The organism is Ramlibacter sp. GS1-15, from assembly GCF_057785015.1.
The window spans coordinates 1061315-1171456 of record NZ_JBYNTU010000001.1 but is presented as its reverse complement, the minus strand read 5'-3'; the positions used below and the strand labels follow the sequence as shown (position 1 = coordinate 1171456).

114 protein-coding genes, 2 tRNA genes and 1 pseudogene (2 of these 117 only partly in view) are annotated in these 110142 nt (G+C 67.7%); 66 read left to right on the top strand and 51 right to left on the bottom strand.

The window, feature by feature from the left end:
* The 3 genes in view from AC3EF3_RS05835 to AC3EF3_RS05825 are tightly spaced (at most 32 nt apart) and all read left to right on the top strand, a layout consistent with a single transcriptional unit that may run on beyond the window.
* On the top strand, window positions 1-822 hold the 3' portion of the coding sequence (locus AC3EF3_RS05835; RefSeq protein ID WP_488531212.1) for an ABC transporter substrate-binding protein. 507 nt of this gene lie to the left of the window's left edge; the window shows 822 of its 1329 coding nt (coding positions 508-1329); its start codon lies beyond the left edge, outside the window; it ends in the stop codon at window positions 820-822.
* A gap of 2 nt (window positions 823-824) precedes the next feature.
* On the top strand, window positions 825-1724 hold the full coding sequence (locus tag AC3EF3_RS05830; protein WP_488531211.1) for a carbohydrate ABC transporter permease: 900 nt from the start codon (window positions 825-827) through the stop codon (window positions 1722-1724).
* Window positions 1725-1756: 32 nt separating this feature from the next.
* The gene (locus AC3EF3_RS05825) at window positions 1757-2599 is read left to right on the top strand and encodes a carbohydrate ABC transporter permease (protein ID WP_488533741.1); all 843 of its coding nucleotides are present in this window, start codon (window positions 1757-1759) and stop codon (window positions 2597-2599) included.
* Between the two features lie 7 nt (window positions 2600-2606).
* On the opposite strand, the gene AC3EF3_RS05820 is transcribed toward AC3EF3_RS05825, so the two are convergent.
* Window positions 2607-2894 carry a hypothetical protein gene (locus AC3EF3_RS05820; RefSeq protein WP_488531210.1) on the bottom strand — a complete coding sequence of 96 codons (288 nt, stop codon included), beginning with the start codon at window positions 2892-2894 and terminating at the stop codon, window positions 2607-2609.
* A gap of 203 nt (window positions 2895-3097) precedes the next feature.
* Between AC3EF3_RS05820 and AC3EF3_RS05815 the strand changes: the two genes are divergently transcribed.
* From AC3EF3_RS05815 to AC3EF3_RS05800, 4 genes are read left to right on the top strand one after another with little or no spacing between them, the layout of a single operon-like run.
* Window positions 3098-3520, top strand: coding sequence for a VOC family protein (locus tag AC3EF3_RS05815; RefSeq protein WP_488531209.1), 423 nt, complete (start codon window positions 3098-3100; stop codon window positions 3518-3520).
* A gap of 55 nt (window positions 3521-3575) precedes the next feature.
* Window positions 3576-3968 (top strand): VOC family protein, encoded by a 393-nt coding sequence (locus AC3EF3_RS05810; protein ID WP_488531208.1) that lies wholly within the window; start codon window positions 3576-3578, stop codon window positions 3966-3968.
* 19 nt (window positions 3969-3987) lie between these two features.
* Window positions 3988-4563: a cysteine hydrolase family protein gene (locus tag AC3EF3_RS05805; RefSeq protein WP_488531207.1), complete on the top strand. Its 576-nt coding sequence runs from the start codon at window positions 3988-3990 to the stop codon at window positions 4561-4563.
* A gap of 18 nt (window positions 4564-4581) precedes the next feature.
* Entirely contained in the window at window positions 4582-5049 is a 468-nt protein-coding gene (locus AC3EF3_RS05800) for a hypothetical protein (RefSeq protein ID WP_488531206.1), read from the top strand.
* Here AC3EF3_RS05800 and AC3EF3_RS05795 read toward each other — a convergent pair.
* The 6 genes from AC3EF3_RS05795 to AC3EF3_RS05770 all read right to left on the bottom strand — a co-directional run bounded on the left by AC3EF3_RS05795 (window position 5027) and on the right by AC3EF3_RS05770 (window position 11706).
* Complete coding sequence (locus AC3EF3_RS05795; protein WP_488531205.1) at window positions 5027-6106, bottom strand: TRAP transporter substrate-binding protein; 1080 nt, start codon at window positions 6104-6106, stop codon at window positions 5027-5029. The genes AC3EF3_RS05800 and AC3EF3_RS05795 overlap by 23 nt on opposite strands.
* 24 nt (window positions 6107-6130) lie before the next feature.
* The gene (locus AC3EF3_RS05790) at window positions 6131-7210 is read right to left on the bottom strand and encodes a TRAP transporter substrate-binding protein (protein WP_488531204.1); all 1080 of its coding nucleotides are present in this window, start codon (window positions 7208-7210) and stop codon (window positions 6131-6133) included.
* A gap of 148 nt (window positions 7211-7358) precedes the next feature.
* On the bottom strand, window positions 7359-8438 hold the full coding sequence (locus AC3EF3_RS05785; protein ID WP_488531203.1) for a TRAP transporter substrate-binding protein: 1080 nt from the start codon (window positions 8436-8438) through the stop codon (window positions 7359-7361).
* Window positions 8439-8609: 171 nt separating this feature from the next.
* Window positions 8610-10487, bottom strand: coding sequence for a 1-deoxy-D-xylulose-5-phosphate synthase (dxs, locus tag AC3EF3_RS05780; protein ID WP_488531202.1), 1878 nt, complete (start codon window positions 10485-10487; stop codon window positions 8610-8612).
* 92 nt (window positions 10488-10579) lie between these two features.
* Window positions 10580-11494: a polyprenyl synthetase family protein gene (locus AC3EF3_RS05775; protein ID WP_488531201.1), complete on the bottom strand. Its 915-nt coding sequence runs from the start codon at window positions 11492-11494 to the stop codon at window positions 10580-10582.
* Window positions 11479-11706 carry an exodeoxyribonuclease VII small subunit gene (locus tag AC3EF3_RS05770; RefSeq protein ID WP_488531200.1) on the bottom strand — a complete coding sequence of 76 codons (228 nt, stop codon included), beginning with the start codon at window positions 11704-11706 and terminating at the stop codon, window positions 11479-11481. Before AC3EF3_RS05770 ends, AC3EF3_RS05775 begins: the two co-directional genes overlap by 16 nt.
* 183 nt (window positions 11707-11889) lie before the next feature.
* On the opposite strand from AC3EF3_RS05770, the gene AC3EF3_RS05765 reads away from it, so the two are divergent.
* Genes AC3EF3_RS05765 through AC3EF3_RS05755 form a run of 3 tightly spaced genes read left to right on the top strand, consistent with a single transcriptional unit; the run spans window position 11890 to window position 14843 of the window.
* A complete protein-coding gene (locus AC3EF3_RS05765; RefSeq protein ID WP_488531199.1) occupies window positions 11890-13020 on the top strand; it encodes an aromatic ring-hydroxylating oxygenase subunit alpha in 1131 nt (376 codons plus the stop codon).
* Between the two features lie 27 nt (window positions 13021-13047).
* Complete coding sequence (locus tag AC3EF3_RS05760) at window positions 13048-13941, top strand: DMT family transporter (RefSeq protein ID WP_488533740.1); 894 nt, start codon at window positions 13048-13050, stop codon at window positions 13939-13941.
* An 11-nt stretch (window positions 13942-13952) separates the two neighbouring features.
* Complete coding sequence (locus tag AC3EF3_RS05755; RefSeq protein WP_488531198.1) at window positions 13953-14843, top strand: sulfurtransferase; 891 nt, start codon at window positions 13953-13955, stop codon at window positions 14841-14843.
* A 12-nt stretch (window positions 14844-14855) separates the two neighbouring features.
* Here the strand turns inward: AC3EF3_RS05755 and AC3EF3_RS05750 are convergent, their stop codons facing one another.
* On the bottom strand, window positions 14856-15125 hold the full coding sequence (locus AC3EF3_RS05750; RefSeq protein WP_488531197.1) for a hypothetical protein: 270 nt from the start codon (window positions 15123-15125) through the stop codon (window positions 14856-14858).
* Window positions 15126-15167: 42 nt separating this feature from the next.
* On the opposite strand from AC3EF3_RS05750, the gene AC3EF3_RS05745 reads away from it, so the two are divergent.
* Window positions 15168-15473, top strand: coding sequence for a hypothetical protein (locus AC3EF3_RS05745; RefSeq protein ID WP_488531196.1), 306 nt, complete (start codon window positions 15168-15170; stop codon window positions 15471-15473).
* A gap of 104 nt (window positions 15474-15577) precedes the next feature.
* Here AC3EF3_RS05745 and AC3EF3_RS05740 read toward each other — a convergent pair whose 3' ends face one another.
* The 4 genes from AC3EF3_RS05740 to AC3EF3_RS05725 form a co-directional block, all read right to left on the bottom strand.
* On the bottom strand, window positions 15578-15802 hold the full coding sequence (locus AC3EF3_RS05740; protein ID WP_488531195.1) for a hypothetical protein: 225 nt from the start codon (window positions 15800-15802) through the stop codon (window positions 15578-15580).
* 98 nt (window positions 15803-15900) lie between these two features.
* Window positions 15901-16737, bottom strand: coding sequence for an alpha/beta hydrolase (locus AC3EF3_RS05735; protein ID WP_488531194.1), 837 nt, complete (start codon window positions 16735-16737; stop codon window positions 15901-15903).
* A 2-nt stretch (window positions 16738-16739) separates the two neighbouring features.
* Window positions 16740-17039: a serine/threonine protein kinase gene (locus tag AC3EF3_RS05730; protein ID WP_488531193.1), complete on the bottom strand. Its 300-nt coding sequence runs from the start codon at window positions 17037-17039 to the stop codon at window positions 16740-16742.
* A 118-nt stretch (window positions 17040-17157) separates the two neighbouring features.
* Window positions 17158-17874, bottom strand: coding sequence for a tyrosine-protein phosphatase (locus tag AC3EF3_RS05725; protein WP_488531192.1), 717 nt, complete (start codon window positions 17872-17874; stop codon window positions 17158-17160).
* A gap of 81 nt (window positions 17875-17955) precedes the next feature.
* Here AC3EF3_RS05725 and AC3EF3_RS05720 point away from each other — a divergent pair, with 81 nt between their 5' ends.
* Window positions 17956-18153 (top strand): hypothetical protein, encoded by a 198-nt coding sequence (locus AC3EF3_RS05720; protein WP_488531191.1) that lies wholly within the window; start codon window positions 17956-17958, stop codon window positions 18151-18153.
* 109 nt (window positions 18154-18262) lie between these two features.
* On the opposite strand, the gene AC3EF3_RS05715 is transcribed toward AC3EF3_RS05720, so the two are convergent.
* Both AC3EF3_RS05715 and AC3EF3_RS05710 read right to left on the bottom strand, forming a co-directional pair.
* Window positions 18263-18835, bottom strand: a complete 573-nt coding sequence (locus AC3EF3_RS05715; RefSeq protein WP_488531190.1) for a DUF4142 domain-containing protein — start codon at window positions 18833-18835, stop codon at window positions 18263-18265.
* Window positions 18836-18916: 81 nt separating this feature from the next.
* On the bottom strand, window positions 18917-20971 hold the full coding sequence (locus AC3EF3_RS05710) for an ATP-dependent helicase (protein ID WP_488531189.1): 2055 nt from the start codon (window positions 20969-20971) through the stop codon (window positions 18917-18919).
* 3 nt (window positions 20972-20974) lie between these two features.
* Between AC3EF3_RS05710 and AC3EF3_RS05705 the strand changes: the two genes are divergently transcribed.
* Window positions 20975-21913 (top strand): DUF72 domain-containing protein, encoded by a 939-nt coding sequence (locus AC3EF3_RS05705; protein ID WP_488531188.1) that lies wholly within the window; start codon window positions 20975-20977, stop codon window positions 21911-21913.
* On the opposite strand, the gene AC3EF3_RS05700 is transcribed toward AC3EF3_RS05705, so the two are convergent.
* The 5 genes from AC3EF3_RS05700 to AC3EF3_RS05680 form a co-directional block, all read right to left on the bottom strand.
* Window positions 21910-22653: a DUF4142 domain-containing protein gene (locus AC3EF3_RS05700; RefSeq protein ID WP_488531187.1), complete on the bottom strand. Its 744-nt coding sequence runs from the start codon at window positions 22651-22653 to the stop codon at window positions 21910-21912. The genes AC3EF3_RS05705 and AC3EF3_RS05700 overlap by 4 nt on opposite strands.
* Window positions 22654-22764: 111 nt before the next feature.
* Entirely contained in the window at window positions 22765-23445 is a 681-nt protein-coding gene (locus tag AC3EF3_RS05695) for a DUF4142 domain-containing protein (protein WP_488531186.1), read from the bottom strand.
* Between the two features lie 20 nt (window positions 23446-23465).
* The gene (locus AC3EF3_RS05690) at window positions 23466-24455 is read right to left on the bottom strand and encodes a hypothetical protein (protein ID WP_488531185.1); all 990 of its coding nucleotides are present in this window, start codon (window positions 24453-24455) and stop codon (window positions 23466-23468) included.
* A gap of 132 nt (window positions 24456-24587) precedes the next feature.
* Window positions 24588-25394, bottom strand: coding sequence for a ZIP family metal transporter (locus tag AC3EF3_RS05685; protein WP_488531184.1), 807 nt, complete (start codon window positions 25392-25394; stop codon window positions 24588-24590).
* 53 nt (window positions 25395-25447) lie between these two features.
* Window positions 25448-26143, bottom strand: a complete 696-nt coding sequence (locus AC3EF3_RS05680) for a response regulator transcription factor (protein ID WP_488531183.1) — start codon at window positions 26141-26143, stop codon at window positions 25448-25450.
* A gap of 214 nt (window positions 26144-26357) precedes the next feature.
* Here AC3EF3_RS05680 and AC3EF3_RS05675 point away from each other — a divergent pair, with 214 nt between their 5' ends.
* The 21 genes from AC3EF3_RS05675 to AC3EF3_RS05575 all read left to right on the top strand — a co-directional run bounded on the left by AC3EF3_RS05675 (window position 26358) and on the right by AC3EF3_RS05575 (window position 44807).
* Window positions 26358-26642, top strand: coding sequence for a PilZ domain-containing protein (locus tag AC3EF3_RS05675; protein WP_488531182.1), 285 nt, complete (start codon window positions 26358-26360; stop codon window positions 26640-26642).
* A gap of 107 nt (window positions 26643-26749) precedes the next feature.
* Window positions 26750-27319: an A24 family peptidase gene (locus AC3EF3_RS05670; RefSeq protein WP_488531181.1), complete on the top strand. Its 570-nt coding sequence runs from the start codon at window positions 26750-26752 to the stop codon at window positions 27317-27319.
* A gap of 19 nt (window positions 27320-27338) precedes the next feature.
* Window positions 27339-28157, top strand: coding sequence for a Flp pilus assembly protein CpaB (cpaB, locus tag AC3EF3_RS05665; protein WP_488531180.1), 819 nt, complete (start codon window positions 27339-27341; stop codon window positions 28155-28157).
* Window positions 28158-28199: 42 nt separating this feature from the next.
* Window positions 28200-29861 carry a type II and III secretion system protein family protein gene (locus AC3EF3_RS05660; protein ID WP_488531179.1) on the top strand — a complete coding sequence of 554 codons (1662 nt, stop codon included), beginning with the start codon at window positions 28200-28202 and terminating at the stop codon, window positions 29859-29861.
* 18 nt (window positions 29862-29879) lie between these two features.
* Window positions 29880-30170: a hypothetical protein gene (locus AC3EF3_RS05655; protein ID WP_488531178.1), complete on the top strand. Its 291-nt coding sequence runs from the start codon at window positions 29880-29882 to the stop codon at window positions 30168-30170.
* Window positions 30171-30304: 134 nt separating this feature from the next.
* Window positions 30305-30499 carry a Flp family type IVb pilin gene (locus tag AC3EF3_RS05650; protein ID WP_488531177.1) on the top strand — a complete coding sequence of 65 codons (195 nt, stop codon included), beginning with the start codon at window positions 30305-30307 and terminating at the stop codon, window positions 30497-30499.
* Between the two features lie 71 nt (window positions 30500-30570).
* A complete protein-coding gene (locus AC3EF3_RS05645) occupies window positions 30571-31851 on the top strand; it encodes a pilus assembly protein TadG-related protein (RefSeq protein ID WP_488531176.1) in 1281 nt (426 codons plus the stop codon).
* 10 nt (window positions 31852-31861) lie between these two features.
* Window positions 31862-32311, top strand: a complete 450-nt coding sequence (locus AC3EF3_RS05640) for a TadE/TadG family type IV pilus assembly protein (protein WP_488531175.1) — start codon at window positions 31862-31864, stop codon at window positions 32309-32311.
* Window positions 32308-32739, top strand: a complete 432-nt coding sequence (locus tag AC3EF3_RS05635; RefSeq protein ID WP_488531174.1) for a TadE/TadG family type IV pilus assembly protein — start codon at window positions 32308-32310, stop codon at window positions 32737-32739. Before AC3EF3_RS05640 ends, AC3EF3_RS05635 begins: the two co-directional genes overlap by 4 nt.
* A gap of 12 nt (window positions 32740-32751) precedes the next feature.
* A complete protein-coding gene (locus AC3EF3_RS05630) occupies window positions 32752-33903 on the top strand; it encodes a CpaE/TadZ family protein (protein ID WP_488531173.1) in 1152 nt (383 codons plus the stop codon).
* A gap of 1 nt (window position 33904) precedes the next feature.
* Window positions 33905-35299: a TadA family conjugal transfer-associated ATPase gene (locus AC3EF3_RS05625; RefSeq protein WP_488531172.1), complete on the top strand. Its 1395-nt coding sequence runs from the start codon at window positions 33905-33907 to the stop codon at window positions 35297-35299.
* Window positions 35300-35309: 10 nt separating this feature from the next.
* A complete protein-coding gene (locus AC3EF3_RS05620) occupies window positions 35310-36302 on the top strand; it encodes a type II secretion system F family protein (RefSeq protein WP_488531171.1) in 993 nt (330 codons plus the stop codon).
* 9 nt (window positions 36303-36311) lie between these two features.
* Window positions 36312-37229 (top strand): type II secretion system F family protein, encoded by a 918-nt coding sequence (locus tag AC3EF3_RS05615; protein WP_488531170.1) that lies wholly within the window; start codon window positions 36312-36314, stop codon window positions 37227-37229.
* Window positions 37226-38728, top strand: coding sequence for a hypothetical protein (locus AC3EF3_RS05610; RefSeq protein ID WP_488531169.1), 1503 nt, complete (start codon window positions 37226-37228; stop codon window positions 38726-38728). The genes AC3EF3_RS05615 and AC3EF3_RS05610 overlap by 4 nt, the downstream gene beginning before the upstream one ends.
* 28 nt (window positions 38729-38756) lie before the next feature.
* Window positions 38757-39848 carry a glycosyltransferase family 2 protein gene (locus AC3EF3_RS05605; RefSeq protein WP_488531168.1) on the top strand — a complete coding sequence of 364 codons (1092 nt, stop codon included), beginning with the start codon at window positions 38757-38759 and terminating at the stop codon, window positions 39846-39848.
* A complete protein-coding gene (locus tag AC3EF3_RS05600) occupies window positions 39845-40597 on the top strand; it encodes a class I SAM-dependent methyltransferase (protein WP_488531167.1) in 753 nt (250 codons plus the stop codon). The genes AC3EF3_RS05605 and AC3EF3_RS05600 overlap by 4 nt, the downstream gene beginning before the upstream one ends.
* Window positions 40594-42183, top strand: coding sequence for a hypothetical protein (locus AC3EF3_RS05595; RefSeq protein WP_488531166.1), 1590 nt, complete (start codon window positions 40594-40596; stop codon window positions 42181-42183). The genes AC3EF3_RS05600 and AC3EF3_RS05595 overlap by 4 nt, the downstream gene beginning before the upstream one ends.
* On the top strand, window positions 42165-42599 hold the full coding sequence (locus AC3EF3_RS05590) for a GtrA family protein (RefSeq protein ID WP_488531165.1): 435 nt from the start codon (window positions 42165-42167) through the stop codon (window positions 42597-42599). The genes AC3EF3_RS05595 and AC3EF3_RS05590 overlap by 19 nt, the downstream gene beginning before the upstream one ends.
* Before the next feature lie 64 nt (window positions 42600-42663).
* A complete protein-coding gene (locus AC3EF3_RS05585) occupies window positions 42664-43686 on the top strand; it encodes a phosphatase PAP2 family protein (protein ID WP_488531164.1) in 1023 nt (340 codons plus the stop codon).
* Between the two features lie 67 nt (window positions 43687-43753).
* On the top strand, window positions 43754-43993 hold the full coding sequence (locus AC3EF3_RS05580) for a hypothetical protein (protein ID WP_488531163.1): 240 nt from the start codon (window positions 43754-43756) through the stop codon (window positions 43991-43993).
* Between the two features lie 82 nt (window positions 43994-44075).
* On the top strand, window positions 44076-44807 hold the full coding sequence (locus AC3EF3_RS05575) for a hypothetical protein (protein WP_488531162.1): 732 nt from the start codon (window positions 44076-44078) through the stop codon (window positions 44805-44807).
* Between the two features lie 5 nt (window positions 44808-44812).
* On the opposite strand, the gene polA is transcribed toward AC3EF3_RS05575, so the two are convergent.
* A complete protein-coding gene (gene polA, locus AC3EF3_RS05570) occupies window positions 44813-47635 on the bottom strand; it encodes a DNA polymerase I (RefSeq protein WP_488531161.1) in 2823 nt (940 codons plus the stop codon).
* A gap of 58 nt (window positions 47636-47693) precedes the next feature.
* Here polA and AC3EF3_RS05565 point away from each other — a divergent pair, with 58 nt between their 5' ends.
* From AC3EF3_RS05565 to AC3EF3_RS05545, 5 genes are read left to right on the top strand one after another with little or no spacing between them, the layout of a single operon-like run.
* The gene (locus AC3EF3_RS05565; protein ID WP_488531160.1) at window positions 47694-48008 is read left to right on the top strand and encodes a hypothetical protein; all 315 of its coding nucleotides are present in this window, start codon (window positions 47694-47696) and stop codon (window positions 48006-48008) included.
* Entirely contained in the window at window positions 48008-48982 is a 975-nt protein-coding gene (locus AC3EF3_RS05560) for a homoserine kinase (RefSeq protein WP_488531159.1), read from the top strand. Before AC3EF3_RS05565 ends, AC3EF3_RS05560 begins: the two co-directional genes overlap by 1 nt.
* Window positions 48979-49758 carry a BPSS1780 family membrane protein gene (locus AC3EF3_RS05555; protein ID WP_488531158.1) on the top strand — a complete coding sequence of 260 codons (780 nt, stop codon included), beginning with the start codon at window positions 48979-48981 and terminating at the stop codon, window positions 49756-49758. Before AC3EF3_RS05560 ends, AC3EF3_RS05555 begins: the two co-directional genes overlap by 4 nt.
* Entirely contained in the window at window positions 49755-50510 is a 756-nt protein-coding gene (locus AC3EF3_RS05550; RefSeq protein ID WP_488531157.1) for a FecR family protein, read from the top strand. The genes AC3EF3_RS05555 and AC3EF3_RS05550 overlap by 4 nt, the downstream gene beginning before the upstream one ends.
* 13 nt (window positions 50511-50523) lie before the next feature.
* Window positions 50524-51450 carry a cation diffusion facilitator family transporter gene (locus AC3EF3_RS05545; protein WP_488531156.1) on the top strand — a complete coding sequence of 309 codons (927 nt, stop codon included), beginning with the start codon at window positions 50524-50526 and terminating at the stop codon, window positions 51448-51450.
* 269 nt (window positions 51451-51719) lie between these two features.
* On the opposite strand, the gene AC3EF3_RS05540 is transcribed toward AC3EF3_RS05545, so the two are convergent.
* Window positions 51720-54080 (bottom strand): UvrD-helicase domain-containing protein, encoded by a 2361-nt coding sequence (locus AC3EF3_RS05540; protein WP_488531155.1) that lies wholly within the window; start codon window positions 54078-54080, stop codon window positions 51720-51722.
* A gap of 11 nt (window positions 54081-54091) precedes the next feature.
* On the opposite strand from AC3EF3_RS05540, the gene AC3EF3_RS05535 reads away from it, so the two are divergent.
* Together AC3EF3_RS05535 and AC3EF3_RS05530 are read left to right on the top strand one after the other, a co-directional pair.
* Window positions 54092-54763, top strand: a complete 672-nt coding sequence (locus AC3EF3_RS05535) for a hypothetical protein (RefSeq protein WP_488531154.1) — start codon at window positions 54092-54094, stop codon at window positions 54761-54763.
* 110 nt (window positions 54764-54873) lie between these two features.
* Complete coding sequence (locus tag AC3EF3_RS05530; protein WP_488531153.1) at window positions 54874-55851, top strand: GMP reductase; 978 nt, start codon at window positions 54874-54876, stop codon at window positions 55849-55851.
* Here AC3EF3_RS05530 and AC3EF3_RS05525 read toward each other — a convergent pair whose 3' ends face one another.
* Genes AC3EF3_RS05525 through AC3EF3_RS05515 form a run of 3 tightly spaced genes read right to left on the bottom strand, consistent with a single transcriptional unit; the run spans window position 55852 to window position 59417 of the window.
* Window positions 55852-57174 carry a S41 family peptidase gene (locus AC3EF3_RS05525; RefSeq protein ID WP_488531152.1) on the bottom strand — a complete coding sequence of 441 codons (1323 nt, stop codon included), beginning with the start codon at window positions 57172-57174 and terminating at the stop codon, window positions 55852-55854.
* A 6-nt stretch (window positions 57175-57180) separates the two neighbouring features.
* A complete protein-coding gene (locus AC3EF3_RS05520) occupies window positions 57181-58035 on the bottom strand; it encodes an alpha/beta hydrolase (RefSeq protein ID WP_488531151.1) in 855 nt (284 codons plus the stop codon).
* A 26-nt stretch (window positions 58036-58061) separates the two neighbouring features.
* Window positions 58062-59417 (bottom strand): MBL fold metallo-hydrolase, encoded by a 1356-nt coding sequence (locus AC3EF3_RS05515; protein WP_488531150.1) that lies wholly within the window; start codon window positions 59415-59417, stop codon window positions 58062-58064.
* A 93-nt stretch (window positions 59418-59510) separates the two neighbouring features.
* Here AC3EF3_RS05515 and AC3EF3_RS05510 point away from each other — a divergent pair, with 93 nt between their 5' ends.
* Window positions 59511-59933, top strand: a complete 423-nt coding sequence (locus AC3EF3_RS05510) for a universal stress protein (protein ID WP_488531149.1) — start codon at window positions 59511-59513, stop codon at window positions 59931-59933.
* 18 nt (window positions 59934-59951) lie between these two features.
* Here the strand turns inward: AC3EF3_RS05510 and AC3EF3_RS05505 are convergent, their stop codons facing one another.
* Entirely contained in the window at window positions 59952-60461 is a 510-nt protein-coding gene (locus tag AC3EF3_RS05505) for a CBS domain-containing protein (RefSeq protein WP_488531148.1), read from the bottom strand.
* Window positions 60462-60585: 124 nt separating this feature from the next.
* On the opposite strand from AC3EF3_RS05505, the gene AC3EF3_RS05500 reads away from it, so the two are divergent.
* The 6 genes from AC3EF3_RS05500 to AC3EF3_RS05475 all read left to right on the top strand — a co-directional run bounded on the left by AC3EF3_RS05500 (window position 60586) and on the right by AC3EF3_RS05475 (window position 64224).
* On the top strand, window positions 60586-61035 hold the full coding sequence (locus tag AC3EF3_RS05500; protein WP_488531147.1) for a universal stress protein: 450 nt from the start codon (window positions 60586-60588) through the stop codon (window positions 61033-61035).
* 70 nt (window positions 61036-61105) lie between these two features.
* Window positions 61106-61786 carry a GntR family transcriptional regulator gene (locus AC3EF3_RS05495; RefSeq protein ID WP_488531146.1) on the top strand — a complete coding sequence of 227 codons (681 nt, stop codon included), beginning with the start codon at window positions 61106-61108 and terminating at the stop codon, window positions 61784-61786.
* Entirely contained in the window at window positions 61783-62664 is an 882-nt protein-coding gene (locus tag AC3EF3_RS05490) for a phytanoyl-CoA dioxygenase family protein (RefSeq protein ID WP_488531145.1), read from the top strand. The genes AC3EF3_RS05495 and AC3EF3_RS05490 overlap by 4 nt, the downstream gene beginning before the upstream one ends.
* A complete protein-coding gene (locus tag AC3EF3_RS05485) occupies window positions 62664-64022 on the top strand; it encodes an NAD(P)H-dependent oxidoreductase (RefSeq protein ID WP_488531144.1) in 1359 nt (452 codons plus the stop codon). The genes AC3EF3_RS05490 and AC3EF3_RS05485 overlap by 1 nt, the downstream gene beginning before the upstream one ends.
* Before the next feature lie 32 nt (window positions 64023-64054).
* Window positions 64055-64130: transfer RNA gene (locus AC3EF3_RS05480), tRNA-Ala, on the top strand.
* An 18-nt stretch (window positions 64131-64148) separates the two neighbouring features.
* Window positions 64149-64224 (top strand) — tRNA-Lys (locus AC3EF3_RS05475).
* A gap of 68 nt (window positions 64225-64292) precedes the next feature.
* Here AC3EF3_RS05475 and AC3EF3_RS05470 read toward each other — a convergent pair.
* From AC3EF3_RS05470 to AC3EF3_RS05435, 8 genes are read right to left on the bottom strand one after another with little or no spacing between them, the layout of a single operon-like run.
* Window positions 64293-65033 carry a sulfite exporter TauE/SafE family protein gene (locus AC3EF3_RS05470; RefSeq protein WP_488531143.1) on the bottom strand — a complete coding sequence of 247 codons (741 nt, stop codon included), beginning with the start codon at window positions 65031-65033 and terminating at the stop codon, window positions 64293-64295.
* Complete coding sequence (locus AC3EF3_RS05465) at window positions 65033-66748, bottom strand: L-aspartate oxidase (protein ID WP_488531142.1); 1716 nt, start codon at window positions 66746-66748, stop codon at window positions 65033-65035. Before AC3EF3_RS05465 ends, AC3EF3_RS05470 begins: the two co-directional genes overlap by 1 nt.
* On the bottom strand, window positions 66745-67356 hold the full coding sequence (locus tag AC3EF3_RS05460; RefSeq protein ID WP_488531141.1) for a fumarate hydratase C-terminal domain-containing protein: 612 nt from the start codon (window positions 67354-67356) through the stop codon (window positions 66745-66747). The genes AC3EF3_RS05465 and AC3EF3_RS05460 overlap by 4 nt, the downstream gene beginning before the upstream one ends.
* A 9-nt stretch (window positions 67357-67365) precedes the next feature.
* Window positions 67366-68244, bottom strand: a complete 879-nt coding sequence (locus tag AC3EF3_RS05455) for a fumarate hydratase (RefSeq protein ID WP_488531140.1) — start codon at window positions 68242-68244, stop codon at window positions 67366-67368.
* 23 nt (window positions 68245-68267) lie between these two features.
* The gene (locus AC3EF3_RS05450) at window positions 68268-69257 is read right to left on the bottom strand and encodes a tripartite tricarboxylate transporter substrate binding protein (RefSeq protein WP_488531139.1); all 990 of its coding nucleotides are present in this window, start codon (window positions 69255-69257) and stop codon (window positions 68268-68270) included.
* Between the two features lie 34 nt (window positions 69258-69291).
* Window positions 69292-69648: a succinate dehydrogenase, cytochrome b556 subunit gene (sdhC, locus tag AC3EF3_RS05445; protein ID WP_488531138.1), complete on the bottom strand. Its 357-nt coding sequence runs from the start codon at window positions 69646-69648 to the stop codon at window positions 69292-69294.
* Window positions 69645-70001, bottom strand: a complete 357-nt coding sequence (locus AC3EF3_RS05440) for a succinate dehydrogenase/fumarate reductase transmembrane subunit (protein WP_488531137.1) — start codon at window positions 69999-70001, stop codon at window positions 69645-69647. Before AC3EF3_RS05440 ends, sdhC begins: the two co-directional genes overlap by 4 nt.
* Window positions 69998-70714, bottom strand: a complete 717-nt coding sequence (locus AC3EF3_RS05435) for a succinate dehydrogenase/fumarate reductase iron-sulfur subunit (protein WP_488531136.1) — start codon at window positions 70712-70714, stop codon at window positions 69998-70000. The genes AC3EF3_RS05440 and AC3EF3_RS05435 overlap by 4 nt, the downstream gene beginning before the upstream one ends.
* Window positions 70715-70792: 78 nt before the next feature.
* Between AC3EF3_RS05435 and AC3EF3_RS05430 the strand changes: the two genes are divergently transcribed.
* Window positions 70793-71689 (top strand): LysR family transcriptional regulator, encoded by an 897-nt coding sequence (locus AC3EF3_RS05430; protein WP_488531135.1) that lies wholly within the window; start codon window positions 70793-70795, stop codon window positions 71687-71689.
* Between the two features lie 38 nt (window positions 71690-71727).
* Here AC3EF3_RS05430 and AC3EF3_RS05425 read toward each other — a convergent pair whose 3' ends face one another.
* Genes AC3EF3_RS05425 through AC3EF3_RS05410 form a run of 4 tightly spaced genes read right to left on the bottom strand, consistent with a single transcriptional unit; the run spans window position 71728 to window position 75130 of the window.
* Complete coding sequence (locus tag AC3EF3_RS05425; RefSeq protein WP_488531134.1) at window positions 71728-72729, bottom strand: Ldh family oxidoreductase; 1002 nt, start codon at window positions 72727-72729, stop codon at window positions 71728-71730.
* Entirely contained in the window at window positions 72729-73652 is a 924-nt protein-coding gene (locus AC3EF3_RS05420; RefSeq protein WP_488531133.1) for a hydroxyacid dehydrogenase, read from the bottom strand. Before AC3EF3_RS05420 ends, AC3EF3_RS05425 begins: the two co-directional genes overlap by 1 nt.
* 10 nt (window positions 73653-73662) lie before the next feature.
* The gene (locus AC3EF3_RS05415; RefSeq protein ID WP_488531132.1) at window positions 73663-74838 is read right to left on the bottom strand and encodes a UxaA family hydrolase; all 1176 of its coding nucleotides are present in this window, start codon (window positions 74836-74838) and stop codon (window positions 73663-73665) included.
* Window positions 74839-74848: 10 nt separating this feature from the next.
* Entirely contained in the window at window positions 74849-75130 is a 282-nt protein-coding gene (locus tag AC3EF3_RS05410; protein WP_488531131.1) for a UxaA family hydrolase, read from the bottom strand.
* Window positions 75131-75250: 120 nt separating this feature from the next.
* Here AC3EF3_RS05410 and AC3EF3_RS05405 point away from each other — a divergent pair, with 120 nt between their 5' ends.
* Window positions 75251-76018 (top strand): GntR family transcriptional regulator, encoded by a 768-nt coding sequence (locus tag AC3EF3_RS05405; RefSeq protein WP_488531130.1) that lies wholly within the window; start codon window positions 75251-75253, stop codon window positions 76016-76018.
* Between the two features lie 4 nt (window positions 76019-76022).
* On the opposite strand, the gene AC3EF3_RS05400 is transcribed toward AC3EF3_RS05405, so the two are convergent.
* The 5 genes from AC3EF3_RS05400 to AC3EF3_RS05380 are packed head-to-tail and all read right to left on the bottom strand — an operon-like array spanning window position 76023 to window position 81197.
* On the bottom strand, window positions 76023-76346 hold the full coding sequence (locus AC3EF3_RS05400; RefSeq protein WP_488531129.1) for a DUF202 domain-containing protein: 324 nt from the start codon (window positions 76344-76346) through the stop codon (window positions 76023-76025).
* A complete protein-coding gene (locus tag AC3EF3_RS05395) occupies window positions 76343-76690 on the bottom strand; it encodes a YidH family protein (RefSeq protein WP_488531128.1) in 348 nt (115 codons plus the stop codon). Before AC3EF3_RS05395 ends, AC3EF3_RS05400 begins: the two co-directional genes overlap by 4 nt.
* A gap of 9 nt (window positions 76691-76699) precedes the next feature.
* A complete protein-coding gene (locus tag AC3EF3_RS05390; protein WP_488531127.1) occupies window positions 76700-77629 on the bottom strand; it encodes a dimethyl sulfoxide reductase anchor subunit family protein in 930 nt (309 codons plus the stop codon).
* The gene (locus AC3EF3_RS05385) at window positions 77626-78291 is read right to left on the bottom strand and encodes a 4Fe-4S dicluster domain-containing protein (RefSeq protein WP_488531126.1); all 666 of its coding nucleotides are present in this window, start codon (window positions 78289-78291) and stop codon (window positions 77626-77628) included. Before AC3EF3_RS05385 ends, AC3EF3_RS05390 begins: the two co-directional genes overlap by 4 nt.
* Window positions 78288-81197, bottom strand: a complete 2910-nt coding sequence (locus AC3EF3_RS05380; protein ID WP_488531125.1) for a molybdopterin oxidoreductase family protein — start codon at window positions 81195-81197, stop codon at window positions 78288-78290. The genes AC3EF3_RS05385 and AC3EF3_RS05380 overlap by 4 nt, the downstream gene beginning before the upstream one ends.
* A gap of 53 nt (window positions 81198-81250) precedes the next feature.
* On the opposite strand from AC3EF3_RS05380, the gene AC3EF3_RS05375 reads away from it, so the two are divergent.
* On the top strand, window positions 81251-82156 hold the full coding sequence (locus AC3EF3_RS05375) for a LysR family transcriptional regulator (protein ID WP_488531124.1): 906 nt from the start codon (window positions 81251-81253) through the stop codon (window positions 82154-82156).
* A gap of 140 nt (window positions 82157-82296) precedes the next feature.
* Here the strand turns inward: AC3EF3_RS05375 and AC3EF3_RS05370 are convergent, their stop codons facing one another.
* From AC3EF3_RS05370 to AC3EF3_RS05350, 5 genes are all read right to left on the bottom strand, one after another.
* The gene (locus AC3EF3_RS05370) at window positions 82297-83481 is read right to left on the bottom strand and encodes a GNAT family N-acetyltransferase (RefSeq protein ID WP_488531123.1); all 1185 of its coding nucleotides are present in this window, start codon (window positions 83479-83481) and stop codon (window positions 82297-82299) included.
* Window positions 83478-84662: an FAD-dependent monooxygenase gene (locus tag AC3EF3_RS05365; RefSeq protein ID WP_488531122.1), complete on the bottom strand. Its 1185-nt coding sequence runs from the start codon at window positions 84660-84662 to the stop codon at window positions 83478-83480. The genes AC3EF3_RS05370 and AC3EF3_RS05365 overlap by 4 nt, the downstream gene beginning before the upstream one ends.
* 1 nt (window position 84663) lies before the next feature.
* Window positions 84664-85887 carry a carboxylate--amine ligase gene (locus tag AC3EF3_RS05360; RefSeq protein WP_488531121.1) on the bottom strand — a complete coding sequence of 408 codons (1224 nt, stop codon included), beginning with the start codon at window positions 85885-85887 and terminating at the stop codon, window positions 84664-84666.
* An 87-nt stretch (window positions 85888-85974) separates the two neighbouring features.
* The gene (locus AC3EF3_RS05355) at window positions 85975-87066 is read right to left on the bottom strand and encodes a hypothetical protein (RefSeq protein ID WP_488531120.1); all 1092 of its coding nucleotides are present in this window, start codon (window positions 87064-87066) and stop codon (window positions 85975-85977) included.
* Between the two features lie 49 nt (window positions 87067-87115).
* Window positions 87116-88531 carry an Ig-like domain-containing protein gene (locus AC3EF3_RS05350; protein ID WP_488531119.1) on the bottom strand — a complete coding sequence of 472 codons (1416 nt, stop codon included), beginning with the start codon at window positions 88529-88531 and terminating at the stop codon, window positions 87116-87118.
* Between the two features lie 369 nt (window positions 88532-88900).
* Between AC3EF3_RS05350 and AC3EF3_RS05345 the strand changes: the two genes are divergently transcribed.
* The 8 genes from AC3EF3_RS05345 (at window position 88901) to AC3EF3_RS05310 (ending at window position 99510) form a co-directional block, all read left to right on the top strand.
* Window positions 88901-90310, top strand: coding sequence for an undecaprenyl-phosphate glucose phosphotransferase (locus AC3EF3_RS05345; RefSeq protein ID WP_488531118.1), 1410 nt, complete (start codon window positions 88901-88903; stop codon window positions 90308-90310).
* Between the two features lie 18 nt (window positions 90311-90328).
* Window positions 90329-91570 (top strand): polysaccharide biosynthesis protein, encoded by a 1242-nt coding sequence (locus tag AC3EF3_RS05340; RefSeq protein ID WP_488531117.1) that lies wholly within the window; start codon window positions 90329-90331, stop codon window positions 91568-91570.
* A 1-nt stretch (window position 91571) separates the two neighbouring features.
* On the top strand, window positions 91572-92675 hold the full coding sequence (locus AC3EF3_RS05335; RefSeq protein ID WP_488531116.1) for a glycosyltransferase: 1104 nt from the start codon (window positions 91572-91574) through the stop codon (window positions 92673-92675).
* Between the two features lie 78 nt (window positions 92676-92753).
* Window positions 92754-94913 (top strand): GNVR domain-containing protein, encoded by a 2160-nt coding sequence (locus AC3EF3_RS05330; RefSeq protein ID WP_488531115.1) that lies wholly within the window; start codon window positions 92754-92756, stop codon window positions 94911-94913.
* Entirely contained in the window at window positions 94903-96036 is a 1134-nt protein-coding gene (locus AC3EF3_RS05325; protein ID WP_488531114.1) for a hypothetical protein, read from the top strand. Before AC3EF3_RS05330 ends, AC3EF3_RS05325 begins: the two co-directional genes overlap by 11 nt.
* On the top strand, window positions 96008-96952 hold the full coding sequence (locus tag AC3EF3_RS05320; protein WP_488531113.1) for a polysaccharide deacetylase family protein: 945 nt from the start codon (window positions 96008-96010) through the stop codon (window positions 96950-96952). Before AC3EF3_RS05325 ends, AC3EF3_RS05320 begins: the two co-directional genes overlap by 29 nt.
* Window positions 96953-96964: 12 nt before the next feature.
* Window positions 96965-98107 carry an acyltransferase family protein gene (locus AC3EF3_RS05315; protein ID WP_488531112.1) on the top strand — a complete coding sequence of 381 codons (1143 nt, stop codon included), beginning with the start codon at window positions 96965-96967 and terminating at the stop codon, window positions 98105-98107.
* A gap of 56 nt (window positions 98108-98163) precedes the next feature.
* Entirely contained in the window at window positions 98164-99510 is a 1347-nt protein-coding gene (locus AC3EF3_RS05310) for an MFS transporter (RefSeq protein WP_488531111.1), read from the top strand.
* Here AC3EF3_RS05310 and AC3EF3_RS05305 read toward each other — a convergent pair.
* A complete protein-coding gene (locus tag AC3EF3_RS05305) occupies window positions 99479-101785 on the bottom strand; it encodes an NADP-dependent malic enzyme (protein ID WP_488531110.1) in 2307 nt (768 codons plus the stop codon). The genes AC3EF3_RS05310 and AC3EF3_RS05305 overlap by 32 nt on opposite strands.
* 152 nt (window positions 101786-101937) lie before the next feature.
* On the opposite strand from AC3EF3_RS05305, the gene AC3EF3_RS05300 reads away from it, so the two are divergent.
* The 6 genes from AC3EF3_RS05300 to AC3EF3_RS05275 are packed head-to-tail and all read left to right on the top strand — an operon-like array spanning window position 101938 to window position 106443.
* Window positions 101938-102363 carry a tripartite tricarboxylate transporter TctB family protein gene (locus tag AC3EF3_RS05300; RefSeq protein WP_488531109.1) on the top strand — a complete coding sequence of 142 codons (426 nt, stop codon included), beginning with the start codon at window positions 101938-101940 and terminating at the stop codon, window positions 102361-102363.
* 4 nt (window positions 102364-102367) lie between these two features.
* The gene (locus AC3EF3_RS05295; RefSeq protein WP_488531108.1) at window positions 102368-103894 is read left to right on the top strand and encodes a tripartite tricarboxylate transporter permease; all 1527 of its coding nucleotides are present in this window, start codon (window positions 102368-102370) and stop codon (window positions 103892-103894) included.
* A gap of 40 nt (window positions 103895-103934) precedes the next feature.
* Window positions 103935-104744: a hypothetical protein gene (locus AC3EF3_RS05290; protein ID WP_488531107.1), complete on the top strand. Its 810-nt coding sequence runs from the start codon at window positions 103935-103937 to the stop codon at window positions 104742-104744.
* Complete coding sequence (locus AC3EF3_RS05285; RefSeq protein WP_488531106.1) at window positions 104741-105097, top strand: hypothetical protein; 357 nt, start codon at window positions 104741-104743, stop codon at window positions 105095-105097. The genes AC3EF3_RS05290 and AC3EF3_RS05285 overlap by 4 nt, the downstream gene beginning before the upstream one ends.
* 37 nt (window positions 105098-105134) lie before the next feature.
* Complete coding sequence (locus tag AC3EF3_RS05280) at window positions 105135-105569, top strand: PaaI family thioesterase (RefSeq protein ID WP_488531105.1); 435 nt, start codon at window positions 105135-105137, stop codon at window positions 105567-105569.
* 58 nt (window positions 105570-105627) lie between these two features.
* Window positions 105628-106443 carry an outer envelope protein gene (locus AC3EF3_RS05275; protein ID WP_488531104.1) on the top strand — a complete coding sequence of 272 codons (816 nt, stop codon included), beginning with the start codon at window positions 105628-105630 and terminating at the stop codon, window positions 106441-106443.
* Here AC3EF3_RS05275 and AC3EF3_RS05270 read toward each other — a convergent pair.
* Window positions 106415-108244, bottom strand: coding sequence for an ABC transporter ATP-binding protein (locus tag AC3EF3_RS05270; protein ID WP_488531103.1), 1830 nt, complete (start codon window positions 108242-108244; stop codon window positions 106415-106417). The two genes, AC3EF3_RS05275 and AC3EF3_RS05270, sit on opposite strands and share 29 nt — an antisense overlap.
* Window positions 108245-108506: 262 nt before the next feature.
* Between AC3EF3_RS05270 and AC3EF3_RS05265 the strand changes: the two genes are divergently transcribed.
* Entirely contained in the window at window positions 108507-108977 is a 471-nt protein-coding gene (locus tag AC3EF3_RS05265; protein ID WP_488531102.1) for a YciI family protein, read from the top strand.
* Window positions 108978-108988: 11 nt separating this feature from the next.
* Here the strand turns inward: AC3EF3_RS05265 and AC3EF3_RS05260 are convergent.
* Together AC3EF3_RS05260 and ppk2 are read right to left on the bottom strand one after the other, a co-directional pair.
* A pseudogene (locus AC3EF3_RS05260) lies at window positions 108989-109365 on the bottom strand (VOC family protein).
* A 48-nt stretch (window positions 109366-109413) separates the two neighbouring features.
* Window positions 109414-110142: the 3' portion of a polyphosphate kinase 2 gene (gene ppk2, locus AC3EF3_RS05255; protein WP_488531101.1), read on the bottom strand. It continues 177 nt past the right edge of the window; 729 of the gene's 906 nt are visible here — the last part of the coding sequence; its start codon lies off the right edge, out of view; it ends in the stop codon at window positions 109414-109416.

Here is a 110142-nt window from a genome sequence, read left to right as displayed (position 1 = left end):
ATGCTGAAGGCCGCGGGCTTCGATGCCTTCCCGAAGGACACCGACGGGTTCCTCAAGATGTGCCAGGCGCTGCACGCGAAAGGCACGCCGGTCGGCTTCGCTCTGGGCCACGCCACCGGGGACGGCCTGTGGTGCAACTGGCTGATGTGGTCGCACGGCGGCAAGCTGGTCGACCAGAACAACAAGGTCGTGGTCAACAGCCCCGAGACGCTGAAAGGCCTGGAGTACGGCAAGCAGCTCTATGCGACCTTCATCCCCGGCACGCTGTCGTGGCTGGACCCGAGCAACAACAAGGCCTTCCTCGACGGCCAGATCAGCTGCACGAACAACGGCATCTCGATCTACTACGCCGCGAAGAATGCCCAGGACGAGAAGGTGAAGGCGCTCGCGAGCGACATCAACCACTCCACCTTCCCGGTCGGGCCGGTGGGCCAGCCCACCGAGTCGCACCTGTTCCTCAACCAGATGATCATGAAGTACACCAAGTACCCGCAGGCGGCCAAGGAGTTCCTGCGCTTCATGATGGAGCAGGAGCAGTTCGACCCGTGGCTCACGGCGTGCGGCGGCTACATCTCGCAGCCGCTCGCCGCGTACGAGAAGGTCGCCGTCTGGACGGCCGACCCGAAGAACACGCCCTACCGCGACGCAACGAAGAACATGCGACCGACGGGCTACGCCGGCAAGCTCGGTTACGCGAGCGCCGGGGCGGGTGCGGACTTCATCGTCGTCGACATGGTGGCCGAGGCGATCAGCGGATCGAAGTCGCCGCAGGAAGCCATGGAGCGGGCGCAGAAACGCGCCGAACGCTACTACAAGGTCTGATCTTGCTCGAGCGGCTCCAGAACAGCCGCAACGCCCTGGGCTTGCTGTTCATGCTGCCCGCGGCGGTGCTGCTGCTGCTGTTCCTCACCTATCCGCTCGGCCTGGGCGTCTGGCTCGGTTTCACCGACGCCAAGGTCGGGCGCGGGGGCGAATGGATAGGCCTGGAGAACTACGAGTTCCTCTGGGGCGACGAAGTCACGCGGCTCGCGCTCTTCAACACGCTCTTCTACACCGTCGTCGCGAGCATCCTGAAATTCGGGCTGGGCCTGTGGCTCGCGCTGATCCTGAACCGCAACATCCGGTTCAAGACCTTCTTCCGGGCCGTGATCCTGCTGCCCTACATCGTGCCCACGGCCCTGTCGGCGATCGCGTTCTGGTGGATCTACGACTCGCAGTTCTCCATCGTGAGCTGGGCGCTGATGAAGATGGGCCTGATCCACGAGTACATCGATTTCCTCGGCGTGCCGTGGAACGCGCGCCTGTCGACCATCGCCGCCAACGTGTGGCGTGGCGTGCCGTTCGTGGCGATCACGCTGTTGGCCGGCCTGCAGACGATCTCGCCGAGCTATTACGAAGCCTCCGCGATCGACGGCGCGACGCCCTGGCAGCAGTTCCGCTACGTGACGCTGCCGCTGCTCACGCCGATCATCGCGGTGGTCATGACGTTCTCGGTGCTCTTCACGTTCACCGACTTCCAGCTGATCTACGTGCTCACGCGCGGCGGCCCGCTCAACGCCACGCACCTGATGGCGACGCTGTCGTTCCAGCGCGCGATTCCCGGCGGCGCCCTGGGCGAAGGCGCGGCGATTTCCATCGCGATGGTGCCTTTCCTGCTGGCCGCGATCATGTTCAGCTACTTCGGCCTGCAGCGGCGCGCGTGGCAGCAGGGCGGGAAGGACTGATGTCGAACCCGAACCTCTCCCACATCGAGGGCATGAGCTACCTCGAATCCCCGATGCGCAAGGCGGTGACGACCTACCTGCCGCTCGCGGTGTTCGTTTTCGTGCTGCTCTTCCCCTTCTACTGGATGACGGTGACGTCGTTCAAACCCAACAACGAATTGCTGTCACGCGAAGGCAACCCTTTCTGGGTGCACGCGCCCACGCTGGATCACATCAGGAAACTGCTCTTCGAAACCAGCTACCCGCAGTGGATGTGGAACACGCTCCTGGTGTCGGTGGTCTCGACCTTCGCGTCGCTCGCCGCCTCGGTGTTCGCCGCGTATGCGATCGAGCGCCTGCGCTTTTCCGGCGCGAAGCATGTCGGGCTGGCGATCTTCCTGGCGTACCTGGTGCCGCCCTCGATCCTGTTCATCCCGCTCGCGTCGGTGGTGTTCCAGCTCGGCCTGTTCGACACGCGCCTCGCGCTCATCCTCACCTACCCCACCTTCCTCATCCCGTTCAGCACGTGGCTGCTGATGGGCTACTTCCGCAGCATCCCACACGAGCTGGAGGAGTGCGCGCTGATCGACGGCGCGACGCGCTGGCAGATCCTCACGCGCATCGTGCTGCCGCTCGCCGTGCCGGGCCTGATCAGCGCCGGCATCTTCGCTTTCACGCTCTCGTGGAACGAGTTCATCTATGCGCTCACCTTCGTCAGCTCGAGCGAGATCAAGACCATCCCGATCGGCGTGGTGACCGAACTCGTCGAAGGCGACGTGTACCACTGGGGATCGCTGATGGCCGGCGCACTGCTGGGCTCCATCCCCGTGGCCATCGTGTATTCCTTCTTCGTCGAGTACTACGTGGCCGGCATGACGGGCTCCGTGAAGGAGTGATGCGCGGCTAGTCGTGGTTCTTGGTGACGTTGCCGAACACGTCGGCCTCGTGGAGCGAGCCTGGCCGGGTGAAGCGGCTGTCGCTTTCGCGCTCATAGACCCGCTGCGCACGCGGCAGGTCTCCCAGCTGGCTGTCGAGGGTGGACACGGAATCCTCCCAGACGCTCCAGTCGACCTGCGAATTGCCTTCCGCCACCACCTCCGGCAGCGGCAAAGGTCCGCCCGGTCCCGCCGATGGCGATGCCGTCGAGCGGCGCCTGCGCACCGGCGCTTCCTGCTTGCGCGGAGGCGTCATTCCGAGCTGCCGTTTGATCCAGTTAAGCATCATCGACTCCTCTGGCGGGCCGCACTGCCGGCCAGCCGCTCTTCTTGCTCGCACTCCCTCGAAGGCATTCTGCGAGCTGCGCCCCGACAGTGCAACAGGAATTTGCAGGGGCACGACAGGGTTCCGGGCATGGCTACGATGGACGGACCGTTTCGCGACCCGAAGCGACGACCATGAAGCCGCGCATCACCTTGATCACCCTGGGCGTCGACGACCTGCCGCGCGCCCTCGCCTTCTACCGCGACGGCCTGGGCTGGCCGACGCAAGGCATCGTCGGCGAGCAGTTCGAGAACGGCGCCGTCGCCTTCTTCGACCTCGCGAATGGCCTGCGGCTGGCGCTGTGGCCGCGCCGCAGCCTGGCCCTTGACTCCGGCCTGCCGCTGTCCGCGCGCGCCACGACGGACTTCGCGCTCGCCCACAACGTCGCGACCCGCGAGGAGGTCGATGCCGCGATGCAGCAGGCGCAGCGCGCGGGCGCCACCATCGTCAAAAGCCCGCAGCCCACGTTCTACGGCGGCTACGCGGGATATTTCCGGGACCCGGACGGCCACCTGTGGGAAGTGGCGTTCAACCCGGACCTGCTGCCTGGGGACTGAGGTGCTGCAGTTCATGTACCGCGCCCCCGTGCCGCGCACCAGCTGACTTCGCTTCATGGCCATCGAGCTCGACCACCTCATCGTTCCTTCGCACGACAAAAGGACGGCCGCGCAGTTGCTGGCTTTCCTCCTCGGGGTGCCCTGGTCCGAAACCGGCGTGGGCCCGTTCTGCCCGGTGTTCGTCAACGACGGCCTGACGCTGGACTTCGACCAGGCCGAAGGCGAGCTGCCGACGCTTCACTACTGCTTTCGCGTTTCGGAGCAGCAGTTCGATGAGATCCTGGGGCGTATCCGTGCGCGCGGATTCGGGTACCGGAGCACGCCGGGCGGTCCGGTCGACATGCGGGTCAATCACCATGGCGGCGGACGGCACGTCTACTGGAGCCAGCCGGACGACCACGTCTGGGAGATCCTGACCGTGAGCTACGCTCGCCAGGATGCCACGTGACCGTCGTACGATTGCGGCCATGAGCACCATCCGCCCCGGCAACCGACCCGCGCTCGTCGTCGTCGACGTGCAGGCGGGCGTCATGGCACGTACCTGGGACGCCCCGCGCGTGATCGCGAACGTCGCGCGCGCCGTCGAACGGTCGCGCGAGCAATCCGTGCCCGTCATCTGGGTCCAGCACGAGGATGACGAAATGCCCCGAGGTTCGCCGCAGTGGCAAATCGTGCCCGAACTCGTGCCGGCCGACGGCGACGTGCGCATCCACAAGCGCTACGAATCGTCCTTCGAGGAGACGCAACTCGAGGCGGAGCTCGCGCGCCTGGGTGTGACGCACATCGTCCTGGCGGGCGCAATGACCAACTGGTGCATCCGCGCGACGGCATACGGATCCCTGGACCGCGGCTACGACCTGACCCTCGTCAGGGACGCACACACGACGGCCAGCATCGAGCTGAACGACGGGTCGCTGATCGAAGCGCGCGGCATGGTCACCGACCTGAATCTCGCGATGACGTGGCTCAACTACCCGGGCCGCAAGAACGGCGCCGCGAGCGTCGACCAGCTGGATTTCTCCGTGCCCGGCGGCACGCGCTGACGGGTTTCAACGCCACCGATGAACGACGCCCTCGACCGCCTCTCTGGCGAGCTCGACCTGGACGCGCCGGGCAACGAGCAGCTGCGCTTTCGCTTTGCCTTCGCATGCGTCGCGCGCGTGCGGCATCTGCTGGAAGACGCACAGGTCATCGAGTGCCTGGATGCACTCGGCCGTTACCTCGACGGCCGCCTGACGCGCCAACAACTGGAACCGTTCGCGACGCACGCCGCGGCGCTGGCCAACCACCACCCGGGCTCGCGCTCGATCGATGGCTGCGGGCATGCCGCGGTGTCGGCGAGCTACGCCGTCGCGAACGCGTTGGCCGGCAAGGCACGGCAGGCCGCGGAGTACGCCGCGTACGCCGCCGTGTATGGCCAGGGCGGGTACGGCGCCGCGGCCGATCGCGATTCGTTCGAACCCGAATTCGCGTGGCAGGCGCAGTGCCTGGCCACGCTGGCCGCGATCAGAGCTTCTGCGCCTGCATGAAGCGGTCGAAGGTCGCTTCGGTGAAGCGGAACCACAGGTTCTCGTCGGCGCGGAACTTCGCCAGATCGTCATAGATCTTCTTGAAGCCCGCGTTCTTCGCCGAAGTTTCCTGGTAGATCGCCATCGAGGCCTTGAACGCCTCGTTCATCATGTCCGCGGAGAACGGGCGCAGCTTGGCGCCGCCGCCCACCAGTTGCTTCAGCGCGATCGGGTTGCGCGCGTCGTACTTGGCCTGGATGTCCAGCATGGCCTGCGCCGCGGCAGCTTCCACGATGGCCTTGTTCTCGGCCGACAGCGACTCCCAGGCCTTCGTGTTGATGAAGAAATCGAGCTGCGCGGATCCTTCCCAGAAACCCGGGTAGTAGTAGTACGGCGCGACCTTCGCGAAGCCGAGCTTCTGGTCGTCGTACGGGCCCACCCATTCGGCCGCGTCGATCGTGCCCTTCTCGAGGGCGGTGTAGATCTCGCCGCCGGGGATGTTCTGCGGCACCGCGCCCAGGCGCTCCATCACCTTGCCCGCGAAGCCGGCAATGCGGAACTTCAGGCCCTTCATGTCCTTGAGGCTCTTGATCTCCTTGCGGAACCAGCCGCCCATCTGCGCGCCGGTGTTGCCGCCCGGCAGGTTGTAGATGTTGTACTTGGCGTAGAACTCGCGCATCAGCTTCAGGCCGTTGCCCTCGTACATCCACGCGTTCATCTGCCGGCTGTTCAGGCCGAAGGGAATCGCGCAGCCCAGCGAGAACGTTTCGTCCTTGCCGTAGAAGTAGTACGGCGCCGTCTGGCAGATCTCCACAGTGGCGTTCTGCACGGCGTCGACCACGCCGAGCGCGGGCATCAGCTCGCCGGCCGCATGCGTGGAAATCTCGAACTTGCCGCCGGACATCGCGCGCACGGACTTCGCGAAGGTCTCCGCGCCGCCGAACAGGGTGTCCAGCGATTTCGGGAAGCTCGATGCGAGGCGCCAGCGGATCGCCGCTTGCGCATGCACCGCCGGCGCGATGCCCGCCGCGAGCACGCCGGCGATGCCGGCATTCTTGATGAGGGATCTGCGATCCATGAGCTTGTCTCCTGGTGAGCGTGATCAGAGCTTCTGGGACTGCATGAAGCGATCGAAGGTCGCCTCGGTGAAGCGGAACCACAGGTTCTGGTCGGAGCGGAATTTGGCGTAGTCGGCGTAGACCTTCTTCCAGTTCTCGTTTTTCGCCGAGAGCTCCTCGTACAGGGCCATCGACTGCTTGAACGCTGCGGCCATGAGGTCCGCCGGGAAAGGGCGCAGCTTGGCGCCCGTGCCGACGAGCTGCTTGAGCGCGCCCGGGTTCTTCACATCGTACTTCGCCTGCATCTCGACGTGGGCGAACGCGCTGGCCGTTTCGACGATGGCCTTCTGCTCGTCATTGAGCGCGTTGTAGGCCTTGTTGTTGATGTAGAGGTCCAGCTGCAGGCCGCCTTCCCACCAGCCGGGGTAGTAGTAGTACGGCGCGACCTTGTTGAAGCCGAGCTTCTGGTCGTCGTACGGCCCGATCCATTCGGCCGCGTCGATCGTGCCCTTCTCGAGCGACTGGTAGATCTCGCCGCCGGGAATGTTCTGCGGCACGCCGCCGAGCCGCTCGAGCACCTTGCCGGCGAAGCCGCCGATGCGGAACTTCAGGCCCTTGAGGTCATTGACCGACTTGATCTCCTTGCGGAACCAGCCGCCCATCTGCGCACCGGTGTTGCCGCAGGGGAAATGGATGATGTTGTACTTGGCGTAGAACTCGCGCATCAGCTTCAGGCCGTTGCCGTCGAAGGTCCACGCGCTCATCTGGCGGCTGTTCAGGCCGAAGGGAATCGCCCCGCCGATCGCGAAGGTCTCGTCCTTGCCGAAGAAGTAATAGGGCGCCGTGTGCGCCGCCTCCACGGTGCCGTTCTGCACGCCGTCGACCACGCCGAAGGCGGGCATCAGCTCGCCGGCCGCATGCACGCTGATGTCGAACTTGCCGCCCGACAGCTGCTTCACCTTCTGCGCGAACACCTCGGCGCCGCCGTAGATCGTGTCGAGCGACTTCGGAAAGCTGGAGGCCAGGCGCCAGCGAATGGCGGCTTGCGCGTGCACGGCAGGGGCGACGCCCGCGGCGAGCACGCCCGCGATGCCGGCACCGCGGATCAGGGAACGACGATCCATGCTTATCTCCTTCGTAGTGGTTGTATGGCGCGGGCATGATGGCGGTTGCATTTGCACCCATGCTTTCAGGCCACTGACGCGAAGGAGTGGTCGTCAGGAAAATGAAAAGGCCGCCCGAAGGCGGCCTTTCGTGTGAAGCGCTTAGGGCTTACAGCTTCTGCGACTGCATGAAGCGGTCGAAGCCCATTTCCGTGAAGCGGAACCACAGGTTCTGGTCGGCGCGGAACTTGGCGTAGTCCGCGTAGATCTTCTTCCAGCTCTCGTTCTTCGTGCTCAGGTCGCTGTAGATCTGCATCGCCGACTTGAAGGCGGCCGACATCACGTCGTTCGGGAAGGGACGCAGCTTGGTGCCGGCGCCCACCAGCTCCTTCAGCGCCTTCGGGTTGCGCGCGTCATAGCGCGCCTGCATCACGACGTGCGCTTCGGACGCGGCCGTCTCGACGATGGCCTTGTTCTCCGGGGACAGCGCTTCGTACGCCTTCTGGTTGATCAGGAAGTCCAGCTGCGGGCCGCCTTCCCACCAGCCGGGATAGTAGTAGAACGGGGCGACCTTGTTGAACCCCAGCTTCTGGTCGTCGTACGGACCCACCCACTCGGCCGCATCGATCGTGCCCTTCTCCAGCGCCTGGTAGATCTCGCCGCCGGGGATGTTCTGCGGCACCGCGCCCAGGGGGCTGAGCACCTTGCCGCCGAAGCCGCCGATGCGGAACTTCAGGCCCTTGAGGTCGGCGACCGACTTGATCTCCTTGCGGAACCAGCCGCCCATCTGCGCGCCCGTGTTGCCGCCGGGGAAGTTCACGATGTTGTACTTGGCGTAGAACTCACGCATCAGCTTGAGGCCGTTGCCGTCGTACATCCACGCGGTCATCTGGCGGCTGTTCAGGCCGAAGGGGATGGCGCAGCCCAGCGCGAAGCACTCGTCCTTGCCGAAGAAGTAGTAGGGCGCGGTGTGCGCGACTTCCACGGTGCCCTGCTGCACGCCGTCCACCACGCCCAGTGCGGGCATCAGCTCGCCGGCCGCGTGCGTGGAGACCTCGAACTTGCCGCCGGACATCTTCTTGATCTTGTCGGCGAACACGTCGGCCGCGCCGAAGATCGTGTCCAGCGATTTCGGGAAACTGGAAGCCAGGCGCCAGCGAATGGCGGCCTGCGCGTGAACGGCGGGCGCGATGCCCGCGGCCAGCACGCCGGCGATGCCTGCGTTCTTGATAAGTGATCGACGATCCATTGAAGGCGCTCCTCGTTGAAATGAATGCGGAACAAATCCAACTGCCTGCCATTGCAAGCAATCTGCCAGCATTCTAGGAACGCGATCACTTAGGTTTTCAGGGGTTTTCCCTTGCGAAACCTTAGCCGTAGCGACGAGCGTCAGAAAAGTTTCAGGAACGAAAGTCGCAAGCTAGCCCACGACTTTCAGGGGCGCGGGCTTGCCGGCCAGCTCCCCGAAACGGTGGCGGATGGAGCTCTCGATACCCGCCGCATCGAGCCCCTGCAGCGCCAGCAGGCGCGCCGGGTCGCCGTGCGGGATGAACTCGTCGCGCAGGCCCAGCTGCAACAGGGGCTTCATCACGCCCGCGGCTTGCAGCGCCTCGCCCACCGCGCTGCCCGCGCCGCCCATGATCGCGCCCTCCTCGATCGTGACCAGCGCGTCGTGACACGAGGCGATGGAAAGCAGGAGTTCGGTGTCGATCGGCTTGGCCCAGCGCATGTCCACCACTGTGGCATTGATCCGCTCGGCCGCGGCGAGTGCCGGATGCAGCAGGGTGCCGAACGCGAGGATCGCGACCCGCTGGCCCTCGCGCCGCACCTGGCCCTTGCCGAAAGGCAGCGGCTCGAGTCCGGGCTCCACTGCAACGCCCGGACCGGCGCCACGCGGATAGCGCACCGCCACCGGATGGTCCTGCCCGAATGCGGTGGTGAGGAGCTTGCGGCACTCGTTCTCGTCCGACGGGCAGGCGATGCCCATGTTCGGGATGCAGCGCAGGTACGGGATGTCGTAGGCGCCCGCGTGCGTGGGGCCGTCGGCGCCGACGATGCCGGCGCGATCCAGCGCAAACACCACCGGAAGGTTTTGCAGCGCGACGTCGTGGATCAACTGGTCGTAAGCGCGCTGCAGGAACGTGGAGTAGATCGCCACGACCGGCTTCACGCCCTCGCAGGCCATGCCGGCCGCGAAGGTCACGGCGTGCTGCTCGGCGATGCCGACGTCGTAGTAACGGTCGGGGAAACGCCTTTCGAATTCCACCAGGCCCGAGCCTTCGCGCATCGCCGGCGTGATGCCCACCAGGCGCTCGTCCTTCGCGGCCATGTCGCACAGCCACTGGCCGAACACCTGCGTGAACGTGAGCTTGCTCGCCGTGCTGGGCACGATTCCCACCTTGGGATCGAACTTCGACGGGCCGTGGTAGGCCACCGGGTCGGCCTCGGCCAGCTTGTAGCCCTGCCCCTTCTTCGTGACCACGTGCAGGAATTGCGGGCCGGACAGTCGCTTGATGTTCTCCAGCGTCGGCACCAGCGACTCGAGGTCGTGGCCGTCGATCGGGCCGACGTAGTTGAAACCGAACTTCTCGAACAGCGTCGCGGGCACCACCATGCCCTTGGCGTGCTCCTCGAAGCGCTTGGCCAGCTCGAACAGCGGCGGCGCGGCTTTCAGCACCGTCTTGCCGACGTTCTTCGCGGCGGCGTAGAACTGCCCGCTCATGAGTTGCGCGAGATAGCGATTGAGCGCGCCCACCGGCGGACTGATCGACATGTCGTTGTCGTTCAGGATCACGAGCAGGTCCGCATCGGCGACGCCCGCGTTGTTCAGTGCCTCGAAGGCCATGCCCGCGGTCATCGCGCCGTCGCCGATCACGGCCACGGCCTTGCGGTTCTCGCCCTTGCGCTTGGCGGCGAGCGCCATGCCCAGCGCCGCCGAGATGCTGGTGGACGAATGCGCGGTGCCGAAGGCGTCGTACTCGCTTTCGGCACGCGTCGGGAAGCCGGCGAGCCCGCCCAGCTGGCGCAGGGTCGCCATGCGGTCACGCCGCCCCGTGAGGATCTTGTGCGGATAGGTCTGGTGGCCCACGTCCCACACGATGCGGTCGTAGGGCGTGTTGTAGACGTAGTGCAGCGCGATGGACAGTTCCACCGTGCCGAGGTTGGAGCTCAGGTGCCCACCGGTCTTCGAGACGCTGTCGAGCAGGTACGCGCGCAGTTCGTCCGCCAGCGGCAGCAGTTGCGTGCGCGGCAGCTTGCGCAGGTCGGACGGGTCGTTGATCGTTTCGAGAAGGGTCATTCAGACTCCGCACGGCCGCCCGAAGGAGGCTGAGGCCCCCTCGGGGGGCAGCGCACTACACGAAGTGAGAAGCGTGGGGGTGCACATGTTTTCTAATTGTCGCGGTCGACCACCATGATGGCGAGTGCGCGTAAAGCGCGTGTGTCGGGCAGGCCGCTCGCGTCGAGCGCGGCCAGGGCCTGCTCGCGCAGTTCGCGGGCGTGGGCGCGCGAGCGCTCCAGGCCCAGGATGGACACGTAGGTCGGCTTGTTCTGGTGGGCGTCCTTGCCCGCCGTCTTGCCGAGCGTCGCCGAATCGGCCGTGACGTCGAGGATGTCGTCGACGACCTGGAAGGCGATCCCCAGCGCCGCGCCATAGGCCTGCAGCGCTTCGCGCGCGGCGGCGGGCGCATCGCCACAGGCCGCACCCATCATCACGCTGCCTTCGAGCAGCGCGCCCGTCTTGCGCCGGTGCATCTCGCGCAGCTGCGCTTCCGTGAGGCTGCGGCCGACGCTCGCGAGGTCGATCGCCTGTCCGCCCGCCATGCCCGCATGACCGGCAGCACGCGCGAGCAGGCGGCACAGCTGCGCCTGCACGCGCTCGGGGATCGCCCCCGTGTCGGGCACGAGCAGCTCGAAGGCCAGCGCCTGCAAGGCATCGCCCGCGAGCAGCGCCTGGGCCTGGCCGAACTTCACGTGCACCGTGGGCTTGCCGCGGCGCAGGACGTCGTCGTCCATGCACGGCATGTCGTCGTGCACCAGCGAGTAGGCGTGGATCAATTCGACGGCGCAGGCCGCGCGCAGCGCCGCTTCGTCGCGCCCGTCGACGGCTTCACTGGCGGCGAGCACGAGCATCGGCCGCAGGCGCTTGCCGCCATCGAGCACCGCGTAGCGCATCGCTTCGCCCAGGCCCGCCGGCGCCTCGGCCACGACCCAGCGCGAAAGCGCCTGTTCCACGCGGGCCAGCCGCTCGCTGCTCCACGCCGCCAGGTCGAAAGCGGATGCCTGCGGGGTCACTCCTGCGTCCAAGGCTTGAGCACTCCTTCGTCGAGCACCTTGATCTGGTTCTCGACGGCCTGCAATTTGTCACGGCAGAACTGCAGCAGCTGCGCGCCGCGCTGGTAGCCCGTGAGCAGTTCCTCGAGCGGCAACTGGCCCGATTCGATGCGGCCGACCAGCTGCTCGAGCTCGGCCAGGGCCGCTTCGTAGCTGGCGGGAGCTTGGAAAGGGGGTTGGGACATTGCGCGCGTGCGGTGGAAAACATCGGATTTTAGGCTGTGCCATGCCGGGGAACCCCCGGGGTAGAATCCCCCTCCCACATACCGGGCATCGGCCCGGTTTTTGTTGCGTTCTTCGCGCGCGTATCTCCCAAAAGAAACAGCGCTTCCCTGCCCCTTCATAGGGGGAGTCTCTAGGTCAGGTTCATGTCTGATTTAAGTCTTCAGCTACAGCAGGCCGCAAGCCAACTCTCCGTCTCCAGCTATTTCGACCCAGCGCTCTTCCGGCGCGAAATGGAGACCCTCTTCCAGCGCGGGCCCCGCTACGTGGGGCACGCCAACGCCGTCCCCAACCCGGGGGACTACCACGCCCTGCCGCAAGAAGGCGAAGGGCGCGCGCTGCTGCGCACGCCGAAAGGCGTGGAGCTCATCTCCAATGTCTGCCGCCATCGCCAGGCCGTGATCCTGAAGGGCCGCGGCTCGCTCACGGAAAATCGCACCACGGGCGGCAACATCGTGTGCCCCCTGCACCGCTGGACATACAGCGGCGGCAACGGCTCCAGGGCCGGCACGCTGCTGGGCGCGCCCCATTTCCCCGAGGACCCGTGCCTGAACCTGAACAACTACCCCTTGCAGGAATGGAACGGGATGCTGTTCGAGCACAACGGCGTGGATGTCGCAAAGCAGCTTGCGGGGCTCGGTCCCCGTGCCGAACTCGATTTCAGCGGCATGGTGCTGGACCACGTCGAGCTGCACGAGTGCAACTACAACTGGAAGACCTTCATCGAGGTGTACCTCGAGGACTACCACGTCGGCCCGTTCCATCCTGGCCTGGGCAACTTCGTCACCTGCGAAGACCTGCGCTGGGAGTTCAAGGAGAACTATTCCGTACAGACCGTGGGCGTGGCCAACCGCCTCGGCAAGCCCGGCAGCGACGTGTACAAGCGCTGGCACAACGCGCTGATGAACTACCGCTCCGGCGAGCCGCCGAAATACGGCGCGATCTGGCTCACGTACTACCCGCACATCATGGTGGAGTGGTACCCGCACGTGCTCACCGTGTCCACGCTGCACCCGGTCTCACCGGAGAAGACGCTCAACATGGTGGAGTTCTACTACCCCGAGGAGATCGCCGCCTTCGAACGCGAGTTCGTCGAGGCCCAGCGCGCCGCCTACATGGAAACCTGCGTGGAGGATGACGAGATCGCCGAGCGCATGGACGCGGGCCGCAGGGCGCTGATGAAGCGCGGCGACGACGAGGTCGGCCCCTACCAGAGCCCGATGGAAGACGGCATGCAGCACTTCCACGAGTGGTATCGCAGCCGAATGGGTTTGTAAGAGCCCCGTTTCGTGCACGCCCTCTGGATGATCGCGGGCGCGTTCTTCTTCGCCACCATGGCGGTGTGCGTGAAGTACGCCTCCACCTGGTTCAACAGCTCCGAGCTCGTGTTCTGGCGCGGCCTGCTCGGCATGTTCTTCATGTGGCTGCTGGCGCGCAGCCAGGGCATCACGCTCGCCACCCGCTATCCCCTGATGCACGGGTGGCGCAGCCTGGTCGGCGTGATCTCGCTGGGCGCGTGGTTCTACGCGCTGGCCACCCTGCCTCTGGCCACCGCGATGACGCTGAATTACATGAGCAGCGTGTGGGTCGCTGCCTTCCTCGTCGGCGGCGCGCTGATCGCGTGGAACCCGCGCAACGGCGAGCCCTGGCCCGCGCGGCAAGGCGTGCTGGCACTGGCCGTGATCGCGGGCTTCGTCGGCGTGGTGCTCATGTTGCGGCCGAGCGTCGAGCAGAACCAGGTCTTCGGCGCGATCGTCGGCCTGCTGTCCGGCATCACCGCGGCCTTCGCGTACATGCAGGTGATGGCGCTGGGCAAGATCGGCGAGCCCGACACCCGCACCGTCTTCTACTTCGCGGTCGGCTCCGCGGTCGCGGGCGCGATCGGCATGATGTTCGAGAGCAACTCCGGCCAGTCGCTCACGGATTGGCGCCATGCGTGGTGGCTCCTGCCGGTCGGCGTCCTCGCCTCGCTCGGCCAGCTGTGCATCACGCGCGCCTACAGCCGCGGCGCGACGCTGGTCGTGGCCAGCCTGCAATATTTCGGCATCGTCTTCGGCGCGATCTACAGCATCACGCTGTTCGGCGACACGCTGCCCCCGACGGGCTGGCTCGGCGTGGCGCTGATCGTCGCGAGCGGCGTCGGCTCCACCGTGCTGCGTGCGCGTGCCGCACCCGACGCGCCGGCCGAAGAACACTGATAATTTCGGGCATGTACACGACGCTCATCTCGGTGGAAGAACTGCAGCGCCTGCGCGCGAGCGGCGCGCCGCACATGCTGTTCGATTGCAGCTTCGACCTCACGAACCCGGCCGCCGGCGAGGAGGCCTATCGCAGGTCGCATATCCCCGGTGCCATGTACGCGCACCTGGACGACGACCTCAGCGACAAGGGCGTCGTCGAGCCCGACGGCACGCACCATCCTCATCCGGATGCGGCCTCGGGCGGCCGCCACCCGCTGCCCAGCCGCGAGAAATTCGCGATGTGGCTGTCGAAGATGGGCTTCGCGAACGAGATGCAGGCCGTCGTCTACGACCGCAACAACAGCAACTACTGCGGGCGCCTGTGGTGGATGCTCAAGTGGCTCGGGCACGATGCGGTCGCCGTGCTCGACGGCGGCCTGCAGGCCTGGCAGGCCGCGGGCGGCGAAGTGACGGACCGTGCCGAGACCGCGCACTTCCAGAGCAATTTCAGGATTGGGCCGGAGCTGCGGCGCCTGGTGACCACGAAAGACGTGCTTGCGCATCTCGATCGCGCGGACCAGACCCTCGTCGACGCGCGCGCGCCCCAGCGCTTTCGCGGCGAGGTCGAACCGATGGACCCGGTCGCGGGACACATCCCCGGTGCGCTCAATCGCCCGTCCGCGGAAAACATCGGCCCGGACGGCCGCTTCAAGCCCGCGGCGCAACTGCGCGCGGAGTTCGAGAAGGTGCTCGCCGGCCGCGATCCCGCCACGGTGGTGCACCACTGCGGCAGCGGGGTGAGCGCGGTGCCGAACCTGGTCGCGATGGAGGTCGCGGGCTTCGGCCCCACCGGGCTCTATGCGGGAAGCTGGAGCGAATGGTGCCGCGATCCCTCGCGGCCCATCGCCAAAGGCGAATAGCGAAGGCCAGCGTCAGCGGTTGCCCACGCTGTTCTTCGGCGTGCGATTGCCGGAACCTTCGGCGACTCCGGTCTGCTGACCGGGCCGGCTCTGGCCGAGGCCGCCGTTCAGGCCCGTACCCGGGCCGCCCATGGCGGCCGTGCCGCCGCCGGAGCCGGTCGAACCCGCCGGGGGCTTGTTGTTCGCATCCGCACTGGACTTCGCGCCCGTGTCGCGATGGCACGCGGCCAGCCCCAGCGACGTCACCGCCGCCAGGACCAGCGCGCAAACGCGAGAAGGCATCAGCGGCTGGCTGCGCTTGCGGCCGGGCTTGCCGACGAGCTGGTGTCGCTGCTCGTGCTGCCCGAGGTCGAGCCGGTACCGGTGGCGCCCATCGAGCCGGTGCTCGGCGCGGTGGAGCTGCTGCCCATGCTCGAGCTGCCGCTCGTGCCGGAGGTCGACGGCGATGTGGAGGCGGTCGACCCCGTGCTGCCTGGCGTGGAGCTCGTGCTGCCGGTCGACCCGGTGGCGGTTCCTCCTTCGCGCTTGCTGCACGCGCCGAGCGAAAGGGCGGCCGTCACGGCCAGAGCGGCGGCTGTCACTTGGGTCAGGGTCATCTTCATCGGGTTACTCCTTAAATCGGATTCGTGAAATTCGCGAAAGCGCAAGGGCAGCCGCGACTGCCCTAGGCTGACTCTAGGCAGGTCGCGCTTCCGCTGTGTCGGCACCTGCAGCAATCGCGTGTAGGACAGAGCTCAACCTTGGCTCCTGCCGCGCTCGGCGGGAGTCTTGTCGGTCTGCTTCATCGCGCCTTCCGCGGCATTGCCCCGCCCGCCCATGCCGCTGTTGCCGCTGGCCGGCGTGCCCGCGTCCTCCATCTGCACTTCGGGCGAAGGTGTCTTCTTGTTCTTGGTGTCGGCTTCCTGGGTGGCGGGCTTGGGATCCACGCCGCCGCTGCGCGTCTTGCTCGCTGGATTCATGGTGCTCTCCTTGTGAGGGTCGATGCGACAGTGTTGCGCCGGTGCATTCGCCATGCTGTCGGCGCGTGCGGGGCACGCCTGTAGGTGCCGGATGTCGGTCAGAGGGCCGCCAGCGCGCTCGCGAGCGCCGAGCGGAAGCTCGGGTGCTTGTGCACGTCGCCGTGGCCCGCGCCTTCGAGGCAGTGCAGGCGTGCGGCGGGCACGGCGTCGGTCAGGGCATGGCTGTGGTGGATGCCGATGAGCTCGTCCTTGTCGCCGTGGATCAGGATCAGCGGGCCGCCCAGGCGCGCCGCGTGTTCGGCCGTGTGCAGCGGATAACGCAGCACGCGCCCGGGCACCCACGGATAGAGCTCCTCGGCCAGCGCGCGCATGCTGCTGTAGGGGGAGACGAGCAGCGTGAGATCCGGCGCACGGCCCTCGGCGCACAACTGCGCGCCGAGGCCCGCGGCCAGCGCGGTTCCCAACGACTGCCCCGCGATCACCACGCGCTTGCCGGCGTACTGCGCGGCGTAGGCATCCCACACCGCGCGCACGTCGGCGCGCAACTGTTCCTCGCTTTCGATACGGCCCGAGCTCTTGCCGTAGCCGCGGTAATCGAACATCACGACGTCGAAATTCACTTCACGGAAGGCGTCGAGATCGACCAGGCAGTCGCGCAGGTTGCCCGAGTTGCCGTGCAGGAAGAACACCACACCGCGCGGCGACGGCTGCGTGAATTGGGCGGCCGACAGGCGCGCGCCCTCGACCTCGATCCAGCGCTCGTGCACGTCGGGATCGTCCGTGAGCTTGTCGTCCGGTTTCAGGGGCGTCGGCTCGAACAGGATCTTTTCCTGCCGGAACCACAGCCATCCGATGGCGGCGGTGTACGCCGCGGCAGCCGCCGCGAGCAATCCGAGAGAGAACAGCGCGTAAACCATACCCTCCCGCGGCTTCATGATCATTTCCGCCGGTTGGCCGGATCGCTCGGGCCGTTTCGATCGGAGAGGATTTCGCCCGGCGGCCCGAGTGGCGCACTGTCGCCGCCCTTGGCCTGCCAAGTCCCGCCGTGCGAGGTTTCCTTGCCGCGGGGATGGGCCATGTCGTCGTCGTCCAGATTGACGCTGCCGCCGCCCATGGGCTTGTCGTCGGCCGCGCCATGGTCGCGCTCGTTCACGCCACTGGGAGCGACCAGGTCGGGCTGGCTGTCGCTCGTCTGGCCGATCTTGCGCGGATCCTTCGGGTTTTCCTGTTCGGGCATGTACAGCGCCTCCTTGGGCGAAGCATGCATGCCCGCATGAACTCAGCGATGTAGGAGCCCGACGGCGCCGCGGGTAGGAGGCACCATGGAAGCTGCGCAGGATGCGAAGCTGTTCGAGCTAGCGCTCTTGCATGTACAGGTCGCGCAAACGTGTGCGTTCGGCGGGGCCCAGCCCGAGCCCCTTTCGCAGGTAGGCATCGAGGCCACCCCACTGCGCATCGACCTCGTCGAAGGCCGCCTGCAGGAAATCCGGCTGCACGCCCCACAGCACCTTCACGACGTGCGGCGGCAGGGACCAGCCGCCCGTGTCCGTCGGCCGCAGCCTTTCGTTCGTGAGGAGGTAATCGCGCAGCACCTCGTGCTCGGGCACGTCCAAGGCGCGCAGCACCAGCGCCGCCGCGAAGCCCGTGCGGTCCTTGCCCGCCGTGCAATGGAACACCGTGGGTTCGTTCGATTCGAGCAGGTGGGCGAAGAACTCGGCGAAGCGATGCGTGCTGTGGCGCACGAAGGAGCGGTAGGTGTCCTGCATGTGGTGCACGACGTCATCGGCCGTCAACTCGTGGCCCGCCTCGCGCATCTTCGCGAGCGCCTGCACCACGGTCGGCTCGATCGCCAGCGAATGCACCTCCACGTCGGGCAGCCGGCACGCGGCTGCCGTGCGCTCGTGCACGCCGCGGAAATCGAGCACGCGCTTGATCCCCAGTGCCTGGATGGCGCGGGCGTCGTCTTCATCGAGCGCGCCGAGATGGTCGGAGCGGTAAAGGGTGCCGCGCGCGAGCGGCGCGCCGACGTGCGCCGCGAGGTCGCGGAAATTCGAGGGGTTCTTGAGGGGCACACCGCATTTTCGCGCATGCGCCGGGGTGCCCCGTCAGGAGCGCGCGCGCGTCAGCGGCTGCGGCTGGAGGGCTTGCTTTCCTTGCCGCTCGAGCTGGCGCGCCGATTGTTGTTCCCGCGGGCGCGTTCGCTTTGCGCCGCGCTGTTCTGGTTGCTCGCGCGGGCGCCGCGGCTGCCGGCCTCGGAACGGCTCATGGTGCTGCGGCCGGACTTCGACGACGAGGACTTGGATGAAGAGGATGAACGCGATGCCATAGATTGCTCCTTTGAATGCATGTGACGAGGGCCGCGCTGGTGCGCGGCCCAGGGTCAACTTTGGGGAGCGAATGGCCGGGGCGCTGTCGGCCCGTGCTGCGGTCTCGTGTAGGACTTCGCGGGCCGCGCCGGTTTCAACCCGCCAGCGACGACAGGACGCCCTGGGCGTTCGCCAGGTGCACGCGCAGGACGGTGAGCGACCGGTCGATCCAGGCGCGCAGGTCGCGGTCGCGCACGTCGCGCCGGGCCTTCTCGAAGGACGCGATGGCTGCGCGGTGGTCCTCGATGCCGACCACCCGGATGTAGCCGTTGTCGAACGCGTCGCTGCGCGGCACGGCGGCCAGGCGATGCAGCTTGGTCTGCTTGTCGGCCGGCAGGCCCTTGGGCGGGGCCACGCCGTGCGCGCTCATCAATGCGACCAGCTCGTTGTTCATCAGGGTCTGCTGCTGCACCAGGCGCTGCGCATAGTCGCGCACGGCGGGGCTCACGGCGCGCTCGGCGGCCAGCCTGGACACTTCGATCTCGTACACCATCTTCGCCGCTACCTTGGTGACGAAGTCGCGCTCGGCCGCATTGAATGGCCTCGCCGCCACGATCGCGGTCGGCGGGCCCGCACCCATGCGCATGTCGGGCGAGTTGAGCGCCGCGCACCCGGCGAGCGCCAAGGCGCCAGCGGCAAGGACGAAGGTTCGAACGGCGTACTGCATCGAATGTCTCCCGGCGATGAGCCGATTGGACCCCGCTGAGCCGCCCTTGTGCGCTCACTGTTGGCAAATGTTCGATCTGTATCAGCGCCAGGCCGCGCGCGCCCGCGCGTGCACCTGCATCACTGGCGGCTGGGGCTGGGCCGAGGCCGCGCCTTGCCCCGGCGCTGCCGCCGGCCACGTGACCTGGTCGAAGCGATCGAGCATGGCGTCGGTGACGAAGCGCGTCCGCGCCGCGTACATGTGGCGGTCGCCGCCGCTGCCTTGCTGCGTGACATAGAAGCGGTGCGGCACGACGAGGTGCAGGTGTTCCTTCGAACGCGTCATCGCGACGTACAGCAGCCGGCGCTCCTCCTCGATCTCCTCGGTCGTGCCGGTGGCCATGTCGCTCGGGATGCAGCCGTCGACGCAATTGAGCACGTACACGCAGCGCCACTCCTGCCCCTTGGCACTGTGGATCGTCGAGAGGACCAGATAGTCCTCGTCGAGGTGCGGCACGCCGGATTGGTCGCTGGTGGACTGCGGCGGATCGAGCGTGAGTTCCGTCAGGAACCGTTCGCGGCTGGCGTAGCCCGTCGCCAGGCGCGCGAGCTGTTCGACGTCGAGCTTGCGCACCGGCGCGTCGTCGTGCATGCGCTCGAGCTGCGGCAGGTACCAGGCCTTGGCGCGCTCCATGTCGGCAGGCCAGGCGAGCTCGGGCGCGCGCAATTGCAGATACAGCTGCGCGAACCGGGTCCACTCCTCGCGTGTGGCCGCGGGCGACGCGAACTGCTGAAGGGCTTCGACCGGGTCGGCCGCCTCGCCCATCGCATCGAGCAGGCGCGTCGCGCTCGCCTGCCCGATGCCGGGAACCAGCTGCAAGGCACGAAAGCCCGCCATGCGGCCGCGCGGGTTCTGGGCGAAGCGCAGGATGGCCAGCAGGTCCTTCACGTGCGCGGCTTCGAGGAATTTCAGCCCACCGAACTTCACGAACGGGATGTCGCGCCGCGCGAGTTCCAGTTCGAGCGCCGCGCTGTGGTCGCTCGCGCGAAACAGCACCGCCTGCGACTTGAGCTGCGCGCCCGCCTCGCGATGGCGCAGCACTTCATCGGCCACCCATTTCGCCTGCTGCGCCTCGTCGGGCACGAGCAGGAGTTGCGCCCGCGCGTGCCCCGGCTTGTCGGTCCACAGGTTCTTCGCATGCCGCTCGCGCGCCGCACCGATCACCGCATTGCTCGCCTCGAGCACCGGCTGCGTGCTGCGGTAGTTGCGCTCGAGCGTGACGATGCGCGCGGGCTGCGTGAACTGGTGCGGGAAATCCAGGATGTTGCGCACCGTCGCACCGCGGAAGGAATAGATGCTCTGCGCGTCGTCGCCCACCACCGTGACGCCCTGCCCCGCCGGTTTCATCGCGAGCAGGATCTCGGCCTGCAGCTTGTTGGTGTCCTGGTACTCGTCGACCAGCACATGGTCGAAGCGCGCCCCGATCTCCTGCGCGAGCGAAGGCTCGGCCACCATCTCGGCCCAGAACGACAGCAGGTCGTCGTAATCGAGCACGTTCTGGTCCTGCTTGGCCTCGACGTACGCGCCGAACAGCTTCCTGAGTTCGTTCTCCCACTGCACGCACCACGGGTAGATGTCCTGCAGCACGCGGTCCAGCGGGTCGCGCGTGTTGAGCACGCGCGAGTAGATGCCCAGGCAAGTGCCCTTGAGCGGAAAGCGGTTCTTCGTCTCCGCCAGGCCGATCTCGTGGCGCACCATGCCCATCAGGTCCTCGGCGTCGCCGCGGTCGTGGATGGTGAAGGATTCATCGAGCCCGATGCGCGGCGCGTACTCGCGCAGCAGGCGCGCGCCGATGCTGTGGAAGGTGCCCGACCACGGCAGGTTCGGCAGCGGCTGCGTGGGCGACAAGCCCAGCGCCTTCTGCAGCACGGAGCCGACGCGCCGCTCCATCTCCTGCGCTGCGCGGCGGCTGAAGGTGAGCAGCATGATGCGCTGCGGGTCCGCACCGTGGCGGATGAGGTTGGCGACCCGGTGCGCGAGCGTGTTGGTCTTGCCCGAGCCCGCGCCCGCGATCACGAGCAGGGGACGCGTGTCCTGCGCCTGGTCTCCGGTGCCGTGCTGGACGGCAGCGAGCTGCTCGGGGTTGAGGTCGTTCACGGCATGACGGGGGTACTGCGATCCCTGTATATTAATCCAGTGACTGCGATCCTCATCGGCTCGGCCTCATGGACCGACAAGACGCTGATCGAATGCGGCCGCTTCTACCCGAAGGACTGCCGCACGGCCGAAGCGCGCCTGCGCTTCTATGCCTCGCAGTTCCCCATCGTCGAGGTCGATTCCAGCTACTACGGCATGCCGACGCCGCAGAACGCGCAGCTGTGGGCCGAGCGCTCGCCGCAGGGCTTCGTCTTCAACGTGAAGGCGTTTCGCTTGTTCACCGGCCACCAGACCTCGCCCGAGGTGCTGCACAAGGACATCCAGCAGGCGCTGGGAGCCGAGGCACCCAGGACGCTGTACTACGCGGACACGCCCGCGGAAATCCGCGACGAGCTGTGGCGCCGCTTCATCGAGGCGCTCGCCCCGTTGAAAGATGCCGGCAGGCTCGGCGCCGTGCACTTCCAGTTCGCGCCCTGGGTGATCCGCAATCGCGACGGCATGGCGCACGTGCGCGAATGCGTCGAACGGATGGGCGGCCACGATGTCGCCGTCGAGTTCCGCAACAAGACCTGGCTCGACGAGGAGCATGCGGAGCGGACGATCGCCTTCGAGCGCGAGCTTGGCGTGATCCACACCATCGTCGACGGGCCGCAAGGGTTCACGAACAGCGTGCCCTGCGTGTGGGAAGCGACCAGCCCGAAGATCGCGCTCCTGCGCCTGCACGGGCGCAACAAGGCGACCTGGAACATCAAGGCGGCCGCGTCATCCAGCCGCTTCGATTACTGGTATTCCCCCGAAGAGCTCGAGGCGATGGTGCCCGAGATCCGCGAAATCGCCTCGAAGGTCGATGCGATGCACGTGCTCTTCAACACCAACTACCAGGACCAGGGCCAGGTGAACGCGCGCCTGATGCGGCAGATCCTCCAGGTGCAGGGGCACTAGCGCGTCGCCGATTCGGTCAGCTTGACGGCCACCGGCCGCACGGGCCCGAGCAGCATGTTGCCTTCTGCGAGGTCACCGGACTTGATGGCGTCCTGCGGCAATGCCGGCGCGAGCTTCGCGATCTGCGTGGCGGAGCCGGTGAGCCGCTCGGCGCTGGCGAGCTGGTAGCGCATGGCGGGCAACGTGCGGGCTATCCACGCGCGCAGTGCGGCGTCATGCACGCCGCCCGCGGCCTTCTCGAACGCGGCCACGCCTTCCTGCCCGGAACGCAGGCCCACCATCTCCATCCACTCGCGATCGAACCTGGCGCCCTGCAGCTTCGCCAGCTGGTTGAGCGCCTTGCGTTGCTCGTTCGACAACATCGGTGGCGCCATGTTGCGGGCATGGAGCATCTGCTGCAGCTCGGCCTGCCGGGCCGCGTGGTGGTTGACCAGCGTCGCCGCGAGCGACCGCACATTCGGGTTCGCCGATTTCGCGAGCGCCATGCGCGCCGCATCGCTTTCGAAACGGCCTTGTGCCGCTGCGTCCTTCAGGAACCGCCACTCGTCGCGCTGCCCGGCCGTGAGCCGTTTCGCGTAAGGGGCCGCCGCCGCGGCAAACGTGTTCGGTCGGGCGACTGCGGAGGACTGGCCCGGCCTGGCTTTCACCACCGGCGGCTCGCCGCCCGTGGATGCGCCGGCAAAGCCGGCATGCAACGCGAACATCGCGATGACGATGAGGCCGAGGCTGAAGCACTTCATGTGGAGCTCCCCCGAGGAACCTCATCTTTTCACCGCGGCTGCGCGCGACGGTGTCGGACGGCGCCTGACAGCCATGTCGGACGCACGAGCCAAGGAGCAGCTCAGCTGCGCTCAGCCGCCGCTCTTCGCCGCGCCCCGATTGCCCATCGATGCCGCGTTGCTCTTTCCGGCTTCGGGCAGCTTCCGGGCCATGGCGTAATGCTCACGCAGATGCGGCAAGGTCTTCTGCACCCAGGCCTTCAGGTCCGGGTCCTTCACATCGTTGGCCGCCTTCTCGAACTTCCTGATGTCCTGCTCGTGGTCCTTGATGCCGACCTCCTTCACGAAGTCCCTGTCGAACTCCGCGCCCGATTTCCTGCCGAGCTTTTCGGCCGCGTGGCGTTTGGCGCGGTCGGGAGCGGCCGACAGCTCGACGTGCTTGCTGTTCGCCAGCTGCACGAGTTCATTGTTGGCCTCCTGGTGGTCCTGCACGAGCTTGTTCGCGAAGTCCTTGACGGCGGGGTCGGTCGCCTTCGATGCCGCGAGCTGCGCGACCTCGACTTCGAACATGCCGCCTTCCGCAGCGTCCTGGATGAACTTGCGGTCGGATCTCGCGAGCCGGTCATCCTTGCGCGTTTCGGTGTTGCGGGTGCCGGTGCCGGGTTGCGCGGCCGGCGCGGCCCGGCCGCCCGTCATCGACGAGCCGGTGGTGGTGCCGGGCGATCCGCTGGAGCCGCTGGTCTGCGCCAGCGAAACGCCCGAGGCCAATGCGAGCGCGACGACGATCGTCAATGGCTGCGAAGTCTTGGTCATGAGGTTCGCGCTTGGTCGTCTCATTTCTTGGGTGACGTGCTGCCGGAGCTGCCCATCGACCCGCCGGAGCCGCTCGTTCCACCGGTGCCGCTGGTGCCGCCGGTGCCGCTCGAAGTCGAGCCACCGGTCCCGGTGGTCGTCGCCCCGGTGTTCTGCCCCTGGCCGCCGCTGCGGCTCGCGCGCCAGCTGTTGAATTCATCGGCGAACTTGCGATAGCGGTCCTGGCGCCACGAGTGGTAGTCGTTGTCCAGGTTGCGCATCTGCTCTTCGCGCCATTGCTGGTACTCGGGATCGTGATGCGGGGGGGCGCCGTAGCCCGGCGTGCCGCCATAACCGCCGCCCTGCTGCCCGTACGGGCCCATGTGCTGCTGGCCACCACCGTAGTGCTGGCCGCCCATGCCGCTGTATTGCTCGTGCTGGCCGTAGCCACCATAGCCGCCCTGCTGTCCGTAGCCTTGCTGGCCGTAGCCACCGTACCCGCCGGCCATGCCGCCGCGGCTGCCGTAGCTGCCCTGGTCGTACGTGCCCATGTGCTGCTGCCCGCTGTAGCCGCCCTGCATGCCGCCCTGGCGGCCGTAGGTGCCCCAGTCACCGCCGCCGCTCTGGCCACCCCAGCTGCCCTGGCCGCCGCCATAGCCTTGCGGGCCCTGCCCGTAACCGGGCGACCCGCCGCCATAGCCCGACCCGTAGCGCTGGCCCCCGTACTCGCCGCCATAGCCCCCGTACTCGCCGCCGAATTCGCGGCCGTATTCGCGCCCGCCCGAAGAGCGTCCCCAGTCGGAGCCGCCGGTGCCGCGGCCGTAGCCGTGGCTGCTTTCGTTGCCGCTGCCGGAATAGCCGCCATAGCGTTGCGAGCCTGGCTGCGATCCGCCCTGGCCCCAGCTGCCGCGCGATTCACCGCTCCAGCCGTGCGCGCGTTCCTGTTCGTGACCTTGCGGGTCGGCGCCCGAGCGCCCCTGGTTGCCCTGGCCCTGGTGGCGATTGCTGTCTTCCCAGTCGCGTGATGCCATGCGTGTTCTCCTTTGCTTTGAAGCCACGTCCCACGTTAGGCGGGCCGTGGATGGAGAACTGTCGGACGAGGCCGATAGCGTGGCAGCACGGCGCTCGAGCAGGGCCATTCGCGGGCCGCGCCGTGCTATCGCTCAGCGATGCGCCACGTGACTGACGATCGTGACCAGCGCGATGCCCACGAGCAGCCATGCGACCTGGATCGCCGTCTCGCGCGCCGAGAGGCGCCGCTGCAGTTGCGGGATGAGGTCCGCCAGCGCAACGTAGATGAAGCTGCTGCTGGCAACGACGAGGAAGTAGGGCAGCCCGCCGTGCAGGCGCTCCACCAGCCAGTAACCGGCGAGCCCGCCGAGGGCCGTCACGGCACCGGCCAGCGAGACCTTCACGAGCGCGGCACGTCGGTTGGCGCTGGTCATGCGCATCACGGCGAGATCGCCGACGTGGTGCGGCACCTCGTGCGCGAGCACCGCGAGCGCGGCGACCCAGCCCAGACGCATGTCGGCGACGAACGCGGAGGCGATCAGCACACCGTCGCCGAAGCAATGCACGCTGTCGCCGGTGAGCACCGCCCAGCCGCCCGAACGCAAGGGGCGATGTTCGTGTGCATGCAGATGATCGTGGCCCTGGCCGTCGTGCTCGTGGTGATGTTCGTGGCCGTGGTGCCAGAGTTCGGCCTTGTCCAACAGGAAGAAGAACACCACGCCGACGAGCAGCGCGGAGAACAGCGGCTGCGCCCCCGCGTTGCTTTCGAAGGCCTCGGGCAACAGGTGCATGAACGCCGTCGCGAGCAGCGCACCGGCAGCGAGGCTCAGGAGGTGGTGCGGACCGATCGCGCTGTCCTGGCCGCCGGCGAGAAAACCCGCGCGCATCAATCCGGCGGCCAGCCAGACGCTGCCGATGCCCGCGCCCAGGGTGGCGATCACGATTGCGATGAAGGTCATGCTCAGCGGGCGATCTTAGCAACCGCCGGCTGAGCTCGAGCTGTCAGGACTCCCTACCTGGCCCGGTCGCGCATCTCGCCCAGGCCGTGGCGCGTGGCGTACGCGTACAGGTCGAGGCGATTCGTGACGTGCAACTTGCTATAGATCGCCGTGAGGTGGTTGCGCAACGTGTGCTCGCTGATGCACAGGCGATGGGCGATCACTTTCGCCGGCGCCGCGGCATCGCTGGCCAGTGCGGCGATGGTCTGCCGCTCGCGCCGGGTGAGCGTGGCGATCTTGTTCTTCTCGGGATCGCTGCCTTCGGACGCCTTCTGGCGCGCCATCTCCAGGAAGATGCGGCTGGTGGCACCGCGATCGATCCACAGCTCGCCGTCGTCGATCTTCTCGATGGCCTTCAGCAGCGCGCCCGGCTGGTCCCAGGTCCTCACCACGCCGCGCGCCCCGGCGAGCACCGCCTTGTCGGACAGGATCGTGTCGTGGGAGCCGGTGATCACGAGGCATTTGGCGCCGCCGCAGTGCGACAGCACCAGCGCGAGCGCGGGCAGTTCGTCATCGGATTCGAGTGCGATCACGACGACTTCGACCGGGTGCGACTCGAGCGCGGCGAGTGCCGCGGCGGCGGCGGCCGCGGTGCCGGCCAGCTCCAGCCGCGGATGCGCGCTCTGCACCAGCCGCTCGAGGCCCCAGGACATCATCGGCGGTGCAATGACGAAAACGCTGACTGGGTGCAGCGCGATTGTTGTCTGCATTTTTCCCTCCGGCCCCTGCTAGGCGACCGCGCTCATACTAATGAGCGACGTTAAGCAAGGATGCGAAACGTTGCAATTGCTTGCGGTCGTTGCCGAAACTCGCGGTAAGGATGTGCAGGCGCTCGCGAACACCTGTGCTAGCCCGGGAGCACTCCTACTCATTTCAGTGGATTTCGCCCATAGGAAAGCGCATGCGAACGTAGACACTTGGTTCATGTTCGAGGAGCACAGAACCGAGCCGCGCGAGTCGCTCGCCTTGCCCGTGAGGCTTGGCGACGGCGCCGAAGCCGTGACGCGCGACATCAGCCCCTCCGGCATGTACCTCGAGATCCGCGGGGACCATGATCCCGGCGACAGCATCCTCTTTTTCGAGATGCTGCTCGATGAGCCAAAGATGAAATTCACCGCCGAAGGCCAGGTCGTGCGCATCGAGCACCACGAAGGCCGCACCGGCATCGCCGTCAAGCTCCTGTCGCCGCGCCTCGAAGTGCTGGACTGACAGGCACCCTCCTCCTTTTCCTCCCGACCCGTCCGGGTCACTCCTCCCACCCAAATCGGGAGGACGTTCTCATTCGTCCGCGCAGCGCCCTGCCTAAATTCGTCGGCATGTTGCAGCTCTCTTCCTGGCTCATGCGCCTGCAGGACATGCCGCTGGCGCACGCGGTCCTCGCCGCCCTGGTGTGCGTCGCGGCCGTGATCGACTGGCGCACCCTGCGCCTGCCGAACTGGCTCACGGTCGGCACGTTGGGGGTGGGCATCGCCTTTGCCGCGATCCACCCTGCACCCGGCAACGGCATCTGGCGCGCTTTGGGCGGTGCGTTCACGGGGCTGGCCTGCACGCTGCCCTTCTACGTGCTGCGCATGATGGGCGCCGGCGACGCCAAGCTCATGGCCGGCGTGGGCGCCTTCCTCGGCTTCCCGGCGGTGCTCGGCGCGGTGATCTACACCTTCCTCGCCGGCTGCGTCGCCGCGCTCGTGTTCGCGCTCTGGCGGCGCGCGCTCAAGCGGCTGGCCGCGAACGTGACCCAGGCCGCGCGCGGTCTGCTGTACGCGGCGCTCGCGGGCGTGCGCACCACCGTGGCGCTGCCGCAAGGCACGTCGGTCGGCAAGTTGCCCTACGGGCTGGCGATCTGCGCGGGCACGCTCGCCTGGCTCGCCTTCCCGAACCTTCTGTAGTTTTCACCGGGAGCATCACATGAGGAACATCAAGGCGCTCGCACTCCTGCTGCTGGCGATCGTGACCGGACTGGCCGCCGCCGTCTATGCGGCGGGCTGGGTTGCGCAACGAGGCAACCTGGCGGCCACCAAGGTCGTCGTCGCCGCCGTCGACATCGAACTGGGCAGCAAGATCAACCCGCAGATGATCACGCAGGTGGACTGGCCCACCGGGTCGGTGCCGGCCGGCGCCTTCAACGACTTGAAGGACGTGCAGGACCGCGTGGTGAAAGTCGGCCTGCAGCGCGGCGAGGCCGTCCTCGACCGCAAGCTCGCGCCGGTGGGGACCAATGGCGGCCTGTCCGCGGTGATCGCCGAGGGCAAGCGCGCCATGACCGTGCGGGTGAACGACGTGGTCGGCGTGGCCGGGTTCGCGCTGCCGGGCAACTACGTCGACGTCATGGTGAACATGCAGCAGGACACCGGTGCGCGCGGCAGCAACCAGATCAGCATGACGGTGCTCGAGCACGTGCTGGTGCTGGCGGTCGCCCAGGAAGCCGGCCGCGACGACACCAAGCCCAAGGTGGTGAGCGCCGTGACGCTCGAACTCTCGCCGGCCGATGCCGAAAAGCTCGACCTCGCACGCAGCGTCGGCAGCCTGTCGCTCGTGCTGCGCAACCAGCTCGACAAGGATTTTGCGAAGACGAACGGCGTGACCCGCGAACAGCTGCTGGGCTTCAAGGCATCGGTCGAGGCACCGAAGCCCATTCGCGTCGCGGCAGCGCGACCTGTCGGGGTGGTCAAGGCGCCATGCGTGGAGATCATCCGCAACGGCACCACGAGCCTGAGCTGCTTCTGAGCGGGCAGCCCACCAACAACAAGAACCAGGGAACCCGCACACATGAAAACCACCTTCCAGCCCCAGGCCATCGCCTTCGCTTCCGTCCTCTGCCTCGCGGCTTCGGCACTGGCCCAGACGCGACCCGCGGAGAACAATCCGCCGCCCGCAACGCGCAGCACGCGTCCTGCTGCCGCAGCGAACGCCGCACTGCGACCCTGCACGTCCGTCACCGCCGATCCGCCGTTGCGCCTCGCGCTGGGCAAGTCGCAGGTGATCCATCTGGACTACCCCGCAGCGCGCCTGATCGTCGGCGGACAGCCCACCAGCCGGGCCGGCCGTCCGATGGCCGCGCAGCCGCAAGGTGGACCCGGTGCGGCGGGTGCGCCCGCCCCTGCTGCGCCCCCCGCGGCCGGGCCAGGCGCAGGCGCCAGCGACGGCGTGGCCGACACGGAGATCACGCTGCTCAGCCCGACCGAACTCTTCTTCCTCGGGCGCAAGACCGGGTCGATGAACGTGATCCTGCAGGGATCGGATGGCCGGTGCGTGGTCAAGGACATCGTGGTGACGGTGGATCCCGAGACACTGCAGGCCAAGATCGGGGAACTCATGCCGCAGGAGCGCGGCGTGAAAGTCGCGGCGGCCGAGAACGCGATCGTCCTCATGGGCACCGTGAGCGACCCGGTGAGGCTGGACCAGGTGGTGACGCTTGCGGGCTCCTACGGGGACGGCAAGAAGGTGGTGAACATGCTGCGCGTGGACTCGCCGCAGCAGGTGATGCTCGAAGTGAAGATTGCCGAAGTGAGCAAGACGCTGCTCAACCGGCTCGGGCTCGATTTCTCGCGCGTGATCACGTCATCCGGCGCAGCAAGCCTCATCTCGGGAATCATCGGCGGCGGCCCGGGTCTCTTTACGCGCTTCGCCACGGAAGTGGTGACCGGCGTGGCCGGCTCCTCGTCCGCGGCCACCTCGGGGCGCAATGCCAACGGCAGCGCATCCATCGGCGGCGTCGACCGGACCCAGACCCGCAACCCGGATGGCACGTTCAGCGACAAGTTCACCATCGGCTCGCAAACGATTGCCAAGAACGGGACCCTGGTGAACGTCGACGCGCAGAAGAAGGACGGCATCGTGCGCGTGCTGGCCGAGCCGAACATCATGGCGATCAGCGGCCAGTCCGCGAGCTTCCTGTCCGGCGGCAAGATCTTCATTCCCGTCTCTCAGGGCAACAACTTCGGCGGCACCTCGATCACGCTCGAGGAAAAGGAGTTCGGCGTCGGCCTGAAGTTCACGCCCACGGTCCTGGACGGCTCGCGCATCAACCTGAAGCTGGTCTCCGAAGTCTCCGACCTCTCGCAGACCGGCTCGCCATTCACGACCGTCGGCGGTGTCACGTCGGTCCTGCCGTCCATGACGACGCGCCGCGTGGACACGACGGTGCAGCTGCTGGACGGCCAGAGTTTCGCCGTCGCGGGTCTGATCAAGAACAACCTGTCCGAAGCGCTCGACAAGTTCCCGGGCCTGGGCGACGCGCCCGTGCTCGGCGCGCTCTTCCGCTCCACCGAGTTCCAGACCGACCAGACGGAGCTGATGTTCCTGATCACCCCGCGCCTGGTCAAGCCGATGACGGGCGCCGTGATCCTGCCCACCGACAGCCACGTGGCCCCGACGCCCGGAGACGCGTTCTTCCGCGGTGTCACGGAAGGCAGCGCGCCGGCGCCTTGACCTCAACCGGAGAAGATCATGAACAGAACCATACCGCTCCTCGCGACCGCACTGGCCCTCACGGCTTGCAGCGGCCCCAACTACTCGGTCACCCCGCAATACGACGCGAGCTTCGGCAAGGCCGTGCGCGAGGCGCGCCAGCGCATGACGCTCAACCCGAATGCCGCCAGCACCGACCCGGTGGTCGGGATGGACGGACCTGCGGCGCGCGAAGCGCAGGCCCGCTACGTGGACGCATTCAAGGCACCCCCGCCGGTGGTGAACGTGATCAACATCGGCGGAGCCGTCCGCGGGGGCGGCGGGCAGTAGCGCCCGCCCGGACTCACGTGAAGAACTCGCGGCACGCAGTGCGCGGAAAGGAGTGTTCGCCATGACATGACGAAAGCACCACCTTCAACTCCGTCATTTCACTTTTTCCGTTTTGTTTTTCAAAGAGGTCAACCATGCACAAGTTCCTGAATTCCGTTCAGTCGTTCGCGAAAGATGAAGAAGGCTCCCAGGTGATCGAGTACGCCCTGATCATCGCGGTCGTTTCCATCACCCTGGTGGTCGCACTGCGCAATCTCACGAACGCCAACTTCAACAGCTTCATCAGCCGTGTCGGTACCTGCCTGACGAACGGCAACGCCTGCGCTTGATGCCCCCGGAACAGGCGGGCCCGTCATGACGTGGCGGGCCCCCCTGTGTGGCAACAGGAGCAAAAGTAGTCATGCGAAAAGTCGTGAACCGCCGTCGCCAGAAAGGCGCGATCATCATCACGACCTGTCTGATGCTGCTGTTCCTGCTTGGCTTCATGGCATTCGCGCTGGACTTCGGGCGACTGTTCATCGTGAAGACCGAGCTGCAGACGGCCATGGACAGCTGCGCGCTTGCGGCCGCGCAGGAGTTGGACACGCAGTCCACCTCCATTTCGCGCGCGATGAGCGCCGGCGCGACCGCCGCGAACCTCAATCGGGTAAACCTCCAATCCGGGACGTGGGACAACAAGGGCCAGCTCGCGCCCGACACCGAGATCACTTTCTATACCTCCGGATTCGTGTCGACCACGGATCCGTTCGCCGCATCCTATGTGCAGTGCCAGCACGTGCAGCCGGACGTGCGGCTCTGGCTGATGCGGGCGATGGCCGCGTTCTCCGGCAACACGACGGTGTTCCGGGCTACGCAGGACGTGGGCGCGAGCGCGATCGCGAAGCGCGGCAGCTCGCAGACCGCCTGCCCCATTCCCGTGGCCGTCAAGGCTCCCCCGGGTTCATCGCCGCCGATGTACGGCTTCATCGCCGGCCAGTGGGTGACCGTCTGGGGAACGCGCAACCCCGGCAGCGGCGAGTTCGGCTGGTACAACCTCGACGGCAGCACGAATGCGAGGGCCACGAAGGACCAGCTCGAGAGCGGCGTGTGCAACACGCGAGTGGGCGACACGCTGGGCACGCCCGGCGCGAAGACGGCGGTGGACGAGGTGTGGAATTACCGCTTCGGCATCTACAAGAACAACGTCGACCACAGCCAGCACCGCCCGGACCTGTCGGGCTACTCCTACACGTCGACGAACTGGAAGAACGCCCCGCCGGAGAACGCCTGGTCGGGCACGCCGGCGGCGGGCTCGGCTCCCAGCGCGCAGAACTTCGTCGCGAAGCGCGCCGCGTATGCCTCCTTCGACGACACCGGCACGGACCTGAGGGACGGAAGCACGATCACGTTCGGCGACCCCAACAAGCTGAACAGCTTCAGGGTGGTCGCGACGCCGGGCACGAATGGCGAGCACCAGCGGTATGGCACGGGCGACCGCCGCGTCGTGACGGTACCCGTGCTGGATGACGGCAATCACGTCATCGATTACCTGTGCATGTTCATGCTGCACCCCATGAGCGGCCCGAACGACGACGTGAAAATCGAGATCATCGGCTCGGCGGGCACTCCGGCCAGCCCGTGCACGACTTCAGGCATTCCGGGCGGTACCGCCGGCCCGCTCGTTCCCGTGCTGGTGAGGTGAGGGAATGGCCATGAACAGCTTCTCCTTGAAATCCGGCCAGCGCGGCGTCGCAGTGATCGAGTTCGCGCTGATCCTGCCGCTGCTGCTCGTGCTCACCTTCGCGACCACCGAAATCGGCCGCGCCCTGTACGAATACGGCTCCGTGGCGAAGTCGGTCCGCCAGGCCGCGCGCTACCTCGCCATGCAGGACCCGAACACGCACCAGACGCAGGCGAGCAACCTCATCGTGTACGGCTACACGTCGCCACCTTCCGGCGCCACCCCGCTTGCGCGCGGCCTGAGCGCGACCAATGTGATGACGCCAGTCTGGCAGACGGCAGGCACCACCCCGACCATCAGCGTGGTGACGGTTGGCGTCACGGGCTACCAGTTCCAGTCGATCTTCACCACCGCCTTCGGCGTGTCGTTCGGGACGATCACCTTCTCGGACATCACCGCCACGATGAGGAGCCACACGTGAAGCGCAAACAACGAGGCGCCACCGCGGTCGAGTTCGCGCTGGTGTTCATTATGTGGCTGGCGTTCACCCTCGTGATCCTGGACGTCACGCGCATGCTGTTCACGTGGAACGCGGCGAGCGAGGCGGCGCGCGCGGGAGCCCGCTACGCGGTGGTTTGCGACAACACGGGCAACGCGACGCTGGTGCTGAACAAGATGCAGGCGCTGCTGCCCCAGATCCAGACCATCAACGTGGGCTGGGACCCGGCGGGTTGCAACCCCACCAGCTGCATCGGCGTGCGGGTGACGATCACCGGCCTTACCTACAACTTCATGTCGCCCATGGCGGGCCTCGCGCGCCTGGGCGTGATCCCGCTGCCCAGCTTCGCCACCTACCTCACCCGCGAAGACATGCGGCAGGACGCCAATGCCGCAACGATCTGCCCCTGAACAGGATTCCTGATGAAAATCGCCGTCATCTCCCCCAGCACCCAGCACCTGCAGGACATCCGCGGCGTGCTCGAGGCCCGTTCCCACCGCGCGCTGCTCTACGAGGGCGGCAAGAGCCGCATGCGCGAAGTTGCCGAGCGCGAGCAGCCGGACCTCATGCTGGTCGACGGCATCTGCTGCGACACCGGCGAGCTCGCGCACGTGGAACACGTGACCACCCAGTACCCAACGATGGTGGTGGTGCTGCTTTGCTCCACCCACACGCCCGAATTTCTGCTCAACTCCATGCGCGCCGGCGTGCGCGAGGTGCTCCCCTCGCCGGTCCCGCGCGACGCTCTCGAGTCAGCCGTCGATCGCGTCGCGGCGAAGATCACCAGGGTGCAGGCGCCCAGGCGCGGCCGGATCCTTGCCTTCATGTCGTGCAAGGGCGGCAGCGGCGCGACCTTTCTGGCGACCAACCTGGGCTGGCATCTGGCCGAGCGCGGCAGCGTCCTGCTCATCGACCTGAACCTGCAATTCGGGAACGCGCTCGCGTTCGTCCACGACGGCCGGCCGGTCTCCACGATCGCCGACGTGGCGAAGGACATCGCGCGGCTCGACGCGTCGCTGCTGGCCGCCAGCACCGTGCGCGTGGCGCCCAACTACAGCATCCTGCCTGCGCCCGAGGACGTCGCCGAAGCGGTCGAAGTGCGGCCCGAACATGTCGACGCCATCCTCGAACTCGCGTCCGCCAACCACGAGTTCGTGATCCTCGACGTGAGCCGCAACCTGGACCCGGTCGCGATCCATGCGTTCGACCGGGCGTGGCGCATTTTCGGCGTGGTGCAGTCCACGCTGCCGGACGTGCGCAACGCAAGCAAGATGCTCGATGCGTTCCGCGCGCTCGGCTACCCGCTGGACAAGACGGAGCTGATCGTCAACCGCGTCGACCGCAGCGCCGAGATCGGCCTGGAGCAGATCCAGCGCTCGCTGGGAGGCATCAAGGTGCGTACCGTCCCGAATTCGTACAAGGACGTCACGGCCTCGATCAACCACGGCGACCCGCTCACCAAGACGTCGCGCTCGAACGCCGTGGTGAAGAACTTGTCGGAGTTCGCCCAGTCCATCAGCCCGCGCACCGACGAGAGCCGCGGACTCCTCGATCGCCTCTTCAGGAGAGCATGAGATGTCGTCCATCCACCCCATCAGCACCACGGCCACGCTCGGCTCGATGCCCTCGCTGCGCGCCAGGCTCAATGGCGGCGGCCCCGATCCGTCATCGTCGCTGCAGCCGGGCGCCGCGGATTCCTACAAGTTGCTCAAGGGACGCATCCACCTGAAGCTGCTGGACAAGTTCGACCTCGCCGCGCTCGAGACGCTGACACCGGATGCGCTACGGGCCGAGATCGCCGTGATGGTGGAGCGCCTGCTCGCGGAGGAGCAGGCCGTCATCAACGACAGCGAGCGCGGCACGCTGATCCGCGACATTCAGCACGAGATGCTCGGCTTCGGCCCGCTGGAGCTGCTGATGGCGGATCCGACCGTCTCCGACATCCTGGTGAACTCGTACCGGCAAATCTACGTCGAGCGCCGCGGCCGGCTGGAGCTGACCAACGTGACGTTCACCGACGAGAAGCACCTGCTGCGCATCATCGACAAGATCGTCTCGCTGATCGGCCGGCGCATCGACGAGTCCAGCCCGATGGTCGACGCGCGGCTTCCGGACGGCTCGCGTGTGAACGCCGTGGTCCCGCCCGTGGCCATCGACGGTCCCATGATGTCCATCCGGCGGTTCGCGCACATCCCGCTGCGGATGGATAACCTGATCGGCGACCAGCTCAAGACCCTCACGCCGGAAATGGCGATCATGCTGGAGGGCCTCATCCGGTCCAAGGTGAACATCGTGATCTCCGGTGGCACGGGCGCCGGCAAGACCACCTTGCTGAACATCCTGTCGGGCTACATCCCGGAAGCGGAGCGCGTGGTCACCATCGAGGACGCGGCGGAGCTGCAGATGCAGCAGCCGCACGTGGTGCGCATGGAAACCCGGCCGCCGAACATCGAGGGGCGCGGCGAGATCACGCAGCGCGCGCTGGTGCGCAACGCCCTGCGGATGCGACCGGACCGCATCATCATCGGCGAAGTTCGCGGGGCCGAGGCCTTCGACATGCTGCAGGCCATGAATACCGGCCACGAGGGCTCGCTCACGACGATCCATGCGAACTCGCCGCGGGACGCCCTGGCGCGGCTGGAAAACATGATCGGCATGGCGAACATGAGCCTGCCGCACAAGGCCGCGCGCCAGCAGATCGCCTCGGCCATCACGGTGGTCGTGCAGGTCCTGCGACTGATCGACGGACGGCGCAAGGTGACGAGCATCCAGGAAATCACGGGGATGGAAGGCGAAGTGGTCACCATGCAGGAGATCTTCGCTTTCCGGCAGACGGGCCTGGCGAAGGACGGCACCGTGGAGGGCCACTTCCAAGCCACCGGCGTGCGGCCCAAGTTCTGCGATCGCCTGCGCGCGTTCGGCGTCGTGCTGCCGGACGGCATGTTCGACCCGCTGCGACACCTGCAGTGAAGGAGGCTTCATGCAATTCATCCAGGGAACCAACAACTTCCTGATCCTCACCGTCCTCACGTTCGTGGCGGTGCTGCTGTTGATCGAGAGCCTGTACCTGCTCTGGAGGTCGCGCAAGGGACCGGAAGCCATACGCCTGAACAACCGGCTGCAGTCGCTTTCGGCCAGCCTGGACCGCAGCTCCCGCAGCCAGGTGCTCAAGCAGCGCATGCTCAGCGAGCTGCCCGTGTTCGAACGCGCACTGCAGAGCGTGCCGCGCGTGCAGCGGCTCGATCGCCTGCTGCTGCAGTCCGGGCTGACCTGGACCGTTTCCGGCTTGCTCGTCGCGACATTCGCCTGCCTGTTTGCGGGATGGATGATCGCGACGGAAGTGGCGCGGCTGTCGTATCTGGTGTCCGGCCTCATCAGCGTCGGCGCCGCCGCCCTGCCGCTGGCCTATGTTGAGCGCCAGCGCAGCCGGCGTCTTGCGAGGATCGGCGCGCAGCTGCCCGAAGCCCTGGACTTGATGACGCGAGCGCTGCGCGCCGGGCACGCTTTCCCATCGGCGATGAAGATGGTAGGCGACGAGATGAGCGAGCCGATCGCCGGCGAATTCCGCACCGTCCACGACCAGATCAACTTCGGCGTGTCGCTGCAGCAGGCCGTCACGAACCTGAGCGACCGCGTGCCGAGCACCGACTTGCGCTACTTCGTCGTCGCCGTCCTGATCCAGCGCGAGGCGGGCGGCAACCTCACCGAGATCCTCACGAACCTGAGTAGCCTGATCCGCCAGCGGGCCAAGCTGATGGCCAGGATCCGCGTGCTGTCGTCCGAGGGTCGGCTTTCCGCATGGATCCTCGGCCTGATGCCGTTCTGTCTCGCGCTCGCGATGAACCTCGTGAACCCGCAGTTCATGAGCCTGCTCTGGACCGACCCGATCGGCATCTCCCTGATCGAATACATGCTCACGCTCATGGCGATCGGCGCCCTGATCATGCGCAAGATCGTCCGCATCCGCGTCTAGGAGGCCGCCATGGTCGTCGTCGCTTCACTCGTCTTCATCGCCATCATGCTGCTGGGCGCGGCGGCGTTCCTGTTCCTCGCGCCCAACCGCACGCAGCAGCGGCTGCACGGGATCAGCGCGATCCCCGAACAGCCCTCCAACTGGACGGAGACCTTCGTCAAGCTGGCCGGCCCGTTCGCCAAGCTGTCCACGCCCGAAGGCGAGTGGGAAGACTCGCCACTGCGGATCAAGTTCTTCCACGCCGGAATCCGGCGCGCCGATGCGCGCGCGCTGTATTTCGGCACGAAGGGCCTGCTGCCGCTGCTGTTCGCCGCGGCGGTCTTCTTCGGTGCGCGCGCTTTCAACCAGACTCTGGGACTCGGTCTCATGATGTGGATACTGATCGCCGCGCTGGTGGGCTGCTATATACCGAACTTCGTGGTCCACACCATGCGCAAGGACCGGCAGCGCGAGATCTTCGAGACCTTCCCCGACGCGGCCGATCTGATGCTGGTGTGCGTCGAAGCGGGGTTGGGGCTGGATGCGGCACTCACGAGGGTCGCCGACGAAATGCGGCGCAAGAGCATCGCGCTCGCGGAGGAACTGCACCTCACGAACCTCGAGATGAGGGCGGGCGGCACGCGCGAAAAGGCACTCCACAACCTGGCGCTGCGCACGGGGATCGACGAGATCGGCACCTTCGCGACCATGCTCACCCAGGCAGAGAAATTCGGCACGAACATAGGCGATTCACTGCGCGTGTTTTCCGACGACCTGCGCCACAAGCGTCAGATGGCCGCCGAAGAGCGCGCGGCCAAAATCCCGACGAAGATGCTCTTCCCATTGGTGTGCTTCATCTTCCCGTCGGTCATCGTCGTGATCCTCGGGCCCGCGATGATCACCATCATCCGCACCGTACTGCCGATGCTGACGGGGAACGGAACATGAAGCAGCCCAGCGACATCGCGGCGCCCCGGATCGCAGCGCTGGCCGCGCCCGCGCTGCGGCTGGCCTCCTGGCCGATGCTGATCGGTATCTACGTCTACGGCCTGGCGCTTTCGAACGAGAACGTCCTGAAGGACGGCGATACCTACTGGCACATCGCGGCGGGGCGCTGGATCCTCGAGCATCGCGCCGTGCCGGCGACCGACCCGTTTTCCCACACCATGCCCGGCGCGCCGTGGACCGCGCACGAATGGCTCTCCGAGGTCATCCTCGCACGCGTTCACGACTTCGGCGGGTGGGCCGCCGTGGTCGCCGTGGCCGCGCTGGCGTTCGCGGCCGCCATGGCCCTGCTCTCCCGCGCGCTGCTGCGGACCGTGGAACCCACACGTGCCGTCCTCTTCACTGCGCTGGCCGTGATGATGACGATCGGCCATTTCCTCGCGCGCCCACACGTGCTCGCCATGCCCTTCCTGGTGCTTTGGGCCGCGGAACTCGTGCGGGCGCGGCAGGAAGACCGTCGTCCCACGCTATGGCTGATGCCGCTGCTCGTGGTCTGGGCCAACATGCACGCGGGCTTCGTTCTCGGTATCTGCCTCGCCGCCGCCTTCGCGTTCGAGGCGCTGCTTGAAGCTCGCGCGCGCGGGCGCATCAACGTCGTAGCGCGCGATTGGGGCCTGTTCGTCCTGCTCGCCGTCGCGTGCGGCCTTGTGACGCCGCACGGGATTCAGGGATATGTCTACACGTGGGAGGTGATGACCCACCGCGAGTTCGCGTTGGACCACATCTCGGAGTGGCTGTCGGCCAACTTTCACGGTGTCGAGCCGCTCGAGATCTGGCTCCTTGGCGCGCTGGCCGTCTCTCTGGCGCAGGGGCTCAAGCTGCCGTGGCTGCGCCTGACGCTCGTGCTGGGCCTGTTGCACCTGGCGCTCAAGCACGCGCGCAACATAGAACTGGTCGGCATGCTGGCGCCCCTGATCGTCGCGCAACCATTCGCCGCGCAGTGGGCCGCGGCGAAGCGACCGGCCACCTCGAGCCGACTTGATCGCCTCTCGCGCGCGCTCGCGCACCCGGCGCACCCGGCGGCGGTGGGCGCGTGCATCCTGCTGCTGGCCGGGGCCACGCTCACGCTCGCGCAGGTACGCCCAGTGGAACCGCCGGAGTTCGCCGCACCGCAGAAGGCGCTCGAGGCCGCGAAAGCCTATGCGCGGCAGGGCCGGGTGCTGAACGGCTACGGCTGGGGCGGCTACCTGATCTACAGCGGAATCCCGCCCTTCATCGACGGCCGCGCCGAAATGTATGGCGACCCCTTCTTCAAGCGCTACGTCGACGCCATGAATTCTCACGAGGCCGGTGCGCTGGAGAAGCTGCTGGCCGACTATCGCGTGACCTGGACGCTGTTGCCGCCCGGCACGCCGGCCATCGCGGTCCTGGACCACCTGCCCGAATGGCGGCGCCTGTACGCGGACGAGAAAGCGGTCGTCCATGTCCGGGCCGCGTCCTGATCCACCCCGATCCACGCGAGAGGCCATCGTGACGACCAAACCCCTCCCCGCCGCGCCCATCACGCTGTCCATCGTGGTGCCCTGCTACAACGAGCAGGAGGTGCTCGCGCAGACCTATCTGCGCCTGGCCCGGGCCAGGCAGAAGATGATCGCTGCAGGCAAGATCACCCGCCGCAGCGAGATCGTGTTCGTCGACGACGGCAGCCGCGACGAGACCTGGAAGATCATCGACCGCTGGGCCTCGTCCAGCGAGCATGTGGTGGGTGTCAAGCTCTCGCGCAACTGCGGCCACCAGAACGCGCTGCTCGCGGGCATGGACCGCACACGCGGCGACGCCGTGGTGACGATCGACGCCGACCTGCAGGACGACGTCGCGGCCATCGAGCAGATGGTCGAAGCATTCAAGGCGGGGCACGAGGTGGTCTACGGCGTGCGCTCCAGCCGCGCCTGCGACAGCTGGTTCAAGCGCACCAGCGCGCGCGGCTTCTATCACGTCATGTCGTGGCTCGGCGTGCAGACGGTGTTCGACCATGCCGACTACCGGCTGCTGAGCCGCCGGGCCGTCGCGTACCTGCGCGAGTTCAACGAGGCGAACCTGTTCCTGCGCGGCGTCGTGCCGCTGCTCGGCCTGCGCAGCACGGTGGTGCGTTACGAGCGGCACGAGCGCCTCGCCGGTGAGTCCAAGTACCCGCTGCGCAAGATGATCGAGTTCGCGCTCAACGGCATCACGTCGTTCTCGGTGCGGCCGCTGCGCGTGATCACCGCGCTCGGCTTCGCCGTCTCGCTCGCGTGCGTGCTGCTCGCCGCGTGGGCGCTGGGCGTCAAGCTGCTGACCGACAGCACCGTGCCGGGCTGGGCCTCCACGATCCTGCCGATCTATTTCCTCGGCGGCGTGCAGCTGTTCTGCCTCGGCGTGCTCGGCGAATACATCGGCAAGATCTACGTCGAGAGCAAGCGGCGCCCGCGCTTCCTGGTGGAGACGGTGATTCACGCCGAAGCGGCAGCCGGCGACGGGCAGGCCACGCAATCGCCCGCTCACGTGGCCCGATACGCGGCGGGCCGCACGGCGCGCTTCGGCTTCGCGCCCCGCGGCTCGCGCCCGGCGAGGATGCGGTCATGAGCGCGGTCATCGGCTCGGGCGTACGCGTCGATGCGCCTGCGGCGCCGGCGCCGGGGCTGCGCGCAGAGTTCGACCTGCTCGCGGACGAATACCACGCCTTGCACCAGGCCAATGTCGCGATCACGGGCGAGCAGCCGGAGTTCTTCGCCGAATACAAGATCGCGGACCTGGCCCGCTTCTCGGCGACGCATCTCGGTCCCGTGAGCGAGATCCTCGATTTCGGCAGCGGCATCGGCAATTCGATCCCGTGGTTCCGTCAGTACTTCCCGCAGGCGCAGCTTGCCTGCGCCGACGTTTCGCCGCGCAGCCTCGAGATCGCCCGCACGCGCTTTCCGGGATCCGAGCGCCACGTGCTCGTGGAGCAGCGGGTGCCGCTCGCCGCGGCCAGCCAGGACATCGTGTTCTCGGCCTGCGTCTTCCACCACATCCCCCACGCGCAGCACCTGCACTGGCTGCGCGAGCTGCGCCGCCTCGTGCGCCCAGGCGGCCTGATCGTGGTGTACGAACACAACCCCGCCAATCCGCTCACGGTGCATGCCGTGCGCGCCTGCCCGCTGGATGTGAATGCGCATCTGGTGCCTCCGGCGCAGCTGCGCAGTTGCGCGGCGCAGGCCGGCTGGCGGCGTCCGCGCATCGACTACAAGTTGTTCTTTCCGCGGGCGCTGTCCCTGCTGCGGCCTCTCGAGGCTCGCATGGAGTGGCTACCGCTGGGCGCGCAGTACCGTCTCATCGCGCAGCAGGGGGCATGAAACTCTCGAGTGAGTCACTCCCCGTCGCCGGCGCGACACGCCGGACCGTCGGTTTTCGTGCGATCCGTGCCGCCCTTTCCGGGTCGTGGCCGGAGGTGGCCGCCCTCCTGGGCCTGCTCGCAAGCGCGATCGCGCTGCGAAACGTCGCTATCGGTCACGATGCCGTTTGGCAGATCTGGGTTGCGCGGCAGCTGGCCCACGGAGCACGTCTCTATGTGGACATCCTCGAGGTCAATCCGCCGCTCTGGTTCTGGATGGCGGTTCCCCTCGTCCACCTCTCGGATCTCGTCGGGATCGCACCCCGGGAGCTCCTGAGGGACTTCTTCCTTGTCACATTGACGTCGTGCCTCTTGATGGTCGGAGCGATCCATCGCGGGACGTCATCGACAGCCCGGCTTGCGCAGTACGTCACGATCCTGATCGCAGCCACGATCGTGGTGCTGCCCGACTTCGGGCAGCGAGAGCACTACGTGCTGCTCGCGACGCTCCCCTACGTCTCCTTGATCGCGGCCCGCGCACAAAGGGGGAAAGCGCCGCCGATCGGGCTGTCGGTGACCGTTGGGATATTCGCTGCGTCCGGCCTGGCCCTCAAAGCGCATTTCGCCCTCGTGCCGCTGGCCCTCGAGGCATGGCTCGCGATGAAGCTCCGCCGTCAGTGGACGCCAATGCGTCCCGAGTCCATTGCCCTGGCCGCATGCGCAGCGGCATACCTCTCTTGCATTCTTTTGTTCTCGCCCGACTATGCGCGCACGCAGCTCCCGTTCCTGTTCCTGTCGTATGCGGATTTCGGCAGCGCACCCTCCGGCTTTGTCTGGTCGCAGACCGTCGTTCTCCTGGTGCTCACCGCGTCGGCAGGTTTGCTCGCGTACCGGGGCCCGATCACCGCCATGGGCGGTGCCGCGCTGGTGGCCGCGCTGGCGTTCCTGCTGGCTTACATCGCCCAGTACAAAGGGTGGCGCTACCACGCATTTCCGGCCATTGGAATGCTGCTGGTGCTAGCCGGTGCCGAGAGCACGGCCCTGTCCTGGAAATACAGCCGCCATCGCCCGGGCGCGCTCGCGCTCGCGAGCGTGGCACTGATCGCATCGCTCGAGGCGCTGCATGTCGGTCCTTATCGGAACGACAGACATGCCATGACCGAGGCCGCACTTTCGGGCCTCGCCCGGGGCGAAACGGTCATGGTCCTTGCCGTCGGACCGGCCACGATATGGCCGATGATCGAAGACTTCGGACTCGTCTGGCCGGCACGCTACATGTCGCTGTGGATGCTGCCCGCGATCGTGCGTGCCCGAGTGGCCCATGAAACATCTCCGGAACTCGAGCGGCTCGCCACGACCGTGCGGCGACAGATCCTGGAGGACCTGCAGTGCCGTCCGCCAAAGCGGATCCTGATCGACAACGCGGTCGTCAGCGAAGGAGTACTGGAGCCGCAGTTCGGATATCTGGCGTTCCTGGAGGCCGAGCCGGAGTTGGACAAGTTCCTGCAGCGGTACCGCGCCGGGCCCCGGTTCGACCAGCTCTCGACACTCGACCTTGCCGACGGCGACGGCTTGGAGCCTGGCCGTCAATGCCGAAAGATCTTCTGAGCAGGCCGCATATGAATGTTTCACTGCGCGCCATTTCCGATTTTCGTGTGCGGCGTTTCGCGATTGTCGGGCTGGCGAATACCGCCGTCGGCCTTACGCTCATCTTCGCCTGCAAAGGCCTGCTGGGGCTGGGCGACGTCGTCGCGAACTTCATCGGCTACGCCACCGCGCTGCTGATCGGGTTCGGCCTGAACAAGCGCTGGACCTTCGGCTATCGCGGCGACACCGCGGGCGCGCTGGGCCGCTATTTGCTCGTGCTGCTCGTGGCCTACCTCGCGAACCTGTCGGTGACCGTCTGGGCGATCGATGTGTTGCACCTCAACAGCTATTGGGCGCAGGCGGCGGGCGTGGTCCCTTATGCGATGACCGGGTACCTGGGCAGCCGGTTCTTCGCCTTCCACCGGAGGGGCGGCTGAGCCGCGCGCCCAGATGTCCGCGACGATCCAGGGTCGAGTCCGGCGCGAGGGGTGGAGCGCCTGCGTGGAATGCATCCGCGCCGATGCGGGCTTCCATGTCTTCATCGCCGCCTACGCACTCGCCGGGGCGTTGGCGGCGACGGCAGCTGGCGTGCCGCACAAGTTCGTTCCGTTCACGTACATGTACTACGGCTTTCCGATGGCCGTGTTCACGATGATCATCGGCAGTGGCGTTTGGGCGCTGTGGTCACGCGAGCCCTTCGCCACCCTGAGGCGCGGCTTCGGCATGGCCCTGCATCCGCAGGTGGTGGCGGGCTGCCTGCTGTTCGCCAGCCTGTGGCTGCACCTGGGCGTGTTCACGTCGATCAAGACCCTGCTCCCCGACATTACGCCCTTCCACACAGACCGGGCACTGGCGGATTTCGACGAGGCGCTCCATGGCGCCGCGCCTTGGCGGTACACGACGGCGCTGCTGCCGCCCGAAGCCACAGGGCTGATCTGCCCAATCTACTTCGGCGTCTGGGGACTCCTGGTCCTGTCCGCATTGCTCGCGTGCCTGTTCGTCCCGCGGTTGCGGGCGGTTCGCGCGCAGTACCTGTGGACACACCTGCTCGCATGGCCGCTTCTCGGCAACTTGGTCGCGGCCTGGGCGATGTCGGGCGGTCCCATCTTCTACGGCCTCGTCACCGGCGACACGGCGCGTTTCGCCGAACTGCTGGGCGACCTGAAGCATTTCCCGCCGCTCGGCCATGGGGCCGCTTACCTGTGGCAGACCTACCTGAGCGGTCAACCATCCGTGGCGACCGGCATTTCAGCGTTCCCCTCTTTGCACGTGGCGAACGCGACCATGTTCGTGCTGCTGGCGGCGCGCATCGGCCGCGCATGGATGTGGGCGGCCATCGCGTTCTGCGCCTTCGTGCTGGTCGCCTCCGTGCATCTGGGCTGGCACTACGCGATCGACGGCTATTTCTCGATCGCCGCGACGCTGCTCCTCTGGTGGGCAGTGGGCCACGTGTTGCGCGCCCTGGACCGCCGGGATGCCTCAGCCGTGCGGGCTGTTACGCCAACGCAGAGCTCTCGCGTTTAACTTCAGGCGCATGAGCCCTTGTCGATTCCCTCTCCTGGCGCTGTGCGCCGCTCTGGGCGCCTGTTCCATGTTCGACACGCACACTGCATCCCTCCCCGAAGCCCGCTGCCGCGCGGCGGGCGGCGCGGCGGAACTCGGTAAAACGCTCGACGACCACACCAAGGAGCTGGCCCGCATGGGCGCGGGTGCGGTGCGCGCGGACGTGGTGCCTTACGGCGTGCCGGTGCGCCCGCGCGAGGTCGATCCCCAGCGACTGAATATCGAGGTCGACCAGAACCAGGTCATCCAGAGGCTGCGCTGCGGCTGAATTGCCGTCCAGTAGATTCCTGTGAGCATGGATGGGAGGAAGTGCTCATGCGCAGCGCCGCGGGCGCGCGTTCAATGGGGCCATGTTCACCGTTGCGCGCCTGGCTCGTGCCGACACCAACCTGTCGGCGCACATGCGCTGCATCCAGCGCGACGCGCCCTTCCATGCCTTCGTCGCCGCGTACGCCGCAGCCGGTTTGCTGACGGCGCGATTTGCCGGTGGACCGTACCAGTTCGCGCCGCTCACCTACCTGGTCTACGGCCTGGCGCTGGTACTGCTGGTGATCCTGGCCGCCGCAGCGCGCCGCGCGGGCGCACGCGCGGCGCAGCCCGACGGCGTCGCCGCGGCGCTGCTGTTCTTCAGCCTGCTGGTGCATATGGGCGTGTTCACGTCCATCCAAACCATGCTGGCGGACGCACGGCCTTCACCATATTCCGGTGCCTGGGCCGTGCTGATTCCGGCCTGCCTGCTCGCCTGCCTGTTCTCGCCACGCCTGCGCCCCGTGCGCGACCGGTGCCTGTGGACCTACCTGCTGCTGTGGCCCTTGCTGGGGAACGTGGTGGCCGCCTTGGGCGCCGTGCCCTCGATGCACCTGGCCAGCGCGACGCTCTTCGTGCTGCTCGCCTGCCGACTCGATCGCAGGTTGATGGATGCGGCGCTCGTTGTCCTCGCGCTCTTCGTCTTGTGGTCCGTGCACCAGGATTGGCGGCTCGCCGTCAATGACCTGGTCTCGGTGGCGGTCACCGTGCACGTGTGGGCCGCGGTCGGGCGCGCGCTGGACTGGCGCGCCCGGATGAAGGCCGTCGGCGCCTAGTGCGCCTAGTGCGCCTCTTCCCAGTTCGCGCCCACGCCGATCTCGGCGAGCAGCGGCACGCGCAATTCCGCGACGCCGGCCATCAGCTGGGGGATTTCGGTGCGCACCCACTCGACCTCGCCGTCGGGCACCTCGAACACGAGTTCGTCGTGCACCTGCATGATCATCTTCGTCGCGCGCTGCTGCGCGTCGAGCACGTCCTGGATCTTCACCATCGACAGCTTGATCAGGTCGGCCGCCGTCCCCTGCATCGGCGCGTTGATCGCCTGGCGTTCGGCGCTGCCCCGGCGCGGGCCATTGGGTGAATTGATCTCGGGCAGGTACAGGCGCCGGCCGAACACCGTCTCCACGTAGCCCTTGCTCTTGGCCGACAGGCGCGTCTCGTCCATGTACCGCTTCACGCCCGGATAGCGCTCGAAGTAGCGCTGGATGTAGTTCGCCGCGGCGGTCTTGTCGATGCCGAGGTTGCGCGCGAGGCCGAAGCTCGACATGCCGTAGATCAGGCCGAAGTTGATCACCTTCGCGTAGCGGCGCTGCTCGCTCGTGACCTGGTCCGGCGCGACGCCGAACACCTCCGAGGCGGTGGCGCGGTGCACGTCCATGCCTTCGCGGAAGGCGCGCAGGAGCGCTTCGTCTTCCGACAGGTGCGCCATGATGCGCAGCTCTATCTGGCTGTAGTCGGCACTGGCGATGCGGTGACCGGGCGGTGCGATGAAGGCCTCGCGGATGCGGCGGCCTTCGGCCGTCTTCACCGGGATGTTCTGCAGGTTCGGGTCGTTGCTCGACAGCCGCCCCGTGATCGCCACCGCCTGCGCGTAATGCGTGTGCACGCGGCCGCTCTTCGGGTGCACCATCTGCGGCAGCTTGTCGGTGTACGTGCCCTTCAGCTTCGACAGGCCCCGGTGCTCCAGCAGCTTCGCCGGCAGCGGATAGTCCTCCGCCAGCTTTTCCAGCACCTCTTCGTCCGTGCTCGGCGCCCCGCTCGCGGTCTTCTTGATGGCGGGCAGCCCGAGCTTGGTGAACAGGATCTCGCCGATCTGCTTGGGCGAGCCGAGGTTGAACGGCTGGCCCGCGAGCTCGTGCGCTTCCTTCTCCAGCTGCATCATGCGCTGGCCGAGCTCGGTGCTTTGCTTCGCGAGCATGGCCGAATCGATCAGCACGCCGTTGCGCTCGATGCGGTACAGCGCCTCGCTGCTGCGGATCTCCAGGTCGTAGATGAAGGCGAGCCTGCTGTCGGCCTGCAGCTTCGGCCACAGCGCGAGGTGCACGTCGATGGTCTGGTCCGCGTCCTCGCAGGAGTATTCGGCGGCCTTGTCCACCGACACCTGGGCGAACGGGATCTGGTGCGCCCCCTTGCCGGTGATCGTTTCGTAGTCGATGCCGCTGCGGCCCAGGTGCCGCTCGGCGAGGCTGGCCAGGCTGTGCGGCTTGTGCACTTCGAGCACGTAGCTTTCCAGCATCGTGTCGTGGTCATAGCCCCGCACCTCGATGCCGTAGTTCGCGAAGACGTGACGGTCGTACTTCAGGTGCTGCCCGAGCTTTTTCCTCTGCGGGTTTTCCAGCCACGGTTTCAGCTTCGCCAGCACCTCGTCGCGCGGCAGTTGCTCCGGCGCGTCCTGGTAGTTGTGGCCGAGCGGGATGTACGCCGCCTCGCCGGGTTTCACCGCGAACGAGATGCCGATGATCTCGGCCTGCATCTCGTCGAGCGAACTGGTCTCGGTGTCGAGCGCGGTGATCTCCGCCGCATCGAGCCTGGGCAGCCACTCCTCGAGCTGCGCCCAGGTGAAGATCGTGTCGTAGCGCAGCGTCGTGACCTGCGACAGGCCCGAGAGATCGGGCTCTTCGTATTCGGCGCCCGCGCCGGGCCCGACCTTCTTCTTCGTGCGGTGTTCCTCGATCAGCTCGGGCGGGACTTCGTGGATCGCGAGCTGCTTCACCAGGCCCTTGAGGCCGTACTTCTCGTAGAAGGCCTTCAGCGCCTCGGTGTGCTGGCCCTCGCGCACGGCAATGTCTTCCAGCTCCGGCAGGCCCGGGATGAAGTCCTTCAGGTCGCAGTCCTTCTTGATCGTGAGGATCTCGCGGCCCTTGGGCAGCCAATCCAGCGCCTTGCGCAGGTTCTCGCCGACGGCGCCTTTCACTTCGTGGGCGCGCGCGACCAGGTTGTCGAGCGAGCCGTATTCCTGCAGCAGCTTCACGGCCGTCTTGGGACCGACCTTGTCCACGCCCGGCACGTTGTCGACCGAGTCGCCCACCAGCGTCTGGTAATCGACCATGAGCGACGGGGGCACGCCGAATTCGCTCGTGACCCCTTCGATGTCGCGCTTGCGGTCGTTCATCGTGTCGATCACGACCACGTTCTCGTTCACGAGTTGCGACAGGTCCTTGTCGCCGGAGGAGATGATGGTCCGGTAGCCGCGCTCGGTGGCCAGGCAGGCCAGCGTGCCGATCACGTCGTCGGCCTCGACGCCCGGCACGTTCAGCACCTTCCAGCCGAGCAGGCGCACGACCTCGTGGATCGGCTCGATCTGCGCGCGCAGGTCGTCCGGCATCGGGTTGCGCGTGGCCTTGTATTCCGGATAGATGTCGTCGCGGAACGTCTTGCCCGGCGCGTCGAAGACGCAGGCGACGTAGTCCGCACGCACGTCCTTGCGCAGCTTCTGCAGCATGTTGATCATGCCGCGGATGGCGCCGGTGGCCGGGCTGGTCGGGTCGCCGGGCACGGCGCGCAGGTCCGGCATCGCGTGGAAGGCGCGGTAGAGATAGCTCGAGCCGTCCACCAGCAGGACGACCTTGGGCTCACCCGTGTCGGGCATCTGCGATTCGCTCATGAAACCGATTGTCCCATCCCGCACGGATGCCTTCTGACAGGACCCTACAATGGCTTCCATGCGTTCCGGTTTCCTCCTGCTTTCCTCGCTCGCCTGTGCGGCCGCCCTGGCGCAGACTCCCCCGCTCGTGCAGGAGTCGCAGCCGCTCGACCCGCGCCAGAACCAGAAGGTCGAGCGCATCCACGTGGAAGACAGCGCCGTGAAGATCGACGAGGTGCGCTACGCCGGCCAGACGCAGAGCGCCACCGTGCAGCCGAAGGACGGCATGCCCGCGTACGAGATCCAGCCGCCGACGCCCTTGCGCCAGCGCGTGGACGACGGCCGCCGCGGCACCGTGGGCGGCGAGCGGGTCTGGAACGTCCTCGCCTTCTGATGGCGGTCTTCACCGAAGTCCCGGAGGAGGCAGCCGGCGAGCTGGTGCGCCGGCTCGATCTCGGCGAGCTGCACTCGCTGCGCGGCATCCAGGGCGGCATCGAGAACACCAATTATTTCCTGACGGCGGACAAGGGCGGCACCAGGCACGATTTCGTGCTCACGCTGTTCGAGCGCCTGTCGCACGAGCAGCTGCCTTTCTATCTGTACCTGATGAAGCATCTGGCGCGGCGCGGCATCCCGGTGCCCGAGCCGCAAACGCAGCCCGGCACGGCGTCGGCCGCGCATCCCGAAGGCGAGCTGCTGTTCACCTTGTGCGGCAAGCCCGCGGCGATCGTCGAAAAACTGCGCGGCCACAGCGAACTGCAGCCCACCGTGGCGCACTGCCGGGCCGTCGGCGACATGCTGGCCCGCATGCACCTGGCCGGGCGCGACTTCACGATGTACCAGCCGAACCTGCGCGGCCTCGCGTGGTGGAACGAGACGGCGCCGGTGGTGATGCCCTTCCTCGAGCCTGCGCAGGCCGCGCTGCTGCAAAGTGAGCTCGCATTCCAGAACCACATCGCCGCGAGCTCCGCCTACGCCGCCCTGCCGCGCGGGCCGATCCACGCCGACCTGTTCCGCGACAACGTGATGTTCGAGGACGGGCAGCTCACGGGCTTCTTCGATTTCTACTTCGCCGGCGTGGACACCTGGCTCTTCGACATCGCGGTGTGCCTGAACGACTGGTGCATAGCCCTCGACACCGGCGCCCACGACGAGGCGCGCGCGCGCGCCTTCCTCGACGGCTACGGCCAGGTGCGCCCGCTGGCCGCTGCCGAGCGGCGCCTGCTGCCCGCGATGCGGCGCGCCGGCGCCTTGCGGTTCTGGATCTCCCGGCTGTGGGACTACCACCTGCCGCGCGAAGCCGCCATACTCAAGCCGCACGACCCCACGCATTTCGAGCGCGTGCTGCGCGAGCGCGTCAGCCGATGAAACTCAACATCGTTCCCGCCTCCCGGGGCATCCAGTGGGCCAAGCTGGGGATGCAGACGTTCATGAAGCAGCCCCTTGCACTGGCGGCACTCATGTTCATGTACGGCACCGTGGGCTTTGCCATGCTGATCGTGCCGTTCATCGGCCCGTTTCTGACGATGGCCATGGTCCCGATGGGCACGCTGGGCCTGATGGCGGCCACCAAGGTCGCGGAAACGCGCGCTTTCCCAATGCCCGCGGTCCTGCTCACCGCCTTCCGCGCAAGCCGCGAACGGGTGCGCGCGATGTTCGTGCTGGGAGCGCTGTATGCGGGCGCCATCCTGCTGGTCGCGCTGGTGGTCCAGTCGCTGGTCAACATGCCGGATGTCGGCGGCAAGTCGGCCGAGGAACTCGCGCAGACGCCCGGCATGGTGGAAGCGCTGCTCTCGACGCTGCTGTGGACGGGCGTGCTGTACCTGCCCGTCTCGCTCGCGTTCTGGCATGCGCCGGCCCTCGTGCACTGGCACGGCGTGCCGCCGGTCAAGAGCCTGTTTTTCAGCTTCGTGGCATGCGCGCGCAATGCCGGCGCCTTCAGCTTGTACGGCCTGGCGTGGGTGGGCATGTTCGTGGTGATCATGGCCGCCAGCGCGCTGGCCGCCCTGATCACGCCCTGGCTGTCGGGTGTGGTGTTCGGCGCCTTGTGGACGCTCGTGACCATCGCGTTCTATGTCTCGATCTATTTCACCTTTCGTGATAGCTTCCTCGACGCAGACGGCAACCCGGAGGACAACCGATGACGCGACATGAATTGCAGGGCCGCACGGAGGCCGAAGTGCTCTGGTGGCAGCGGCGCAGCTTCCTTCGGGCGGCCACCGCCTGGACGGCGATGGGCGGATTCGCGGCCGCCCGGGCGCAACAGCGAAGCAACATCGTGGAGCTGGACGGCGACGTCAACGTCAACGGGCAGCGCATCACGCGCGACCACACCATCCAGACCGGCGACAGCATCGAGACCGGGCCCGGCTCGCACCTGGTGTTCGTGATCGGCAACTCGTCGTTCCAGGCACGGCAGAACACGCGCTTCACCGTCGAGCGCGGGCCATCGCTCTTCGCCGTGAGCGTGCTGCGCATGATCACCGGCGGCATCGCGGCCGTGTGGGGCAAGGGTACCCACCGCCAGATCGTCACGCCGACGCTCACGGCCGGCATCCGCGGCACGGGCACGTACACCGAGGTCCTGCCGGCGCAGGACTTGCGCACCTATTTCTGCAACTGCTACGGGACGATCGCGATGAGCGCGGGCGGCGATGCACTGGTGTCGCAGTCGTCCTATCACCAGTCGTTCTGGGGCGAGGCCGCGCCGAAGAACGGGCACCGGCTCACGCCCGCCAATGCGATCAACCACACCGACGAGGAGATCGAGTTCCTCGCCATGCTGGTGAACCAGCGCACCGCCTGGGAAGTCGAAGGGCGCAAGGGCGTGAAAGACGGCATGGGCTACATGGACGCCCAGCCGCCGGCCATGCATCCGGCGAACTGGACGAAGTAACGGGGCAGCGGCGATGGCCGGAGCGCACGCGCACCACCACCATCACCACCATGACCACGGTCATGGGCACGGGCACGGGCACGGACACCGTACCGGGCGCGCGCTCGCGATCGGCATCGCGCTGAACCTGGCGTTCGTCGCGATCGAGTGGGGCTTCGGCGTGTATGCGCAGTCGCTCGCGCTATTGGCCGACGCCACGCACAACCTCGGCGACGTCCTGGGCCTCGTGCTGGCCTGGGGCGCGGCGCGCCTCGCGCTGCGCGCACCGTCCGCCCGCTACACCTACGGCCTGGGCGCGAGTTCCATCCTCGCCGCGCTGGCCAACGCGCTGCTGCTGGTCGCGGTGACCGGCGGCCTCGTGTGGGAGGCCGTGCTGCGCCTGCAGGAGCCGCGCACCATCCAAGGCGCTGTCGTGATCGGCGTGGCGCTGGCCGGCGTCGTCGTGAACGGCATCACGGCATGGCTGCTGCACGGCGGGCACGAGCACGATCTCAACGTGAAGGGCGCCTACCTGCACATGCTGGGCGATGCGGCGGTGTCATGCGCGGTGGCGCTGGCCGGCGCCGTCATCCTCGCGACGGGATGGGAATGGCTGGACCCGGCGATGACCATCGTCGTGGGGATCGTGATCGTCGTGGGCTCGCTCGGGCTGCTGCGCGATTCGACCCGGCTCGCGATGCAGGCCGTGCCGCACAACATCGACAGTGCCGCCGTGCGCACCTACCTCGCGGGCCTGTCCGGCGTGACCGAAGTGCACGACCTGCACATCTGGGCGATGAGCACCACCGGCACCGCCATGACCGCCCACCTCGTCATGCCCGGCGGGCACCCGGGCGACGCGTTCCTCGGCGAAGCGGCGCACGAGATCGAGCACCGCTTCGGCATCCGCCATGCCACCTTGCAGGTGGAGCTGGGGAACTGCGGGCAGGGGTGCGATTGAATCTGTCATTGCGGGCTTTGAGCCGCAATCCAGCTCGTCTTTGAGCTCCTTGTCCGTATTCCGCGTTGGCGGCCGGGGAGGACTTTTCTCCGGGACACGCTCGCGACGACCATCGCGTCGTCTTGAAATCACGCCCTCCCGCCTCCATCGCGCGATCACTGGCCGCTGGGGTACGCGAATGGCCCTGCGAAAAGCCCTCCCCGGCCGCCAACGCTGCATTGCGCGAGTTCGAGCCGCCGCGACCCCGGCCTGCGCCGGGGTGACGCCTCTCAGTCGACCGGCGTGAGCTTGGCGACCGCGAGCGCCAGCCATTTGATGCCGTGGCGCGGGAAGTCGACCTGCGCGCGCGCGTCGTCGCCCTGGCCTTCGATCGCCCTCACGGTGCCTTCGCCGAACTTCGTGTGGAACACCTTCGTGCCGGCCTTCAGGCCGTGCGCGGGCGCGGTCTTCTGGACCGGCACCGGCGGGCTCGCGAACTTTTCGGTGTCGCGCGCCGCATACGAACGGGTGGACGGATAGCCGCCGCCGTAGCCGAAGGCCGAACCGCTGAAGCGCTGGTTCTTCGGCGTGAGCCATTTGAGCGCCGCTTCGGGCAGCTCGTCGAAGAAGCGGCTGCGCACGTTGTAGCGCGTCTGGCCATGCAGCAGCCGGGTCTGCGAATGAGTCAGGTACAGGCGCTGGCGCGCCCGCGTGATCGCCACGTACATCAGGCGCCGCTCTTCTTCCAGGCCGTCGTAGTCCTGCATCGAGCGCTCGCTCGGGAACAGCCCCTCTTCGAGCCCGGTGATGAACACGCAATCGAACTCCAGGCCTTTGGCCGAGTGCACGGTCATGAGCTGCACGGCGTCCTGCCCGGCCTGCGCCTGGTTGTCGCCGGATTCGAGCGCGGCATGGGTGAGGAAGGCTGCGAGCGGCGACAGCGTTTCGCCGGTTTCGGCATCGGGCGGGACATAGTCCGGCGCGGGCTCGTTGATCTCCGGCTGGCTCGGGTCCAGCCCCTGGCTCGCGGGCGACTGGCGCAACACGGTGCCGAGCTCGTCGACCGGCAGCGCCACCGCATCGCGCCCGAAGCCTTCCTGCGTGACGAAGCTCTCCGCCGCGTTGACCAGTTCCTCCAGGTTCTCGATGCGGTCGGCACCCTCGCGTTCGGTCTTGTAGTGGTCGATCAGGCCGGAGGCGTGGACCACGTGCTCGATGATCTCGCGCAACGTGAGGTTCTGCGTGGCCGCACGCATCGCATCGATCTTCTGCGCGAAGGCCGCGAGCTTCGCGCCCGCCGCGCCGGTGGTCGCGCCCACCGAATCGTGCAGCGAGCCGCCGCGCGCGCGCGCCGCATCCTGCAGCTGCTCGACCGTGCGCGCGCCGATGCCGCGCGGCGGGAAGTTCACCACGCGCAGGAAGCTCGTGTCGTCGTTCGGGTTCTCCAGCAGCCGCAGGTACGCCAGCGCGTGCTTGATCTCGGCGCGCTCGAAGAAGCGCAGGCCGCCATACACGCGGTAAGGCACGGCCGCGTTGAAGAGGGCCGTTTCGATCACGCGGCTCTGCGCGTTGCTGCGATAGAGCACGGCGATCTCGTGGCGGGGAATGTCATCCCGAACGAGCTGCCGCACCTCCTCCACCAGCCACTGCGCCTCCGCCATGTCGGTCGGCGCCTCGTACACGCGCACCGGCTCGCCGGGGCCCGCATCGGTGCGCAGGTTCTTGCCGAGCCGCCGCTGGTTGTGGCTGATCAGCGCGTTGGCCGAATCGAGGATGTTCGAATGGGAGCGGTAGTTCTGCTCCAGCTTGATCTGGTGCCGCACGTCGAACTCGCGCACGAAATCCGCCATGTTGCCCACGCGCGCACCGCGGAAGGCGTAGATGCTCTGGTCGTCGTCGCCCACCGCGAACACGGCGTTCTGCGCGCCGGCGAACATCTTGATCCACGCGTACTGCAGCTTGTTGGTGTCCTGGAACTCGTCGATCAGGATGTGGCGGAAGCGCCGCTGGTAGTGTTCGCGCAGCGGATCGTCGTCGCGCAGGATCTCGTAGCTGCGCAGCATCAGCTCGCCGAAATCGACCACACCCTCGCGCTGGCACTGGTCCTCGTACAGCTGGTAGATCTCGACCTTGCGGCGGTCGTCCTCCCCGCGCACTTCCACCGCGTTCGGGCGCAGGCCATCCTCCTTGCAGCCGGCGATGAACCACTGCAGCTCCTTGGCGGGAAAGCGCTCCTCGTCCACGTTGTGCGCCTTCATCACGCGCTTGACGGCCGAGAGCTGGTCCTGCGTGTCCAGGATCTGGAAGCTCTGCGGCAGGTTGGCGATGCGCCAGTGCGCGCGCAGGAACCGGTTGCACAGGCCGTGGAAGGTGCCGATCCACATGCCGCGCACGTTGACGGGCAGCATGGACTGCAGCCGCGTCATCATTTCCTTGGCGGCCTTGTTGGTGAAGGTCACGGCCAGCACACCGCCCGGCGAGACCTGGCCGGTGGAGAGCAGCCAGGCGATGCGCGTGGTCAGCACGCGGGTCTTGCCCGATCCCGCTCCCGCCAGGATCAGCGCATGCTCGGCCGGAAGCGCCACGGCCGCGCGCTGTTCGGGGTTGAGATTCTGCAAGAGGGGCGACTCGGCCGCGACATCTGGGAACATCGGGGGATTGTATGAACCGGCTGCTGCTCATCACCTGCCTCCTGTCGGCATCGCTCGCTGCGCAAGGGCAGCCCTCCTCCTGCTCCAGCGACGGGGTGGCCCCGCCGACGGCGCTGCTGGAGCGCTTCATCAATGCCGACTGCGAGACCTGCTGGGCCGACCGGCAGGCGCCCGAACCCGCCAGCGGCGCTTTGGCGATCGACTGGGTGACGCCGGGCGGGCGCGGCGACGACGCGCCGCTGGCCGCGGTGGCCACGCGCGACGGCGCCGACCGGCTGGCAGCGATCGGCCGGCCGCTGCCCGATCGCGCCGCCAGCGTATTCACGCAACGCCGCGCGGACACGCGGCGCGTGCGCGTGGCCCACGGCCTGCCTGTGGTCGACTACATCGGCGCGTCGATCGAGCTGAAGCCTGCCGGCACGGGCCCTTGGAAGGCCTGGCTGCTGCTGGTGGAAACTTTGCCCGCGGGCACCGAGGGCAGCCCGGTGGAGCGCAACCTGGTGCGCAACGCCTTCACCACCGACTGGCGCGCGTCGAGGAAGCCCCTCGCGCAGCGCTACGAGCTGCGGCCGATGCGCATCGCCGAAGGCGCGAAGGCGTCGCGCCTGCGCGTCGTCGGCTGGGTGGAGGATGCGAACGGCCGCATCCGGGCCATCGCGCAATCGCGCTGCACGCAAAATTAGCGCCTGGGGTAGAATCAATCACCGGGCCCAAGCATTTGTGCGCCCGGTTTTTTATTGCCGGGCCCAGTCCAAGCGCTCACTGTTTCACAACAGCCTTCCGGAGCCTGGTCATGGAAATCTTCGATTACGACAAAGTCCTGCTGCTGCCGCGCAAATGCCGCGTGCAGAGCCGGTCCGAATGCGACGCCTCGGTCGAATTCGGTCCCCGCACCTTCCGCATCCCGGTCGTGCCCGCCAACATGAAGACGGTGGTGGATGAGGACATCTGCCTCTGGCTGGCGCGGAACGACTACTTCTACGTGATGCACCGGTTCGACCTCGACAACGTCGCGTTCGTGCGGCGCATGCGCGAGGCCGGCGCCTACGCGTCGATCTCCCTGGGCGTCAAGCCCGCCGACCACGACATCGTCGACAAGCTCGCCGCCGAGGGCCTGGTGCCCGAATACATCACCATCGACATCGCGCACGGCCACGCCGACACGGTCAAGGAGATGATCGCGCACATCAAGGCGAAGCTGCCCTCCTCGTTCGTGATCGCCGGCAACGTCGGCACGCCGGAGGCGGTGATCGACCTGGAGAACTGGGGCGCTGACGCGACCAAGGTCGGCATCGGCCCGGGCAAGGTGTGCATCACGCGCATGAAGACGGGCTTCGGCACCGGCGGCTGGCAGCTGTCGGCGCTGAAGTGGTGCGCGCGCGTCGCGACCAAGCCGATCGTCGCCGACGGCGGCATCCGCGAGCACGGCGACATCGCCAAGAGCATCCGCTTCGGCGCGACGATGGTGATGATCGGCTCCATGCTCGCCGGCCACGAGGAATCGCCGGGCAAGACGGTGGAAGTCGAAGGCAAGCTCTACAAGGAGTACTTCGGCAGCGCGTCGGACTTCAACAAGGGCGAGTACCGCCACGTCGAAGGCAAGCGCATCCTCGAGCCGGTGAAGGGCAAGCTCGCCGACACGCTGCGCGAGATGCAGGAAGACGTGCAAAGCTCCATCAGCTACGCGGGCGGCCGGCGCCTCATGGACATCCGCAAGGTGAACTACGTGATCCTCGGCGGCGAGAACCAGGGCGAACACCTGCTCATGTGATCAGCGCCGGAACATACCCGGCGGCGTGACGTCGCCCAGTACCTGCGGGGCGGGCGAGCCCTGCGCCGCGCGTTGCAACGCGATCTGCGCCGTCACCGGGCACTGCCCCGTCGCGATGTAGCCGAGGGCCGCCTTCAGCCGCCCTTCGCTGGGGTCGCCGAGCAGGTGATCGAGGTCGTCGGGGACCGGACAGGTCGGCGCGAAGCCGGCGGTATAGCCGCCCACGCCCTGCGAATTGACGCTCTCGAAGTTCACCGCGTTGTAGATGGTGCCGCAGTAGTCGTAGGGCTCGAAGCCGTACGGCTTGCCATAGGTCGTCTCCCCGATGAGGACCACGTCCATGAACGGCTTCAGGCCGTTGATGACCAGCTCGCTCGCCGACGCGGTGCCGCCCGAAGCGATGATCACCACGCGGGTGAGGCCGGGGATGCTGGCGGCGGGCTGGTTGAAGATGAAATTCGTGTTCTTCGCCTGGTTCTTGTCGTTGAAGCGCAGCGACGCGAAGACCTGGCCCGCGACGCGCGCGCCCGCCACAAGGCTGCCGAGGTCGCGGGACGTGGCCACGTCGCCGCCACCGTTGTAGCGCAGGTCCAGCACGAGCTCGCTCGCGCCCTGGGCGGCGAACGACGAGACGGTCGAGGTCAGGTCGTTCAGGCTGTAGGTGACGAATTGCGTGTAATCGAGGTAGCCGACCTTGATCGGCTGGCCGTTGCGGGTGCCGTCCAGCAGCGCCACATCGCGCACGGGCGTGAGCGCGAATTTCGCCGAGACCATCTGCAGGTCCTTCACGTTGCCCGCGGTGTCGCGCACGCGGATCGTGCGGGGCACGCCTTCGGTCGCGACGCTGGGCGGCGATCCCGCGAGCACCTGCGCGGGCGTGTAGCCGTCGATCGCGAGGATCGTGTCGCCGCGCCGCAGGCCCGCCGCGTAGGCGGGGCCTTTGGGCTCCGCCGTGCGCACGCGCAGCACGCCGTTGGCAGCATCCGTGACGACGAGCGAATAACCGTAGCCCGTGAAGGTGCCTTCCTCGAAGAGCTGCTGGTAGGCGACGGTCGATTCGGTGAAGCTGAAACGATCGGTCGGCCGGTACAGCATCGACTGGAAGTACGCGTCCATCGTCGCGGCGTTCGCGTCGGGCGCGCGAAGCTGCTGGTACCAGAGGTATTCGCCCGTCATGAAGTCCTGCACCTTCTGGCGCTGGTCGGCGATCGAGCAGGCCTGTGTTGCCTGCGGGCCGGGCGAGGTGGTCGTCGAACCACCACCTCCGCCGCCGCCGCAGGCCTGCAGCAGCGCGACGAGGGCGAGGAGCCAGAGTCTTTTCATGATGCGTCAGCCCAGGATGAGTTCGAGTGCGAGCTGGTGCAGCCGGTCTTCCGGCTCGGCCAGCGCCTCCAGTGCCGTGAAATGATTGCGGCCGGGCAATTCTTCGCACACGGGCACGCGCTGCGCACCCCACGCCTCGCGGATCAGCCGGTTCTGCCGGTGATACTCCTCGCTCTCGTCGCCGCCGCACACCGCATAGAGCCGCCCTTGCGACGGCGCCGGCAGGCGTGCGGGACTGGCCTTGCGCACCTGCTGGGGCGTGAGCTGCAACGACGTTTGCAGGAAAGGCGTGTGCATGATCGGCTCGAGGTCGTGCAGGCCCGAGATCGAGAGCGCGCCCTTCACCAGATCGGCGGGCAAGGCGGCGTCGTACGCCGGCCAGCTGCACGACATCATCATCGCGGCGAGCTGGCCACCGGCCGAATGGCCCGCCACCGTGATCCGGTCGGGATCGCCCCCGTGTTTCGCGATGTTCTTCCTCGTCCACGCGAGCGCCTTCACCATCTGCATCACGATGTCGGGCACGGTCACTGCCGGGCACAGCGCGTAGTTCGGCACGACCACGCACACGCCCCGGCGCGTGAAGGGCGGCGCGACGAAGGCATGGTCGCGCTTGTCGAACCCGCGCCAGTAGCCGCCGTGGATGAAGAAGAGCACCGGCGCGGGCTCGTTCGCCTCCGCGCGGAAGATGTCCAGGTGCTCGTTCGGCCCGCCGCCGTAGCGCACGTCCAGTTCGCGCCCGCCGCCGCGCATCGCCTGGATCGAATCGGCCGCCCAGCGGCGGAAATGCTCGGGGTGCTCGGGCACCAGTTCACGGTTGTTGTACTGGCGATCGAGCCAGGCCGGGTCGTACTTCGTCATGCCGCCGAGTGTAGGGGCGGCGCGGCTCAGAGATCGACGGACTGCAGGTGTTCGGCCACGCGGCAATTCCACCCGAGCCTGTCGGCAAGCTGCAGGCGCAGGCTGTCGGCCGCCACGGGTTCCCCGTGGACGATGAAGGCCTGCTTCGGCGTGCGCGGCATCGCCGCCGCCCACCCGAGGAGTTCCGCGCGATCCGCATGGGCCGACAGCGCACCCAGGCTCGCCACCTCGGCGCGGACCGGGACGTATTCACCGTGGATCTTGATCTCGCTGGCCCCCGCCGCCAGCGCCGCGCCCCGCGTGCCCGCCGCCTGGTAGCCGGCCAGCAGGATGGTGTTGCGACGATCCGGCGCAAAGGCCTTCAGGTGGTGCACCACGCGTCCGCCGGTGGCCATGCCGCTCGCCGAAACGATCACGGCCGGCGTGCGCAGCTGGTTGAGGCTTTCGGATTCCTCGACGGAGTTGACGATGCGCGCGGCCGAGCACATCGCGCGGCATTGCTCGTCGTCGAGCCGGTGCTGCTCGCGGTAGCGGTGGTACAGCGTCGTCACGTCCGCGGCCATCGGGCTGTTGAGGAACACGGGCACGTCCGGAATGCGCCGCTGCGCCTTCAGCGTGGCGATCAGGTAAAGGAGCGCCTGCGCCCGACCGACGGCGAACGCCGGCACGACCACCACGCCGCCGCGAGCCGCCGTGCGGTTGATGACTTCGCCGAGCGCGGCTGCCGGATCGGCCTGCGCATGCGCGCGGTCGCCGTACGTGGATTCGATCAGCACGTAGTCCGCTTCGGGCGGCGCGTCGGGCGGTTTCATCAGCGTGTCGGCCTGCCGCCCGAGATCGCCGGAGAAGAGCACCGTGCCGCCATCCCATTCCGTCCGCACGCTGGCCGCGCCGAGGATGTGGCCTGCCGCCGAAAAACGCATGCGCACGCCGCGCACCGGCTCGAACTCCTGCGCGAACGGGACGGGCTTGAACTGATGGAGACAGTGCCGCGCATCGTCTTCCGTGTAGAGCGGCAGCGCGGGCTTGTGCTTGGAAAATCCCTTGCGGTTGGCGAACGAGGCTTCTTCTTCCTGCAGGTGCCCGGAGTCCGGCAGCAGCAGCGAGGCCAGGTCGCAGGTCGCCGCGGTCGCGAACACCGGTCCGCGAAAGCCGGCACGCGCCAGTGCCGGCACGAACCCGCTGTGGTCGATGTGCGCATGCGTCAGGACCACGGCGCCGATGCTCTCCGGGTCCACCGGGAAGCGATCCCAGTTGCGCAGCCTCAGCTGCTTCAGGCCCTGGAACAGTCCGCAGTCGACCAGGACGCGCCGGCCTTCGTGCTCCAGCAGGTACTTCGAGCCCGTGACAGTGCCGGCGCCGCCGAGGAAAATCAGTCGCATCACGTCACGGTAATCCGCTGCCCTTCAGGCAGCTTGATGCAAATCAACGGGGCCGGCAAGCGCACGATTACTCTCCATCCGAAGGAAACGAACATGAAGATCCTCCTGGCTGCCGACGGCAGCAAGTTCACGAAGAAGGCACTGGCTTTCCTGGTCACCCATGAAGAGCTGGCGGCAGACGCCGGCGAGCTGGTCGTCCTCAACGTGCAGGCACCGGTTCCGCCGCGCGTGAAGGCGCTCGCCGGCGCGGCGGCCGTGCGCGACTGGCATCGAGAGGAAGCCCGCAAGGTGCTCGATCCCGTGGAGCGTTTCCTCGGCCGCCATGACATTGCCTTCAGGACGGCCTGGGTGGTGGGACACGCCTCCGACGAGATCGTCGCGGCCGCCAGGCGCGAGAAGGCGGGGATGATCGTCATGGGAACGCACGGCCATGGGCTGCTCGGACGCGCCCTCATGGGGAGCGTCGCCCAGAAGGTCGTTGCCCAGGCGCCCCTGCCGGTGCTGCTCGTGAAATGAACGGCACACCCCGAACCGTCATTGCGCCGCCACCATCCCGAACGCCGGATAGGCGAGCTGGCGCGCCGCGGGCACGCTGATCACGGCGCGGTCGCTCGTCTCGCGCGCGATGCCGGCGCGCAGCGCACGTGCGAGCCCGGCGAGCTCTTCGGCAATGGCACCCAGCAGGTCGTCGAACGACACCAGGCCCACGACGTTGCCGGTGTCGTCCACCACCAGCAACCGCCGCACGCCGGCCACCTGCATCGACGAGATTGCCTCGTGGACGCTGGCGTGCTTGCCGATCGCCACCGGCGGCGAGTGCGCCACGTCGCGGGCGCGCACGTTCGCCGCAGGCTGTGCCCGGCCGAGCACCTCCAGCGCCAGGTCGCGATCGGTGATCACTCCCAGCACGTTGGGCGGATCGTCGTCGGTCACCACGGCCAGCGCGCCCACGTGGTGTTCGCACATCAGCGCTGCCGCGTCCCCGACGGGCGCATCGGCGGCAACGGCGATGACCGGGTATTTGCAGAGGCATCCGATGTCCATGGAACTCTCCTTCGAAGCTGCGAATTCACTTTGACCCACGCGCGCCGCCACGACTTGACCCTCGTCAACCCGCCGCGTCGACCCATGCCGAAGACTGGACGGACGATCACTGAAGGAGAGTTCCATGCGTACCTATCGACGCATCCTCGTGCCGGTCGACGGCAGCCCGACCTCGAACCGGGCGCTCGTCGCCGCACTGAACATCGCGCGGGACGGCGACGCGCACGTGCGCCTGGTGCATGTGCTCGACGAGCTGATGTTCCTCACCGGCTTCGAGGCCGGCGCGGAGGTCTATCCGGCGGCCCGGCGTGCCGCCGAACGCGTGCTCGTCGCAGCGGCCGAGATCGCGCGCGCGGCGGGCGTGGAACCCGAGACCACGCTGGTCGACGCACCGGGCCAGCGGCTGGGCGAATCCATCGCACGCGAGGCGACCCACTGGAGTGCCGACCTGGTGGTCGTCGGCACGCACGGGCGCCGCGGGCTCGGGCGCGTGCTGCTGGGCAGCGGCGCGGAGCAGGTCATCCGTCTTTCGCCGGTGCCGGTGCTGGTGATCCGGGGCGGCGAAGAGGACTGAACGCGGCCCGGCCATCCGGGGGTTGCGGCCCGGCCGAGGGCGATGTATTCTGTATACAGAGTACATCGCCGTGGCCGCCCAGCTCGTCAAGCTCGATGCCGCACCCGACCTCGTCGAGCAGGTCTACGCCCGCCTGCTCGACGCCATCAGCGAGGGCTCGCTCGCGCCGGGCGAGCGCATCACGCAGGAAGACATCGCCGAGAAACTCGCCGTCTCGCGCCAGCCGGTGCTGCAGGCGCTGCGCCTGCTGAAGAAGGACGGCTTCGTGCGGGACGCGCCCGGCCGCGGCGTGCTGGTCGCGCCGCTGGATGTTGCCGCGATGCGCAGCATCTACCAGGTGCGCGGGGCGCTCGATGCGCTGGCCGCGCGACTGGCGGCGGCGCGCCGCACGAAGCTCGATCCGAGGTTGTTCGAGCAAGGGCGCAAGGCCGCGCGCGGGCGCGCCGTGAAGGCGATGATCGACGCCGACCTCGCCTTCCACAACGCGATCTACGCCGCCAGCGGCAACCCGCTCATCGCGCAGACGGCGCAGCAGCACTGGCGCCACCTGCGCCGCGTCATGGGGGCCGTGCTGCGCGAGGCGCGCCAGCGCGAGACGGTGTGGGACGAGCACGAAGCCATCGCGAAGGCGATCGCGGCCGGCGACGGCGAGAAGGCCGCGCGCCTGATCGAGCAGCACAGCCAGCGCGCGAGCGAGAACCTCGCGCTGCGGCTGGACCGCGTCCTCAAAACCCAGGGAGCCAAGCCATGAAACTCACGAAGGAACAGCTCGAGCAGTTCGACCGGGACGGTTACCTCTTCTTCCCCGGCCTGTTCACGCCCGAGGAGGTCAAGGTGCTCACCGACGAAGTGCCGAGCCTGTACGCGCGGCGGGAAGCGTACAACGTGCGCGAGAAGGGCCGCGATGCGGTGCGAACGAATTTCGCCGCGCACATGTACAGCGAGCCGTTCGCGCGGCTGGCGCGCCATCCGCGCATGGTGGAGCCGGTGATGGACCTGTTCGACGAACAGGTCTACATGCACCAGTTCAAGATCAACGGGAAGATGGCCTTCGAAGGCGACGTGTGGCAGTGGCACCAGGACTACGGCACCTGGCTCAACGACGACATGATGCCCACCGAGCGCGCAATGAACGTCGCGATCTTCCTGGACGACGTGAACGAGTTCAACGGCCCGCTGATGTTCATCCCCGGCAGCCACAAGCGCGGCGTGATCGAGGCCGAGCACGACCCGGGAACGACGAGCTACCCGCTGTGGGTGGTGGACCACGAGCTCGTCTCGAAGCTCGTCGCGCGCGCCGGCGGCAAGAGCGGCGGCATCGTCGCGCCGAAGGGCCCGGCCGGCTCGATGATCCTGTTCCACAGCTGCCTGGTGCACGCATCCACCAGCAATCTCTCGCCGTGGAACCGCGTGAGCGTGTACCTGTCGCTGTGCGCGGTGTCCAACCACATCCGCCGCTTCAAGCGGCCCGAGTACATCGCGCACCGCGATTTCACGGCCATCGAGTGCCTGCCCGACGACTGCCTGCTCAAGCCCTACCCCGTCGAGCTGCCGTGGAAGGGCGGCGTGCCCGCGAGTGCCTTGCAGACGTCGCCGGTGCCGATCGACGAAGTGAAGAAGGCGGCGTGATGAGCCTGTATTCGAAACTCCGGCAACGCGCCGCCGAAGGCAAGCCCGTGCGCGTGGGCCTGATCGGGGCCGGCAAGTTCGGCTCGATGTACCTCGCGCAGGTGCCGAACACCCCCGGCGTGCATCTCGCGGCGATCGCGGACCTCTCGCCGGACGCGGCGCGCACCAACCTCGCCCGCGTCGGCTGGTCGCCCGAGCGCACACAGGCCGCATCGATCGACGCCGCGCTCAAGACCGGCGCCACGTACCTGGGCACCGACTGGCAGGCGCTCGTGCGCCATCCGGCCATCGACGTGGTCGTCGAATGCACGGGCCATCCGATCGCCGCGGTCGATCACTGCCTCGAGGCCTTCATCAACGGCAAGCACGTCGTGAACGTCACGGTGGAGGCCGACGCGTTCTGTGGCCCGCTGCTCGCACGACGCGCGCGGGAAGCCGGCGTGATCTATTCGCTCGCCTTCGGCGACCAGCCCGCACTGATCTGCGATCTGGTCGACTGGGCTCGCACCTGCGGCTTCCCGGTCGTCGCCGCCGGGCGCGGCCACAAGTGGCTGCCGCACTTCTGCGAATCCACGCCGGAGACGGTGTGGGGCTACTACGGGCTCACGCCGGAACAAGCGAAGCGCGGCGGCCTGAACCCGAAGATGTTCAACAGCTTCCTCGACGGCAGCAAGCCGTCGATCGAGAGCACCGCGGTTGCCAACGCCACCGGCCTCACCGTGCCGGGCAACGGCCTGCTCTACCCGCCCGCGAGCGTCGAGGACATTCCCTTCGTCACGCGCCCGCGCGAGGAAGGCGGCGTGCTGGAACGCAAGGGCATGGTCGAAGTGATCTCGTCGCTCGAAGCGGACGGGCGGCAGATCCCCTACGACATCCGGATGGGTGTGTGGGTCACGGTCGAGGGCGAGACGGAATACGTCAGGAACTGCTTCGAGGAATACAACGCGCATACCGACCCGAGCGGGCGCTACTTCACGCTCTACAAGCGCTGGCACCTCATCGGCCTCGAAGTGGGCATGTCGGTGGCCAGCGTCGCCCTGCGCGGCGAACCCACGGGTGTCGCGACCTGCTGGAACGCAGACGTGGTCGCTACCGCCAAGCGCGACCTGAATCCGGGCGAGGTGCTGGACGGCGAAGGCGGCTACACGGTGTGGGGCAAGCTGCTGCCCTCGGCGAAATCGATGCAGATGGGCGGGCTGCCGCTCGGCCTGGCGCACGACGTGAAACTCGTGCGGCCGGTGAAGAAGGGCCAGAGCCTCACGTGGAGCGACGTCGCGATGGACCAGGCCACGCGCGCGTACCGCATCCGCAAGGAGACGGAAGCCCTGTTCGCGCCGCCGCTGCTGAAGGCGGCATGAAGTTTTTGCTACAATACCGCTCTCTCTTCTGTGGGGGGGTAGCTCAGCTGGGAGAGCGTCGCGTTCGCAATGCGAAGGTCGGGAGTTCGATCCTCCTCCTCTCCACCACAGTTTCGTTTTCAGAGTGGGCTCTTAGCTCAGTTGGTAGAGCAGCGGACTCTTAATCCGTAGGTCGAGTGTTCGAGTCACTCAGGGCCCACCACTCTTCTCAAGGACTTAGCGCTCGGCTAGGTCCTTTCTTCTTTCCGGACGCGGCGAAAGCTTGATTGCCTATTTCGCCAGCGCACGCGCGATCACCGCTGCACCGGAAATTGCCAGCAGCGCAAAGAGCGCCTGCCGCACCCGCAAAAGCGGAAGGCGGGCGTGCAACTTGCTGCCTATGAACACACCGAGCGCGCACACCGGCAGCAGCCAGAGCCAGGTGCCCAGCAGCCCCGCCTGGTTCAACAGGCCATTGCTCGCGAACGTGACGGCACGGATGAGCCCGCTCATGAGGATGATCGTCACCGTTGTCGCCCGGAAGCTCGCGCTGTCCACGCGCCGCGCGAGGTAGGTGGTGTAGATCGGGCCGCCGGTGCCGAAGAGCGCGCTGAACACGCCACCCGCGACACCGGCCGGTGCCGACCACAGCGCGCTCACGGGCTGGGCCTGCGCCGGCCGCACGAGGTTCCACAGCGCGTTCAGCAGCACGAAGACACCCAGCGCCAGCAGCAACCAGCGCGGCTCGACGTTCACCAGCAGCGTGACGCCGGCGTAGATGCCGAGCAGCATGAAGGGAACGAGGCGCAAGAGCTCGGCGCGCGAGACCAGGCGCCAGTTGAGCGCGCCGACGGCGAGGGTCGCGCAGAAGTCAAGCAGCAGGATCAGCGGCACCGCGAACGTGAGCGGCACGAACTGAACGAGGACAGGCACGGCAACGACGGCCGACCCGAACCCCGTCAGCCCGAAGATCGTGTACGCGGCGAACACGGCGCCGGCCATGCCCGCCCAATCGCCCCAGGCGTGCAGCATCACTCGATCAGGCTCTCGCCGGGACGCACACGCGTGAAGCGAACCGGCTCCGTGGCGACCGACAACGCATCGCCCTGCTTGCGCACCACTGTGTAGCGCGAAGCCTCCAGCTCGCCCGCTTCCGGGAAATCCTCGCGGAAGTGCGCACCGCGCGAGTCCTCGCGCACGAGCGCCGCGGCCGTGACGGCCTGGCTCACCTCGATGAGGCTGCGCAGGTTCAGCCAGTCGTGCCAGCTCACGTTGAAGCCGCGGTCGTCTCCCGGCACGCCGCTGCGCGCCAGTTCGAGCTGCAGTTCGTGCAGACGCGATTGCGCGCGCTTCAGGCCGCGTGCGTCGCGCAGGATGCCCGCGTCGTCCCACATGCAGCTGTACAGCTCTTCGCGGATCGGGTCGATGTTCGCCGGCTTGTTGCGCAAAGGGACTTCGTGCGACTCGACGCTGCGTGCGATCGCCGATTCGTCGGGTGCGCGCCATGCGCCGTGCCGTGGCACCCATTTCGCCATGGTGTCGCCGGCGATGCCGCCGAAGACCGTGGAGTTCGCGACGCCGTTGCCGCCGAGCCGGTTGGCGCCGTGCACGCCGCCGGTGTCCTCGCCCGCGGCGAACAGGCCCTTCACCGCCGTCGAGGTATCGGCCTCGAACATCACGCCGCCCATCATGTAGTGCGCCGTCGGCACCACTTCGACGAGGCCGCCCGCGAGATCGAAGCCGCAGTCGGCGCAGCGCTCGACCATGCCCTTGAACTGGCGCTTCACGTTGTCGGGACCGAGGTGCGACATCTGGATGTGCACGCCGCCGTTGGGCGTCGTGCGGCCCGCGCGCATCTCGCTGAAGATCGAGCGCGAGACCACGTCGCGCGTGGCGCGCTCGGCGCGCGCGTCGTAACGTTCCATGAAGCGCTCACCGCGGCCATTGACCAGCCAGCCGCCCGCGCCGCGCAATCCTTCTTCGAGCACCGTGCCGGTCATGCGCGTGCCCGTGCCGGCCAGCAGTCCTGTTGGATGGAACTGCACCATCTCCATGTCGCGCAGCGCCATGCCCGCGCGCAGCGCCATCGCCAGGCCGTCGCAGCTCTTCTCGCCCGAAGGCGTGTGATAGCGGTACATCGTCGGGCCGCCGCCGGTGGCAAGCAAGACAGCCTTCGCCTGCACGAAGACGTATTCGCCGCTGCGCATGTCGATCATCAGCACGCCGGAAATCCCGCTGCCGTCGGCGGACGCGATCAGCTCGATGGCGCGATGCTCCTCCAGCCGGTCGATCCCGCGTGCCCACACCTGTTCGGCGAGGCGGTTGATGATCTCGATGCCCGTGAGGTCACCCTTGTGCACGGTGCGGTCGAAGGTCTGGCCCGCGAACGCCTTCTGGTGCACGGTGCCGTCCGGGTTGCGGTCGAAGAAACAGCCGAGCTCGTTCTCGAGTTCGTGGATGCGGACCACCGCCTGCGTCACCAGCGTCCACGCGAGGTCCTGGTTGGCGAGCCACTTGCTGCCTTCGATCGTGTCCATGAAGTGGCGCTCGATCGAATCGCCCGGCGCGAGCGCGACGTTGTAGCCGCCTTGGACCATGCGCGTGCAGCCGCACTTGCCGAGCAAGCCCTTGACCGCGACCGTGATCTTGAGCGACGGGTCAGCCGCGTGCGCATGCAGCGCGGCGAAGAGGCCCGCGCCACCCGACCCGAGGATCAGGATATCTGTCTGCAACCGCTTCACGTTCATGCCTGCACCCCGAGCGAGCGCAAGACCTTCTCGCGATTGGCGTCGGCCTCCCGCCGGACGGCGTCGTACAGGCTTCCGCCGTGGCTGTCCATCGCGACCAGCAGGGGGCCGAAATCGCGGATGCGGAAGCGCCACAGCGATTCGGGGTTCAGGTCGTCGAGGTCCACGTCCTGGATCTGCTCGATCCACGTTGTTTCGAGCGCGGCCGTGCCGCCGATGATCGCGAGATATGCGCCGCCGAGGTCGCGGAAGGCCGCGAGCGATTCGTCGCGCATGCCGCCTTTGCCGACGATCAGGCGCACGCCTTCGCGCTGCATCAACGGGCGCGTGAAGCGCTCCATACGGTCCGAGGTCGTGGTGCCGATGCACACGGGCGCGTACCCGGCCGGGTGGTCGGCGCTCGCGGGCACCTTGCGCACATTGGGCGCGGTGTGGATCACCGCGTGCCCCTGCAGGTCGAAGCGCGTCGTACGCGCGCGGTCGAACATGTGGATCAGCGTCGCGTCGCGGATCCCGAAGAGCGTGCGCTGCAAGGTGACCGTGTCGTTCACGCGCAGGCGGCGCACCCGCTCCTCGGTGATCGGCATCTGGAGTTCGTGATGGGCCATGGCCGCTCCCTAGAAGCCGTAGCTCACGCCGCCGCGCGTGAACGTCGCGCGGGCACGCCGCGCGGAGTGGCATTGCATGTTGACCGCCACAGGATTCATCGTGATGTGCGTGGCGGCCAGCTCGATGTGCACGGCGAAAGCGGTGGAATCCCCGCCCAGCCCTTGCGGGCCGATGCCGAGCTGGTTGACCGCGGCCGACAGTTCCTGCTCCAGCGCTGCGCCGTCCGGGTCGGCGCAACGCGTTCCGAGTGCGCGGGTGGCCGCGCGCTTGGCGAGCGCGACGCACAGGTCGGACGTGCCGCCCAGCCCCACGCCGACGACCGTCGGCGGGCAGGTCTTGCCGCCCGCCGCGATCACGCTGTCGACGACGAAGCGCTTGATGCCCTGCACGCCTTCGGCCGGGATGGCCATGCGCAGGAAGGAATTGTTCTCCGAGCCGCTGCCCTTGGGCACCATCTCGATGGACAGGCGCTCGCGCTCGTCGTCGAAATCGAAGTGGATCACCGGCACCTCGATGCCGCACGAGGTGTGCTCGTTGCGACGCGTGAGCGGATGCACGACCGACGAGCGCAGCGGGTGCTCGCGCGTGGCGCGCTCGCAGCCGCGCCGGATCGCGGCGCGGATGTCCTGCGGCGCGATGCTCACGTCGCGGCCGATCACCACGTTGTAGATCGGCACGCCCGTGTCCTGGCACAGCAGGTTGTCGGTCTCCTCGGCCACGGCGATGTTGGTCACCATGGTCGCGAGCACCGAGCGCGCGATGCCGCGCGTTTCGGACTGCGACAGGCGGTCGAACCCCTGCTTCACGTCGGGCGGCAACACCTTCAGCGCCCGGATGTAGAGCTCTTTCGCGGCGTCCTCGACCGCGCGAGTATCGACGTTCAGCATGGGTCTACCCGCCTTGCAATCCGTTATTGAACCGTCAGGTGCCGATTCCGCACCACCTCGCCCCAGCGCTTCGATTCGGCGTCGATCGCCGCGGCGAACTCGGCCGGCTTGTTGCCGATGGGGACCATCCCGTATTTCGCGAGCTTCTCCTTCACGTCGGGCATGGCCAGCACCTTGGCCGTATCGCGCTGGATCTTGTCGATGACGGCGGGCGGCGTGCCGGCCGGCGCCATCAAGCCGAACCAGCCGGAGTTCTCAAAGCCGGGCATGCCGGCTTCGCTCGCGGTCGGCACGTCCGGCAGCATCGGCGAACGCTCCTTGCTCGTCACGGCCAGCCCACGCAAACGTCCGCTGTTGACGAAGCCCGCGACCGCGCCGATGTTGCCGACGACGAGCTGCACCTGCCCCGCCATCAGGTCCGTGTACGCCGCGGCTTCGCCCTTGTACGGCACATGGGTGATGTCGATGCCGGCGGCGTTCGCGAAGTTCTCGCCGGCCATGTGGACCTGGCTGCCGATGCCGGCTGAACCGAAGTTGAGCATGCCTGGCTTGGCCTTCGCCCGGCTGATGAGTTCCTTCAGCGTTGCCGGTCCCTGGGTAGCGGACACCGCGACGACCATCGGCCCGCTCGCGACGTTGGTCACCGGCGCAAGATCGCGCAGGCTGAACCCCATGTCCTTGTAGATGTGCGGGTTGATGGTGATGCTGCCCGAAGCCATCAACAGGGTGTGGCCGTCCGGCGGCGCCTTCGCGACGAGCGCCGCGCCGATGTTGCCTCCGGCACCTGCGCGGTTGTCGACGACCACTGGCTGGCCCCACATCTCGCTGAGCTTCTGGCCCATCAGCCGGGCCACGATGTCGGTCGTGCCGCCGGCCACGAACGGCACGACGACCGTGACCTGTTTTGTCGGCCACGGCACATCCGCGCCGAGCACGGTGGAACCCAGGGTCGCCAGCAAGGCGCCCAGGGCTGCCGCGAGCGCCTTGCGCAATTTCGCCTTCCATGCATGCATCGTTGTCTCCTTCGTATGAAACGATCCGCGCCGCTCAGCCGAGCAGCGCCAACGCGAAAGCCAGGCCGGTGAGCGCGCCGAAGCCGGCGCCCGCGGCGATCCAGTTCTTGCGCGGCCCGCTCCAGCTGCCGAACTCGATCAGCAGCAGCCGCGCGCCGCCGGCCAGGTGCAGCGACAGCAGGACCACGAGGCACCATTCCGCGAACTTCACCAGCGGCTGTTCGGTGAAACGCAGGAAGCCATCGAGCGACGCGGCGCCTTGCAGCGCATGCCCCAGCGCCCAGAAATGCAGGGGCAGGAACACGGCGAGGGCCAGACCCGACAGCCGGTGCACCAGGAACGCCCAGTAGGCGGGGTGCGCGCGACTGCGGAAGTCGTTGCGCCGCTTCATGCCACCACCACCGCGAAGACGGCACGCAGCCCCATAACGAGCAGGACGAGGCCGAACAAGCGCGCCGCGTTGAGCGACAAGCGCTTCGACCACCCGAGCCATTCGCGCGCAATCGTTGCGAGGCCGATGGGAACGTGGACGGCGCACGCCACGACGAACGTGGCGTAGAACAGGCCGAAGCCCCAGTTGCCGCGCGTGCGTGCCAGGATGTGATCGGCCGTGATGCCGCTGCGCGCCGCGTAGACGATGACACCCAGGTGCACCAGCACACAAGCGGCCAGCACCATCGCGCTCACGCGCTGCCACCACCAGCGCTTGGCTTCCGCGACGGCTTCGATCGCGGCGCCGTTCACAGCTGTCCTTTCACGGCCGCCTTCGCGACCCGGCGCTTCAGGCCCGCGATCCCGGCGGTCGGCGCGAGGTGCTTCGGGCAGCGCTCGGTGCACGAGCCCTGCGTGTGGCAGCTGTGGCAGCCGGCGTCGCCCGCGACAGCGCGCATGCGCTCGACGCCCGCCTGGTCGCGCACGTCGTTCACCAGCGTCCAGGCACGGTTCAGCGCCGCGGGGCCGAGGAAGTCCGGCCGCCAGCTGACGACGTCGCACGACGCGTAGCACACGCCGCAGCCGATGCACTCGATCCCCGCGTCGACCGCCTGGCGCTCGGGGGACGACGGCTGGACGGCCTCGAAATCGTCATGGCGCGTCCGGCTGCTGCGGAACTGCCCCTTGGCGCGCGCCCACTTGTCGAAGAACTCGCGCATGTCGGTGGCCAGGTCCTTGATCACCGGCAGGTTCGACAGCGGTGCGATCTCGAGCGCTCCTCCTTCCGCGACCTTCGATACGTGCGTGCGGCAGGTCCAGCGCGCCACGCCGTTGACGGTCATGGCGCAGGAGCCGCACATGCCCACGCGGCAGGCGAAGCGGTAGGAAAGCGTCGGGTCGATCTGCCGCTGCACGTGCGTCACCACATCGAGCACGGTCTGGCTTTCGCGCCGCGGCACGTGATAGGTGGCGAAGGCGCCGTCCTCGCGTCCGCGCCAGATCCTCACCGTGAGTTCGTCCTTCATGCGCGCATGATCGCGCGCACGCATGAAAAAGAAAAGCGAAATATACTTGTCGCGAGGCAAAGCAAAACTTTCCAGACCGTGTCGTCCATCCGAGTCCTCAAGACCTTCCTGGCCGTCGTGCGCCACGGCAGTTTCGCCGCGGCCGGCGCGGAGATCGGCCTGAGCGCGCCGGCGGTGGGCCTGCAGATGCGCGCGCTGGAAGAAGATCTGGGCCACGCGCTGTTCGACCGCGCGGGCCGCAGCATCGTGCTCAACACCCAGGGGCGAGCGGCCATCCCGCACATCACGGAGCTCGTGCAGCGCTACGACGCGCTGGCCACCGGGGACGCGGACGAGCTGTCCGGCGCGGTGGTCGTCGGCGCGCTCGTGTCGTCGCTGATGGGCGCGTTCGCCGACGCGCTGTGGGCGCTCAAGCGGGACTACCCGCGGCTCGAAGTCAAGCTGTTCGCCGGCTTGTCGTCCGATTTCGCGCCGAAGGTCGAACGCGGCGAACTCGACGCGGCGGTCGTCACGCAGCCGCCGCGCGCCTTGCCGGGCACCGTGAAATGGACGCCGCTGTACACCGAGCCGATGATCCTGATCGTGCCGCGGCAGCCGCATTTCGAACTGGCGCGCGGCGCGAAAGACATCCTCGCCACGGCGCCGTTCCTGCGCTTCGACCGGACGCTGTGGACCGGCTACCTCGTGGAGCAGGTGCTGACGCGCACGCGTGTGGCGGTGAACGACAGCCTGGAGCTCAATTCCGTGGAGGCGATCCTCGCGCTGGTGCGCCAGGGCTTCGGGGTATCCATCGTTCCCAAGCTCGACAACGTGGACTGGGCCCGCGACGGCAACCTGCGCGTGGTGGACATCCCCGGCAACCGCATCCAGCGGCACGTGGGGCTGCTCGAGCGACGCGCGCATTCGCGCACGCGCTTCACCGACATCATCAAGCAGCATTTCAAGGAGCGGGAGCGGCGGCGCGCGCACGCCTGAGACTGTGACGTGCGGCAACTGGACTTGCCGCATCGCCGTTACGCTCCCGCTTGCGCGATGAGCGCGTCGGGCACCTGCATCCCGCCCGCCTGCGCCTGGCGCAGCAACGCCTGCCTGCGCGCGCCCGGCAGGCGCAGTCCCTCGTCCTTCGACATCTCGGCGACCAGCGTTTCCATCCGATCGAAGAACACGGACGACCCGGCGAGTGCCCCCGGATCGATGATGAGGAAGGCCTGGCCGAGGCGCGGTCGGTTGCCTTCGTCGACAAAGAAACTCGACGCTTCGAAGCCGAAGTTGGCGCCGAGCAGTGCCGTCACCAGCAGTTCGACGACGAGGGCCAGCATTGCGCCCTTGCTGCTCGTCGCGGCCCCGACGGGCAGCATCGCGCCTTCGAGGCCTTCCTTCGGATCGGTCGTGGGCCGGCCGTCGCGGTCCACCGCCCAGCCGAGGGGGATCGATCTGCCTTCCTTGGCCGCGACCATCAGCTTGCCGCGCGCGACTTCGGACAGGCTCAGGTCGACCAGCAGCGGATCCCCGTCGCGCCGCGGGAACACCGCGGCGATCGGATTGGTGCCGAAGATCGGGTGACGCCCGCCCGCCGCCGGCATCGCGGCCGGTGAATTGGTGAAGCCCAGGCCGACGAGCCCCGCTGCCGCGGCGGGCCGCAGGTGATCCACGACGACGCCGCAGTGGTGACTGTTGCACACGCCCGCGAACGCGACGCCGAATTCACGCGCACGTGCGATGGCTTCCGCGACCGCGAGCTCGCACGCCGCAAACGCAAGCCCCTCGCCCGCATCCACCAGCACTGCGCCGCCCTTCGCGTGCCGCACTTTCGGCACGGCGTCGCCCACGACGCGGCCATTGCGCAGGTGAGTCGCGTATTGGCCGACTCGGCTCAGGCCGTGCGACCCGAGGCCCTGCGCCTCGGCCAGCACCAGCGCCCGCGCGGTCGCTTGCGCCATCGCCTCGCCCGCCCCCGCTTTGCGTAGAACCTTCGCGACCAGCGCGGTGGCTTCTTTCATGCCGAGTCTGGCCATCAACGCAGCGCCTCCAGCACCTTTGCGGCGATCACGGCGCTCACACGCTCGTTCGATTCAAGCGTCACGCCCCCGATGTGCGGCGTGAGCAGCAGGTTCGGGCAACCGGCGAAATGGGGCGCGGCCGGAAGCGGCTCTTCGGCGAAAACGTCGAGCGCGGCGCCACCGAGATGCCCGCTGCGCAACGCCGCCGCCACGGCGAGCTCGTCGACGATGCCGCCGCGCGCGGTATTGACCAGAATCGCGCCCCTTCTCATCGACGCGATGCGTGCCGCGTCGATCATGTTGCGCGTCGAATCCAGGAGCGGCACATGCAGGCTGACCACGTCGGCATTCGCGATGAGCTCGTCGAGCGTGGCCGGCGCGACGCCGAGCTGCGCGAACGCCGGGCTGTCCTGTCGAAGCGCCGGATCGAACGCCGCTACCTGCATGCCCATCGCCTTCGCCGCCCGCGCGGTGAGCTGGCCGATCGAGCCGAAGCCGACAAGTCCCAGCGTCTTGCCCGCGAGTTCGCGGCCTTGCGACAGGACATTGCGCGGCCAACGCCCGGCCGCGACTTCGGCGCTCGATGCATAGGCGCCCCGCAGCAGGAACATGGCCGTGCCGACCACGTACTCGGCAACGCTGTGGGCGTTGGCTCCCGTCGCCGGGATCACGCGGATGCCGCGCGACTCGCAGGCTGGCACGTCGATGTTGTCGAGCCCGACCCCGAGCCGCCCGACGACGGTGCAGCGCTCGAGGGCTGCGAGCAGCTCGCCGCGCACCTGCGTGCGGTTGCGCACGACGATCGCATCGCACCGCGGCGCTTCGGCGAGCAGGCGGACCGGGTCGTCGACCAGCTGCGGGTCGTAGAGCACGTCGTGCCTTGCCCGCAGCTCGTCGACCGCCGGCCCGTCCATGAACTCGGTGACCAGGATGCGCATGCCGGCCGGATCAGGCGCTCTCGTACAGGCGCGTCAGCACGAACTCCCGGTGGCCGAGCGCCTCGGCCGCCGTGAGGCGCCCGTTGATCGTGCGCATCATGCATTCGAGCAGCTTGTCGCCGGCCTGGTCGAGATTGATCTCGCGCTGCAGCAGCGCCGAGGTGTCGACGTCGATGTGCTCGGACATCGTGCGCACGGTGCGGGGGTTCGCGCAGATCTTGATCACGGGCACGATCGGGTTGCCGATCACGTTGCCCTGGCCGGTCGGGAAGAAGTGCACGGCGAAGCCGGAAGCGGCGCACAGCGTGACCATCTCGGCCGCGGCGCTGGACGAATCCATGAACCACAGGCCCGGGTGCGTGGGCACCTCGGCCTTGTCGAGCACACCGTCGACCACGCACTTCTTGCCGATCTTCTGGATGTTGCCGAGCGCCTTCTCCTCGATCGTGGTCAGTCCGCCGGCGATGTTGCCCTTGGTCGGCTGCGAGTCCGACAGGTCGCTCGTCTTGTGCCGCTCGATCATCGCCTGGTAGCGGTTGAACATGAACATGAAGCGGTCCTTGACCTCGGGCGTGCGGCAGCGTGCCGCGACGATGTTCTCGCCGCCGGTGATCTCGGACGTTTCGCCGAACACCAGCGTGCTGCCCACCTCGTAGAGCTTGTCGAAGGCGTTGCCGTTGGTCGGGTTCGCGCCGCAGCCCGACGTGGTGTCGCTTTCGCCGCACTTGGTGGAGACCCACAGCTCGGAGATCTCGCAGGGCGTGCGCTGCTTCTCGCTGGCCCACTGCACGAACTCGCGTGCGGCCTTGCTCGCGCGCATGATCGTGTCGTGGTCGCCGTGCAGCTCGATGCCGAAGCCCACGACCGGCTTGCCGGTGGCGGCGATGCCGTCCACCACCTTCTTCGTCCAGCCTTCCTCGATGCCGATCACGACCACGGCCGCGACGTTCGGGTTGCTGCCGGCGCCAATGAGTGTGCGGAAGTGCAGGTCCAGGTCGGCGCCGAACTGCAGGCGGCCGTAGGGATGCGGGATCGCCATCGCGCCCTTGATGTTGTGCGCCACGGCTTCGGCCGCGGCGTTCGACAGGTCGTCCAGCGGCAGGATGATCACGTGGTTGCGCACGCCCACGCGGCCGTTCTCGCGCCGGTAGCCCATGAAGGTGGTCTGCTTGGAAATGACGGACATGGGTGGCTCCTTACCAGCGTTTGGTCTTGATGTTGTGGACATGGGCGTGCTGGCCCGTCTGGATCGGCGCGACGACCTTGCCGATGTCGACGCCGTACTTGATCACGGTGTCGCCGGGACTCATGTTGGCGAGCGCCACCTTGTGCCCGATCGGGATGTCCTGTTTGGCGACGGTGTTCGTCATCTTGTCCTCGTCCATGATCCAGCCGTTCAGCTCCATGCCGGCCTTCACCCCTTCGACGACGACCACCGCGACGTTGTCGTGCGCGTCGTGCAACACGTAATGAATCATTGCTGTCTCCTGTTCCGGTGTGATTCGCAGCGCAGTGTCGGTGCACCGGAATCGGCGTGTCAACCAACTCATATAAATGACTTGTAGGTCCGTCGACGAAAATGCTCCACAATCGCGGCCATGCGCCGAACCACCGACCATGGCTTCGAGCCCCTCGTGCCCGGCTCGACCGGCGGCCCCTTGTATCGCCGGGTGAAGCTCGCGCTGCTGCAGGCGATCGAAAGTGGCCGCTACCCCGCGGGCGGCGCGCTGCCGAGCGAAAGCGAACTCTCCGCCTCACTGGGCGTGTCGGTGGGCACGCTGCGCCACGCGGTCGACGAGCTGGTGGCCGAGCACATCCTCGTGCGGCGGCAGGGCCGCGGGACCTTCGTGGCATTGCACACGGCGGACCGCTCCCTGTTCGGCTTTTTTCACGTCGAGCGCAGCGACGGCATGCGGGATATCCCGCAGGTCGAGCTGCTGTCGTTCGAGCGCGCACGCATCGACGAGGACGCGGCGCAGGCGCTGCACGTCAAGCCGGGCGACCCCGCGTTCGCGATCGAGAACCGCCTGCTGCTACAGCAACGACCCGTGATCCACGACCGGCTGCTGCTGCCGGCGCTGCTCTTCAAGGGCTTGACCGAGAAGCGCTTCCGCGAACGCCCGAGCACGATCTACCACCTGTACCAGACCGAGTTCGGGATCACGGTGACGCAGGCGCTCGAGCGGGCGCGGGCGGTCAGCGCCGATCGCGCAGCCGCGCGCGTGCTCGGCGTCGCGGCCGGCACGCCGGTGATGCAGGTGCGGCGCACGGCTCTCACGTTCGGCGATCGTCCCGTGGAATACCGCGTGTCGACGATCAACACGGCGCACCACGATTACGTGCAGCTGCTGTCCCGGCCGGCATAGGCCGTCAGAAACCGGCGACGTTCTGCGCGGCCATCGCATAAGCAACGGCGCAGCTGTCGATGAAGACGGCCGCGGCCGCGATGCCCATCGCGACCGCTGGCGGCGCCTGGATCGATGCGGAGAAGCTCTTGCGGCGCACCCGGCCGATGTATGCCAGCAGCATCGCGATCGCCACCATGACGATGCCGCTGCTGATAAGCCACAGATCCTCGCGGTGGCTTCCGGCACGCAGCAGCAATATCGCGTTGACCGCCACGGCCAGGCATGTGCGCAGCCATGCGAGAGAGGTGCGCTCCGGCTGGAGGCCCGGATCTCGTTCCGGTCTCACGAGTTCACGAGCAGGTAACCGGCCCAGCCCGCGCCCAGGACAAAGGCCGTGATGGCCAGCAACGCCATCAGTGGAGACGCCGGCAACGGCCGCGAGTGCCTCATGGCGATTTCATTGGCGCGCCACCGCTGGTAGGCCAGGCCGCCGAGCACGGCCGTCACGCACGCCAGGCCCGTGCTCGTGGCGACCAGGACCCAGCGCGGGCTCAGGCCCGTCGCAACCTGGTGGAGAAGTATGGCGCCGGCCAGCACCGCCAACGCGGTCCTGATCCATGCCAGGAACGTTCTTTCGTTCGCCAGCGAGAAGCGGTAGTCGGGATCCGATCCTTCCTTTTGCCAGTGCATTCACGAACCTCACGAAACTGTCTGGTAATAGATGTTCTGCGGATGATTCGCCTGCGCGAAGAAGAACCACCGCTCCGCCAGCAGGCCCGCGGCCTGCGACACCACCGCCAGGGCCCACGGGAGCGGCGAGCCGGAGAGCTGGCCCCAGGCCACCAGCACGAACGGCACGGCGAATGCGAAGACCTGGAATCCCACCCGGGCCCAACGCATCGCGGACCTCGACGCCCCGTGGAAGAACTCGCGGGTATTGAAGGAGCCCGCCGTCAATCCCATCGACCTCTGCACGACCCGGCTCGAGCGGATTCCGGTGGCGGACTGGGTCGTCGACCGGGGCCTGAGCCGGGCGTTGCGGCGAAGGCTGAGGGTGCGTGTGAACCACGCGAGCACGATCGCAGCGAGCGCGAATGCGCCGATTGCCGCCCCGAACGTGCGATCGCCCGCAAGCACCGCCAATGCGCCCGAGGTGACCAGGCCGGAGGCCAGGCCCAGCGTCACGTAGTTGACGATCGTGAGCGGGTGGGCCCACTCCTGGATGAACCGGATGCACGCATAGATCATTGCCGTGCAGTACCACACGACGAAAGCTCCCGCCAGCGCCAGGCAGGCGATCACCTGGGCCAGCGTGGAATCCGGCGGAGCCGCCGTTGCCAGCACTGCCCATGTGCCCATCAGCGCGACGAACGCCGGCAGGGCGATGACCTCGCGCGACATCCACGACGTGCGCCACATCAGCACGGCCCGCCATGCGCGAAGGGGATGGCCCAGATGGAAAAACGACGCCACGAGCGCGAGGACGAGCATGCCCGTCGCGATCCACAGCATCGAATTCAGCGCCGCGGGCGGGTGGCCCAGCAATGCGGCAATCGCCAGCACCACGGCCATCCCTTGCGCGGCGCCGGCGACCGTCGTGAAGACGATGATCGAAAGCGCCGGTTTCATGCGGAATCCTCGTGCGAAGTGACCTTTCGCGGCAGGTAGTGGTTGGCGGGCTGGGTCTGCCACTCCGGCATGAGCTGGTAGCCGCCGCGCTCGCGGATGGCCTTGGACACTTCGGAATCGGGATCCTTGACGTCGCCGAAGAGTCGCGCCCCGGTCGGACAAGCCTTCACGCAGGCCGGCTTGCGGTCATGGCTGGCCAGCGACTCGTCGTAGATGCGGTCGACGCACAGGGTGCACTTGGTCATCACCTTGCGCTCTTCGTCGAACTCGCGGGCGCCATAGGGACAGGCCCAGCTGCAGTACTTGCAGCCGATGCACTTGTCGTAGTCGACGAGCACGATACCGTCGCTGGCCCGCTTGTAGCTGGCCCCAGTTGGGCAAACCGGCACGCAAGGCGGGTCCTCGCAGTGCAGGCAACTCTTGGGGAAGTGGATCGTCTGCGTATTGGGAAACGTGTCCGCCTCGTACGTCTGCACGCGGTTGAAGAACGTCCCGGTCGGGCGCTCCCCGTAGGCATCGAGGTCGGCCAGCGGTCCGGCCGCGCCGGACGTGTTCCACTCCTTGCAGGACGTGACGCACGCGTGGCAGCCCACGCAGACGTTCAGGTCGATGACGAGGGCGAGCTGCTTGGCCAGGGTTTCCGCGCTGGAGGCTTGGGTCATGGCTTCTTCCCGGCGAAATAGGCGACCACCTTGCGCGCGCTGCCGAGAGCGCCGGCAGCGCGGGGCATGGTGGGCACCTGGGGGAACGACTCCTTCGGCTCGTCGCGATCCGCAGGTTCGATGCGCACGCGCACGTCGTACCAGCCTGCCTGCCCGGTGATCGGATCGGAGTTGCTGACAAACCTGTCTCCGAACGGAAGCTCCTCGGTGATGAGGTGATTCAGGAGGAAGCCCTTGCGGGATTCGTCCGCACCTGGCGCCAGCTGCCAGGCGCCGGACGCCTTGCCGATGGCGTTCCAGGTCCAGACGGTGCCCGGCTCGACCGCGTCGCTGTAGCGGACCATGCACCGCACGCGGCCCCAGCGGCTCACGACCCACGCCCATCCGCCGTCTTCGATGCCCGCGCCGGATGCGGTCACGGGGTTCACGTGCAGGTAGTTGTGGCTGTGGATCTGCCGCAGCCACGCATTCTGGGAATCCCACGAGTGGTACATCGCCATCGGCCGCTGGGTGATCGCCGACAGCGGGTACTCGCGGATGTCCACGCACTCGTCCTCCAGGGGTGGGTACCAGAAGGGCAAGGGGTCGAAATAGGTTTCGATGCGCTTTCGCAAGGCGTCGGACGGCTGGCGCCCCTTCGTCTTGCCCTGGGCCGCGAGACGGAAACTTTGCAAGGTGTCCGAGTAGATCGCGAGTTGCACCGGGTCGTTGCGCTGGCGCCAGCCCTTGTCCTTCGCGAAATCGAGGTAGGGGCGATTCCAGTTGCGCATGTACTGCTGGTCCGGCGGCATCGTGTAGTGGAAGACACAGTTGTTCTTCGCGTACATCTCCCACTGCCTGGGATTCGGCTCGCCGCGCAGGTGCTGCGTGCCGTCCTTTCCACGCCAGCCCATCAGGAAACCGACGCCGGGCTGCGGCTCGAAGTTGACGATGAAGTCCGGGTAGTCCTTGAACTTCGGGGAGCCGTCCGCCTGCGTGAAAGCGGGCAGGCGCAAGCGGGACGCCAGCTCCACCAGCACCTCCTGAAACGGCTTGCACTGCCCCGTCGGCGCCACCACGGGCACCCGCACGGAATCGACCGGACCGTCGTATTCCGAGATCGGCCGGTCCAGCATGCTCATCACGTCGTGCCGCTCGAGATAGGTGGTGTCGGGCAACACGAGGTCAGCGAAGGCGACCATTTCGCTCTGGAACGCGTCGCACACCGCGAGGAAGGGGATCCGGTAGTTCCCTTGCGCGTCTTTCGCGTTCAGCTTCTCGCGCACCTGCATGGTGTTCATCGTGGAATTCCACGCCATGTTCGCCATGAAGATCAGGAGCGTATCGATCGTGTAGGGATCACCGCGCACGGCGTTCGTGATCACGTTGTGCATCAGGCCGTGCGCCGACAGCGGGTGTTCCCACGAGAAGGCATGGTCGATGCGCAACGGCGTGCCGTCCTCGCAGATCGCCAGCTCGTCCGGGCTCGCGGGAAAGCCCAGGGGAGCCGCATTCAGCGGCGTGTTCGGCTTGACCATGCCGGGGTCGTTGAACGCGCGGTAGTTCGGGACGATGTGGCGCGGGTACGGCGCCTTGTGCCGGAATCCGCCGGGCGCGTCGATCGTGCCGAGCACGCTCATCAGGATCGCCAGCGCGCGCACCGTCTGGAACCCGTTGGAGTGCGCCGCGAGCCCGCGCATGGCGTGAAAGGCCACGGGCCGGGCTTGCGTGGTCTGGTGGCGCTTGCCCCAGGCATCGGTCCATGCGATGGGCAGTTCGAACGCCTGCTCCATCGCCGTCTGGCCGATCTCACGCGCGAGCTTGCGGATGCGGTCCGCCGGAATCCCGGTGATCTCGGCGGCCCACTCGGGCGTGGTCGGCGCGACGCGGTCCCGAAGGAGCTGGAACGCCGGCGCCACGCGCGTGCCGTCGGGAAGCTGGTAGTGCCCTTCCAGCGCCAGTGCGCGCCCCTCCTCCACCCCTTCCGGATAGGCCCGCACCACGGTTTCCGTCGCCAGGTCCCATGCGAGCTTGTTGTGCGGATGACGACCGTCACCGGGCGGTCCGTTCGCGGGATCGAACGCGAAGAGTCCTTCCCGTTCGCCTTCATCGAGTACCACGAGCTGCGGCGCGTTGGTGAACCGTTGCAGGAACGCACGGTCGATGAGGTCCTGGCCGATCACTTCGTGCAGCAGTGCCATGAAGAGCGCCCCGTCGGTGCCGGGCTTGATCGGGATCCATTCGTCGGCGATCGCCGAGTAGCCGGTTCGAACCGGGTTGATCGAGATGAACCGGCCGCCCGCCCGTTTGAACTTGCTGATCGCAATCTTCATCGGGTTGCTGTGATGGTCCTCGGCGGTGCCGATCATCACGAACAGCTTCGCGTGGTCCAGGTCGGGACCGCCGAACTCCCAGAAGCTGCCGCCGATGGTGTAGATCATCCCCGCCGCCATGTTCACCGAGCAGAAACCACCGTGCGCGGCGTAGTTCGGCGTGCCGAACTGGCGGGCGAACAAGCCGGTGAGTGCCTGCATCTGGTCGCGGCCCGTGAAGAGCGCGAACTTCTTCGGGTCGGTGGCACGGATGTGCGCCAGGCGCTGCGTCAGGATCTCCAGCGCGCGCTCCCACGAAATGGGTTCGAACTCACCGTCACCCCGTGCCGCGCCCTGGCGCCGAAGCAGTGGCTGCGTCAGGCGCGCGGGCGACACCTGCTTCATGATCCCGGAGCTGCCCTTCGCGCAGATCACACCCTTGTTGATGGGGTGGTCGGGGTTCCCGTCGATGTAGCGAACCTGGCCGTCCTTCAGGTGCACGCGGATGCCGCAGCGGCAGGCGCACATGTAGCACGTCGTCGTCTTGACCTCGGTGCCGGCCAGGCTGCCGACGGTCGGATCGTGGATCGGTTCGCGGGAGAGCAGCTTGAGCATGCGAACGATATTAGGGATGCGCTGGCCGCGTTCAGCTCATAATTCTGTTTGCCGTGACCCAGAAAATCGATCAGCGCCTGAGGCTCACCCTGAGCCAGCTCGAGGTGTTCGCAGCGGTGGCCCGCCTGGGCAGCACCCGCGCGGCCGGCGACGAGATTTCGCGCTCACAGTCGGCCGCGAGCAATGCGCTGGGCGAGCTCGAGGCGGTGCTCGGCGTCCAGCTCTTCGACCGCATCGGCCGCAGACTCGTCATGAACGACAACGGACGCGCATTGCTGCCCCATGCTGTCGGTGTGCTCGAGATGTCCGCCGAAACCGAATCCTTGTTTGATTCCGCCCGCGCGGCACCGCTTCGGCTCGCGGCGAGTTACACCATCGGCGAGTACATGCTGCCCCAGTTGATCGGCGACTGGAAGAAAGGACATTCGCAAAGCCATGTCCTGCTGGAGATTGCGAACACGCATGACGTGTTCGAATCGGTGGCCTCGTTTTCGACCGAGATCGGGTTCATCGAAGGCTCGCACACGCATCCCGAGCTCACGGTCCGCCGGTGGCGCAGCGATCGGATGGTCATCATCGCGGCCAGGGGTCACCCGTTGGCGCACCGCAAGGTCAGCGCGCGCCAGTTGCAGAAGGCGAACTGGATCTTGCGCGAACCGGGATCGGGAACCCGCGAGGCCTCGGATCGCTGGCTCATCCCCCACTTGCCCGAGATGGAAGTCGGGTTCGAGATCGGAAGCAACGAGGCGGTGAAACGGGCCGTCGCCGCGGGCGTCGGCATCGGTTGCCTTTCACGGCTCGCCGTGCGCGACGCCGTGGCCCAGGGATGGCTGGTGGAACTGGCGACCACCTTCCCGGAAATGCAGCGCTCCCTCTCGATCGTGCTGCACCGGGCGAGAAAGCTCGGCTCCAGTGCACAGGAGTTCCTCAAGCACTGCATGCAGCAGCCGGGCTCCTGATCGATCTCACCGTTCAATCTCAAGCCGCGACACTCAACGCGTTCTTGGTGGCATGCCCTTGCGCCGCGACTCGTGCGTCCAAACACGTCAAAAATCAAAGGGCTTGTAGCCCCACTTGATCCGTAGGTCGCGTGTTCGAGTCACTCAGGGCCCACCACTCTTCCCATCCCCTTCTCCTGGTTCAGGACGGCGCCGCCCAGCGCGCGCCGGACGGACGCCATTCCATTCAGGTACAGCCGGTGGACACGCTGGTTCTGCTTCAGGCGCATGCGGGCCTCGATCATGAACAGCAGCGTGCGGACCGCCAGCTTCGCGAGGGGCCCTCGCGCCAGGCCGATCACCTGGTGGAGCGGCTCGAAACCATCCGCCAGCTCGACCTTGTAGCGCTCGTCGCCACCGAGGAATTCGATCCGTCGGATCCCTTCCGCAGAGGCCTGTGACATCGCATGCAGCAGCGTCACCTGGCCCGGCGAGAACCGCGCGAACTCCGGATCGAAGGCGATCCGGTGCAGGTACATCGTCGTGCCGAGGATGAACCAGTACTGGAACGCGATCGGTCGCCCGTCGATGCGCAGCGTGACGATGCGCACCGCGTCGCGGCATGCCAGCGCGCGCGCGGCGTCGCGGTGAAAGCCATGCTTGCTCGGCAGGCCGAACGTCGATCCGTCGGGCCTGCCCCGCCACCGCAGCGCATGGATCTCGAACGCGTGCTCCAGTTCGCTCTCGACCTCCCCGGGTGTACGCGCCGCCGTCCAGCTCACTTCCCCCCGCTCCGCGAGCTGGCGCAGCCGGCGACGGTGCAGGTTGCGCGTCTTCCGGCCGATGCGCGACGAGTAGGCCGCCTCCCAGCCGTCGGGCATGCGCAGAACGGGCGCATCCACGCGCCGCAGCACGGTGAGCCTCGGGTCCGCGTTGAGCCCCGCCAGCACGCCGGTGCCCGGACAGCCGAACACATCGAGGTAGTCGAAGGGCAGCGCCTGCAGGCGGTCCAGCAATGCGCGACCGATGGACCCGTCCGCGTCGCCGACGGCGAGGAAGTCGCCCAGGGCGGATTCGTGCCCGCCCAGCACGCGGCACACCCGAAGGCCGTGCCGCCGCCGGATGTACATCGGCGCGAGCCCGACCAGCGTCGATCCCCGTCGCGCGGTCACGATCGCGAGGTCCGCGCCGGCGCCGAAATGCTGCCACCAGGCCGTCACCCAGTCGTGCAGCAGGAAGGGGCTAGGACGCGCGGCCGCGAGCACGAGCCGGTCCCAGTCAGGGCCGAGCCCGCGCAGGCCCTCTGCGTCCGAAACCACCGCGAGTGTCAGGTCGCCGGGCCTCATGGTGTTTCTCCCGGCACTCCGGCCAGTGGCGGTCTGGCGATCAGGCGGCCGCGGGCCTGGCGGGCCGTACCGATCGCGAGGCGCACCAGAAAGCGGGCCCAGCGTTCCGCGCGCCAGTAAGCGCCCTCGTCGATCGACACCGAGCGCAGCCTGTAGGCCTCCCGCATCGAGCGGCGATCGCAGGCGACCTTGACCGGGTCCACGTAGTAGGCGGCGACCTTCTCCTGGCCCATTCCTTCCGATTGCATCCACTGCGGGATGTAGACGTTGCACAGGCGCTCCACGTCGGTCAGCACCTTGTCGGCGCCGGTCCCCGCGGCGGGACAGGAGGTCGCGAAGGCGTCGCCCACCAGCACGATCCCCGGCTGCAGGTAGCCGCGCGTCACGTACAGGTCGGCCGGCCTGATCTTGACGGGGCCGAGGACTTCCGCCGGACCGAGAACCTTGGCCAGGCCGGGCATGACCGAGAGCAGCGCGGCCATCGGCTCGTCCCGCATGGCCCGCAGCCACGGGTCGTCCATGGTTCGGTAGCCCATCAAGTTGGCGTGCATCGTGTGCCCGATGGGGAACAAGGTGATGTAGGCGAGGCGGTCGCTCGCGTGCTCGGGGTAGTAGGTCATCGCGCGGAAGTCGAAGCTGCTGCGACCCACCGGCTTGAGGTCGAAGGCGAGCGTGACCGAATGGCACTTGCTCAGGTCCTCGCGCGACATCCCCATCGAATGGCGCAGGCCGCTGTTGAGCCCGTTCGCGATCACGACGAGGCGCGCGACCATGGACTGCGCGCTGGACAAGGTGACGGTCTGGCGGTCCGCCGTGTTCGCGACGGCAACGACCTTGTCGCAGATGAATTGCGCGCGCGGCGGCATCGTGGCGCGCACGGTGTTCACGAGCGTGTCGTAGAGGATCCCGTACTGGTCCCCGGGCCGCTTCTCGACGACGTGGGCGAAGCGCGCCACCCAGCATTCACCATCGTACGTGGCCGCGGGCAGCACGAGTTCGGCGAGGCCGGTGCGCCGCAAGACTTGCACCTGTTCCCCGTCGAACTTCTCGCAGCGCAGGTCGGGCGGATACACCGCGTGGGGATCGACGAGGACCACCTCGAAGCCCCGCCGGCCCAGCATCGAGGCCGCGATCGAGCCCGCGAGACCGCCCCCGGCAATGACGATGTCCGTTTCCCGCATGTCAGGGACGCTGCGTTCCAGGCTGCGGCCGCACGGCGCCCGCGCGCTTCACTCGCCGCAGCAGCATCCGCCCGAAGGTCGCGGGCAGGTCGACGATCCCGGGCAAAGGGTCCCTCCAGCTGAAGCACGCGCAGCTGCGCACCCGCGGCCAGGTCGCCGCGTAGGCCGGCAGCGCCCGCGGACGAAGCCGGCCGGACTGCGCCGCCGCGACCAGGTCGCGCGCCGCGAAGATCCAGGCCACGCCCGGCCGCACGTCGACGTTCGCGACCGGTGCGCCGCAGGCCACGGAGACGATCGCCCGGCCGAAGTCCACACCGGCGGCCGCGGCAAGCGCCATCCAGTTCCAGGGACGCGGGTTCACGTCCAGCAGCTTCAGCCCACCGTCGCCGGGATCGCGCTTGAACTCGATTTCGACCAGGCCGTGATGGCGGATCGAGCGCAGGAACGTCTCGGCCGCTGCGGTCACCTCCGGCAGCCGCGCGCTCACCACGTAAGTGGACGTGCTGCCGAACTCGACGGGATATTGCCGCAGCCGGCGCGCCGCGAGGCTGACCACCGGCGCGCCCTGGTTCCAGAGGCCGGCGTACGAAAGCTGGTGCTCTCCGCCGCCCGGAATCAGCTGCTGTGCGATCACGTGCTCTGCGCCGACGAGTTCACAAGCCGACTGGTAGCGCTGCCGGAACTGCGCCCAGTCATCCACCCGCCAGCCGCGGTCGTCGGTGAAGCGGTTCGTCTCGACGCGCATGCTCGGCTTGAGCACCAGCGGGAAGCGCAGCCCGGCGGGAACGCGTTGTTCGAACTGGGCGGGTTCGTAAACGCGCGGAAAGCCAAGGCCCAGTTCGGCCGCGCGCTTGTAGGCCAGCGACTTGTCGCAGGCCCAACGCAAGTCTTCCCAGGGCGACGTGAGGACACGGAAGAGCAAGGACAGGCGCGCATGTGCCTCGGACACGAACCGCACCTCCGGGTCCGCGCCCGCCACGAGAATGCTGCCGGTCAGCGAGTGGGCACGCGCGGCGTCTTCGAGCGTGTCCAGCGCACGCGGATGACTGGTGCCGACCCAGGGGATGACTCTGCGGACGGCGTTGGAGTACGACGCGCAGCGCGTCTCTTCCGCGACCAGCCACACCTCGGCCCCCGCGCGCTTGAGCGATCGTGCCAGCGCCAACGTGCCGTACGCACCGCCCAGCAACACCACGCGAACCGGCTCCGAGTTCCTGCGCTCCATGCGCCGATTTCAGTCCGCGGGCCGAACCTGCGCATGGGACAGGCGCACCAGATTTCCTGGTTGGAATGTCCCTGCGAGCTCCCTGCGCTACTTCCGGCGAGCGTCGATGTCGGCGTCGCTCATCAGGCCGCGGCGTATGACCTCGTCGCGCTCCTGCGGCGTGAGCTGGCCGCCGGCGAATGCGGTGTAGAGGTACAGCTGCGGCTTGGGCCGGCCGAGGTCGTACATCAGGCCGAACATGCCTTCGGGGCGGCCCTTCTCCGGCTCGTCCAGCAGCTCATAGACGTGGACCGACTCGATCTTCACGGCCGTCTGCCTGATCAGGTCCGCCATGTGCTTCCTGAAGGCCCGCAGGCACTGCTCGGTCAGCGGCTGCCCGGCCTGGTTCTCGTAGGCCGCCTTGTAGATCTCGCCGCAGTTGAACTCGTTGAAGTGCACGGGCTTGCCGAACCTGGCCAACTGGACATACGGGCCGCCGGGACCCCACCAGGGATCCGTGAGCAGGCTGGCATTGACTTCTTCCTGGTAAGCGTGAAAGCCGATGACGTCGAACAGGACGCCTTGTTCCTGCATGAACGTCACGAAGCCGAAGTCGCGGCCCGTCAGCCCGAGGATGGCGCGAAGCGGCAAGCCGGAGCGGGCGGCAACGTCCCTGATCGCGCGCGACATGCCGCGCAGACCCGCCGCCAGCGAAGCGAGGCAGCGCTTGCCGTGGAACGGCGCGGAGGACGTGCCCATCCGGTTCCAGTCGGTCTCGGCACGAATTTCCGGACGCAGCTGGTTTTCGTTGAGCAGCTCGAAGTCGTGGACGATGTCCTTGATCTTCTCGACGCCTGCCATCGCATCCTTGTAGGCCGAACTTTCCACGGCCGCGAGATCGGGGTTGCAGGAATGGTCGTTGCCGAACGGAGTCCACAGGACCACCTGGACGCTGGCGCCGTTGGCACGGATCTTCTGGACCTGGTCGCGCAGCGCGGCCGTGTCGTGCCAGGAAATGAAATCCATCCGGGCCGTGGTGAAGTTGCGCTGCTTCATCAGGGCCGCGCGCTGCGCGTTGAATTCGGGCGTGCCCCCATGGTGGATGTTCACGCCGAAGTCGAGCGCACCGGCTCGCGCGCACGCAAGGCCAAGCGCCAGCGCAACCAGCGCCCTGCGCGAGCCGGAACTCCTGTTGCCCATGGTCGTGGCATTCTGCGCGAAAGCGCCGACCATGGGTTGGCCGCGCCGGTCAGTACGTGGTCACGGTGCTCGAGGACGACGACTCGTTGCCCGCGGCATCGCGCGCCAGCACGGTGATCGTGTTGGACTGCGCGCGCTTGGGCAGGCGGAAGGTGCAGGTGGTGCTGGTACCGGTGCAGTACGCCTGCCCATTCAGCGAGAAGGTCAGCGAGGCGATGCCCACGTTGTCGCGCGCCGTCGCAGTGACGGTGAGGGCGCTGTGGCGCGGGAACGCCGAGCCGTTGGCCGGGCTCGTGAGTGCGACCGAAGGCGGCGTTGTGTCCGCCGTCGTTGCCGGCGCCGGGGCCGGTGCCGGCGCGGGGGCCGGTGCCGGTGCGGGGGCGGGTGTCGGCGCGGGCGCGGTGGCCGTCGTCTGCTTCATCGCGGCGATCTGCGCGTCCGTGAGCAGTCCGCGGCTGGTGATCGCTGCCTGCTCGGTGCTGGTCAGGTTGCCGCCGGCATGCGCCGCCACCAGGAACATCTCGACCTTGGGCTGGGTCAGGTCGTACTGCAAGCCGAAGCGGCCTTCCGCGCCGGACTTCGAGGGCTCGTCCAGCAGCTCGTAGAAGATGACCGATTCGATCGTGGCGCTGGTGCTCGCCTTGATCTCCTGGAGGTGGTTGTTCACCGCCTTCAGGCACTGTTCGGTGTCGGGCTGTCCCGCCGTGTTCTCGTACCAGCCGTCGTAGATTTCGTGGCAGTTGAACTCGTTGACCGTGATGGGTTTGCCGAAGCGCGCCAGATTGGGGAACGGCCCGCCCGCGCCGTAGTACGCGTCCGTCAGCAGGCTGGGACTGTTGTAGCCCTGGTAGATGTGGACGCCCGTGACGTCCCAGGTCACGCCATGTTGCTGCAGCCAGTAGAGCCATCCGTAATCGGGGCCGAGGACGCCCATGATGACGCGCTGGCCCTGGTCGTGGACGGCGCGCGCCGCGCCCCTGATCGCGGCCGTGCGGTTGGCGACGCAGGCCTTGTTCGCGTAGCCGGCGGTGCTGTCGCGCTGCGAGCCGAAGGGCACTTCGGGGGTGATGTACGGGTCCAGCTGGACCTCGTTGAAGATTTCCCAGTCGTGGACGATGTCCTTGAACTGCGCCACGACGTTGTACGCATCGTTGTAGGAATTCTGTTCCACCGCGGCCGGGTCCACACCGCAGTTGCCTTGCCACTCGTAGCCGTTGTGGTAGACCATCTGCACGCGACCGCCGTTGGCGTTGATCCTGATGACCTGGTCGCGCAACATGCTCTGGTTCGCATAGCTGCGGTAGTCCATGCGCGCCTGCTTGAGGTTGCGGTTCGCCATGACCGAGGCCACGCTGGCGTCCGTCGTGGTGGAGCCACCACCTTCGTGAATGTTCACCCCGATGTCCATCGCGTACGCCTGGGTGGCCAGCACTGCCGCCGCGAGCGGCGTCAGCGCGCGTTTCATCACTTGTCTCATCTCTTCCATCACTCCTGTACTGATCACTAAAGGCCGGCCTGTGGCTGAGCCATTCAAGAGTGGCGGATGGTAGTGATGAGGATGAGTCGCGGATGAGTTGCGCTCGGGTAAACGTAAGGGGATGGTTTGTACCCGTAACAACTGCTGGGCTTCAGCCGATCCAGCTCAACAGGAAATTACGGCTCGTTGCAGGATCCGCCGCCCTGCGCGGGCGGCATCCCCGCGAGGCGTAGGCGGGCAATCGCACGCTCCTCCTAGGGTTTCGGGACATTCCACCCATGCACACGCCACCCCTGCTCCGTACATTGATTGCCGGACTCGACCTGGTCCCGGGAGCAGACGATGGAGCGCGGACCCTTGAAGATCTATCCCCAGGGGACTCCCGTGGAGTTCTCCGGCACGCAGCGCTGGCACTGGGCCCACCTGATCAAGAGCGCTATCGACCCGCTGGTGGCGATCGCCGTTTACCTCGGGCTCCTGTGGCTCTACGGCAGGCCCGTCACGGGCGCGGATCTCGCCGTGCTGGTGCTGACGCTGTTCCTGATGTCCGCCTCGGAGATCCCGTTTCGCGTGTTCACCGGCCGCGTCCTGCTGACGCTGGCGGCCACGTGGTTGCGGGTCGCCGCCGGTGTCGGCGCGCTCTGGATGGCGGGCAAGCTGTTCGAACTCAAGCTGGAGCTCCATCCTGTACTCACGCTGGCCTGGCTCGCCCTCGCGCCCGCCGCCATGCTCCTGGTCCACTTCCTGGCCCCGCGATTCGTGCCGCCCGCATGGGGGCTGTACCCGCGCCGCAAGGTCGTCATGGTGGGCGTCAACAGCGTCGCGGTGCGCGTGGCACAGTGGATCGCGGAACGCGACAGCGAGGGCCAGCAGTTCGTCGGCTTCTTCGACGACCGCAATGCGGCGCGCCTTGCCGAATTCGGCGCCCGCCGCGTGATCGGCCGGATCGCGGACGTCAGCACCTATGTGAAGCAGCATGCGATCGGCGCCATCTACATCTCGCTGCCGATGGCCACGCAACCGCGGATGGTCGCGCTGCTCCACGAATTGGCCGACACGACCGCTTCGATTCACTTCCTGCCGGACATCTTCGTGTCCGACCCGATCCAGGCGCGCGTCACCACGGTCGCGGGCCTGCCCGTGGTGTCGGTGTGCGAATCGCCGTTCGATGGCGCGGCGGGCGCGATCAAGCGCGTGTTCGACCTGACGCTCACCGTCGCGGCAATGCCCTTGTGGATCCCGTTGATGCTGGCGATCGCGGCGCTCGTGCGTTTCACCTCGAAGGGTCCGGCTTTCTTCCGACAGCGCAGGTACGGCCTGGACGGCAAGCCGATCGTGGTCTTCAAGTTCCGCACGATGACCACGCTCGAGGACGGCGAACACACGTACACGCAGGTGACGCGAGACGATTCGCGCGTCACGCCCATCGGCCGCATCCTGCGCGCGACGTCGCTGGACGAGCTCCCGCAGCTCCTCAATGTCCTGTCCGGCAGCATGAGCCTCGTCGGCCCGCGTCCGCACGCACTGGCCGTCAACGAGCAGTACAGGAAGCTGATTCCCCGCTACATGGTCCGGCACAAGGTCAAGCCGGGCATCACGGGATGGGCGCAGGTGAACGGCTGCCGCGGCGGCGACGACCTCGAGGCGATGCGCAGGCGCACGGCCTTCGACCTCGCGTACCTGCGCTCCTGGAGCCTGGCCCTCGATGTCCTCATCGTCATGAAGACGGTGAAGATCCTGGTCTTGGGCGACAAGACCGCGTATTAGCGTCGCGGAGCGATCACGGTGGGACAGGCCACGAGCACTTCAACCGCGATACCCGATCCGTTCACCGGCGTCGATCGCGCGCGCACGTCACACGTCGTGCTGGCGAGGTTCGTCGCCGCCGCCCTGAACGTGGCCCCGCCCCTGGTGGGCTCGTATGCGCTGGGCCGCGCGTCCTACGGCATGGTCGCGTCCGTGCTCGCCATCGCGACGATGGTGTTCGGGCCCATCGGCGTGTGCCTGAGCCAGAACCTGCTCAGGCTTCTGTGCACGGCGCAATCCGCGGAACGCACCGTCGGCGCGGCCCTGCTCTTTTGCACGGCGATCGCCATGACCATGTCGATCGCCCTCCTGGCCGGCGCGGTGTCCCGGGCGGACGCATTTCAGCTGGCCACGCTGGTCGTGTCGCTCACGCTGCTGCGCATCTGCGAAGTGCAGTTGATCAGCGCGGGGCGGGTCGTGGCATCCATCGTCGTCTTCTTCGCGGCGCCTCCGCTCCTGAGTTCCGCCGCGTTCCTGGTGGCCGCGTCCGTGGGAGGCGGCCACGCCGCCGGAGCGGCTGCGCAATCGATCGCCTACTGTGTCGCCGCCGCGTTGGCGATCCATGCGTCCAAGGGCGTGAGATCGCTGCTGGCGCGTGCCCTGCGCGCTTCCGCGACATCGGTCGTGCGTGAACTGGCCGCTTCATCGTCGTTGATGGTCAGCGGCGCGGCCGCGGCGGCGGCGGAATTCCTGCCCGTCGTCCTTCTGCGCGGCCTGGGCGCCTTCGCGGTGATACCGGTCTTCGAGATCGCCCGCAAGATCGCCTCCGTCCCCACGACGCTGGCCAATCCGCTGGTGAACCAGGTGAGCCCGGCGATCATCCGGGCCTATGCCGGCGAAAACCGGCGTGAGATCCGCCGGTTGCTGCGACGGGTCTGCCAGCGCATGTCCTATGCGGGAATCGCCTTCTTCTGCCTCGTCGCGGCGACCCTGATCGCAGGCTCCTACATCCCGCGCATCGAGGACGTCGCCGAACTGCTGGTTCCCCTGTCGCTCGGCACGGCCGTGGTGATGTGGTGCATCCCCTACCAGTCGCTGCTCGTCGCGGCGCGTGGCGACCGCTGGTTCGGCATCAGCAGCGGAGTGTCCGTCGTTCTGCTGCTCGCCATCACCCACATGTGGTCGGCGCTCGGCCCGGGACTGGCCGTCAGTTGGGCCGTCGCGTGCAGCGCCGCGGCGAGCGGGCTGATCATCAGGTACCGCGCGATGAAGGAGGCCTAGCGTGAGCCAGAACGTCCATATCGTGCACGTCGTCGAGTCTTTCGCAGCCGGCACGTTGAGCATCGTCTGCCAGATGGCCAATCGCCAGGCGGCCGACGGCCACCGCGTCAGCCTCGCGTACTCGCTGCGCGCGGAGACGCCACCGGACTGGCGCGCGCGGCTCGATGCGCGTGTCGAAAGCCACCATCTGCCGATGCAGCGCGCGCTCGCCCCCGTGGCCGACCTGACGTCGCTGATCCGGCTGGCGCGGCTCCTTTCTCGCCTGCGGCCCGACATCGTGCACCTGCATTCGTCGAAGGCCGGTGCCCTCGGGCGCATCCTCAGCCTGCTCCCCGGGCGCACGCAGTGGTATTTCTCGCCGCACGGCCTGTCGTTCCTGCAAAGCAGCGCGGCGGGACAGGTCCATCCGCTCTATCTGGCGCTGGAGCGCCTGCTGGCGCGCCTGCCGGCTTCCATCCTCGCTTGCTCGCCCTCCGAGGCGGCGCTGGTGGAGCGTTACCTGCGACGCCGTGCCGTGCTCGTGCCGAACGGAATCGAACTGCACCTGGTCGGCTCGCATCCGCGTCCGTCGGGCGAGCGACCCTTGACCGTGGGCACGGCCGGCCGGATCTCGCTCAAGAGCCAGCCGGATTTTTTTGCCCGCGTGGCGAAGCGTCTGGCCGGCCGGGGCATGCGCGTCGTCTGGCTGGGCGGCGGCGATCCCGACTCCGAACGCAAGTTGCGGGAGGCGGGCGTCGAAGTCAGCGGCTGGCTGCCCCATGCGACGCTGCTCGAACGGCTCGCCGCGCTCGACATCTACGTGCAGGCGTCGCTTTGGGAAGGCTTGCCGGTGGCGGTGATCGAGGCGATGGCGACCGGACTGCCCGTGGTCGCCACCGACATCGTCGGCAACCGCGACCTGGTGCAGCATGGCCGCACCGGCTGGCTGGCCACATCGGAGGACACGCTCGTCGCTGCCGTCGAGCGGCTGGCCGACGACGCCGCACTGCGCCTGAGCTGCGGCAACGCCGCGCGCGAGTACGTGCTGCACCGGCATTCGACGGACAGCATGATGCAGCAGCTTTACCGGGCTTACGGCATGCCGGGCATCCCCGCGTTGTCCTAGGGATTCGGGACGTTTCACCCATGGAACTCGGCTTCGCCCCTCCGTACATTGGGATCGCGGCCAACCTGGGGAATGCAAATGAAATTTTCAGACGAACGGGAGCTGTTCGCCGCTGCGGGCCTGCTTCCACCGACGCCTCCCGTGCGCACCGAGCGCGCCACGCTGCGGAACTACCTGCAGCCCGTTTCGGATCACCGTTGGCTCATCCTTCTCGTCACGCTGGTTTCGCTGATCGCAGGCGGGGTTGCCACCGTGACGATGCCCCGTGTGTACGAGGCCAACCTCCTGATCCAGATCGCGGATTCGGCAGGGCCGCCCAAGAGCCTCCTCGGCGACACGGCGAACGTGTTCGACATCAAGACGCCCGCGACCGCGGAAATGGAGATCATGCGGTCGCGCATGGTGGTCGCCCCGGCTGTCGAGAAGAACGCGCTGATCGTCGTGGCAGAACCGCGCTTCTTCTCCCTGGTGGGCGGCTGGTTTTCGCGCGACACGCAGAACCCCTGGGACGGCGGCGCGCAGGGATCGAACGTCTGGTCCCACGCGGAACGAAGCATCAGCGTGCGCCAGTTCGAAGTACCCGCGCCCTGGGAAGGCCAGACCTTCACCCTCAGGAGCGAACAGGACGGCCGCTATTCCCTGCGCCATCGCTCCTTGCCTGCTCCCTTGCAGGGCAAGGTCGGTGAACCGCTTTCGGCCAGGCTCGGGAACGGGCAGCTGACGCTGCTGGTGACGGAGCTGAAAGGCGAGCCCGGCGCAGAGTTCAGCATCGTGCACAAGACGCGCGGGAAAGCCGTCGAGGACCTGCAGGACGCCCTCAAGCTCGCCGAGCGCGGCCGGCAATCGGGAATCATCGAAGTGACGTTGAGGGATACCGATCCCGCACGGGCTGCCGCCATCCTGAACGCGATCGGCGCGGACTACGTGAAGCAGTCGGTCGACCGCAAGTCGGCCGAAGCCGAGAAGACCCTCGCGTTCCTGAACAGCCGGCTTCCGGCCCTGAAGCAGCAGGTGGATCGCGCCGAGGATGCATACAACAGCTTCCGGGCACGCAGGGGCTCGGTGTCCCTCGAAGACGAGGCGCGCATCGCCCTGAACCGGATCTCTGACCTCAACACCAAGCTCGCCGAAACGCAGCAGAAGAAGCGCGACCTGCTTTCCGAATTCGGGCGCCAGCACCCGTCGGTGCGGGTCCTGGACGAGCAAATCTCGGGACTGCAGGGAGAAATCCGCGGCCTGCAAGGCAGGATCAGCACGATCCCCGCGACACAGCAGGACGCGCAGAGGCTGGAGCGCGAAGTGAAGTCCAGCAGCGACCTGTACCAGCAGCTGAGGAACAGCGCACTGCAATTGCAGCTGGTGCGCGAAGGCCTGTCGGGCAACGCACGCATCATCGACCCGGCTGTGGCGCCGGACGATCCCGTTCGGCCCAAGGCCGTCATCCTGATGGGCGTGGCCGCTTCCGCCGGGCTCTCGCTGTCCGTGCTGCTCGCGCTGCTGCGCTCCGCCCTGGCCCGATCCGTCGCGACCGCGCGCGAAATCGAAGCCGCAACGGGGCTGAACGTCTACTCGTCGAGCATCCCGCAGACTGCCGCGCAACGCCGCGCGCGCCGCCGCCCGCAGCAGATCCTTGCGCTGTCCGAGCCGTCGGACGAAGCTGCCGTGGGCTTGCGGCAACTGCACACGCTGCTGCACCACCAGATGCGCGGGCGGGCCAACAACCGGCTCCTGCTCGCCGGCGCGACGAAAGGCGTCGGCGTGCACTTCCTCCTGGGCAACCTGGGGGCGATTTCAGCCGCAGCGGGGCGCCGCACCCTGCTGATCGACGCGGATCGGCACCATGGCTCGCTGCATCGCACGCTGGGCCTGAACGGCACGCCCGGCCTGACCGAATTGCTGTCGGGCAACTGCACGCGCAAGGACATCATCCGGGCCACCGATATCCCGCGGCTGGACTTCGTCGCCGGCGGCCGCACGCCGATGGACTTCGACGACCTGGCGACCTCACGCGAATTCCTGGACCTGCTCGAGCACGCATCGAAGGAGTACGACCTGGTGCTCCTGGCCGCCCCTCCCGTCCTTCGTTCGTCCGATACGCTGTCCCTCGCCCTGACCGCTGCCATGGTGGTGCTGGTGGCGCGGGCCGGCAAGACCTCGGCCGACGACATCGCGGAAGGCGCGCGGCGCCTGACCCAGGCCGGCCAGCTGCCCAGCGGGGTTGTGCTGAATGGTGTCTAGCGGCACGCCGGACCGGCAAGGCGCATCGCTCCTGGTCGCCGCCTGGTGGCTGGCGGTCGCCTGTGCCGGCCTGTTCGTGACCGTGTTCGGCGCCGAGTGGCTCCCCACGAAGGCAGGGCTGGACGCGGCCGTCATCCGTTCGTACATGGACGCACCCGATCTGTGGAACGGATGGAGTTTCGACGGCTTCATCAACACCGCCCGGTTCTGGTCGCTCGTCTTTGCGGTGGTGCCGCAGTCCTTCGCCGCGCCCGCCCTTTTCTGCCTGGTGGTTGCCGTCACCGTGCGCCTGCTCGGCGCCTTCGACGTGGACCGGATGCGCTACCACCTCCTGGCCGGGGCCTGGATCGCATGCTCCTCGTTGTTCCTGGGAGGCCCCAACAAGGAAATGATCGCGCTGCCCATCGCGCTCTGGTTGTGCATGGCGACGTCCCCGGGCGCCCGGGTGCTTGCGACCCTCCTTTTCCTGGCCTACGCGGCATTCTTCCGCCAATACTGGGCGATCTGCTACTTCTATTACGCCGGCGTGCTTTTCGCCACGAGGATGCATCTTGCCGGGCGGCCGCGGCTCGCCCTGTGCATCGTGGTCGCCGCTTACGCCGCGCCGTTCGTGCTGGCCAATGCGCTGGGCCTGGACCCCTTGACCGATGCGCGCACGACCGTCAACGCCGACCGCGTCGACAGCCCCGATGCACGGTCCGCGTTCGACAACACGTTCGAGAACACCGGCTTCGTCACGGATGTCGCCAACGCCGCCATCGCGTGGGCCTACATGAACGTGCCGGTCGCCTTGCTCGCCAAGTCTTCGCCCCACTACGTCTTCTTCGCGGCCTTCCAGATCGTCTCGCTCTGGTTCTTCGTGGCGGGCTTCGCGAATTTCCTGAAGGACTCCAGAAGGCTGCGCATGCCCGGCGCCGTGTATCGCCGCTGCGGGGCGTTCGTGGTGGCCTATTCGCTGACCCAATCGATCTTCGAACCCGACTTCGGCTCGTTCCTGCGGCACGAAGTGGTGTTCATGATTCCGATGTTGATCGTCGTGTTCTACCGCGCGCACGCGAAACGGGACCTGCGTGCCCCGGCCCTGGACCCCGGATATGGCAGGAACGTTTCTGCTTACCCTTGATTGCGAGGGCAAGTGGGGCATCGTCGATTGCCTCACGCCTCGCGACCGGCGCTGCTACACGTCACAGCGGCTGGAGGCTGCGTACGGGGAAGTGCTGTCCCTGCTGCACAAGTACCGGGTCGGGGCGACGTTCGCCTTCACCGCGGCGTTCTCGATGAGCCGCACCGACTTCGACCGGATGCGCGCGGACATCGACAGTTGCGGCGCCGCGGCGGCGCCCTGGATGCGCCAGGCGCTGCGCGAAATCGAGCGGGACGACGGGGACGGCTGGTTCGCACCGTCCTGCTTGCAGGCCGTGAGGGAAGCGCGAATCCACGAAATCGCGTCCCACGGTTTCTCGCACGTGCCCTGGGGCGCGCCGTATGCGACGCGAAAGCTCCTGGACGCGGAGCTTTCGCTCAACCGGAAGGTCGCCGGTTTCGACGCCGAGTCGGTCCAGACCTTCGTCTACCCGCGCAACCAGGTCGCCCACACGGACCTCCTGACGCTGCATGGCTTCCACGCGTTCCGGGACCGCCGGCCTTCGTTGGGTCGCCCGGCCAACTTGATGAGGGAATTCAACGTCTTCTCGCCCAGCGAGCGATTCGGTCCCACGGAGGGCTTGCCGGTGGCGGTGCCGGCCGGCCACTTCCTGAACTGGCGGCGCGGCCTGCGGCGATGCGTCCCGCTGTCGTTGACCGTGAGCCGGTGGCAACACATGCTGCGGCACGCGTCGCGCAACGGCGGCGTGGTGCACGCATGGGCCCATCCGGAGAACTTCGCCGGTATCGATTCGATGTTCCGCCTGCTCGAGAAGATCCTGCGCTTCGTCGCCGACGAACGCGAAGCGGGCCGGCTGCAAGTCGTGACCTGCAGCGAGCTGCTTCGGCTGTCACGGGCAGTGCAACAAGCGCATCCGGCCGTGCGGCATGCGTAAAATCGCTGCTCCTTGCAGTTCTTTCCCCTTGTCGATGCACTGAGGGCGTTCGCGGCCCTCACGGTGCTCATCTACCACCTGATCGCGCACTGGGACTGGTCGGCGTTCCCGCAGGCCGGCCCGCTCGCGTGGTTTCGCGGCGGCTGGATGGCCGTCGACCTCTTCTTCGTCATCTCGGGCTTCGTGATCGGGCTGTCGGCGTTCGCACGCATCGCCGCGGTGGGCGCCGCCTTCCGCGCCGGCTTCATGCGGGCGCGGCTGGCACGCATCGTGCCGCTGCACTACCTCACGCTCGTCGTGTATGTCGTGCTGGTCGAGCCGTCGCTGTGGGGCCAGGGCGACTTCTGGGCCGACCTCGGCGCGCACCTCGTTTTCATCCACAACGCGTTCTTCGCGTGGGCCGGCGCCATCAACGGGCCGAACTGGTCGCTCGGCACCGAGATGCAGTTCTATGTGCTGATGCTGGTCGCGGCCCCCTGGCTGCTCCGCGCGCGGCCATGGCACATCGGCCTGCTGGCCCTCGGCATCGCCTGGGCGTGGCGCTGGGCGGCGTTCGCGCTGACGCTGCCCGGCCCGCTCGACCGCGCGTATTTCGCGCAGACGCAGTTGCCCGGCATGCTCGACGAGTTCGCGATCGGCCTGTTGCTCGCGCGTTTCGTGCGCGCGCCGGCGGGCCGGCATTTCCTCGCGCGTGTCGCCGACGATGCGCGCGTCCGCTGGGGGCTCGTTGCGGTCACGGGGCTGGCCTGGTGGGCGTTGTTCACCCTTTATCTCGGGAACGACTACTGGGAAGTCCCCGCGATGGCGGTGTTCTTCCGCACCGGCCTCGCGGCGTGTGCCGGCGCCGTGCTGCTGCTGCTCTGTGCCTGGCCGATGACGAAGGCCAACGCGCTCGCGCGCATCGCGATCTACCTGGGCAAGATCTCTTACGGCATCTATCTCTGGCACCTGCCGGTGCTGTTCCTCCTCGGCCGGCACACGCAGCTCGAGCCGCTGGTCGCGCTGCTGGTCGCCGTGTCCGCGACCATCGGCCTGGCTGCGCTCACGTGGCACTGCTTCGAAGAGCCGCTGCTGCGGCGCTGGGGCAAGCCGCGCGCGCAGAAGCCCCAGGCGCCCGTGGCCGGTGCCGGCTGCGCTAGCATCGCCAGGCCCTGAACACCTCCGCCCCTTCCCTTTCCTCCGGCCTGCCCACGCCCCAGCGCTATTACGCGATGGCCACCATCGTGCTGGGCATCACGCTGGCCGTGCTCGATTCCAGCGTGGTGAACCTCGCCCTGCCGGGCATGGTGCGGGACTTGCAGTCCACCGCCTCCGGTGCGGTGTGGATCGTCAATGCGTACCAGCTCGCGACGCTGGTGCTGCTGCTGCCCCTCGCGACATTGGGCGACCGCCTCGGCTACAAGCGGATCTACCTGTCCGGCGTCGTCGTGTTCACCCTGGCCTCCGCGCTGGCGAGCAGTGCCGGGTCGCTGCCGATGCTCGCCGCTGCGCGGGCGCTGCAGGGCGTGGGCGCCGCCGGGATCATGTCGGTCAATTCGGCCCTCGTGCGCCTCACTTACCCCAGCGAGCTGCTCGGGCGAGGCATCGCGCTCAATTCGGTCGTCGTCGCGACATCGGCCGTCGCCGGCCCGGTGGTGGCAGCGGCCATCCTGTCCGTCGCGTCGTGGCCGTGGCTGTTCCTCGTGAACATCCCGATCGGCATCGTGCTGTTCTTCCTCGGCCGCCGTGTGCTGCCGGTCAACGAGCTGCGCCCGCTCAAGGGCGGCATCTCCGCGCTCGACGTGCTCCTCAATGCGGCGATGTTCGTGCTGCTGTTCCTGGGTGCGGACCTGCTCGGCTCGTCCGCGAAGGACCCGGCGACGGCCCCGGCCTCGATCATGATCGGCGCGGCGCTCCTGGCCGCCTGCCTCGCCGTCGGTGCCGTGCACATCACGCGCCAGCGCCGCCGGGAACACCCGCTGCTTCCGCTCGACCTGCTGCGCATCCCGGTGTTCCGGCTCTCGATGGCCACATCGGTGTGCGCGTTCGCCGCGCAGACGATCGCGTTCGTGACGCTGCCCTTCCTCTTCCTGGATGCCTGGCACCGCACGCCCGGCCAGGCCGGCGCGCTGATCTCCTGCTGGCCGATCGCGATCATCGTTGCAGCCCCGGTGGCGGGCCGCCTGATCGGCCGCTATCCCGACGGCCTGCTCGGCGGGATCGGCCTGGGCGTGCTCGCGAGCGGCCTCGCCCTGCTCGCCTGGGCCGCCGGCGGCGAGCCGGGCGCGGGCACGTGGTGGCGGCTCGCGCTGTGCGGCATCGGCTTCGGCCTGTTCCAGTCGCCGAACAACCACACCATCATCACCAGCGCGCCGCCGCACCGGGCGGGCGCTGCGAGCGGCATGCTCGGCACCGCGCGCCTCACCGGCCAGGCCTCGGGCGCCGCACTGCTCGCCACGGTGTTCGCGATCTCGAGCGCCCACGACGTGCGCGGCGCCCAGATCGCGCTCGGGCTCGCGGCCACGCTCGCCGCATCGGCGGCCGTGTTCAGCTCGAAGCGCGTGAAGTTCCAGGCCTAGCCGCCGCCACCAGCGCCGTCATGTTGACGATGCGCCGCACCGTCGCCGAGGGCGTGAGCACGTGCACGGGCGCCTTGGCGCCGAGCAGCATCGGGCCGATGGTCACGCCGTGGCCGCCCGTCATCTTCAGCACGTTGAAGAGGATGTTGGCGGCATCCAGCGTGGGGCAGATCAACAGGTTGGCTTCGCCGCCGAGCGTGGTCTCGGGCAGGCTGGCCTTGCGCACCGACTCGGACAGGGCCGCGTCACCCTGCAGTTCGCCGTCGCATTCGATGGTGGGCGCGAGTTCGCGGAACAGCTCGCGCGCGCGGCGCATCTTTGCCGCCGATCCGCGCGGGGACGAACCGAAATTGCTGTGCGAGAGGAACGCCACCTTCGGCGGGATGCCGAAGCGATGCACCTGCTCCGCCGCCATCGCCGCGATGCGCGCGAGCGTGGGCGCGTCGGGATCCTCATTGACGTAGGTGTCGGCGATGAACAGCGTGCGGTCCTGCAGCATCAGGCCGTTGAGCGCCGCGAAGGGCGCGCCGTCCTCGCCGCCGATCACGTCGCTCACGTGCTGCAGGTGGTGGTCGTAGCGGCCGACCAGCCCGCACAACGTGGCATCGGCGTCGCCCAGGTACACCGAGAGCACGCCGATCAGCGTGTTCGAGCGGCGCACCGCCGCCTTCGCTGCCTCGGGCGTGATGCCGTTGCGGCCCATCAGATGGTGATAGGTCTCCCAGTACTGGCGAAAGCGCGCGTCGCTTTCGGGGTTCACGACCTCCACGTCGCGACCGGGCCGGATGCGCAGGCCCGCCTTCGCGATTCGCGTCTCGATCACCGCGGGCCGGCCGATCAGGATCGGCCTGGCCAGGTTCTCGTCCACGGCCAGTTGCGCGGCGCGCAGCACCCGCTCGTCCTCGCCCTCGGCATACGCCACGCGCTTGGCCGTCGACGCCTTCGCCGCGACGAACACCGGCCGCATGATCATGCCGGTCTGGTAGACGAAGCGAACCAGGCTTTGCGTGTAGGCTTCGTAGTCGACGATCGGGCGCGTGGCGACGCCGGAGGCCTCCGCCGCGCGTGCGACCGCGGGCGCGATGCGCAGGATCAGCCGCGAATCGAAGGGCGTGGGAATGATGTAGTCGGGCCCGAAGGCCAGCTCCTTGCCGGCATAGGCGTTGGCCACCTCCTCGCTGATGTCGGCCTTGGCGAGCTGCGCGATCTCGCGCACGCAGGCGAGCTTCATCTCCTCCGTGATCTTCGTCGCGCCGCAGTCCAGCGCGCCGCGGAAGATGTACGGGAAGCACAGCACGTTGTTGACCTGGTTCGGGTAGTCCGAGCGGCCGGTGGCGATGATGCAGTCGGGCCGCGCGGCCTTCGCGAGCTCGGGGCGGATCTCCGGCTCGGGATTGGCCAGCGCCAGGATCACCGGTCTTTCGTCCATGGTCTTGACCATGTCCGGCGTCAGCACGCCGGCGGTGGAGCAGCCGAGGAACACGTCCGCGCCGTTGCACACGTCGGCGAGCGTGCGGCGCGAGGTGTCCTGCGCGTACTTCGCCTTCGACTCGTCGTAGCCGCCGGGTCGCCCCTGGTAGACCACGCCCTTGGAGTCGACCAGGAAGATGTTCCGGCGCTGCAGGCCCAGGCCCACCATCAGGTCCAGGCACGCGATGGCCGCCGCGCCCGCGCCGGAGGACACCAGCTTGACGTCCTCGATCTTCTTGCCCACCAGTTCCAGCGCGTTGAGCAGCGCGGCACCCGAGATGATCGCGGTGCCGTGCTGGTCGTCGTGGAACACCGGGATGGCCACGCGCTCGCGCACCTTGCGCTCGATGTAGAAGCACTCGGGCGCCTTGATGTCCTCGAGGTTGATGCCGCCCAGCGTCGGCTCCAGCGCGCAGATGATGTCCACCAGCTTGTCGGGGTCGCGTTCGGCCAGCTCGATGTCGAACACGTCGATGCCCGCGAACTTCTTGAACAGGCAGCCCTTGCCCTCCATCACCGGCTTGCCCGCGAGCGGCCCGATGTCGCCCAGGCCCAGCACGGCTGTCCCGTTGGTGACAACGCCCACCAGGTTGGCGCGCGAGGTGAATTCGGCGGCGAGCGACGGGTCGGCCTGGATGTCCAGGCAGGGGTAGGCCACGCCGGGCGAATACGCCAGCGACAGGTCGCGCTGGTTCGACAGGGCCTTGGTGGGCGTCACCGAGATCTTGCCCCGGGACGGCGCCCGGTGGTATTCACGGGCGGCGTCGCGCAAGGCCAGTTCGGCGGTGGAGGTCGGCTCTTTCATGTCTCCGCTTCCTTTCCTGCAGGGCCATGCTGCTCCGATCCGGCGCCCAAATCAACAGGGCCCGGCGGGGGGCGCCATACGTGGTTTCTCGCATCGCCTTCCGCGATTCCCCGGGTACCTTATCGCTAACAAATTCCAGGCAACTCCATCCCATGATCGACAAAAACCTGGCCCGGGGCGTGTTCCTCGTGGCGCTCGCGCTGCTCTTCGGGGTCACCGCGGCAATCAACTACCCGGTCGGCGATTTCGCCCGCGCCGGCCCCGGCTTGTTCCCCATCCTGATCAGCAGCCTGCTGCTGCTGGTGGGTATCGCCACCGTCGTGCGGTCCCGCTTCACGGACAAGGCGCCGCTCACGTTCAACTACAGGAACATCGGCCTGATCCTGGGCAGCCTGTGCGCCTTCGCCTTCGTGTCGGAGTTCGTGAACATGACGGTCGGCATCATCGCCATGGTGTTCATCGCCACGGCGGCGGGCAGCAACTACTCGCTCGTGCGCAACGTCAAGATCGCCGTCGGCCTGGTGATCGTGGCCTTCATCTTCGCCAAGTTCCTTGGCATGAACCTGCCCCTGTACTGAAGCCATGGAAATCCTGCACAACCTCGCGTTCGGCTTCAGCCATGCGCTGACCATCCACAACCTGATGTACTGCGCCATCGGCTGCGTGGTGGGCACGCTGGTCGGCCTGCTGCCCGGCCTGGGGCCGCTGGCGACGATCTCGATCCTGCTGCCGCTGACGTACTCGATCCCCACCGGCGGCGCGCTGATCATGCTGGCCGGCATCTACTACGGCGCCCAGTACGGCGACAGCGTGTCGGCGATCACGATGAAGATCCCGCACGCCAGCTCGATCGTGGCCTGCATCGACGGCTACCAGATGACGCTCAAGGGCAAGACGGGCCTGGCCCTCTTCACCGCGGGCATCTCCAGCTTCATCGGCGGCACGGTGGCGATCGTCGTGCTCGCGACGCTCGCGCCCTCGCTCGGCGAAGTGGCCTTCCTGTTCGGCCCGGCGGACTACTGCGCGCTGATGCTGGTGGGCTTCGTCTGCGTGAGCTTCGTGACCACCGGCTCGCTGCTCAACGGCCTGGCGATGTGCTTCATCGGCGTGCTGCTGGGCCAGATCGGCACCGACGTGAACAGCGGCATGCAGCGCTACACGATGGACATGCCCTTCCTCGCGGACGGCGTGAGCATCGTGGCCATCGCGCTGGGCTGCTTCGGCATCGCCGAGATCACGAAGAACCTGGACAACAAGGAAGAGCGTTCGCCCTTCAACGGCAAGATCCACCTCATGCCGACCTGGCCCGAGTTCAAGCGCATCATCCCGAGCGCGCTGCGCGGCAGCCTGATCGGCTCCTTCCTGGGCATCCTGCCCGGCGGCGGCCCGACCATCGCCCAGTTCGCGGCCTACGCGATCGACAAGAAGGTCTCGAAGTACCGGGACGAGATCGGCCATGGCTCGATCGAAGGCGTGGCCGGCCAGGCCGCGGCCGACGAATCCGCGGCCCGCACCAGCTTCATCCCGCTGATGTCGATCGGCATCCCCGAGAACGCCGTGATGGCGCTGATGATGGCCGCGTTCATCATCAAGGGCATCCAGCCCGGCCCGAACATGATCGCCGGCCACCCGGACCTGTTCTGGGGCCTGGTCGCCTCCATGTGGATCGGCAACGTGTTCCTGGTCGTGCTGAACGTGCCGCTGGTGCGCTACTGGCTGTCGGTGTTCAAGATCCCGTACAACGTGCTGTTCCCGTCGATCCTGTTCTTCTGCTGCATCGGCACCTACAGCGTCAACAACAACATCAACGACGTCTTCATCACCGCCACCTTCGGCCTGCTGGGCTACGCGATGATGCGGCTGGACCTGGACGCCGCGCCGCTGATGCTGGGCTTCATCCTGGGCCCGATGCTGGAGGAGAACTTCCGCCGTGCCCTGCTGCTCAGCCGTGGCGAGTTCGGCACCTTCGTCACCCGCCCCATCAGCGGCTCGCTGATCGGCCTGATCGTCGTGTTCATGACCTGGCAGGTCGTCGCCTTCTTCTGGCAGAAGCGCAAGCACAAGGCCTCGGCCCTGGCCTCCGCCGGCATCGCCCTGCAGCACGACTGAACCCGTCGCGCGCCGCCCGGTCGAACCGGGCATGCGTGCGATGCGATGCACCTCCCTCCTCCTGGCCGGCGCGCTCTCGGGCGCGCCGGCCTTTTCACAAGCGCCCGCCAAGCCGCCGAAGACCTCGCTCGGCTCGGTGACCGTGACGGCCCTGGCCAACCCGGTCGAGAAGTCGTACCGCCGCATGGTCGAAGGCATGGACCTCTTCGAGAAGGAGCTCGCCCATGCACCCAACGCCCAGCTGCGCTACAAGCTGCTGCCGCGCAAGCGGGGCACGAACATGGATGACATCCAGCTCGAGGTGATCGGCAACACCTTCTCATACCGCGTGCCGATCGCGCCCGACCGTACCTTCACGCTGGCGCGCGACCGCAAAGCCTGGGACGAGAACGCGGTGGTCTCGCCCAACCGGCGCAAGCTGAGCATGACCTGGCGCACCGAGATCCGCACGCCGGGCCTGCCACCGGACACCCGCCGCCTGGGCGACCTGCGGCTCGAATGCATGGTCGGCATCCGGGCGGGGCTGATCTCGAACACGAGCCCCTTGATGGAGAAGCTCTCGAGCATCCTCACCGACCCGTACCGCTACTGCGGCCAGAAGGATGCGCACTACCTGTTCTTCGCCGAGCGGCCGGTCTTCAGCGTCACGCTCGCGGACGGCGCGCGGCGCGAGGTGCTGCCCATCGATTCGCTCTACGCCAGTGCGAGCGACGACCCCGGCCTGCCGCAGGACCTGCCCTACTGCGACTGCGAGGTGCTGCTGGACCGCACCTATTTCCTGCCGCTGGGCGATGCCAGCTGGCCTGACGACACGCTCGTGGAGTTCGAGTACATGGAGGACAAGCCATGAGGCTTGCGCTCGTGCTGGCCGCGAGCCTGGCGGTCGCCGGCTGCGCCACGCCCGGACGGCTCGAAGAGAACGGGCCCGGCATCGTGCGCGCGCCGCCGCAGGTGGCGTATGCGGCGGCGCAGGCCGCGCGCGAGAAGGTGCACGCCGGCGACACGCGCGACCAGGTCGCGGCCGCGCTCGGCCCGTCGAACATCCTCGAATTCGAAAGCGGCTGGCAGGTGTGGGTCTATCGCTGGCCCGGCGCGGACGACTCGACCCGCGCGGCCACCGAGCTCGTGATCCTGTTCGAGCCCGGCGGCACCGTGCGCAAGGCCCGCGTGCGTCCCGGACAGGACAGCGCGTCGCGTCCATGACTGCGGCGGCATGCGCCGTCGCGCCACGATGCGGCACATGGAACCGCACTCCAACGCCCCCGACGCCGACCACCTCGCCCGCCTGCGCGCGATCAACGAAACCGCCGCCTTCAACCGCTGGTGCGGCATCGAAGTGCTCGCGGCCGGCCCCGGCACGGCGACGATCGCCGTCGCGTGGCGCGAGGAATTCGGGCAGTACGCCGGCTTCCTGCATGCGGCATTGATCGGCGGCCTGATCGACACGGCCTGCGGCTATGCGGCGTCCACGCTCGCCGGGCGCGTCCTCGCGTCGCACATCGCCGTGAACTGCCTGCGCCCCGCGGTGGGCCAGCGCTTCGTGGCACGCGCGACGGTCGTCAAGCCCGGGCGTTCGCAGGTGTTCACGCGGTGCGACCTGTATGCGGAAAAAGACAGGGTCGAGGTGCTTGTCGCAACCGGCGACACCCTGCTCGTGCCCATCGCTTCTTCCTGATGAGTGGCACCCAACTTGCATTACCATGGTTGGGCATAACAACCACGGAAGAAACGACATGAAGATCCTCACCTGGAGCGTGGTCGGGGTCGCAGCCCTGGCTGCCACCGCCGCGAACGCCGCCGACTGGAGCGACACCTCGATCGGCTACCGCTACGGCACCAAGTTCGGCGAGCCTTTCGGCAGCAACGAGATCCACAAGAACATCATCAACCTCACCCACGTGAGCGGGTTCAAGTACGGCACGAACTTCTTCAACGCCGACCTGCTGCAGTCCGACAACAAGGACGCCGAAGCCCAGGAGGCGTACATCGTCTACCGCCTGACGCTCGACATGGAGAAGATGACGGGCACCAAGTTCGCCTGGGGTCCCGTGCGCGGCCTGGGGATCACCGGCGGCTTCGACTGGAACACCAAGAACGATCCCGGCTACGCCTCGAAGAAGCGCATGCTGGTGCTCGGCCCCACGCTGTCCATGGACGTGCCGGGCTTCCTGAACCTCGGCGTGTACCTGCTCGAGGAGAGCAACAAGCCGGTCGGCGTCGCGTCACGCTACACGTACAAGACGCACGCGATGCTGGGCGCCTCCTGGGGCATCCCGCTCGGCAGCACCGGCTTCGCCTTCGAGGGCTACGCCAACTGGATCGCACCCAAGGGCCACAACGAATTCGGCGGGCCGACGGCCACGGAGTTCAACTTCGACGGCCAGGTCATGTACGACGTCGGCACCCTGATGGGCATGAAGAAGAACACGCTGCGCGCGGGCCTGGAGTACCAGTACTGGCGCAACAAGTTCGGCAACCCGTACAAGGGCCCGGCCGGCTCCGGCGCCTTCGCGAAGACGCCTATGGTGCGCGTCGAGTACCACTTCTGACGCAGCGCGCACCGCGCCTGTGCCTGGCCGGGCGCGGTTCGATCACTCCGCGCGCATGCCGCGCATAGAGCTGCGCGTAGTAGCCCCCCTGCGCCAGCAGCTCGGCATGCGTGCCGACCGCATCGACATAGCCGGAGCGCAGCACCACGATGCGGTCCGCGTCGACCACCGTCGACAGCCGGTGCGCGATGACCAGCGTCGTGCGACCCCGGGTCAGGCGCTTCAACGCCGACTGCACCAGCGCCTCGCTTTCGTTGTCGAGCGCGCTCGTCGCCTCGTCGAGGATCAGGACCGGCGGGTTCTTCAGCAAGGCCCGCGCGATCGCGATCCGCTGCTTCTGCCCGCCTGAGAGCCCCGCGCCGCGCTCGCCCACCACGGTGTCGTAGCCCTGGGGGAGCCGCTCGATGAACTCGTGCGCATTGGCCGCGCGCGCCGCCGCCTCGGCCTGCTCGCGCGTGGCGCCCGGCGTGCCGTAAGTGACGTTGGCGAGGACGGTGTCGTTGAACAGGTGCACGTCCTGCATCACGGTGCCCACCTGCCGGCGCAGCGACTGCTGCGTGCACGCGCGCACGTCGATGCCGTCGATCACCACCCGCCCTGCGGTCGGTGCGTGCAGGCGTTCGAGCAGCGACACCAGCGTCGTCTTGCCGCAGCCGCTGGGTCCGACGAGGGCCACTGTCTCGCCCGGCGCGACCGCCAGCGAGATATCGCGCAGCACCGGACGGCCGTCGTCATACGCGAACGAGACGTGCTCGAAGCTCACGGCGCCGCGCGTCACCACGAGGTCGCGCGCATCCGGGTAGTCGGCCAGGGGATCGGGCGCGTCCAGGATCTCGCACACGCTCTCCATCGAGACGCCGGCGCGCCGCACCGTGGCGTACACATTGGTCAGGCCCTGGATCGGTCCGAACAGGCCGCCGACGTACTGCAACGCGGCCACCAGCGTGCCCACCGTCCCCTGCCCGCGCAGCACCAGCCAGGCACCGAGCCCGGCCACGCACAGGCGCGCGCCCGCCGCCGACAGGCCCTGCCACGCAATCGTCCGTGCGTCGCGCCGTGCGCCGCGCGTCACGCGCGCATTGCCCTCGGCGACCGCGTTGAGGAAGCGCTTCTCCTCCGCGCGCTCCATGGCGAAGCCCTTGACCGTGCGCAACCCGGCCAGCACCTCGGTCCAGCGGCCGAAAGTCGCCGTCCAGTGCGCGAGCAGCGCGCGGTCGCGGCGCGTCTGCTCCGGCGCCGCACGCATGCCGATCAGCGCCGGCAGCGGCGCGAACACGCAGACCGCGATGGCCAGCCGCCAGTCGAGCTCCAGCAGCGCGGCGAGCGCGAGCCCGAGGTATGCGATGGCCGGCAGCACCTTGAACGCCAGCTCGCCGATCGCCGTGACGAAACCGTTGATGGAGGAATTGACCCGGTTGATCGTGCCGCCGACCGTGTGGCGCTGGTGGTAGCTGAGGGGCAGCAGGTGCAGGCGCTGCGTCACGCGCTGGCGCAGCGAAAAATCGAGGGCCAGCCGCACGCGCCAGGAATGCGCTTCCAGCAGCCGCGACAGCCACACCTGCAGCAGCTCCGCCAGCGCGACGAGCGCCAGCGCCAGCAGCACGGTCTGGCCGGCCGTGGCGCCGGTGGTGGCCAGGCGCCCGAGCGTGTCCACCAGGTGCATCACGGCCAGCGGCGCGGCAGCCGACGCGGCGGCGAGCACCAGCGCGAGCAGCAGCACGAACGCAATGCGCCGGCCGAACCCGCGCAGCCACGGCAGGGCGCGCCCCAGCATGGAGAACAGGTCGTGCGATGCGGTCAACGACGATTCGGGCACGGTCGAACACGCCCTGTGGCCAGGGCAGGCGGTGGTTAATGCGAAATCGGTAATGGCGCCGCCGCCCCTGCTGCTGCCTGGAGTGCGGCTTACGTATCGGTCGGCTCGCCGTGCATCCGCAAACGCCGGTCGAGTCCCCTCGGTTGGAACTTTAACGCAGCCACCGCTGAGCTGGATGACAAGGGGAAATGTGACGGCCGGGCCGTCCCGCATACCATTGGGGCGCCTTGGAGAGAGGAGATCAGCGATGACCAGGATTCATGCGATCGTTGCCCCCGCCTGCCTCGCGATGATGTGCGCAACGACCGTGCCGCCGGTGCGCGCCGCGGAGCCGGCGTTCGACCCCGAACTCGCCCGATCGGTCGGCGCCGACGAACGCGGCATGAGGCCCTACGTGCTGGTGGTGCTGAAGACCGGCCCGACCCGGGTGCCGGCCGGCGCGGAGCGGGACGAGATGTTCAAGGGGCACTTCGCCAACATGGAACGGCTCGCCGGCCAAGGCAAGCTGGTGACGGCCGGGCCGCTGGACGGCGTGGATGGCTGGCGCGGCCTGTTCGTGTTCGCCGTGTCCGAGATCGAGGAGGCCAGGCGGCTGGTCGCGACCGACCCGGTGGTCATGAAAGGCGAGATGGTCGCCGAGTACCACCAGTTCTACGGCTCGGCGGCACTGATGCTGCTGAACGACCTGCACAAGAGGGTGTCGCCCAAGCGGCCTTGAGGCGCCAGCGGTCAGGCTTGAGGTTCGCTGCGTACCGCTTCGATGTTGTGTCCGTCCGGGCCGATGACGAAAGCGGCGTAGTAGTTCGCGTGGTAGTGCGGGCGCAGGCCCGGCGCACCATTGTCCAGGCCACCGCCTCCAGGGCCGCGCGATGGAAAGCGTCGACCTGCCGGCGGTTCTCGGCCACGAACGCGAGGTGAAGATGCGCCGGCTTCTCCTCGGTCTGGAAAAGGCACAAGGAAGACTTGCCCTTAGGCGCACTCAACTCGATACCGTACGTCGGCGACCCCTCGCCGACAACCACGACGCCGAGCGGCGCGAGCGCCTTGAGGAAGAACGCCTTGCTCGCCGCGTAGTCGCTGACGCCGAATTTGACGTGATCAAACACGAGTGTTCCTGAAGTGTGTGGGCCTGCACGGCGCCCGACGTGGCGCCCTCAGTATTTGTCCGGCACCAGCATCGACTTCGGCGTGGGCCTTCTGGAATAGTCCTTGTGGCGCACGCGCTCGGGCAGCTGGATGTCCACGTGCGCGATCTCCTCGTAGGGCACGAGCGACAGGAGATGGTCGATGCAATTGAGGCGCGCGGCCTTCTTGTCGTCGCCCTGCACCACCCACCAGCGCGCCTCGGGGATGTTGCTTCGCTCGATCATGGTCTCCTTGGCCTTCGTGTAATCTTCCCAGCGCCGGCGTGACTCGAGGTCCATCGGGCTCAGCTTCCACTGCTTCAGCGGATCATTGATGCGCGCGACGAAGCGCAGGTGCTGCTCCTCGTCGGAGATCGAGAACCAGTACTTCACCACCTGGACGCCCGAGCGCACCAGCATGCGCTCGAATTCAGGCACCGACCGGAAGAACTCCTCGTACTGTTCGTCCGTGCAGAAACCCATCACGTGCTCGACGCCGGCGCGGTTGTACCAGCTGCGGTCGAACAGCACGATCTCGCCGGCCGCGGGGAGGTGCTGCACATAACGCTGGAAGTACCACTCCGTGCGCTCGCGGTCGTTGGGTGCGGGCAGTGCGGCGACGCGGCACACGCGCGGGTTCAGGCGCTGCGTGATGCGCTTGATCACGCCGCCCTTGCCCGCCGCGTCGCGCCCTTCGAAAAGCACGACCAGCTTGTAGCCGGTGGCCACCACCCAGTCCTGCAGCTTCACGAGCTCGCC

Excerpts from the sequence above, each read along its gene's own strand:
- AC3EF3_RS05825 (WP_488533741.1), top strand. The coding sequence starts at position 1,757 with ATGAGCTACCTCGAATCCCCGATGCGCAAGGCGGTGACGACCTACCTG.
- AC3EF3_RS05820 (WP_488531210.1), bottom strand. The coding sequence starts at position 2,894 with ATGACGCCTCCGCGCAAGCAGGAAGCGCCGGTGCGCAGGCGCCGCTCG.
- AC3EF3_RS05815 (WP_488531209.1), top strand. The coding sequence starts at position 3,098 with ATGAAGCCGCGCATCACCTTGATCACCCTGGGCGTCGACGACCTGCCG.
- AC3EF3_RS05810 (WP_488531208.1), top strand. The coding sequence starts at position 3,576 with ATGGCCATCGAGCTCGACCACCTCATCGTTCCTTCGCACGACAAAAGG.
- AC3EF3_RS05805 (WP_488531207.1), top strand. The coding sequence starts at position 3,988 with ATGAGCACCATCCGCCCCGGCAACCGACCCGCGCTCGTCGTCGTCGAC.
- AC3EF3_RS05800 (WP_488531206.1), top strand. The coding sequence starts at position 4,582 with ATGAACGACGCCCTCGACCGCCTCTCTGGCGAGCTCGACCTGGACGCG.
- AC3EF3_RS05795 (WP_488531205.1), bottom strand. The coding sequence starts at position 6,106 with ATGGATCGCAGATCCCTCATCAAGAATGCCGGCATCGCCGGCGTGCTC.
- AC3EF3_RS05790 (WP_488531204.1), bottom strand. The coding sequence starts at position 7,210 with ATGGATCGTCGTTCCCTGATCCGCGGTGCCGGCATCGCGGGCGTGCTC.
- AC3EF3_RS05785 (WP_488531203.1), bottom strand. The coding sequence starts at position 8,438 with ATGGATCGTCGATCACTTATCAAGAACGCAGGCATCGCCGGCGTGCTG.
- dxs (WP_488531202.1), bottom strand. The coding sequence starts at position 10,487 with ATGACCCTTCTCGAAACGATCAACGACCCGTCCGACCTGCGCAAGCTG.
- AC3EF3_RS05770 (WP_488531200.1), bottom strand. The coding sequence starts at position 11,706 with ATGTCCCAACCCCCTTTCCAAGCTCCCGCCAGCTACGAAGCGGCCCTG.
- AC3EF3_RS05765 (WP_488531199.1), top strand. The coding sequence starts at position 11,890 with ATGTCTGATTTAAGTCTTCAGCTACAGCAGGCCGCAAGCCAACTCTCC.
- AC3EF3_RS05760 (WP_488533740.1), top strand. The coding sequence starts at position 13,048 with ATGATCGCGGGCGCGTTCTTCTTCGCCACCATGGCGGTGTGCGTGAAG.
- AC3EF3_RS05755 (WP_488531198.1), top strand. The coding sequence starts at position 13,953 with ATGTACACGACGCTCATCTCGGTGGAAGAACTGCAGCGCCTGCGCGCG.
- AC3EF3_RS05750 (WP_488531197.1), bottom strand. The coding sequence starts at position 15,125 with ATGCCTTCTCGCGTTTGCGCGCTGGTCCTGGCGGCGGTGACGTCGCTG.
- AC3EF3_RS05740 (WP_488531195.1), bottom strand. The coding sequence starts at position 15,802 with ATGAATCCAGCGAGCAAGACGCGCAGCGGCGGCGTGGATCCCAAGCCC.
- AC3EF3_RS05735 (WP_488531194.1), bottom strand. The coding sequence starts at position 16,737 with ATGAAGCCGCGGGAGGGTATGGTTTACGCGCTGTTCTCTCTCGGATTG.
- AC3EF3_RS05730 (WP_488531193.1), bottom strand. The coding sequence starts at position 17,039 with ATGCCCGAACAGGAAAACCCGAAGGATCCGCGCAAGATCGGCCAGACG.
- AC3EF3_RS05715 (WP_488531190.1), bottom strand. The coding sequence starts at position 18,835 with ATGCAGTACGCCGTTCGAACCTTCGTCCTTGCCGCTGGCGCCTTGGCG.
- AC3EF3_RS05705 (WP_488531188.1), top strand. The coding sequence starts at position 20,975 with ATGACGGGGGTACTGCGATCCCTGTATATTAATCCAGTGACTGCGATC.
- AC3EF3_RS05700 (WP_488531187.1), bottom strand. The coding sequence starts at position 22,653 with ATGAAGTGCTTCAGCCTCGGCCTCATCGTCATCGCGATGTTCGCGTTG.
- AC3EF3_RS05695 (WP_488531186.1), bottom strand. The coding sequence starts at position 23,445 with ATGACCAAGACTTCGCAGCCATTGACGATCGTCGTCGCGCTCGCATTG.
- AC3EF3_RS05690 (WP_488531185.1), bottom strand. The coding sequence starts at position 24,455 with ATGGCATCACGCGACTGGGAAGACAGCAATCGCCACCAGGGCCAGGGC.
- AC3EF3_RS05685 (WP_488531184.1), bottom strand. The coding sequence starts at position 25,394 with ATGACCTTCATCGCAATCGTGATCGCCACCCTGGGCGCGGGCATCGGC.
- AC3EF3_RS05680 (WP_488531183.1), bottom strand. The coding sequence starts at position 26,143 with ATGCAGACAACAATCGCGCTGCACCCAGTCAGCGTTTTCGTCATTGCA.
- AC3EF3_RS05675 (WP_488531182.1), top strand. The coding sequence starts at position 26,358 with ATGTTCGAGGAGCACAGAACCGAGCCGCGCGAGTCGCTCGCCTTGCCC.
- AC3EF3_RS05670 (WP_488531181.1), top strand. The coding sequence starts at position 26,750 with ATGTTGCAGCTCTCTTCCTGGCTCATGCGCCTGCAGGACATGCCGCTG.
- cpaB (WP_488531180.1), top strand. The coding sequence starts at position 27,339 with ATGAGGAACATCAAGGCGCTCGCACTCCTGCTGCTGGCGATCGTGACC.
- AC3EF3_RS05660 (WP_488531179.1), top strand. The coding sequence starts at position 28,200 with ATGAAAACCACCTTCCAGCCCCAGGCCATCGCCTTCGCTTCCGTCCTC.
- AC3EF3_RS05655 (WP_488531178.1), top strand. The coding sequence starts at position 29,880 with ATGAACAGAACCATACCGCTCCTCGCGACCGCACTGGCCCTCACGGCT.
- AC3EF3_RS05650 (WP_488531177.1), top strand. The coding sequence starts at position 30,305 with ATGCACAAGTTCCTGAATTCCGTTCAGTCGTTCGCGAAAGATGAAGAA.
- AC3EF3_RS05645 (WP_488531176.1), top strand. The coding sequence starts at position 30,571 with ATGCGAAAAGTCGTGAACCGCCGTCGCCAGAAAGGCGCGATCATCATC.
- AC3EF3_RS05640 (WP_488531175.1), top strand. The coding sequence starts at position 31,862 with ATGAACAGCTTCTCCTTGAAATCCGGCCAGCGCGGCGTCGCAGTGATC.
- AC3EF3_RS05630 (WP_488531173.1), top strand. The coding sequence starts at position 32,752 with ATGAAAATCGCCGTCATCTCCCCCAGCACCCAGCACCTGCAGGACATC.
- AC3EF3_RS05625 (WP_488531172.1), top strand. The coding sequence starts at position 33,905 with ATGTCGTCCATCCACCCCATCAGCACCACGGCCACGCTCGGCTCGATG.
- AC3EF3_RS05620 (WP_488531171.1), top strand. The coding sequence starts at position 35,310 with ATGCAATTCATCCAGGGAACCAACAACTTCCTGATCCTCACCGTCCTC.
- AC3EF3_RS05615 (WP_488531170.1), top strand. The coding sequence starts at position 36,312 with ATGGTCGTCGTCGCTTCACTCGTCTTCATCGCCATCATGCTGCTGGGC.
- AC3EF3_RS05610 (WP_488531169.1), top strand. The coding sequence starts at position 37,226 with ATGAAGCAGCCCAGCGACATCGCGGCGCCCCGGATCGCAGCGCTGGCC.
- AC3EF3_RS05600 (WP_488531167.1), top strand. The coding sequence starts at position 39,845 with ATGAGCGCGGTCATCGGCTCGGGCGTACGCGTCGATGCGCCTGCGGCG.
- AC3EF3_RS05595 (WP_488531166.1), top strand. The coding sequence starts at position 40,594 with ATGAAACTCTCGAGTGAGTCACTCCCCGTCGCCGGCGCGACACGCCGG.
- AC3EF3_RS05590 (WP_488531165.1), top strand. The coding sequence starts at position 42,165 with ATGCCGAAAGATCTTCTGAGCAGGCCGCATATGAATGTTTCACTGCGC.
- AC3EF3_RS05580 (WP_488531163.1), top strand. The coding sequence starts at position 43,754 with ATGTTCGACACGCACACTGCATCCCTCCCCGAAGCCCGCTGCCGCGCG.
- AC3EF3_RS05575 (WP_488531162.1), top strand. The coding sequence starts at position 44,076 with ATGTTCACCGTTGCGCGCCTGGCTCGTGCCGACACCAACCTGTCGGCG.
- polA (WP_488531161.1), bottom strand. The coding sequence starts at position 47,635 with ATGAGCGAATCGCAGATGCCCGACACGGGTGAGCCCAAGGTCGTCCTG.
- AC3EF3_RS05565 (WP_488531160.1), top strand. The coding sequence starts at position 47,694 with ATGCGTTCCGGTTTCCTCCTGCTTTCCTCGCTCGCCTGTGCGGCCGCC.
- AC3EF3_RS05560 (WP_488531159.1), top strand. The coding sequence starts at position 48,008 with ATGGCGGTCTTCACCGAAGTCCCGGAGGAGGCAGCCGGCGAGCTGGTG.
- AC3EF3_RS05555 (WP_488531158.1), top strand. The coding sequence starts at position 48,979 with ATGAAACTCAACATCGTTCCCGCCTCCCGGGGCATCCAGTGGGCCAAG.
- AC3EF3_RS05550 (WP_488531157.1), top strand. The coding sequence starts at position 49,755 with ATGACGCGACATGAATTGCAGGGCCGCACGGAGGCCGAAGTGCTCTGG.
- AC3EF3_RS05545 (WP_488531156.1), top strand. The coding sequence starts at position 50,524 with ATGGCCGGAGCGCACGCGCACCACCACCATCACCACCATGACCACGGT.
- AC3EF3_RS05540 (WP_488531155.1), bottom strand. The coding sequence starts at position 54,080 with ATGTTCCCAGATGTCGCGGCCGAGTCGCCCCTCTTGCAGAATCTCAAC.
- AC3EF3_RS05535 (WP_488531154.1), top strand. The coding sequence starts at position 54,092 with ATGAACCGGCTGCTGCTCATCACCTGCCTCCTGTCGGCATCGCTCGCT.
- AC3EF3_RS05530 (WP_488531153.1), top strand. The coding sequence starts at position 54,874 with ATGGAAATCTTCGATTACGACAAAGTCCTGCTGCTGCCGCGCAAATGC.
- AC3EF3_RS05525 (WP_488531152.1), bottom strand. The coding sequence starts at position 57,174 with ATGAAAAGACTCTGGCTCCTCGCCCTCGTCGCGCTGCTGCAGGCCTGC.
- AC3EF3_RS05520 (WP_488531151.1), bottom strand. The coding sequence starts at position 58,035 with ATGACGAAGTACGACCCGGCCTGGCTCGATCGCCAGTACAACAACCGT.
- AC3EF3_RS05515 (WP_488531150.1), bottom strand. The coding sequence starts at position 59,417 with ATGCGACTGATTTTCCTCGGCGGCGCCGGCACTGTCACGGGCTCGAAG.
- AC3EF3_RS05510 (WP_488531149.1), top strand. The coding sequence starts at position 59,511 with ATGAAGATCCTCCTGGCTGCCGACGGCAGCAAGTTCACGAAGAAGGCA.
- AC3EF3_RS05505 (WP_488531148.1), bottom strand. The coding sequence starts at position 60,461 with ATGGACATCGGATGCCTCTGCAAATACCCGGTCATCGCCGTTGCCGCC.
- AC3EF3_RS05500 (WP_488531147.1), top strand. The coding sequence starts at position 60,586 with ATGCGTACCTATCGACGCATCCTCGTGCCGGTCGACGGCAGCCCGACC.
- AC3EF3_RS05490 (WP_488531145.1), top strand. The coding sequence starts at position 61,783 with ATGAAACTCACGAAGGAACAGCTCGAGCAGTTCGACCGGGACGGTTAC.
- AC3EF3_RS05485 (WP_488531144.1), top strand. The coding sequence starts at position 62,664 with ATGAGCCTGTATTCGAAACTCCGGCAACGCGCCGCCGAAGGCAAGCCC.
- AC3EF3_RS05470 (WP_488531143.1), bottom strand. The coding sequence starts at position 65,033 with ATGCTGCACGCCTGGGGCGATTGGGCGGGCATGGCCGGCGCCGTGTTC.
- AC3EF3_RS05465 (WP_488531142.1), bottom strand. The coding sequence starts at position 66,748 with ATGAACGTGAAGCGGTTGCAGACAGATATCCTGATCCTCGGGTCGGGT.
- AC3EF3_RS05460 (WP_488531141.1), bottom strand. The coding sequence starts at position 67,356 with ATGGCCCATCACGAACTCCAGATGCCGATCACCGAGGAGCGGGTGCGC.
- AC3EF3_RS05455 (WP_488531140.1), bottom strand. The coding sequence starts at position 68,244 with ATGCTGAACGTCGATACTCGCGCGGTCGAGGACGCCGCGAAAGAGCTC.
- AC3EF3_RS05450 (WP_488531139.1), bottom strand. The coding sequence starts at position 69,257 with ATGCATGCATGGAAGGCGAAATTGCGCAAGGCGCTCGCGGCAGCCCTG.
- sdhC (WP_488531138.1), bottom strand. The coding sequence starts at position 69,648 with ATGAAGCGGCGCAACGACTTCCGCAGTCGCGCGCACCCCGCCTACTGG.
- AC3EF3_RS05435 (WP_488531136.1), bottom strand. The coding sequence starts at position 70,714 with ATGAAGGACGAACTCACGGTGAGGATCTGGCGCGGACGCGAGGACGGC.
- AC3EF3_RS05425 (WP_488531134.1), bottom strand. The coding sequence starts at position 72,729 with ATGGCCAGACTCGGCATGAAAGAAGCCACCGCGCTGGTCGCGAAGGTT.
- AC3EF3_RS05420 (WP_488531133.1), bottom strand. The coding sequence starts at position 73,652 with ATGCGCATCCTGGTCACCGAGTTCATGGACGGGCCGGCGGTCGACGAG.
- AC3EF3_RS05415 (WP_488531132.1), bottom strand. The coding sequence starts at position 74,838 with ATGTCCGTCATTTCCAAGCAGACCACCTTCATGGGCTACCGGCGCGAG.
- AC3EF3_RS05410 (WP_488531131.1), bottom strand. The coding sequence starts at position 75,130 with ATGATTCATTACGTGTTGCACGACGCGCACGACAACGTCGCGGTGGTC.
- AC3EF3_RS05405 (WP_488531130.1), top strand. The coding sequence starts at position 75,251 with ATGCGCCGAACCACCGACCATGGCTTCGAGCCCCTCGTGCCCGGCTCG.
- AC3EF3_RS05395 (WP_488531128.1), bottom strand. The coding sequence starts at position 76,690 with ATGCACTGGCAAAAGGAAGGATCGGATCCCGACTACCGCTTCTCGCTG.
- AC3EF3_RS05390 (WP_488531127.1), bottom strand. The coding sequence starts at position 77,629 with ATGAAACCGGCGCTTTCGATCATCGTCTTCACGACGGTCGCCGGCGCC.
- AC3EF3_RS05385 (WP_488531126.1), bottom strand. The coding sequence starts at position 78,291 with ATGACCCAAGCCTCCAGCGCGGAAACCCTGGCCAAGCAGCTCGCCCTC.
- AC3EF3_RS05380 (WP_488531125.1), bottom strand. The coding sequence starts at position 81,197 with ATGCTCAAGCTGCTCTCCCGCGAACCGATCCACGATCCGACCGTCGGC.
- AC3EF3_RS05370 (WP_488531123.1), bottom strand. The coding sequence starts at position 83,481 with ATGAGGCCCGGCGACCTGACACTCGCGGTGGTTTCGGACGCAGAGGGC.
- AC3EF3_RS05365 (WP_488531122.1), bottom strand. The coding sequence starts at position 84,662 with ATGCGGGAAACGGACATCGTCATTGCCGGGGGCGGTCTCGCGGGCTCG.
- AC3EF3_RS05360 (WP_488531121.1), bottom strand. The coding sequence starts at position 85,887 with ATGGAGCGCAGGAACTCGGAGCCGGTTCGCGTGGTGTTGCTGGGCGGT.
- AC3EF3_RS05355 (WP_488531120.1), bottom strand. The coding sequence starts at position 87,066 with ATGGGCAACAGGAGTTCCGGCTCGCGCAGGGCGCTGGTTGCGCTGGCG.
- AC3EF3_RS05350 (WP_488531119.1), bottom strand. The coding sequence starts at position 88,531 with ATGAAACGCGCGCTGACGCCGCTCGCGGCGGCAGTGCTGGCCACCCAG.
- AC3EF3_RS05330 (WP_488531115.1), top strand. The coding sequence starts at position 92,754 with ATGAAATTTTCAGACGAACGGGAGCTGTTCGCCGCTGCGGGCCTGCTT.
- AC3EF3_RS05325 (WP_488531114.1), top strand. The coding sequence starts at position 94,903 with ATGGTGTCTAGCGGCACGCCGGACCGGCAAGGCGCATCGCTCCTGGTC.
- AC3EF3_RS05320 (WP_488531113.1), top strand. The coding sequence starts at position 96,008 with ATGGCAGGAACGTTTCTGCTTACCCTTGATTGCGAGGGCAAGTGGGGC.
- AC3EF3_RS05310 (WP_488531111.1), top strand. The coding sequence starts at position 98,164 with ATGGCCACCATCGTGCTGGGCATCACGCTGGCCGTGCTCGATTCCAGC.
- AC3EF3_RS05305 (WP_488531110.1), bottom strand. The coding sequence starts at position 101,785 with ATGAAAGAGCCGACCTCCACCGCCGAACTGGCCTTGCGCGACGCCGCC.
- AC3EF3_RS05300 (WP_488531109.1), top strand. The coding sequence starts at position 101,938 with ATGATCGACAAAAACCTGGCCCGGGGCGTGTTCCTCGTGGCGCTCGCG.
- AC3EF3_RS05295 (WP_488531108.1), top strand. The coding sequence starts at position 102,368 with ATGGAAATCCTGCACAACCTCGCGTTCGGCTTCAGCCATGCGCTGACC.
- AC3EF3_RS05290 (WP_488531107.1), top strand. The coding sequence starts at position 103,935 with ATGCGATGCACCTCCCTCCTCCTGGCCGGCGCGCTCTCGGGCGCGCCG.
- AC3EF3_RS05285 (WP_488531106.1), top strand. The coding sequence starts at position 104,741 with ATGAGGCTTGCGCTCGTGCTGGCCGCGAGCCTGGCGGTCGCCGGCTGC.
- AC3EF3_RS05280 (WP_488531105.1), top strand. The coding sequence starts at position 105,135 with ATGGAACCGCACTCCAACGCCCCCGACGCCGACCACCTCGCCCGCCTG.
- AC3EF3_RS05275 (WP_488531104.1), top strand. The coding sequence starts at position 105,628 with ATGAAGATCCTCACCTGGAGCGTGGTCGGGGTCGCAGCCCTGGCTGCC.
- AC3EF3_RS05265 (WP_488531102.1), top strand. The coding sequence starts at position 108,507 with ATGACCAGGATTCATGCGATCGTTGCCCCCGCCTGCCTCGCGATGATG.